We start from the raw sequence: 115,343 nt of genomic DNA on the forward strand, positions 1-115,343 counted from the left end.
AGCTTAAAAGTAAAAAGGGGAGTTTGACTTTGCTTCCTTCTCCGTAAGGAGAGAAAACGAATGCTAATGTGGTCAGTGGACCGCTTGTGCGTTGGTGCTACCCCTACTGCCAGTTCCTATATCTAAAGTGTAGTCTTTGTACTCTAAACATAGCTGCTACATGTACGAATAGAGAGAAACAGTATGTAGAACCCACGTGGGCTTGCCCCGTGGAGAAGTCAGACATTTGATGTGAGTAAAGTCTATCAAGGTACTGCTTCTAAACAAATAATTGTTGCAAGTGACATCTTTATATGGATGGATCACGAAGAAAAGGATAAAGAATATCTATTGTTCTTAACAAAAGACAAAGATGAAGTGTTCGTACCTGTTCATTTCTCTTGGGGAAAAGTTCCTATAAAGGATGGGAAAGTAGAACATTTTTACCCAGACGATGATCGAGCGTACTATGAAAGTTACATGGAAGAACAATCGACCACATCTGATTATAGAGTATATTATAGTAACAGGGACTTAATAATATATTTGGTTATTTGTTTGCTAGTTATCATTAGTTACTATGTTGTTTTTAATTTTAGTGACTTATTGAATAGGTTTGGCGCAGTTTGTCAAAAAGTAATAAATAGTGGGAAAAGCGCTATGAACAAGCTTATTAAACCATGGATTCAATTAAGCTTGCCAAACAAATTGATCATAACGATCGTTACCATACTAATTCTGTCCATATCCATTTTCATTTCAGTCTTGCCTGAACCTAAAAAATATGGGGATTGTGATCAGTATTTTTGGAGTAAAGGTAAAATAGAATCATGTAGGAGTCAGTTTATGGGAGGTAATCATCAAATGTTTGATTATGAAAATACGTATCAAATGAAGCTGGATGGTGGGCGGTTTGAGGCGCCTAATATGCGTGAGTGAGGTGTGAAATTTATGAAGCAAGCAATAAAAATGCTCAGGATTTTTCTGAGCATTTTTAAATACTAATTTATCATTTGGTTGTGAAATATATATGTATCGTAATCCAAAAAGCAAACTACACGAGTGATACAAATTAGCCTTTCTTAATTCTCTTGTCTGCAAGTTCCTGTACAAAAGCTTGTGTTTCCGCAACACTTAATTGCCCTTTTTGTTTAAGCATATCATAGAGTGATTTCAGTTCATCATATTTCTCAATATCATAGTCCTCTGGATCCATGATGGACCGATTTACAACTTGAAGCATGGTTGCCATTTCATTAATTATTACCTCTAAATTTTCTTGTGTTGGCTCGTTCAAACTCATTATAAACACTCCTCATTTTACTATAATTCATTGAATCCTTCTAAGTCCTTATCCTTTATGATAAAATAAATAAGTTGAATTGCAAATTTTTTTTATAATTTATTATGTTTTGTATGTAAAAAGAGTAGGAAAATGTGAGCAATGAATGGTGATAGACTACTCAACTTTTTAAAATATATATGTATGATAATAGGAGAATGCTTATGTTCCTAAAACAATTAGACACAGTTGGATTTAAATCGTTTGCTGAACGAGTAACTGTCGATTTTGTACCTGGTGTAACAGCTGTTGTTGGACCAAATGGTAGTGGTAAAAGTAATATTACAGATGCTATTCGTTGGGTTCTAGGAGAACAATCTGCCAAATCTTTAAGAGGTTCCAAAATGGAAGATATAATTTTTCAAGGAAGTGATTCTAGAAAACCTTTAAACGTAGCAGAAGTAACCCTTACTTTAGATAATACGGATCAAATGCTACCAGTTGATTATGAAGAAGTTAGTGTAACTAGAAGGGTGTACCGTTCAGGTGATAGTGAATTCTTATTAAATAAACAACCTTGTCGTTTAAAAGACATTATTGACTTGTTTTTAGATTCGGGTTTAGGAAGAGAAGCTTTCTCGATAATTAGTCAAGGGAAAGTGGAGGAGATTTTAAGTTCAAAAGCGGAAGAACGAAGAACGATCTTTGAAGAAGCAGCTGGTGTTTTGAAGTATAAAAACCGTAAGAAAAAGGCTGAGTACAAGCTTGCGGAAACGCAAGAGAATCTCAATAGAGTCGAAGATATTATTCACGAAATAGAGAACCAGTTAGATCCACTAAAGCAACAGGCAGCAACAGCGAAAGACTATTTAGCCAAAAAAGATGAATTGAAAGAAAAAGAAATTTCTTTGTTGATCACGGAAATAGAGCATCTACATAAAGATTGGACAACACTATTAGAGGAGCTTGAAGGTGAAAAACGCGAGGAAATACAATTAAAAACGAGGATACAACAGCAAGAAGCAAATGTAGAGCATGATAAGAGTAAAATGAAGGAATTAGATGATTCCATAGAGTTATTACAACAGGATTTGTTAGTTTTAACACAGGAATTAGAAAAACTAGAAGGTACAAAAAAATTGATTAGTGAGCGTTCTATGCATTTTGAATCCAACAAAGCAAAATTGGAGATGGATAGAACGGCATACCGAAGTAGAATTACGAAGTTTGAACATGACCATGTTCAAGAGCTTGAGAAGCTTAATAAGGCAAAAGAAAAGCGAGATTATACGAAAAGAAGCATTTTAAATTTGAAAGAAGAATTATCGACTACGGAAGAAGATATAGAGGAACAAATTGAAGAGTTAAAAAGTGAATATATTGAGCGCTTAAATCAGCAAGCAGCACATCGGAACGAACGACAATCTATTGAAAAACAGTTAGCACAAATAGGTACAAAAAAAGATAGTCAAGATACAAAATTTCAAGATATGGCAAACGCAAGAGAGAAAGTGGAATCAGAATTACAAGCTTTACAGTTGTTGCTTAAAGAAAAGCAAGAAACAAGTCAACAATTACAAGACAACTTGCATCAATTAAAGCAAGAAATTGATAAAGGAAAAGATAAATATCAGGAATTACAAACAAAGCTTTATCAAGGGTACCAATACATTGAAAAAATGAAATCGAAAAAGGAAATGCTTGAAGATATGAAGGAAGACTTCCAAGGTTTCTTTCAAGGTGTTAAAGAAGTATTAAAAGCTAGAGAAGAAAATGTACTTCAAGATATTCATGGAGCGGTCATTGAGTTGCTGGATGTTCCAACAAGTTATATTACCGCTATTGAAACCGCGCTTGGAGGACAAGCGCAGCATGTTGTCGTAAAAGATGAAGCTGTTGCTAGACATACGATTCTTTGGTTGAAGAAGACGAACAAAGGCCGAGCTACGTTTCTTCCTATGACAGCAATGAAAGGGAAGTTTATTTCAAAAGATCAGTTGCAGAACGTTACCAACCACACTGGGTACATTGGAGTAGCGTCAGATCTGATCACGTTTAACTCGAAATATGACAATGTAATGAAGTACCTTCTTGGAAATGTTGTCATTGCGGAAACTCTTAAAGATGCGAATGAAATTGCTATTAAGTTAAGTAGACGATTTCGTGTGGTTACCTTAGAAGGAGATGTAGTAAACCCAGGTGGTTCTATGTCAGGTGGGGCACAGAAGAAAACGAATCAATCGCTATTTACTAGAGAGAAAGACCTCCAGGAAATGGTGCAAAAGATAGAAGAGTATGAGACGAAAGCAATTGAATTTGAGTCAAAAGTAAAATCGCATAAACAGTTGATTGATGAGAAAGAGCGTAACTTAGAGAAGATGCGAATCGATATGCAACATGCTCAACAGGAAGAACAAGACGTTAAGTCTAAGATGACGGAAAAAGAATTAAATATTTCGCACTTGAACGATAACTTGCGCGCATACGATCAAGATAAGCTTCAGTATGAATCAGATTATTTAGGGTTAAAAGAAAGAGCTAATCAATTAGAAGAATCATTAACCGAAATGAAGAAGGAACTTGAAGAAATCCAAATTACGATTGATCAGCTAACACGAAAGCATGCTGAACATAAGCAAAATAAAGATCAGATACAAGAAACTATCCATCAATTAGAAATCACCTTGGCTGAACAAGAAGCCCAAGTGAAAAATTATAATGAAAAAGTCGAAAGTTTAAAGTCTGTATTGGATGAAACTCGTCAATCATTACAAGAGAAGGAAGAACAATTAAATCAGTTGCTTGAAATTCATCATAATGGAGATACAGAAGAAGAGATTGACGAAAAACTTCAAGAGAAACAGCAGGAAAAAGATCGGACGACCCAATTAATTCAAACACGCCGACAAGAAAGAATGAAACAGACGCAGCGGATTACGGATGTTGAGCGAGAACTGAAAGAGCAAAATAGAATACATCAATCAATGATTTATGCTTTACAAGATAAAGAGGTGAAAGCAAATCGATTAGATGTAGAGTTGGAAAATAGGCTGCAACATTTACAAAGCGAATATCTGATCACTTTTGAAAAAGCACAAAAAGATTATGAAAAAGTCACAGATATGGAGTCAGCCAAACGAGAAGTGAAGTTGTTAAAGCTGTCGATGGATGAATTAGGTACGGTTAACCTTGGTGCGATTGAAGAATACGAACGGATTGCAGAACGTTATGAATTCCTAACCGAGCAGCAAACAGATTTGGTGCAAGCCAAAGAAACACTATATGGAGTTATATCTGAAATGGATGAAGAGATGAAGCGTAAGTTTGAAAGTACCTTCTACCAAATAAAAGAAGAATTTACAGTTGTGTTCCAACAACTTTTTGGTGGGGGAAGAGCTGAACTTAAGTTAACAGACCCTGAGAACTTATTAGATACTGGAGTTGAAATAATTGCACAACCTCCAGGGAAGAAGTCACAACATCTGGGCCTATTATCAGGTGGAGAGCGGGCACTAACAGCGATTGCGTTGTTGTTCGCAATCTTGCGAGTAAGACCAGTACCATTTTGTGTGCTTGATGAAGTAGAAGCAGCTCTAGATGATGCCAATGTAAATCGATTTGCGCGTTATTTAAAGCATTATAGTGAAAAAACGCAATTTATCGTTATCACACATAGAAAAGGTACAATGGAAGAAGCCGATGTGCTTTACGGGGTAACGATGCAAGAGTCCGGTGTTTCTAGGTTAGTATCTGTAAAACTAGAAGATACACCAGAATTAGTTAAGGCCTAATTTACTTACCAAACTAATACGATAATTATTGGTGATAGAGAAAGGGAGATACGATGAGTTTTTTTAAGAAATTAAAAGATAAATTTACTGGTAGTGATAACGAAAGTCCAGAGGTTTCTGATAAATACAAAGAAGGTTTATCGAAAACTAGGAATTCATTTTCAAGTAAAATTAATGATTTGGTTGCAAGATACAGAAAAGTAGATGAAGATTTCTTTGAGGACCTTGAAGAAATCTTAATCTCAGCCGATGTTGGTGTTGCTACAGTTATGGATCTGATCGATGAACTTAAAATGGAAGTGAAACGCCAAAATATTAAAGATACAAAAGAAGTAAAAGAAGTAATCTCTGAAAAACTGGTAGAAATATATTATGGAGAAGATGATGAGTCTGTTGAAGAATTAAATATGAAAGATGGTGAGCTTTCAGTTGTATTATTTGTAGGTGTAAATGGTGTTGGGAAAACAACAACGATAGGAAAGTTGGCTCATAAATTAAAAGAAGAAGGTAAAAAGGTTGTATTAGCTGCTGGAGATACATTCCGAGCAGGTGCGATTGAACAATTAGAAGTATGGGGCGAGCGCGTTGGTGTTGAAGTAATAAAGCATAACGCTGGTAGTGATCCTGCAGCAGTTATTTACGATGGAGTACAAGCTGCTAAATCACGTAATGCTGATGTATTATTATGTGATACGGCAGGTAGGTTACAAAATAAAGTGAATCTAATGAATGAACTTTCTAAGGTGAAGCGTGTTATTGAAAGAGAAATTCCAGGTGCTCCGCACGAAGTTTTATTAGTATTAGACGCTACAACAGGTCAAAATGCAATGAGCCAAGCAAAAACCTTTTCAGCATCTACGGATGTTACAGGAATTGTCTTAACCAAGCTAGATGGAACGGCTAAAGGTGGGATTGTATTAGCCATTCGAAATGAATTGCAGATCCCTGTTAAGTTTGTCGGCTTAGGTGAAAAAGTGAATGATTTACAATCCTTTGATGCGCAAGCATTTGTTTATGGGCTTTTTGCGGACATGCTTGAGGAGGAACAAGAATAATTCCTTGACAGACTGATGGTTATTCAGATAGTATTTTTATTGTAAAGGCATTTCACTTAACAAGGGGTGCTCGCTTTGTTAGAAAAAACTACCCGAATTAATTTTTTATTAGATTTCTATCAGGAATTGTTAACACCGAAGCAACGAAATTATATGGAATTGTACTACTTGGAGGACTATTCGTTAGGAGAAATCTCTGAAACGTTTAACGTTTCTAGACAAGCCGTCTATGATAATATTCGGCGTACCGAATCTATGTTAGAGGCTTACGAAAAGAAATTAAGGTTATACGATAAATTTCAACAGCGTCAAGATCTCATCCGACAAATGGAAGGAAAATTAGTACAGCAGGACACGACCAACTTCAGTTCCTTTATACAAGCATTAAAAGAATTAGATTAGGAGGCGAGTTTTATGGCATTTGAAGGTTTAGCCGACCGCCTACAAAACACAATTAAAAAAATTACGGGCAAAGGTAAAGTATCAGAGCAAGATGTTAAAGAAATGACACGTGAAGTTCGTCTTGCTTTATTAGAAGCAGATGTTAACTTCAAAGTAGTAAAAGATTTTATAAAACGTGTAAAAGAACGTGCCATTGGGCAAGAAGTGATGGAAAGCTTAACACCAGGCCAACAGGTTATTAAAGTGGTTAAAGAAGAACTCACAAACTTAATGGGTGGCGAACAAAGTAAAATTGCAGTAGCGGATCGGCCTCCGACAGTCATTATGATGGTCGGCTTGCAAGGTGCTGGTAAAACAACAACTACAGGTAAACTTGCTAATTTGCTACGAAAGAAATACAATCGAAATCCTTTACTTGTAGCTGCAGACGTGTATCGTCCTGCGGCAATCAATCAATTGCAGACCCTTGGAAAACAACTCAGTATGCCAGTGTTTTCATTAGGCACAGATGCAAATCCTGTTGATATCGCAAATCAGGCAATTGAACAAGCGAAAGCAGACCATAATGACTATGTCATTATTGATACAGCTGGTCGATTGCATGTGGACGAGGCATTAATGGGTGAATTAAAGCAAATAAAGGCTGATGTGAAGCCGAATGAAGTATTTTTAGTTGTAGATGCCATGACAGGTCAAGACGCTGTTAACGTGGCTGAAAGCTTTAATGAGCAGTTAGATATAACTGGAGTAGTCTTAACGAAACTAGATGGTGACACTCGTGGTGGTGCTGCTTTATCTATTAAAGCTGTAACAGATAAACCAATAAAATTCGCTGGTATGGGTGAAAAGTTAGATGAATTAGAAGCATTCCACCCTGAAAGAATGGCATCTAGAATTCTGGGTATGGGTGATGTTCTTTCCCTTATCGAAAAAGCACAAGAGAATGTCGATGAGAAGAGAGCAAAAGAGCTAGAAGAAAAAATGCGTACCGCTTCTTTTACATTTGACGATTTCCTGGAGCAAATGGGACAGGTCCGTAATATGGGTCCAATTGAGGATCTTATCGGTATGTTACCAGGAGCAAACAAAATGAAAGGGTTGAAAAATGTTCAACTTGATGAGAAGCAAATCTCACATGTGGAAGCAATTATTCAATCGATGACCAAAAAAGAACGCCAAGATCCTAGCCTAATGAATGCTAGTCGTAAAAAACGTATAGCAAAAGGATCTGGTAGGTCTGTGACAGAAGTCAACAGACTCTTAAAGCAATTTGATGAAATGAAGAAAATGATGAAACAAATGAGCAATATGCAAGGTGGAAAGAAGGGTAAAAAGGGTAAAGGATTTAATTTTCCATTCATGTAATGGAAAAACACTTTACAGACATTTAAACTTCTGATACAATCTAAACTTGTGTAAAACATTTATTTGGAGGTGCGAACTCATGGCAGTAAAAATTCGCCTAAAGCGTATGGGATCTAAAAGAAATCCTTTTTATCGTGTAGTAGTAGCTGATTCACGTTCTCCTCGTGACGGACGTATTATCGAGCAAATTGGCACATACAATCCGGTAGCAAACCCGGTTGAAGTGAAATTAGATGAAGAAAAGGCACTTGATTGGATGACAAAAGGTGCAAAACCAAGCGACACGGTAAGAAACTTGTTTTCAACTGAAGGCATCATGAAGAAATTCCACGACTCAAAAAATCAAAAGTAAAGTAGTGTGATATCATGAAAGCCTTGATCGAAACAATAGTAACACCATTGGTTGATTATCCTGATGATATTGTTGTAACAGAAAATGAAGAAGAACATAAAATTGTTTATCATTTAACTGTTAATCCAGATGATGTAGGGAAAGTAATTGGCAAAAATGGTAGAATTGCCAAAGCAATTCGAACTGTTGTTTATGCGGCAGGATCAGATACGAAAAAACGTATCTATCTTGATATTATGTAAGATGGTAAAACAGAACGGCAGGCTTATTACACTCATATGTGTAAAAAAGCCTGTGTGCCTTGCATCGTTTCGTCATTAGACAAATCGGTGCATCTGTACATAAGGTAAAAGGGGAGAGGGAAACCTTTTCCCTTTTTACTATCTATAAAAAGTTAGTGTAGTTTCTTGTTGTTTATTAAAGAAGGCAACATACTAATGTCACGATTAATATGGTCTTCTATAGTAGAGAGTGTGGTTTCATGAAAATTATAAAGAAGATACCAGTAAAGCAAGTACTCACAGAAAAAAGTAAAGAAAGATTAAAACGTAATTTTCAAAATAATAAAAAGCAACTTGAACAAGAGTGTCAACAACTTCTGTTTGAGCAAAAGAAACTTCAAAATAAACAAGGTGTATCAAAAGACGAAGTATATAAACGTTTTCAGTCTGAGATTCAAAAAAGAAAAGATAAAATGAAAAGCATTGACTTTCATTTGGAACAGTTGAACATACTACCACTAGGTAGTGAAATTACAGAGGATGAAGTTGAAGCTCTTGTTGAAGTTGCAGAAGGAACCAACTGGGACGAAATCAAAAGAGATAAGGAAATCATTGTACAAGATGGTATTGTGATTCAAATTAAATAGCAGGTGAATAATATGGATGATAAATTATACAACGTTGGAAAAATAGTAAATACACATGGAATTAAAGGTGAAGTAAAAGTAATTCGTATTACTGACTTTGAAGAACGCTTTCAAAAAGGACAACAACTTTTTTTTGTAGGAAAAGGGTCTAATGAGGTTATAGCCTTAACAGTTGCTGCTCATAGAAAACATAAGAATTTTGATTTGCTTCAATTTGAATCTTACAATTCAATAAATGAAGTAGAGCCATTTAAAGAAGGTATGTTAAAAGTCCATCACGATCAAATGGAGCCCTTAGATGAAGGTAATTACTACTATCATGAAATTATTGGGTGTAAGGTTGTAACGCAGGATGGAGACGAACTAGGTGTAATTAAAGAGATCTTAGCTCCTGGAGCAAATGATGTATGGGTAGTAAAACGTGATAATCAAAAAGATTTGCTCGTTCCTTATATTGAGGATATTGTCAAATCTGTTAATGTTAAAGAAAAGATGATTGTCATTGAGCCAATGGAAGGATTGTTAGAGTAATGCGTGTGGACATACTGACTTTATTTCCTGAAATGTTTGAAGGTGTTTTTCAGTCTTCTATATTGAATAAAGCCCATCAGTCTGGAGCTTTTGATTATAATTATGTGAATTTTAGAAATTACACGGAAAACAAGCATAATAAAGTCGATGATTATCCTTATGGTGGTGGTGCAGGTATGGTATTAACACCACAACCTATTTTTGATGCAGTGGAAGATCTCACCACAAAAATGGAGAAAGAGCCTCGTATCGTACTTATGTGTCCTCAAGGAGAACCGTACACACAGAAAAAGGCATTAGAATTAGCAAAAGAAGAACACTTAGTCTTTATTTGTGGACATTATGAAGGATATGACGAACGGATCAGGCAACATCTAGTCACTGATGAAATATCTATAGGAGATTATGTTTTAACTGGTGGCGAGTTAGGTGCTATGGTTGTTATTGATAGTGTAGTAAGGTTACTACCTGGTGTCTTAGGCAATGAATCTTCCGCTCCCGAAGATTCCTTTTCACAAGGTTTACTAGAGCATCCGCATTATACAAGACCTGCGGACTTCCGAGGTATGAAAGTACCCGAGGTATTGATGTCTGGAAACCATGCGAAAATAGAAGAATGGAGACAGCGGGAGTCACTAAAGAGAACCTTTGATCGACGGAAGGATCTATTAAAAGATTATCCTTTTTCTGATAAACAATTAGAATGGTTAAAAAGTTTTACAGAAAGTTAATTTTTGGTTGAATAAGTAAGCTATTTATGGTATATTAATTTTTGTGCTTAAGATAAGCTTAAGCCGTATAAACGATGTTCCGCTTTCTTACTTAATTATTGATATGAGCATTGGTTTGGAAGGAGTGTGACAGGATGCAAAAACTAATCGAAGAAGTAACAAAAGAACAACTTCGTACTGATCATCCTGATTTCCGTCCTGGTGATACTGTAAAGGTACACGTGAAGGTTGTCGAAGGTAACCGCGAGCGTATCCAGGTATTCGAAGGCGTAGTAATCAAGCGTCAAAACGGCGGAATCAGTGAAACTTTCACTGTACGTAAGATTTCTTACGGTGTTGGTGTTGAACGTACTTTCCCAGTACATTCACCGCGCCTAGATAAGATTGAAGTAAGCCGTCGTGGTAAAGTACGTCGTGCTAAACTTTACTACTTACGTGAACTACGTGGTAAAGCTGCGCGTATTAAAGAAGTTCGATAATGAATGTGAAAGGAGCTTGCATTGTCAAGCTCCTTTTTTCTACTTTTATTTTTAACGTACATATCATACATTTGTTTTAAATATCGGTGAAATGAACAATAATAGATATGAGACTGTGATAGACTCGGAGGGGAAGCGGATGACCCAAAAGAAAAACGAATGGTTTGATTGGATCAAAGCACTAGTAGTTGCTGGTCTTCTTGCTTTTGTAATACGTATGTTTGTCTTTGCACCTATTATCGTTGAAGGACCGTCAATGCTGCCAACTCTAGAAGATGAAGATCATATGATTGTGAATAAATTTAGTTATCTACTTGGCGATCCAGACAGGTTTGATATTGTTGTTTTTCATGCTACATCAGAAAAGGATTATATTAAACGTGTCATTGGTTTACCTGGAGAAACGGTGGAGGTCAAGGACGATACACTGTTCATAAATGGCGAAAAGGTAGAAGAAAAATTTCTAGAAGAAAAGAAAAAAGAATTAGCGAATAACCAAGTATATACGTTTGATTTTACGTTAGAAGATATACCTGGTGCGTCTCTAACTATTCCTGATGATCACATCTTGGTATTAGGTGATAATAGAACAAATTCTACAGATAGTAGGTTGTTGGGTCTTATCTCTTACGATCAACTAGTTGGTAAAACTAGTTTCATTTATTGGCCGCTTGATCGTATAGGAATCATAAAAGAATAGGATGATAATATGACGATTCAATGGTTTCCTGGACATATGGCTAAAGCCAAAAGACAAGTACAAGAAAAGTTGAAACTTGTTGACTTTGTTATTGAGCTTGTAGATGCCAGAGCTCCAGAGTCTTCACAAAATCCAATGCTCCATCAAGTTTTACAAGAAAAACCAAAGATGATAGTGTTAATGAAAAAGGACTTAGCTGATCCAATCCAAACAGAAGCTTGGATACAGACATATAAAACTAAAGATATACCAGCAATAGCAGTTGATGTCCAACAAAAGCAAGACATCCAACAAGTGATTTCTTTGGCAAAAGAAATGGGTAAAGCGAAACTTGAAAAGATGATCAAGAAAGGAATACGTCCACGTCCGGCAAGAGCTATGATCATTGGTATTCCAAACGTAGGTAAATCTACATTGATCAATCGGCTAGCGAATAAAAAGATAGCGAAGACAGGTGATCGACCGGGAGTTACAACGAGTCAACAATGGATTAAAGTGAAAAAGGATTTTGAGTTATTAGATACACCAGGTATTTTGTGGCCAAAGTTTGAAGATCAGCAAGTTGGCTATCGGTTGGCTGCCATTGGTACGATCAAAGACCAAATTCTATCCTTACAGGATATTGCAGCTTTTGCCATTACCTATTTACAACAACATTATCCAGCGATATTAGAATCTCGTTTTCAAATTTCACATAATCAAGAGGATATGGCTGAAATATTTGAAGAAATAGGCAGACTCAGAGGGTGTCTAGAAAGTGGCGGAAAAATCAACTATGAAAAGACAGCGGATATCATTATAAGGGATTTACGATCTGGTAGAATAGGACGCGTTACACTTGAAAAACCAGCATAAAAAGAAGGCATTCCTTGCGAGTGCCTTTATTTTTTTGTGGGAAGGAATGGTATGTTAAAGCAAATAAGCTTAATTTGGCTAGGCCATTTCCGATATAATAATATAGAGGGAGTTGTTACAGGTGGGGAAACAATTAACGATTTCAGAAATTAATAGTTACTTAAATAGTCAACAAGAGATATCAGAAAATGAATTAGAGCAATTAAAGTTAGATAAACGAACAGGTGTGCAAAAACTATTAGAACGTTATGAGCGGAATAAAGAAAAACAACAAAAAATGCGCCAGAAGTTTAATGCGATGTTAACGTATGAGCAAACCCAATATGATCTAGGTAATACGATGATTGCCGGTATTGATGAAGCAGGTCGCGGGCCATTAGCTGGTCCCGTAGTAGCGGCATCTGTCATTTTACATAAAGATTTTTACTTACCTGGACTAAATGATTCCAAACAGCTTAGTAAGAAGGCTAGAGAGGCATACTACGACATTATAACTAACGAATCAATTGCATACGGTGTTGGACTTATTCATAGTTCAGAAATTGATCAAATCAATATATTTAACGCCACAAAAAAGGCAATGAAAACATCCATTCACCAACTTGGAATTTTGCCAGATCATGTATTAATCGACGCAGTCCAACTAGATTCGTTACCATGTACATCTGAGTCTATTATCAAAGGTGACCAGAAGAGTATTTCAATTGCTGCAGCAAGCATTCTTGCGAAAGTGACACGGGATAGATTTATGATGGAATTACATAATAAATATCCACAATACAATTTTGCATCCAATATGGGCTACGGTACGAAAGAACATATGCAAGCGTTGAACGAACATGGTGTTACCGAATACCATAGAAAATCATTTTCACCAGTTGGAGAGTTGGCTAAAGCATAAGTAGGTGAGGAGTTAGCCTTTAGAGGATAGGAGGAACTTGTATGTTAGGGCAAAATATATTTTCATCCGGATTGAATCAAGCTTTATCTAATCAACCTATTGCTAATTCGTTTGGACAACTTAGGCCAGGTCAGATTTTATCAGGCAAGGTCCTCGAACTATATCCTAATCAGCGGGCGACAATATTATTAGGGGGCAAGCCTTTTGTTGCACAATTAGAAGCATCTATAAGCGTACTAAATAGCTATTGGTTCCAGGTACAGTCTACCGGCCAAGTAATACGACTCAAAGTAATGGCCGATAAGCCGTTATCAGATAAAAACAAGGCAGAAACATTATTAAGAGAAATGGGAATTGCACTTACAAAAGAAAACCAATCGTTCATAAATCAGCTATTGCAGCGTAACATTTCTTTTACAAAAGATCATCTGAAACCTGTGTTTGATTTGTTAGTAAAACAAGAAGAAAAAGAATTAGCCAAGCAAGTTTTATTAGAGATGATTAAACGTGACTTACCGATTACAAAAAATGTATTTGACAGTCTAATGAACAACCAGACTAATAGTTTTTCAGCACAAATTAAAGATCTTTCTGCACAATTGACTAAATTAGAAAGTAGGTCCCTACTTGAAAATTCACTCCTAAATAGACTAAATAAGTTTACCTCTTCAGCCAAAAATGAATCTGTCCAGAGCAGCTTCCTTCCTTTTTTAACTAGTGGGAATGATGTAAGTCAACTTGTTTATACAATTGTAAATAAGGCTGGACTTTTTCAAGGTACTATTGATGAGTGGAGCGAAGCGTGGGATATGTGGAAACTTCGACATGAAACTACTGCTACCCAGATGGAACCAACTACACATGGAAGACAAAACCTTCCAATAACAACTGACAAGGACCAATTCGATCAAGCTTTGTTGAAATTATATAACAGTCAAATTCCTATAGACGCTAAAATGAAGGGTCTGTTTATCCAGTTATTGAGTCAACTAAATTCAAACGTAGAAAACTCACAATATATGAAACAACTACAAGGTATGTTTCAACAAAAAAATGTAATGAAGAAGGTTCAATATGTGTTAAGTGATAAGGAAGCTCAATTGCTACAAAAGTGGACGAAAGACCCTACCCTAGATCGTTCTCATGTAGTACTCCCTATATTAGACAAACTTGCATCCAAACAGTTAACAGTGGAGCAAGAGAAGACTCTTTTAGAATTGGTGAACGTAGGAACGAAACAACCAAATACGATGCAGGAAACAAGAGGGCAATTTCTGTATCTATTAAAACAAACTCTCTACTTTACCGGATACGATCATGAGCATGTAAGCTTACAAGACAAAACAAATACTGGGAATCAACACACAATGAAGAGCTTGCTTTTGCAAATGTTTCAACAAGGGGACCGTCCTTTTATGGATCGTCTCGAACAATTTCTCCACTCTATAAACGGGGCGCACATACAATCGGTGCAAGAGCATGGGTCCATGCTTCACACGGCTATTCAAATTCCTGGAGAAAAGTTAGGGTTATATCGGGATATTAAGATAGAGGCTGAAAGTAGGAAAGATGAATCAAGCAAGATTAACCCTGATTATTGTAGAGTTCATTTTTACTTAGAATTGAACAACATAGGAGAAACAGTAATTGATATGTTGGTACAAAAAAGGGTTGTGAGGCTAACGGTTTATAATAACACAGAACAGTTGACTTCCATTCTTTCAACATTTAAGCCACTACTACAATCAGGATTAGAGAAAGTAGATTATCATTTGTCATCTGTCCAATGGAAACGTTTCGAAGCTACCAATCAATTAACTGACTCTAAACCAAAAGAATCGAATCATTTTGGACAAGGAGTGGATTTTCGAATATGAATGAACCGAAAAGAAATAGAAAGGCAGTAGCGTTAAAATACGATCAAGAGCATGATGTAGCGCCTAAAATAACAGCAAGTGGGAAAGGCTATGTTGCGGAGACAATTATTCAGAAAGCGGAGGAGAATAATGTTGCTATCCAGGAGGACCCAACACTAGTTCACTTACTCTCTCAATTAAATGTAAATGAAAAGATACCAGAAGAGTTATATCTAGCTGTTGCGGAAGTATTTGCTTTTATCTATCACGTAGATCAAGAAGCAGATAAAACAAAACATAAACGATGAGAAATGTTTGATGAAGTGTGACGCAATGCAAAGATAATGAGTGAATACAACGTAAGCGGTCATCAGATCCCTTATTTTGCTGTTTTTGGCCATTTTTGAATCTGAGCGGTCGTACAGTACGCTATTTTAACAAAATGCCATCGAAATCAGTGCGATTATGGCAAATAACGGATCTGGTGACCACAAAATTTTGATAATCTTGTATTTTAGACAAATAAGGGATCTCATGACCGCCAAGAAGCTCCTTCGCTTTTTAGCGGTCATCAGATCTCTTATTTACATAATAATCCCAGATTAGCCTCAAAAAGTAGAAAGAATCAAACATACCTTGTAACTTTATTTAGTGAGACTATGCAAAAACTATTCATAAAGACCGAAATAAAAGTCATTGATTGATTAAAACAAGCGAAATTTTCAAATCATTTCGAAATATTAAATGTAATTTGTGGACAATTTGCGACTATTTTTTATACAATGAATTTGCAGTGATTAATTGATGGGAGGATGGAACATGAACATTCACGAGTATCAAGGCAAAGAAATTTTGCGAAAATACGGTGTTGCAGTACCAAATGGCCGTGTTGCATATACAGTTGAAGAAGCTGTAGAAGCTGCAAAAGACCTAGGAACTGCTGTATCTGTAGTTAAGGCTCAAATCCACGCTGGCGGAAGGGGAAAAGCTGGTGGTGTTAAAGTAGCTAAAAACTTAGATGAAGTTCGTACATATGCTGACGAGATTCTTGGTAAGACATTGGTTACACATCAAACGGGTCCACAAGGTAAAGAAGTAAAGCGTTTACTAATTGAAGAAGGTTGCGATATCAAACAAGAATACTATGTTGGTTTAGTGTTGGATAGAGCTACTTCAAGAGTGACCATGATGGCATCGGAAGAAGGCGGTACAGAAATTGAAGAAGTTGCCGAAAAGACGCCTGAGAAAATCTTTAAAGAGGTTATAGATCCAGTAACCGGATTATTACCTTACCAAGCAAGAAGATTGGCTTTTAATATTAATATTCCGAAAGAATATCTTTCCAAAGCAGTGAAGTTTATGCTTGGATTATATCAAGTCTTTGTTGAAAAAGATTGTTCTATCGCAGAAATCAATCCTTTGGTTACTACTGGGGATGGGAATGTCTTAGCACTTGATGCAAAGTTTAACTTTGATGATAATGCTTTGTTCCGTCAAAAAGATATTCAAGAATTTCGTGATCTAGATGAAGAAGATGAAAAAGAAATTGAAGCATCAAAATATGACCTAAGCTATGTAGCTCTAGATGGGAATATTGGGTGTATGGTAAATGGTGCAGGTCTTGCAATGGCTACTATGGATATTATTAAGCACTATGGCGGAGAACCCGCTAACTTCCTTGACGTTGGGGGCGGTGCAACAACAGAAAAAGTTACAGAAGCCTTTAAAATTATTTTGTCAGATTCAAATGTTAAAGGTATTTTAGTTAATATCTTTGGTGGAATTATGAAATGTGACGTCATTGCAGAAGGTGTAGTACAAGCTACGAAACAAGTAGGTCTAGAAATACCTTTAGTTGTGCGTCTAGAAGGAACGAATGTGGACTTAGGTAAGAAGATCCTTGCTGAATCTGGGTTAAACATAACAGCTGCAGAATCAATGGCAGATGGTGCAGAAAAAATCGTTTCCTTAGTTAAATAAGAATAAGTCACCTGATAGGATTCACGAGAAATCCTAACAACTTCATAGTCGATAAAAAGGGAGGACGGACATTCATGAGTGTTTTTATAAATAAAGATACGAAAGTCATTGTTCAAGGTATTACTGGTTCAACTGCTCTTTTTCATACAAAACAAATGCTAGAATACGGTACGAAAATTGTTGGAGGCGTAACACCTAAAAAGGGCGGAACGGAAGTGGAAGGCGTTCCTGTATTTGATACTGTGAAAGATGCAGTTGATCAAACTGGTGCAAATGCCTCTGTAATCTATGTTCCGGCCCCATTTGCTGCAGATGCAATTATGGAAGCGGTTGATGCAGAAATGGATTTAGTAATCTGTATTACAGAGCATATCCCTGTCATGGATATGTTAAAAGTAAAACGATATATGGAAGGTAAGAAAACAAGGTTAGTAGGTCCGAATTGTCCGGGTGTTATTACGCCTGAGGAATGTAAGATAGGTATCATGCCAGGATACATTCACAAAAAGGGGCATATTGGTGTAGTATCACGTTCTGGTACATTAACTTATGAAGCGGTTCACCAGTTATCTGAAGCAGGATTTGGTCAGTCTACCGCTGTTGGTATTGGTGGAGACCCGGTAAATGGTACAGACTTCATTGATGTATTAAAAGCATTTAATGAAGATCCTGAAACAGAAGCGGTTATGATGATCGGAGAAATCGGTGGTACTGCTGAGGAAGAAGCTGCTGAATGGGTAAAAGCTAATATGACAAAGCCTGTTGTAGGCTTTATTGGTGGAGCAACTGCACCTCCAGGTAAACGTATGGGACACGCTGGTGCTATCATATCTGGTGGTAAGGGTACAGCTGCTGATAAGATTAAAGTAATGAATGCATGCGGTATTGAAGTAGCTGATACCCCATCTGTTATGGGTGAAACTTTGATAGGAGTACTTAAAGAAAAAGGACTTCATGATAAGTGTAAAACACATTAATTCAAAAGCGCTATACATTTAGCATAAGAATGGTGGGCTGACTGACAGTAAGCGTCAGCCCACCATTCTATCATAAGGAGTGATATTATTTGAAAAGTACTAGAATGAGGTTGATCCATTTACATCGATCAAACGCTATAACTCGACCATTAATGAGGAAAATACTAGAGAGAGACCCCAAATTGGAAAGCTTATATGATCGATCTGCAAATGACTTATCCCACCTTTATCAAATCCCTTTTAGTCGTGCACTTCAACTATTTCATGATTTACATAATACCCGAATCATCCAATCGATTATCCAAGATGAACACCGGTACCACATTAGTACGGTTTTGGACCCATCTTATCCTCCTTTGCTTCGAAGCATACCAGATCCTCCTTATGTGCTCTATATGCTTGGTAATCCATCATTGCTTTATCAATTGCCAACTTTAAGCGTCGTTGGTACTAGAAACCCTAGTTGTGAAGCGAGACAGAAAATGAATCATATTCTCCTTCCGCTTATTAAAGAAGGGTGGATTATTGTAAGTGGAATGGCTTTAGGTATAGATGGGATAGCTCATCAATTAGCAGAAGAAAATAACGGTAAGACAATTGCGGTCATTGGTAGTGGTTTTAACCATATATATCCAAGTCAACACCAACTTTTGTTTAAAGCATTAATAAAAAATCAATTAGTTATTTCAGAATATCCTCCACAAACTCCTCCGAAGAGATATCACTTTCCAGAAAGAAATAGAATAATAAGTGGATTAGGAATCGGTACGATAGTTATAGAAGCAAAAGAGAAAAGCGGCTCACTCATAACCGTTGATCAAGCGTTGGAACAAGGTCGAGATGTATTTGCTGTTCCAGGATCTATACTTTTTGAGCAAACGAGTGGATGTCACAAAATGATTCAAGATGGTGCTAAATTAGTACAAAGTACCTATGATATTTTAGAGGAATGGCATGAAAATGAAGTGAAATGGTGTCGTTTTTTGTCAGATAATAAGGAAAACTATCTTGCAAATCATATGAATAATTAGTTGCAGGTTTGACAAAACAATAGGATGTATTTAATAATAGGGAAGATTTATCAACTATATTAAGTTAATACATGTAGAAACTGGAATTGTTTCATTCTTTTTTATAAATGGAAAGAATATTTGATTAACCTCTTGGGAGGAAAACATATGGCAGATTATCTTGTAATTGTGGAATCTCCAGCAAAAGCAAAGACCATAGAAAGATATTTAGGGAAAAAATATAAAGTAAAAGCATCTATGGGGCATATTAGAGATTTACCAAAGAGTCAAATGGGCGTTAATGTTGAAGAGGAATATGAGCCTAAGTACATTACGATACGTGGAAAAGGCCCTGTATTAAAAGAATTAAAAACGGCAGCAAAAAAAGTTAAAAAAGTCTATCTCGCGGCCGACCCCGATAGAGAAGGGGAAGCTATTGCTTGGCATTTAGCGCATAGCTTGAATATTGATGACACATCAGAATGTCGTGTCGTATTTAATGAAATAACAAAGGACGCAATAAAAGAGTCATTTAAGCATCCAAGAAAGATTGACATGAATTTAGTCGACGCGCAACAAGCTAGAAGGATTCTCGATCGATTGGTAGGGTATAATATTAGTCCTTTATTATGGAAAAAAGTAAAAAAGGGACTAAGTGCTGGCCGAGTTCAATCCGTTGCTGTGAAAATGATTATCGATAGAGAAAGAGAAATAGAGAACTTTAAACCGGAAGAGTACTGGTCAATAGATGGTACATTTTTGAAAGATAAAGAAGAATTTAAAGGATCTTTTCACAATATTGATGGAAAGAAAAAAAGTCTTGGGAATAAAGATGATGTTGATCAAATACTTAATACGATGAAAGGTTCTCAATTTAAAGTAGAGAAAGTAAATAAACGAGAAAGAAAAAGAAATCCTTCTGCTCCATTTATTACGTCTTCTCTTCAACAAGAGGCAGCTAGAAAGCTAAATTTCCGTGCTAGAAAAACAATGATGGTAGCACAGCAATTATATGAAGGTATCGATTTAGGTAAAAAAGAAGGCGGCATTACGGGTTTAATAACGTATATGCGTACAGATTCCACAAGAATCTCTGATACAGCGAAAAAAGAAGCGAGTGAATATATTACTGAGCATTATGGAAAAGAATACTTAGGCACATCAAAACCGAGTAAAAAAGCAGAAGGTGCACAAGATGCACACGAAGCAATCCGACCAACATCCGTACATCGTGATCCAAAATCACTTAAGAGCATCCTATCTCGAGATCAATATCGATTATATAAATTGATTTGGGATCGTTTTGCGGCAAGTCAGATGGCACCAGCAATTATGGATACTGTAACTGCACATTTGATGAATGAGGGTGTTGAGTTTAGAGCTTCAGGCTCCGTTTTGAAATTTAAAGGTTTTATGAAAGTATATATTGAAGGAACGGATGATACTACAAAAGAAGAAGACAAGATGCTTCCAGAACTAGAGGAAGGTATGTTCGTGGAAGCGAAACAAATCGATCCAAATCAACATTTCACACAACCTCCGCCGAGATACACAGAGGCTAGATTGGTAAAGACACTAGAAGAACAGGGGATTGGGCGTCCTTCTACTTATGCACCAACATTAGATACCATACAGAGACGTGGGTATGTAACACTAGATAACAAACGTTTTGTCCCTACCGAGTTAGGAGAAATTGTTTTAGACCTAATTAGAGAGTTCTTCCCAGAAATTATTGATGTTGATTTCACCGTAAAAATGGAAGGTGATCTAGACGCAGTAGAGGAAGGTAAAACAGAATGGGTTAAAATCATAGATGGATTCTACCAAGGCTTTGATAAACGCTTAGAAAAAGCAGAGAAAGAAATGGAAAAAGTTGAGATTAGAGATGAGCCTGCTGGAATTGACTGTGAAAATTGTGGACATGAAATGGTTTATAAGATGGGGAGATATGGGAAGTTTCTGGCGTGTTCAAACTTTCCAGAATGCAGAAACACAAAGCCAATCTTAAAAGAAATTGGTGTGAAGTGTCCGAGCTGTAAAGAAGGAAATGTTGTAGAAAGAAAAACGAAAAAGCGTCGTACTTTTTACGGATGTGATAACTATCCGGAATGTGAATTTCTTTCTTGGGATAAACCAATCTCTAGGCCTTGTCCAAAATGTAGCAGTTTATTGGTTGAGAAAAAGTCTAAAAAAGGTACGCAGATTCAATGTACGGCATGTGACTATAAAGAAGAACAACAAAGTTAGTTTTAAAAAACATCTACTTTTATTTTTAGAGGTAGATGTTTTTTTATTTATTCAAAAATTTTGAAAAATGAGTAATAAATAGGAAAATATATGTAAATACTAATAAAATCAAATCAGCGATGCAGGAGGTTGCCTTGCTTAAGTCAAAGTAAAAATTCGAAAAATAATTTCTATTGACAATTTTTTATCTTAAAGCTATAATTTCCCTTCAGTAAGTATTTTTACTTGACAGTGATGTTTCAGACCATAAGATTTAAAAGAAGTAGTAACGATTCAGAATTTTGTTACAATTTTGTTAATTCATTGCATGTAACGATTAATGTATGTTAAGATTTATACGCCTTTAGATGAGGGGTGGAATGTTGCAACAATTCAATGAATATCGGCAACAGTTTATGGAATACTTGCAAATTGAACGAAATGCCTCCATGCATACTTTAAAGAATTATTTAAGGGATTTACATTCTTTTTATACATTCATTTGTAATGAAGGAGTTAATGAGTTTGGTCAAATAAATGAACAGCTTATTCGAATCTATCTAACTAATTTACATCGGGACAATTATTCTAGAAGGACTATTTCAAGGAAGCTTGCATCTCTTCGGAGTTTTTACAAGTTTATGATAAGAGAAGAATTTGTAAAATACAATCCTTTTTTGCATGTTCATACACCTAAACCTGTTCATGAGATACCCTCATTCTTCTACGCAGAGGAGATGGAAAAACTTTTTACAATTAGTGACCTAAACTCACCATTAGGTCAACGAAACCAAGCAATATTAGAACTATTATATGCAACAGGTATAAGAGTAAGTGAGTGTGTCGGAATCTACCTTGAAGATATTGACTTTGACTTAGGAATTGTTTTAGTTACAGGAAAGGGTAGGAAAGATCGATATTTGCCATTTGGAAGTTACGCAGAAAACGCTCTGACTAAATACATAGAAAACGGTCGTTCCTATTTACTTGGAAAGGCTAAGGTTAATAATAACGCTTTATTTTTAAATGCAAAAGGAAATCCCTTATCTGAAAGGGGTGTACGATTGATCTTAAATAAACTCGTTGAGAAATCCGCCTTAACTGTAGACATTCATCCACATAAGTTAAGGCATACATTTGCTACCCATATGCTTAATGAGGGTGCAGACCTTAGAGTGGTCCAAGAGTTACTAGGCCATGAACATTTATCCTCTACACAAATTTACACGCATGTGACAAAGGATCACTTACGTAATATATATAGAAATAGCCATCCCCGTGCTACAAACGGGAATAATTGAAATGGGGTGGGAAAGTGAACCAAGAATTTCATGCAACAACAATATTTGCGATTAGGCACAATGGTCAATGTGCAATGAGTGGTGATGGGCAAGTTACGCTAGGTAACGCTGTAGTAATGAAGCATAAAGCGAAAAAGGTTAGAAGGTTATTCAAAGGGCAAGTGTTGGCTGGTTTTGCAGGTTCCGTGGCAGATGCATTCACTTTGTTTGAAAAATTTGAAGGAAAATTAGAAGCCTATAATGGGAATCTATCAAGAGCAGCCGTAGAATTAGCGAAAGAGTGGAGAAGTGACAAAGTGCTTCGTAAATTAGAAGCGATGCTAATCGTGATGAATAAGGATGAGATGTTATTAGTATCCGGAACTGGAGAAGTAATTGAACCAGATGACGGAATATTAGCTATTGGATCAGGAGGTAATTACGCATTAAGTGCAGGCAGAGCTCTAAAAAACTATGCAAAGCACTTGTCAGCTAAGGAGATTGCGCAAGCATCTTTAGATATTGCTGGAGAAATTTGTGTGTTTACAAATGACCAAATCACCTTAGAAGTCATTGAATAAATGGAGGAGGATTAGTTATGTCCATTAATATGACACCAAAGCAAATTGTTGCACAATTAGATAAATATATTATAGGTCAAGTTAATGCAAAAAAGTCTGTTGCGATAGCGCTTAGAAATAGATATCGTCGGTTGAAGCTAGAAGAAAATATGCGTGAAGAGATCGTGCCTAAAAATATATTAATGATTGGTCCTACTGGTGTTGGGAAGACAGAAGTGGCTAGACGACTTGCGAAGCTTGTTGGCGCTCCCTTTGTAAAAGTTGAGGCTACTAAGTTTACGGAGGTTGGATATGTAGGCCGTGATGTAGAGTCAATGATTCGTGACTTAGTAGAAATGGCAATGCGTTTGGTAAAGGAAGAAAAGATGAGTGGGGTTATGGAGCGTGCTAGTGATTTAGCAAATAAACGTTTAGTTGAGATTATTGTTCCAAAAGAGAAAAAACAAAATTCTTTTAAAAATCCCTTAGAAATGTTTTTTTCACCACAACAAGATGAGGATGATCAAACGCAAGAACAAGATCCCGATAAACAGGAAATAGAAACAAAACGTAAACGTGTTGGACATCAATTAGCGTTAGGTGAATTAGAAGATAAGATTGTTACTATTGAAGTAGATGAACAATCATCCTCCATGTTTGATATGTTACAGGGTTCGGGTATGGAACAAATGGGAATGAATATGCAAGATGCATTTGGTCAACTCATGCCAAAGAAGAAAAAGAAACGGAAGCTACCTGTATCTGAAGCAAGAAAGATTTTGACGCAACAAGAAGCACAAAAGTTAATTGACATGGATGAGGTTACCCAAGAAGCAGTAGAAAAGGTAGAACAATCTGGTATAGTGTTTATTGATGAAATAGATAAAGTTGCAGGTAAAAGTGAACAGTCAGCGAACGTATCTAGAGAAGGTGTTCAACGTGATATTTTGCCAATCGTAGAGGGTTCCACCGTTGTTACCAAGCATGGTCCAGTAAAGACAGATCATATACTTTTTATTGCTGCAGGAGCTTTTCATATGGCAAAACCTTCGGATTTAATACCAGAATTACAAGGTAGATTTCCAATTAGAGTTGAGTTTGAGAAATTATCCATTGATGATTTCAAGAAGATATTAGTGGAGCCATCAAACGCATTACTTAAACAATATACAGCCTTGTTGGAAACAGAAGGAGTAAAGGTTACCTTTACAGAAGACGCTGTCACCAAACTTGCAGAAGTAGCTTATCAGGTAAATCAAGAAACAGATAACATTGGTGCCAGAAGATTACACACGATATTAGAGAAACTACTAGAAGATTTATCGTTCGAAGCATCGGATATAGCGATGGGATCTATTGAAATAACAGAAAATTATGTAGATGAAAAGCTAAGCTCTATTGCTAAAAACAAAGACTTAAGCCAATACATTTTATAATGATATTCGAATTGGAGGAGCAACATGGAATTATTAGATCGCGCAAGAAAAATTAACTCAATGTTACAAAAGGCAACAGGAAAGTCAGTGAATTTCAATGAAATGGCAGCAACACTGAGCGACACAATTACAGGTAACGTGTTTGTAGTAAGTAGAAGAGGGAAGTTATTAGGTTTTGCAATTAATCAGCAAATTGAAAATGAACGTATGAAGTCTATGCTGGAGGAAAGACAATTTCCTGAAGAATACACAAATAGTTTATTTTCGATCCAGGAAACAACTGCTAATCTTGATATTGAAAGTAAATTTACTGCTTTCCCAGTAGAGAATAAAGAACTGTTTACAAACGGATTAACTACCATTGTTCCGATTATCGGTGGTGGAGAACGATTAGGCACACTAGTTTTAAGTCGCTTAACGGAAAGTTTCAATAATGATGATCTACTTTTAGCCGAATATGGTGCAACTGTGGTTGGGATGGAAATACTACATGAAAAGACGGAAGAAATTGAAATGGAAGCAAGAAGTAAAGCGGTTGTTCAGATGGCAATCAGTTCATTATCTTACAGTGAATTAGAAGCGATTGAGCATATCTTTGAAGAACTTGATGGCAATGAGGGGTTATTGGTAGCGAGCAAAATTGCCGATAGAGTGGGAATTACTCGTTCCGTAATCGTTAATGCATTAAGAAAGCTTGAAAGTGCGGGTGTTATCGAATCAAGATCTCTTGGTATGAAAGGTACGTATATCAAAGTACTTAATAACAAGTTTTTGGTTGAATTACAAAAATTAAAAACAAAATAAAACGATTCAAAGGTACTTCCAGTTTATGGAGTACCTTTTTAATTTCCAAAAATTTTAATCACTCTTTTTTCATTGTAGCATTTAAAATAATTTCTAGTTGTGCGATAATAAACCATACCCTCGCGACTAATTTCGACAAAATTAGTCTTAAACATAGTCCTTTTTGCTTATTCCTTGACTAAAAGGTGAAATAAATAGCAACTAAAGTTAGATTCTGTCTAAATTTCATAGACACGTTATCGTATTTAATTTACAATATTCGATAAAGATAGGCGTTTTTTGTCCGTTTTGAGAGGATAGGAGGTATTTTTGTGTCTTTATTTGGAGGTACTATTAGTAAATTAGAAAATTCGATTGATTATGCTACATTAAAGAATCAAACCATTGCAAATAATATAGCAAATGTAGATACAGCAAACTATAAAGCGAAGAAAGTATCGTTTAAAAATGTTTTAAACCAACAAGTAGATCATACATTTCAAGCGAAAAGAACCCACCCTAAACACGTATCATTTGATTCTACTAGTCTTTCAAAAAGTCCATTTAGAGTGGTGACTGACCAAAGCACTTCCTTTAATCATAATGGAAATAACGTAGACATTGATAAGCAGATGACAGAACTTGCAGAAAATCAAATTTATTATCAGGCTTTAATTGATCGTATAAATGGCAAGTTTAATAGCCTTAATACTGTTATAAAGGGAGGTAGATAAGTATGAGTATTTTTCAATCACTTAACACCAGTGCTAGTGCACTAACTGCGCAAAGGTTACGTATGGATGTTATTTCATCTAATATTGCAAACGCAGAAGCTACAAGAGCAACCGTGAACGAAAATGGTGAATATGAACCATATCGCCGTAAAATGGTTGTACTTGAAACAAAGGGTCAGCCTTTTTCTACCTTCTTAAACAGAGCTTCAAACCTACATAATAATCATGCAGGTAACGGAGTTCGTGTGAGTGAAATTTCAGAAGACGAGGAACCATTTCAATTAGTTTATAACCCAAACCATCCTGACGCAGGTCCAGATGGCTATGTTGAATTACCTAATGTTGACCCGCTAAAAGAAATGGTTGATTTAATGAGTTCGACTAGATCATACGAAGCGAATGTTACTGCAATGAACGCAACGAAAAGCATGTTACTAAAAGCCCTTGAGATTGGAAAATAAGAGGTGAAATTAAATGGAGATAAATAGATTAACTACCCTTCAACAACCTTCCTTATCCATGTTAGGAACGCAAACACGAAAAACTTCTGTAGCTGAAGCACAACAGAATTTTTCCCAAAGTTTGAAAGGCGCCATAGAAAAATTGAATGAAGTTCAAATGCATTCAGATAAGCAAACCGAAGCTTTAGCAAAGGGCGAAATAACTGATTTGCATGATGTTATGATTGCATCGCAAAAATCAAGCGTTGCCCTTCAGACAGCTGTTGAAATTCAACGCAAAGCAATCGACGCTTACAATGAAATAATGAGAATGCAAGTGTAGGGAGATAAAAACATAGCTTCCTAGAAAATCGTATGCTTGTGTTGGAGGCAAAAGATGAAACAAAGATTTGATTTATACAGAGAAAAAATAAAAAATTACTGGACTACAAGATCAAAAGCACAAAAAGGATTGTTCATCGGTCTTATATTTTTGTTTCTTTTGTTAATCGTTGGAGGTAGTTTTCTTACTAATCATGCAAAAATGGTACCTCTTTATAGTAATTTGTCTCTCCAAGAAGTAGGACAAATTAAAGCTGAACTAGACGCTAGAGGTGTCAAGTATGAATTATCTAATGCTGGTACGACTTTAAGTGTACCAAGTGAACAAGTAGATACACTCCTCGTTGACTTAGCTGCCCAAGGTCTCCCGGATAGTGGGAATGTAGATTATTCTTTCTTTAGCCAGAATGCATCTTGGGGGATGACAGATAACGAGTTTGAAGTGATGAAACTTGACGCTATGCAAACAGAATTAGCCAACTTAATTAAAAGTATTAACGGTATTCAAGATGCGAGTGTCATGCTAAATAAACCTCAGACCCCAGTGTTTTTAAGCGACCGGGAAGAAGAAGCTTCAGCCTCTATCGTGATTGAAACGCAGCCAGGGTATCAGATTAATGAAAGTCAAATAAAGGCACTATACCATTTAGTTTCAAAAACCGTTCCAAACCTTCCTACTGATAATATCGTCATCATGAACCAAAATTTTGAGTATTTTGACTTAAATAATTCAAATTCTTTTGCAAGTGGTGACGCATATGCGTCACAACAAGCGATAAAACGTGATGTGGAGAGGGATTTACAAAGAAGAATTCAACAGATGATTGGCACAATGATTGGGAATGATAAGGTCATAGCATCCGTTACAGCAGATATTGATTTTACACAGGAAAATAGAATTGAAGAGATAGTAGAACCAGTTGATGAAGAAAATATGCAAGGGTTACCAGTTAGTGTGGAAAGAGTCACAGAAGCATACACCGGAACTGGTGCAGAAGCTGCAGAGGGTGGAGTTGGAGATGGAGATGTCCCAAATTATCCGGCAGCAGACGAAAATGGTACTGGCGATTACGAAATGGTAAAGGAATCAATTAATAATGAGTTTAATCGTATTCAGAGAGAAATTGTAGAAAGTAAATATAAAATACGAGATCTAGGAATTCAGGTTGCTGTTGATAATACAAAAGAACCGGTTGAAGAAGCTAATGAAGTGCAATATTTAACGCAACAGGAGCAAATGCAAGTGGAAGAAGGAATAGCTTCTATTTTAGATTCAATTGTTACAACTTCGATCGATAAATCGTATGGGGATGTTGTGCCAGACGAAAAGGTTTCTATCGTGTTTCAAGAGTTTAATGGAAGACAAAGTGCAGCTGCACCGACAGTACCTATTATCCCGTTTTGGACTTATGTTATTGGTGGTTTGTTGATTTTAGCAATTATTGGTTTAATCATAGCGCTAAGAAAACGTAAAAAATCAGAAACGATCGAAGAAGAATTTGCGTTAGAAGAAACACCGAATGTTGTTATGAATGATGTTCCTGATATAGATAACAAGCAAGAAACGGAAACAGGTATTAAAAAGAAGCAACTAGAAAGAATGGCTCAGCAAAAGCCAGAAGATTTTGCTAAATTAATACGAAGTTGGATTGCAGATGACTAGGGGGAAACCTTTATGGTAAGGCACAAAGATGTATTAACAGGGAAACAAAAAGCGGCTATTCTTATGATTTCATTAGGTCCTGATGCATCAGCAAATATTTATAAACACCTTAGTGAAGAAGAAATCGAAAAATTAACGTTAGAAATCTCTTCTGTTAAAAAAGTCGATCCTGACCAAAAAGAGGATATATTAGATCAATTTCATCAACTAGCATTAGCACAAGATTACATTTCTCAAGGTGGAATTAATTATGCAAAGTCCATCCTTGAGAAGGCATTAGGATCTGAGCAGGCTACAGAAATCATTACTCGACTAACATCATCTTTACAAGTGAAGCCTTTTGACTTTGCTAGAAAAGCGGAACCTACGCAAATATTAAACTTTATACAAAACGAGCATCCACAAACAATTGCACTTGTGCTATCTTATCTGGATGCAGATCAAGCAGGTCAGATATTATCTGAATTACCACAAGAGTTACAAGCAGATATCGCAAAGCGAATTGCTGTGATGGATTCTACATCACCTGAAATTATACATGAAGTTGAACAAGTACTTGAAAGAAAGCTATCTACTACTGTTACACAAGATTATACACAAACGGGTGGTATTCAAGCAGTAGTAGAAGTGCTAAACGGTGTGGATAGAAGTACAGAAAGAACGATATTGGATGCATTAGAAATACAGGACCCAGAGCTAGCAGAAGAAATTAAGAAGCGAATGTTTGTATTTGAAGATATAGTCACATTGGATAATCGTGCAATTCAACGCGTGATTAGAGAAGTTGAAAATGATGATCTCCGCCTTTCATTGAAAGTTGCTAGTGAAGAGGTAAGAGATGTAGTATTTAAAAATATGTCTACGAGAATGGCAGAAACCTTTAAAGAAGAAATGGAATTCATGGGTCCAGTACGCTTGCGAGATGTAGAAGAATCTCAAACAAGAATTGTATCGGTAATCCGTCGACTAGAAGAGGTTGGGGAAATTGTAATTGCTCGTGGCGGGGGTGACGATATCATTGTCTAGTGTTTATAGATATGATGATCCGTTGTCTCAAAGGAAAATAATTAGTATCAAGCCTGTTATTTCTAAAAACACTCCCATAGGTCAAGAAGATCCTGTTGATGAGTTATCGCAACTGAAAGCTAAATTAGAGCAAGCAAAACAACAATTAGCACAAGTTAGAGAAGAAGCAGATCACATACTAGAACAAGCAAGACAACAAGTTGCAATCGAACGAGAACAATGGGAAAAAGAAAAAAATCACCTGATGGAAAATGCCAAACAAACAGGCTATCAAGAAGGATTTGAACTTGGAAGAAATGAGAGTATAGAAAAGCACAAGGAGCTAATTGAACAAGCTAGATCGACGATAAATCTAGCAAAGAAAGACTATCACTTAAAACTTGAGCAAAGTGAAGAAGAAGTTTTGCAACTGGCTCTAAAAGCGGCATCAAAAATTATGCACCATAGTATTGAAGAATCAGAACACTTTCTACACATTGTAAAAGATGTCTTGAAGGAAGTAAAAGAACAACATTCCGTGCAGATTACTGCTCACCCTGAAGACTATCAAGTTATGTTTCAACACAAGGATGAACTAGAGAATATAGTAAGCTCTAAAACAGAATTCTCCATCTATCCAGACCATGAACTTCAAAGAGGTAGTTGTATTATAGAGACACCTTTTGGGAAGATTGATGCTAGCTTGGATAGTCAACTTCAAGAATTGCGAAATAAACTTTTCCATCTCTCTAGGGAGGTAGGACATGAACATAGTTAATTACTTGAAAGAAATTGATCGGATCGATACGTATAAGCGCTACGGTAAAATACAAAGGGTTATTGGTCTCATGATTGAATCACAAGGACCAGAAGCAAGTATAGGTGATGTTTGCTTTATTCATACAAAGAGCAAGTCGAAAATCCTAGCAGAAGTGGTGGGATTTAATGAACAAAAAGTTTTACTTATGCCCTACACAGTAATTAAAGAAATTGGACCGGGATGTTTAGTGGAAGCAACGGACCAACCTTTAACAGTAAAAGTGGGGAGAGGGTTAATTGGGAAAGTAATTGATTCAGTTGGCAATTCCCTTGATGGCATGACATTACCAAAAGGGCTTACAAGCTATCCAACGGAACAATCTCCACCAAACCCTCTCGCAAGGCCAAGAATCTTAGAACCAATTCAAATAGGGGTACGGTCAATTGATACACTATTAACAATTGGAAAAGGTCAACGTGTTGGTATTTTTGCTGGAAGTGGAGTAGGTAAAAGTACATTGCTAGGTATGATTGCTCGAAATAGTGATGCAGATATTAATGTTATTGCATTAATCGGAGAACGTGGTCGTGAAGTACGTGAATTTATTGAAAAAGATCTTGGAGAAGAAGGATTGAAAAGATCAATCATTGTCGTTGCTACATCTGATCAGCCTGCACTAATGCGTATAAAAGGAGCTTATACCGCAACCGCTATTAGTGAATATTTTAGAGATCAAGGCTATAATGTCAATCTTATGATGGATTCTGTGACACGTGTAGCGATGGCGCAACGAGAAATTGGCTTAGCAACTGGAGAGCCACCAACTACAAAAGGCTACCCACCATCTGTCTTTGCGATTCTTCCTAAACTTTTGGAGCGAACAGGTACGAGTGACAAAGGCACAATTACAGCTTTCTATACTGTTCTCGTTGATGGGGATGATTTGAATGAACCCATAGCAGATACTGTACGTGGAATTCTAGACGGACATATTGTGTTAGATAGAAAACTAGCAGAACAAGGGCAATTCCCTGCTATTAATGTACTGAAATCTGTAAGTAGAGTAATGCCCCAAATAACGGTACCAAGAGATCAACAGTTGGCACAGGTAGCAAGGTCTGTCTTGTCAACGTATGAGGAAAGTTATGAATTGATTCAAATAGGTGCTTATAAAAGAGGGGCAAGTAAAGAAATAGATCAGTCAATCTTATTACACCCGAAAATGATTAACTTTCTAAAGCAAGATGTAGATGAGCAAGTTTCAAGGGAGCAAGCACTGCAACAATTAGAAAATGTAATTGGTGGGAGTGTTGGGTAATGGCGAGCGCGGAAACCTTCCAAAAGATATTAGGGTTACGAGAACGAGAAAAAAATGATGCGCAAATGGCTTATAAAGACTCTGTAGATAGTTTTGAAGAGTTTGCAACTCAGTTATACCACTTGTTAAGAAAGAAAGAAAAGGTGGAAAGAGAGTACAGTCTTTCACTGGGAAGTACTAGTTCGGTTTCAACTTTAACAACACATTATACGTATATCGAAAAGATTAAAGAAAACATAAGGCAGTTAGAAATGTCAGTAAAGAAGGCCCGAAATAACATGGAAATGAAACAGAAACAATTGACTGCTACCCATATTGAAGTGAAGAAGTATGAAAAACTAATTGAACGAAAAGAAAAAAAACGAATTGAACTTCAAAAGGCAGAAGAAACAAAACTAATGGATGAGACGTCCATAATGCAGTTTTTAAATAACAGGGACAGGTGAGTTTATGGCACAACATACAATGGAGCACGAGCCAAAGAAAGCCGGACCATTTCAATGGATCGTAGTGATCATTATTCCTTTAATATTTGCACTTACGCTAGCCATTATTATTTTATCTTTTATGGGTGTAAATGTTATCGGTAAAACAAAGGAATTCGCAAACCATATACCATTTTTATCCAATGTTGTGACGACAGAAGAAGAGAAAGTGGAAGAGAATAAGATAGAATTACTTGAAAATGATATTCGTACAAAAGATGCGGAAATTGATCAACTAACAGCAGAAGTTGTAACAAAAGATGCAGAAATCGACGAATTGAATCAAGAAGTAACGAAGATAACGAATCAATTGAAGGAACTGGAAACAGGAAAGCAGGAAAAGGCTGATGCATTATCCGAAGTAACAACTGCTTTTAAAGGAATGGAACCAGAAGCAGCAGCTCCAATTATTTCGAATTTAGATACGGAGATGGCGGCATCCATCGTCAAAAGTTTACCAACAAAAGAAAAAGCAGCTTTGCTAGGGGCTTTGGATCCAGAATTAGCTGCATCGATTACTAATTTATTATTAGAATAATTCTTTGTATCTTGAAAGGAGGTGATAAAGCGTGGAAATAAGTATAGTTGCACCACCTGCTTTTGCAAGTCAAAAGGTAAACAAATCAAACCAAGTACAAGGTTCACATTTCTTCGATGAAGTACTTAAAGTGAATAAGAACATGATGACTAAAACTGGGCTGCCCATGAATCAACAACATACACAATTAGGTTCTAACGAATCAAAAATTCACTTATCATTAGGGACAATTATTAGTAAGTTAAATCCTGAACTGTCTTTGAACGAAATGGAAACCATGGAAGCTCTTCATTTAGAAAATGTAAAACAGGCGGTACTTTCACAAAGTGGACAAGAACTAGCAAAGGCAGAGCGGGTCGTGGATATTAATTTCGTTAACGAAATGGAGAATGCAAACCAGATTAGTGAAAGTAATGATAATTCACTTAAAATGAATCAAGTTGACATCAATAAACTTTGGTCAGAAGTGGAAGGGGTACTAGCTAACATAAGTAGCCAGTCTATTACGGTAGAAGAAGTACAGAAAATCGTAGAGCTACTGGAACAGTGGACAGAGGCATTTGGTTCAGATGGTGAGAGTACTGTACTGAGAGAACTAGAAAATAAGCAAGCAATAAAGCATGAAGAAGTTTTGAGTGATTTTAAAGGGTTATGGGCGAAGGTAAGAGAACTTTTTGCCGATCCAAATCAACCCTTATCCAAAGAAGATAAAAGAAAAGTGCTCAAACTATTGGAACAGTGGACAAATCTATCTGAAAAGTCTAAGTTAAATCCTTTTCTTGACTCAACACTAGATGAGTTACTGCCTAGAGAACAATCCATTTGGATGAAGTTACTGGATAATTATCAAAAGCGGATAGACTTTCAATCCAAACAAACTTATGCATCTAATGCGACAGTTACAATTGCTGATGTTTCAAAATGGGTCAATCGTATAACGGAGGCTTATCCAACATCCTCAGACCAAACTACTAAAATAGCAGGAAATGAGTTGCGTTTTGGTGGTAATCAAGACGAAATAGAGAGGATGGACTTCCAACCCAATACGACAGTTAAGATTGCTGATCTTCTAAAAGGCCTAAATCGTATAACGGAGGCTTATCCAACATTCACTGGCCAAACTACTAAACTAACAGAGATTGAGTTAAGTTTAGATGGTAATCAAGAGGAAGTGGAACATAAATTTGCTACGAAAATTGCAAAAATCATACAGGATCTATTTGTTGATGATGAGAAAGTAAACGACCTTGTACTTGTAAAAGTGAATCCTGAAGAATACGGACAACTACTAATCTCTAAAAAAATGCAGAATAATCAAATCTTTTTTGAAATCAAATCTGATTTAGAAAAGCCATTAAAGTTAGTAGAAGAAAACATACTACATGTAAAACAGTTGATTCCAACTACTAAGTTGGCAATAACAATGAACCAGGTAGAAGAGTCGAAGTTTGATCAACTGATAGAACAAGCAAGACAATTAAGACAAGTTCCATCTGTGGAAAATACAATGGGATTACGGAACGAGTTAAATTCATCAAAGGATTCATCAAGAGAACAACTGATTTGGAGTAAGTTGATCAACTTATACCAAGACAGAAGTAAAGGACAAGATATAACAAACAAGCAATCTAATTCTATTACACAACATGATGCTTCTAAATGGATTAAACAAGCATTATCCCATTATGAGACAGAATCAATGCAAGTGAAACAAAGAGGAGCAACTTCCACTGACATGCAAACACCATTAACTTCTGTGTCGAAAGTGGAGCAATATATCATTCACTTAAATCAGTCGAGTAATTCTGGTGAAGCACCAGAGAAGCAATTGATGGAAGAATTCCAAAGAGCAATAAGAACGAGTAATTTTAATAAGAATAATAATGGTGCACAGCAGTTACTCCTGCGAATACGCCCAGCACAATTAGGTGATGTGATGGTTCAATTAACGCAGGTGAACGGAGAAATGCTCGTCAAAATTACTGCTACGACCCAAGCTGCGAAAGAAATGCTTGAGGGTAATTTACATCAGTTGAGGCACATGTTTACGCCGCATCAAGTAACCATTGAGAAACAAGAATTACCTATGCTACAGCAAGAGCAACAAACAAACCAGCAGGGAAAACAATCTAGTTCCGATCAACCTGGTTCGAAGCACGGACACGAGAGTTCAGAGCATCAACCCGAAAATGATGATTTGGAACAAGAGATGAGTTTTCATCAAATACTTATGAATGAGAAAGTTTAGGTGAAATCATGACAAAAATAGATCCTTCTCTGTATTTAAACAACCAACCAAGAGAGGCACCAAGTTCTAGTTTGGGGAAAGAAGAGTTTTTAAAAATACTGATGGCTCAATTGAAAAACCAGGATCCTATGAATCCGATGGAAGACAAAGAATTTATTTCGCAAATGGCTACTTTTTCTTCCTTAGAACAAATGATGAACATGTCATCATCGATTAGCCAACTGGTACAAAACCAAACTGTTTCACCTGTAATTCAAAACAGCCATTTAATAGATAAGGAAGTTACTCATTATAAGATCAATGAAGAAACTGGTGAATATATCAGTCCTAAAGTGGAAGTGAATAGCACAGTTGTGGCAGTAAGTCAAAAACAAGGTGAGGCTATATTAGAATTAGCGAGCGGCAATAAAATATATACAAGCGAAGTGTTAAAGATTAATAATCCTTCTACTTCATAAAGGAAGGTGGATACATGGATCATCGAATCCAACAAGTACACAGGCACGCACTTTTACCAAATAAGACAAATACAGTTACCAAACAACATCCAACTAAGGCATTTAAGGATGTACTATCAGATGTACAGGAGCTTAAAATAAGTAAACACGCGAAAGAACGATTGGCACAAAGAAATATAACGATTGAGGATACCCAGTGGGAAAAGATCTCAGAAAAAGTGGCTGAAGCAAAACAAAAAGGAATTTCAGACTCTTTAGTCGTTCTTAGTAACGCAGCTTTGCTTGTTAGTGCGAAGAATAATACAGTCGTTACTGCAATGGATCGATCAGAAGCAACGAGCAGAATTTTCACAAATATCAACGGAACAATTTTATTAGATTAGGCTGGACCCTGAAAGGGAGGCCGCAAAGCTACTGACTGAATGAAGTAGCTACTACAACTTAAAAATGGAAGGAATGTTGCCTCATGTTACGTTCAATGTATGCAGGTATTTCAGGAATGAGAAATTTTCAAACAAAGTTAGATGTAGTTGGTAATAATATCGCCAATGTAAACACAGCTGGTTTCAAAAAAGGTCGTATTACGTTTCAAGATATGATGAGTCAAACGAGTGCAGGAGCTCAGGGACCTACTGACGTCCGTGGTGGTATTAACCCGAAGCAAGTTGGTACTGGCTCTCAAATGGGGACAATTGATACAATTCACACTCAAGGGAACAGACAGACAACAAATCGTACGCTTGATTTGTCTTTAGAGGGTGATGGCATGTTTGTTTTAGGAAGAGACTTACAATATGATCAAATAAATAATGTTGATGCAATCGATGTTGCCAATAGCCCGTTAAGTTACACCAGATCGGGGAATTTTTATTTGGATAGTGATGGGTTCATTGTTGATGCAAATGGTTCTTTCCTTCTTGGTAATGCAGATGTAGAAGATCAAAATGGAGATTATGCTGGAACACTTGATAGTGTACTAGGAAGAATAAAGATCCCAGAAAACGCACAAAGTTTCAGTATCCAAGGAAATGGATTAGTAACATACGTGGATGCAGCTGGACAAGTAAGACAAGCGGGCCAAATACTGTTAGCTAAATTTTCTAACCCTGGTGGGTTAGAAAAAACAGGCTCCAATACGTATCAAGAAACAGATAACTCTGGTTTGATGACAAATAACATAGATGCCCAAGGACAAGTTCCGGGTGGTGCTAATCCGAATGCAAACTCCGCACGTGATACTATGTATGACTTTATCGTCCCTGAATCCGAGGGAACTGCAACGATCGTTTCAGGTGCGCTAGAAATGTCCAACGTTGACCTATCTGAAGAGTTCACAGAAATGATTACAGCACAACGTGGATTCCAAGCAAATACTAGAATCATTACTACTTCGGATGAAATTTTACAAGAGTTAGTAAATCTTAAACGATAATTAAAGGAGGTAGGGAGTAAAGCAAACCATAGCTTTGCTCCCACCATTCATGATTGATTTAACAAGGCTAAATGGAGATCCGTTTATTCTGAATGCGTTATATATAGAACAAGTTCAATCACTTCCTGATACAACAATTACACTCACGAATAGTAAAAAGTTAGTTGTGAGAGAAGCAGCATCAGAGGTAGTGGAACAAATAAACCATTTTTATCAACAAATTGGTTTACAAGGATGTCAAAAAGAAATAGGTGAAAAGAATGAATCCTAAACTTTTAAAAGCTATGGTTATTGTACTAATTATTATTACAATCTTGGGTATTGTCGCGCTAGTATATGTACTAAATATGCCAAAAGATGGTGAAGCAAAAGAACCTAAAGATCTTAGTATTGATGAAATGATAGAGTATTCGGTTACAACCGCAGAAATGCAAACAGACTTAGCCGACGGTAGTTTTGTGCAAATTCAATTCCAGATTGTTGCTGATAGTAAAAAAGGGAAAGAAGAGATAACCAAGCGAGAGTTTCAGGTGAAAAACCTGTTCATTAAAGAATCCGTAGAATTAACGGAAAAAGATTTCAAGACAGGTATCTCTGAATTAGAAAATAAAATGAAGACCGGAATAAATGGGTTAATGGAGGAAGGAAATATTACGGATGTCTATATCATCAGTAAAATCATCCAGTAATGAATGCTCCTAATTGGAGGTGAGACATATGGCAGAAGAAGTATTATCCCAAAATGAAATTGATGCTCTATTGTCCGCTCTTTCATCAGGGGAAATGGATGCGAATCAATTAAAAAGAGAAGAGAATGACAAAAAAGTAAGAGTGTATGATTTCAAGCGAGCACTCCGTTTTTCTAAAGATCAAATTAGGAGTATTTCTAGAATTCATGAAAACTTTGCAAGATTATTAACAACTTATTTTTCTGCACAATTACGGACATATACGCACATATCGGTAGCATCTGTCGATCAAATTCCTTATGAAGAGTTTATTCGATCCATTCCAACGATGACAATATTAAATATATATAGTGTATCTCCGCTAGATGGACGTATTATTTTCGAATTCAATCCTAATATCGCTTACGCAATGTTAGATCGAATGTTGGGTGGAAAAGGAAGTAGTGTCAATAAAATTGAGAATCTAACAGAAATTGAAACAACCTTGATGTCACAGTTGTTTGAAAAAGCGCTAGATAATTTACAAGAAGCTTGGGAGTCTGTTGTAGAGATTGATCCGATATTAGAGGAATTTGAGGTAAACCCTCAATTTCTTCAATTAGTCTCGCCAAATGAAACAGTAGTTGTCGTATCGCTTAATACAACGATAGGTGAGAGTAGTGGAATGATCAATATCTGTATTCCGCATGTTGTATTGGAACCAATTATTCCTAGGCTATCTGTTCATTATTGGATGCAGACAGAAAAGCCAAAGAACAGGAAGCCAGAAGAATATGAAAATATTACAAAGGGCTTAGAAAGTGCCATACTGGATATGAAAGTGGTTTTAGGAAAGTCAACCATTAATCTTAGTGAATTACTTCATCTTAATGAAAATGATATCATTCCACTTGATCAGGCGATTGATCAACCGATACAGCTCTATGTAGATGATGAACCGATGTTTTCAGTTCAACCTGGTAAGAAGAAACAAAAACTTGCTGTACAAATAATAGAAGAATTAAAAGGGGGGAACGAAGATGATGAATGATGGTATGTTATCCCAAGATGAAATCGATGCTTTACTTAATAATGTTGATAATGACGAAGAAGAGCATGTGAGCGAGCCTCCCTCTATTGAAGATTACTTATCTTCATTGGAACAAGATGCACTAGGAGAAATCGGAAACATATCTTTTGGTAGTTCTGCCACAACGTTATCAACTTTGTTGAACCAGAAAGTTGATATTACGACACCAACCATTTCGGTTATTGATAAAGAAGCTTTAGAAAATGAATTTCCACACCCACATGTAGGGGTGGAAGTTAAATATACAGAGGGATTTAGTGGTGTGAATCTATTTGTTTTAAAACAAAACGATGCTTCCATCATTGCGGATTTAATGTTAGGTGGAGAAGGTCAGGCGAGCGAAAATGAACTTACCGAAATTCACTTAAGTGCTGTGCAAGAAGCGATGAACCAAATGATGGGGACTGCGGCAACAAGTATGTCGACTGTCTTTAGTAAAAGAGTTGATATATCACCACCAGCAATCACCTTACTTGATGTAAAGAAGGACGAAGGTAATAAATATATACCGGACGATAACATTCTCATAAAAGTATCGTTTCAGTTGAAGATTGGTAACTTAATTGACTCTAATATTATGCAACTTTTGCCAGTATCATTTGCAAAGAGTCTTGTAGATGAATTGTTGAACCCTAGTGACCAAGGTGGTTCTAGTACTACCGAAGAAGATCATGAAGATATGACAATGAAACAAGAGACACCTCAAGCTTCAAGCCAATCAAGTATGGGACAACAACAATCTGCTTATTCAAGTGACCCTACTCCGAAACAAGTAGGAGGGCAACCACAACAGCCGAATGCACATGTCCAAACTGCTGAGTTTTCAAGCTTTGAAGAACTAAATTTACCTGCAACAGAGAAACGTAATTTAGATATGCTACTTGATATTCCTTTGAAGGTTACGGTTGAATTAGGTCGTACCCAACGGACAGTTAAAGATATATTGGAACTATCATCTGGTTCTATCGTTGAATTAGATAAGCTTGCAGGAGAGCCTGTCGATATTCACGTCAACAATAAATTAATTGCAAAAGGTGAAGTTGTTGTAATTGATGAAAACTTTGGGGTTCGCGTTACAGATATTGTTAGTCAATCAGATCGTCTAAAAAAACTGAGGTAAGAAGAAAGGGAGATTACAATGTCAAAAAGAATTTTAATAGTTGATGATGCTGCATTTATGCGAATGATGATAAAGGATATTCTCGGGAAAAATGGTTTTGAAGTAGTTGGGGAAGCGCAAGATGGTGCGCAAGCAGTTGATAAATATAAAGAATTAACGCCAGATCTTGTGACAATGGATATTACAATGCCGGAAATGGATGGTATATCAGCACTTAAAGAAATAAAAAAAATTAATGGGGACGCAAAAGTAATTATGTGTTCTGCAATGGGTCAGCAAGCAATGGTTATTGATGCGATTCAAGCAGGAGCGAAAGACTTTATTGTTAAACCATTCCAAGCTGATAGAGTTATAGAAGCCATTCAAAAAGCCTTAGATTAATAGGGTGTAAACATGATTAAAAAAATAGTTTGTCTTTTCTTTCTAAGCCTGTTCTTGATAATTATTAACCTTACTCCGGATATTAGTCATGCTTCAGCAATGGTCGATGAGATGTTCAAGATTCCAGAGGTAGAAAAAGAACCCACAAGTGATCCTTCAAGTGATATAACGGATGAACCAAGTGGTGATGAGAACCAACAAGAGAATCCAAGCCTTGGTGGCGAGTCGGTATCAATGCCTACCTTAATTTTTCAATTAGTTATTTCTTTAGGATTTGTAATTGGCCTTATCTATCTAGTGCTTAAATTTATTAATAGTAAAAATAAATTGTTTCAAAAAGTAAGTGCGTTGAGAAATCTTGGCGGCATACCTCTAGGAGCAAATAAATCTGTTCAAGTAGTTAAAATCGGTGAACGGATTTATGTGCTAGGTGTAGGCGAAAATGTGGAGTTATTATCGGAAATTACCGATAGCCAAACGAGAGATGAGCTATTGACACAAGATCAAGGAACCGAAATTAAACCTCAGAATGTGATAGCTTCATTCATAAACAAGGATAATAAAAAGCAAGAGGAAAAGGGTATCCAATCAACAAATAAATTTCAAAATTTGTTTCAACAAGAATTAAATACATTGGTTCAAGGAAGAAAGAAGTTAACGGACCGATTCAAACGAGAGGATAACAACCATGAATGAGTTTATCGATGTTTTCTCTGGATCAGACCCTGCTAATATATCTACATCTGTAAGGTTACTATTATTACTAACTATTTTTTCCTTGGCACCAAGTATCGTCATATTAATGACATGCTTTACAAGAATTTTGATTGTACTTTCCTTTGTCCGAACGTCTCTTGCAACACAGCAAATGCCACCGAACCAAGTTTTAATTGGTATTGCTTTGTTTTTAACGTTTTTTATTATGGCACCTACATTTCATGAAATTAACGAAGAAGCACTCACCCCTTTATTTAATGAAGAAATTACATTAGATGAAGCTTATGATCGTGCTAGTTTACCAATTAAAGAATTTATGGCAAAGCACACAAGACAAAAAGACTTGGCCTTATTTATGAATTACGCTGAAATGGATCGGCCAGAATCTATTGCAGATATTCCATTGACGACCATTGTCCCTGCTTTTGCCATTAGTGAGTTGAAAACGGCCTTTCAAATGGGTTTTATGATTTTTATTCCTTTTTTAGTTATTGATATGGCAGTTGCAAGCGTATTGATGTCCATGGGTATGATGATGCTACCTCCCGTAATGATTTCATTACCATTTAAGATTCTATTATTTATTTTAGTGGATGGATGGTATTTGATTTCACATTCACTATTAGAAGGGTTTTAGCTAGATGAATAGGAGAGGGGAGTATTGGTCATGAGTGGTGAATTTGTTATCTCTTTAGCAGAGCAAGGGATCTTTACTGTATTACTAGTTACGGGACCTTTATTAATTTTAGCACTAGTCGTAGGTTTACTCGTCAGTATTTTCCAAGCAACTACTCAAATACAAGAGCAAACACTAGCTTTTATACCGAAAATAGTTGCTGTTTTATTAGGACTTATCTTTTTTGGGCCTTGGATGCTAGCGAGAATGGTAGAGTTTGCCGCAAATATATTTCAAAATCTCAATCAATATATAGGTTAACCGTATGTTAGAAATGATTAATTTAAACACGGTTCCTGCATTTTTACTGATTCTTGTACGTGTTACTGCCTTTTTTGTAACGATGCCGATTTTCTCGTATCGAACTGTTCCGACGCAATTTAAAATTGGATTTGGTTTTTTCTTAGCGTGGATTATGTTTTATACGATGCAAATTCCTGAAATTGCATTTGATGGTACGTATATTTTGTTACTTCTAAAAGAAACGCTTGTAGGATTGTTACTGGGATTAATTGCTTATATCATTTTATCTGCAATTCAAATAGCTGGGGGATTTATTGATTTCCAAATGGGATTTGCGATTGCTAACGTAGTAGATCCTCAGACTGGAGCGCAAAGTCCATTAGTCGGTCAGTATTTTTATACGATTGCATTATTATTTTTACTAACTGTGAATGGCCACCACTTATTGATTAATGGCATCTTTTATAGCTATGAAACGATTCCATTGGATCGTTTGATTGATTTTAGTAATGAAAATATAGCGTATCTTGTGATAGAAACATTTAATGAAATGTTCATTATCGCATTTCAAATGTCCATACCAATTGTCGGTTGTTTATTCTTAGTTGATGTTGCATTAGGGATTATCGCTAGAACCGTTCCACAGCTTAATGTTTTTGTAGTTGGTTTACCATTGAAAATTTTGGTTGCACTCTTTGTATTAGTTATATTTTCAGCAATTTATATCATGTTAGTGAAAAATTTATTCGAACTCGTTCTTCAAGTTATGCAAGGGTTAATGCAGCTATTCGGAGGTGCTTAAATGTATATAAAATTAGACTTGCAGTTCTTTGCAGGTGAAAAAACAGAAAAAGCAACTCCGAAAAAAAGGCAGGACTCTCGTAAAAAAGGACAAGTAGCAAAAAGCCAAGATGTAAATACTGCTATTCTTTTATTTTTTGTTTTTATTATTTTTATCGTAACAGGTAATCAAATGAAAGAAACGATGATGGTTATGTACGATAAAACTTTTACGGAATACATCAATTGGGATGTAACAGAAAATAGTGTACAACAAATTCTCATAGAAACGACAATGGAAATCGGCTTAGCTATAGCTCCGATTATGGGAATTGCGATTGTTGCAGGCCTAGCTGCAAACTTTTTGCAAATAGGTTTTTTATTCACAACAAAACCATTAGAGATGAAATTAAATAAGTTAAATCCGATCGAAGGAGCAAAGCGTATATTTTCTGCAAGGGCATTAGTAGAGCTAGTGAAGTCCTTGTTAAAAATATCTATTGTAGGTGCTGTTACTTTTATCATTCTTTGGATGAATAAAGATGAAATGATGATGCTTGCAGGAAAAGGTATTCATAATTCGCTTGCTTTTTTTGGGAATATAACAATTATGATGGGGATTGCGTCAGCCATAGCGTTATTAATTATATCTGTCCTTGATTATTCCTATCAAAAATATGATTACGAAAAAAACATCAGGATGTCCAAAAACGATATCAAAGATGAGTACAAAAATATAGAAGGTAACCCATTAATTAAATCTAAAATAAAAGAGAAACAACGTCAAATGGCAATGAGGAGAATGATGAGTGAGGTGCCTCAAGCTGATGTTGTCATTACGAATCCAACCCATTATGCAATTGCTATTAAATATGACGAAGAAAAAGCAGATGCTCCATATGTTGTTGCAAAAGGTGTCGATTTCGTTGCATTTAAAATTAGAGAAATTGCAAATGCACATGAAATACCATTAGTAGAAAATCGACCTTTAGCAAGAGCATTATATGACCAGATGGAAATAGGAGATATAATTGGCGAGGATTTTTTCCAAGCCGTTGCAGAAGTGCTTGCTTATGTATATCAATTAAAGAAAAAAGCTTAAACGTGTAAGTAAGGAGAGGGAACAATGAAAGCTAGAGATTTGTCCGTTTTGCTAGGGGTAATTCTAATTATAATCATGTTAGTCATTCCTTTGCCGGGGTGGTTATTAAGCTTGCTTATTTTAACAAATATCTCCCTAGCTCTTATTGTTATCCTTGTATCCATGAATACAACAGAAGCTTTACAATTTTCTATATTCCCCTCTTTATTACTCTTATTAACGTTATTCCGACTTGGGCTAAACGTCTCGACTACACGTTCGATTTTATCTGAAGCAGACGCCGGTGGGGTAGTAGAAACCTTTGGTACCTTTGTTATTGGAGATAATCCTTTAGTAGGGTTTGTTGTATTTACAATCCTTGTTATTATTCAATTCTTAGTTATTACAAAGGGTAGTGAGCGTGTATCCGAAGTTGCTGCTAGATTTACTTTAGATGCAATGCCAGGTAAACAGATGAGTATTGATGCAGATTTAAATGCAGGATTAATCAATGAGCATCAAGCAAAAGATCGTAGGGAGAAAATTGAACATGAAGCAGACTTCTATGGAGCGATGGATGGTGCAAGTAAATTCGTTAAAGGGGATGCAATTGCTGGAATTATCATCGTATTAATTAATATTATGTTTGGTTTGATTATTGGGATGATGCAAATGGGGATGAGCTTTGGGGAAGCGATTACTACTTATATGCAACTCACTGTTGGTGACGGATTGGTAAGTCAGATCCCAGCCTTACTTATTTCGACAGCAACAGGTATCGTAGTAACACGTGTAGCTTCCAAGGGGAACCTTGGTAGCGATGTAACAGAACAATTGTTTCGTTACCCGACATTGCTATATATAGCATCAGGAACAATTTTTCTTTTAGGACTAACACCGATTAATTTTTGGTTAACTACTTCTATTGCCGCAGTCTTAGCTTTTGGTGCATATTGGTTATCTAGGCCTGTGCAAGAACCGGAAATTAATAAAGATGCCGAAGAAGTGCAAACTGAAACTAATCAGATGAAATCACCTGAAAATGTAGTTGGATTATTAAGTATGGATCCCATCGAATTTGAATTTGGATATGGGCTCATTCCACTTGCAGATACGAATCAAGGTGGAGATCTGTTAGACAGAATTGTTATGATAAGAAGACAATTGGCGATCGAACTAGGATTAGTTATTCCTGTTGTTAGAATTAGAGATAATATTCAGCTTAATCCAAATGAATATTCCTTGAAAATAAAAGGGAATGAAGTAGCTAAAGGTGAATTGTTGTTAGATCATTACCTAGCGATGAGTCCGGGTATGGAAGACGATGATATAGATGGTGTAGATACAATGGAACCTGCATTCGGACTACCCGCTAAATGGATAAGTGAAGAAGTTAAAGACGAAGCAGAGTTATCAGGCTATACTGTTGTCGACCCTCCTTCAGTCGTTTCTACACATATCACTGAAGTAATAAAAAAACATGCTCACTTACTATTAGGCAGACAAGAAACAAAACAACTTATTGACCATTTAAAAGAAACGTATCCGATTTTAGTGGAAGAGGTAACACCAGAGCCTCTAGCTATTGGTGATATTCAGAAAGTATTAGCAAAATTACTCAGAGAAGGAGTTTCGATTAGAAACTTACCAATTATTTTTGAGACTTTAGCTGATTTCGGAAAGATGACGAATGACACGGACTTACTAACGGAGTATGCAAGACAATCACTTGCTTCTCAAATCACCAAACAGTTTGCACAACAAGATAATACACTTAAAGTAATAACCGTAGGAAATGAAGTAGAACAAATCATAGCGGAGCATATTCAACAAACAGAACATGGTAGTTACTTGTCGCTAGATCCAGAATCACAACAACAAATTATTCGTTCTGTTTCTGAAAAAGTCGAGCAGCTATCGTTGCAGGAGGAGACACCGATCATTTTATGTTCTCCTACGACAAGAATGTATATCAAACAGTTGCTTGAACGTTTCTTTCCGCAAGTGATTGTATTATCCTATAACGAATTAGAGCCAAATGTTGAAGTACAGAGTGTTGGGGTGGTGAATGTCGCGTGAAGGTAAAAAAAATAATTGCTCCTACAATGCCTGAGGCAATGATAAAGGTAAGAAAAGAGTTAGGTGCAGATGCGGTTATCTTAAATTCTAAGGTAACCCACAAAGGTGGTTTTTTAGGCTTTTTTAAGAAAAAGAACATTGAGGTTATTGCAGCGTTAGACGCAGATCCTAGGATATCTAACCAGAAAGAATTAGCAGAAAAGAAAGAAATAGAAACTAACAATCCTTTTTTGAAGGAAAATGATACGAAAAATGAAATGGTTATTAAGGAAGTAAAAGAATTAAGAAAGTGGATCGAAAAGAATGCATCTGTGAAAGAAATGAGTTTCCCACCAAATTATCAAGCAGTTTATGACTTGCTAGTCGACCAGGAAGTGAACGATCAATTGGCAAAAGATTTAGTTAAATCTGTGATGGAACCGAATGATGCTGTTGACCTTACTTACAATCAAATAAAAAAACAACTATTTAATAAGTTAGAAGAGAAACTAAAGTTCCTACCCTTTAGTGGAATACAATATGAAAAAAGGTTTGTTCATCTTGTAGGACCTACTGGTGTTGGTAAAACAACAACAATAGCTAAGATAGCTGCTAATAGCATGTTAAAGGATGGCAAGAAAGTCGCTTTAATTACTACGGATACTTACCGAATTGCGGCAATTGAGCAACTAAAAACGTACTCGAAAATTTTAGATATTCCTTTGGAAATAGCATATACAATTGAAGACTATAAAAGAGCACGTGAAAAGTTTCAAGCTTATGATTTAGTACTTGTAGATACAGCTGGTAGAAACTTTAGGGACCCAAAATATGTGAAAGAATTAGGAAAAGTAGTAGATTTAAATCATGATTTGGATACCTATTTAGTCCTATCACTAACAACAAAGTCAGTTGATTTAGAAGAGATCCACAAGCAGTTCGAACAAATACCAATAAAACAACTTATTTTTACAAAAAAAGATGAGACAACCACCTTTGGTTCTATGCTTAATCTTTCATTATTACGTAGTGAAGGTATTGCTTATATTACAGATGGTCAAGATGTACCGGATGACATCAAAGATATTTCTGCTACAACTATATGTGAGATGCTAGTTGGTGACATTTCAAATGAGTGACCAAGCAGCGAAATTACGTCGGAAACTAGAACTTTTACGTAACAAAAGACATGCTAAAACAATAGCCGTCATTAGTGGAAAAGGTGGGGTTGGAAAATCCAACTTTGCGTTAAACTTCTCCCTGGGTTTATTAAAAAAAGGGAAAAAAGTCCTGATTTTTGATTTGGATATAGGAATGGGTAATATTGATATTTTATTAGGTTTAAGTGCTAAACAATCAATTGCAAATATGTTTACTCATAATTTGTCGATTCATGATATTATAGAAGTAGGACCAAATTCCTTATCTTACATTGCAGCGGGAAGTGGACTATCCGACATATTCACTATGGATCAACAAAAATTCACCTACTTTTTGGATCAATTAGAAGACTTAATGACTAGTTACGATTATATTATATTCGATATGGGTGCTGGTATTACGCATGGAAGTCTATATTATATGTTAGCTGCAGACGAGTGTATTGTGATAACCACTCCGGAGCCAACTTCCATGACAGATGCATATGCAATTATTAAACATATTACAAACCATAATTTTAATTTGCCATTATTAGTACTTGTGAACCGAATTCCTAATTTTAAAACTGGCCAAGAAGCCCTAGAAAGACTTCAAAAGGTTGTACAACGTTTTTTGCATAGAGATATTATTCCTTTAGGCTTACTTCCAGAAGATAAAACTGTAGTAAAAGCAGTAACTAGTCAAACTCCATTCATGATTTATAATCCAGCTGCAGATGTAAGTTTAGCGTTAAGTCAAATTGTGGATCAATATGTAAGTGATTCAATAAACATTAGTGAAACGGTCCCATTTTCTTTTGTCAAAAGACTAAAGCAGTTAATTACAGAAAGGTAGACAAGACATGAGACTTATAAACGTTTTAGTTGTTGATGATTCTGCATTTATGCGAAAAATGATCTCAGATATCTTACACTCTGAACCAAGTATTCGTGTAATTGGAACAGCGAGAAATGGAAGCGATGCATTAGAAAAGATTAAAGAGTTAAAGCCTGATGTCATTACCTTAGATGTGGAGATGCCTGTAATGGATGGTATTTCCACATTAAAACAAATAATGAAACACCATCCACTTCCAGTTATTATGTTATCTAGTTTGACGAAAGCTGGTGCAGACAAAACGATGGAATCGATTGCACTTGGTGCAGTAGATTTTATTGCGAAGCCTTCTGGATCCATTTCGTTGGATATAAAAAAAGTCCAGAAAGAAATAGTTCAAAAAGTACTAGAAGCTGCTAACTCTAAGGTTCAACCCAGTAGCTTAATAAAGAAAAATCATAAACCAATTAGATCGATGCGTCAACAACCAGGTCGTATATCTGAGCAAATTTTAGTGGGAATTGGTACCTCTACAGGAGGACCTAGAGCACTACAACAAGTAATTACTAGATTGCCAGAGGATTTTCCTGCGCCTATATTAGTTGTGCAGCACATGCCTCAAGGATTTACGAAATCATTAGCACAACGATTACATTCTCTTTCTCAAATAACTGTTAAAGAGGCTGAACATAATGAAGCCTTACATAAAGGTACTGCTTATATTGCGCCAGGTGGGTATCAACTAAGAGCAGTAAAAAGGGGAACTTCTTTGTTTGCGCAAGTAACGAAAGAAGAGCCTAGAAATGGTCACCAACCATCTGTAGATGTTCTTTTTGAATCATTGGCTCACTTAAACACGTATCAAATTCACACTATTATTATGACAGGAATGGGAGCAGATGGCTCTAAAGGAATTCAATATTTAAAAGATAGAAAAAGTGATACATTTATTATCTCAGAATCTAAAAATACAGCCGTTGTGTATGGTATGCCTCAGGCAGCTGCGAAAACAAGGTTAGTAGATGAGGTAGTAGATTTACATGAAATAAGCGATGTACTCATTAACCAAATAAAATCCAGGGGTGATAAAATATGGAAATGAACGAGTATTTAGAGGTATTTATCGAGGAAAGCAAAGAGCATATCCAACGTTTAAATGACCACCTCCTTATTCTAGAAAAAGATCCAACAAACATGGATACAGTTAGTGAAATATTCCGATCAGCCCATACCTTAAAAGGAATGTCTGCGACAATGGGGTATCAAGACTTAGCAAACCTAACACATAAAATGGAAAATGTGCTAGATGCAGTAAGAAATCAAAAGCTTGTGATCGATTCAAATATTTTAGATGTTGTGTTAGATGCAGTAGATCAGTTAGAAGCAATGGTTGTAGATATTGCTAGTGGTGGTGATGGTAGTCGTGATGTTGAATCACTAGTTAGTCAGTTACAAGCAATTGAGAATGGAGAAGATACACCAGTTGTAGAAACTAAAAAAACAGGTGAACATCTTTCTCAGACAAGCAGTTCAAGTGAAAGCGCATTTGATAAACTAGACGAATTTGAGATGACCGTACTACAAGAATCAGAGGAAAAAGGATTCTCTAATCTAGAAGTTCATGTAAAGCTCCAAGAGGGTTGTCTATTAAAGGCTGCACGCGTGTATATGGTATTTGAAGTATTAGAACAGGTTGGGGAAGTTATTAAGTCTTCACCTAGTGTTCCAGATTTAGAAGAAGAAAAGTTTGATTTTGATTTTACTGTTTTATTAGTGACGAAAGAAACAGAAGATCACATCAATAAAAGGATTATGAAAGTTTCAGAAGTAGAAAGTGTGGAGATCAAAGCTTTCTCAGTCACCGATTCCAGTTCAAGAACTACCGACACTCCTAAAGAAGGCAGTGATAAGCAAACTGGCACCGAAGTAGCAGCTACGAAAGAAAAAACGAATGATAAAATCCAGAACAACAGTAAAGCAGTAGTAAGTAATAAAACTATTCGTGTCAATATCGATCGTTTAGATGGACTCATGAATTTATTTGAAGAACTAGTAATTGATCGTGGTCGCTTGGAACAAATAGCTGCCAATTTAAAACATGGAGAGCTACAAGAAACAGTAGAACGCATGACCCGAATTTCAGGAGATTTGCAAACGATTATTTTAAATATGCGAATGGTTCCAATTGAATCGGTATTTAATCGTTTCCCAAGAATGATTAGACAACTAGCAAAAGATTTAGGAAAACAAATTAACTTAGACATTGTAGGTGCGGACACGGAATTAGATAGAACTGTTATTGATGAAATCGGAGACCCACTTGTTCATTTGATTCGTAACGCGTTAGATCATGGAGTTGAATCTCCAGAGGATCGTATAGCAAAAGGTAAGCCTGCCGAGGGCAATTTAGAATTAAAAGCCTATCATAGTGGTAACCATGTCTTTATTGAGATATCTGATGATGGTGGCGGGATTAATAGAGAAAAAGTTCTTAATAAAGCGGTATCAAGTGGCGTTATTTCTAGCGATCAAGCTGATATGCTAACTGACAATCAAGTATATCAATTAATTATGGAAAGTGGATTTTCAACAGCAGACAAAATTTCCGACGTTTCCGGACGCGGTGTCGGTCTAGATGTAGTAAAAAATACGATAGAGTCGCTTGGCGGTAGTATTTCCATTGATTCACAGTTTGGAAAAGGTACAGTTTTTTCTATACAGTTACCATTAACGTTGTCAATCATTTCTGTTTTATTGGTCGAAGTTCAAAAAGAGAAATACGCGATTCCATTGTCTTCTATCATTGAAACTGCAATCGTTAGCAAATCTGAAATATTGAATGCACATAACAAGAAGGTAATTGATTTTAGAGGCAAAGTAGTGCCACTTGTTTCGTTGAAAAATGTATTTGATGTACCTGAAACGATGGAGGATGACGAACTATCTTCTGTTGTAATTATTAGAAAAGGAGACAAAATGGCTGGTTTAATTGTTGATACCTTTATTGGACAACAAGAAGTAGTTTTAAAATCTCTAGGAGATTACTTAACAGGTGTGTTCGCCATCTCAGGTGCTACAATTTTAGGTGATGGACAAGTAGCCTTAATAATTGACCCGAATGCTTTAATTAAATAGAGGAGGTAGGAACATGTTAGAAGTTAGTGAACAAAACGTAAAAGCCATTGTTTTTGAACTGCAAGACGAGGAATATGCAATATCCGTGAAAGAAGTTAGTTCGATTGAACGCGTGCAACATATTACAAGAGTTCCTAGAGCAGCTTCATTTGTTAAGGGTGTTATCAATTTACGTGGTGTTGTAACACCAATCATTGATCTAAGAAAAAGATTTGGAATGGAAACGATCGATTTCACGGATAGTACGCGAATCATTATCGTCAATATAAATGGAATGGAAGTTGGTTTAATAGTAGATGCTGCCTATGATGTAATTGACATCTCACATGACGCAATTGAGCCTCCGCCAGAGGTAATTGGTACAGTAAATGTAGATTATATTGAAGGCGTTGCTAAACTAGATTCGCGATTACTAATGTTGTTAAAAATCGAAAAAGTATTATCTGAAAAAGAAAAGAAAGAGTTACAAAGTGTGGAAGGATAACTAAACATGTCATTTTTTGAAAGTCTATCGAACTATCAATTAGATATATTAAAAGAAATTGGTAATATCGGTTCAGGAAATGCTGCCACTGCATTGTCCAAACTATTGAATCGAAAAGTAGATATGAAAGTACCCGCTGTCCGCGTCGTTGATTTTGATGAGATGATGAATATGGTAGGTGGACCAGAAGTAACTATTGTATCTGTTTTCTTAAGAATCCAAGGAGAGGCTCCAGGGAGTATGTTTTTTGTACTAACGCCCGAGGAAGCTGAGACTTTTGTACATCAAGTAACGGGAAGTGAGCAATTTTCCTTGCAAACCCCTCCGTTTGAAGAGATCGGATTGTCAGCATTGCATGAAGTCGGCAATATTTTAGCTGGGTCTTACTTATCTGCACTATCTGACTTTACTTCGATTAACATGCAACCTTCTGTTCCATCTCTTCACATGGATATGGCTGGTGCAATTCTCATGCAAGGTCTTGTAGAGATCTCGCAAGAAAGTGATTACGCAATTATAATTGATACAACCATTAATGAACAGGATAACAAGAACGAAACGATACAAGGTCACTTTTTGTTACTTCCAGACCCTGATTCCTTTAAGCGGATATTTGCAGCCTTAGGAGTCAAAGATTTATGATTACTACAGAAACTGTTGTAAAGGTAGGAATTGCAGATTTAAAGTTCGCAAAATCACCTGGGATTTTGCGAACGTCTGGATTAGGATCTTGTGTAGGCGTTGTCGTGTACGACTTGTCTTCAAAAATTGCCGGTATGGCGCATGTGATGTTACCTGACTCTACACAATCTAGGCGTGATGATTTTAATGAGCTAAAGTATGCTGACACTTCCATTGACCGGTTAGTTTCGGAAGTTATGGAACAAGGTGGAAGAAAATTTGCGCTTAAAGCAAAAATTGCTGGTGGGGCACAGATGTTTTCATTTTCTTCCACGAATGACATGCTTAGGGTCGGTGCGAGAAATGTTGAAGCAGTATTAAACGCTTTAGCTAACTATAGAATTCCCATCTTAGCACAAGATGTTGGAGGAAATAGTGGAAGAACGATTGAATTTTATCCTGAGACAGGAAAGTTAAAAATAAGAACAGTTAATCAAGGTGAGACGGAACTCTAACTAACAAGAATGGGCTAGCAACCAGAAAAAACACGAGGTGATTTTTATGTCTAATATCTCCTTTACCCAAGATAATCTATGGGGTGAATGGATGAAAGAAAAAAATAATGATACAGCTAATCAAATAATTGAAAAACATTTTTATTTGGTTAATTACCACGTACAGAGAATTGCTGCTCATTTACCTAGTAGTGTTAGTAAAGAGGACTTAAGAAGCTTGGGCTTGTATGGTTTGTACGATGCACTTGTGAAATTTGATCCTAATCGTGATCTTAAATTCGATACGTATGCCTCTTTCAGAATACGAGGTGCCATCATTGATGGGCTTAGAAAAGAAGATTGGTTACCAAGGTCTGCTAGAGATAAAGCAAAGAATTTGGAAAGAGTTTCGCAAGTCCTTGAACAAAAATTGCATCGACAACCTACAACTAATGAATTAGCAAGTGAACTAAACTTATCCACATCTGAAGTGGAGGAAGTAATAAAAGACAACCTGTTTGCTAACTTACTATCCATCGAAGAAAAAACGAATGACTCAAAAGATGAATGGAAAGAAGGCATAGGCTATACGTTGCCCGATAACAAAAACCCTCTTCCAGAAACTCATATTATTATGAATGAGAACTATCAAGACCTTGAAATAGAAATAAAGCAACTGAACAATAACGAACAAATGGTTATTAGTTTATTCTATAAAGAAGAGTTAACTTTTACTGAGATAGGGCACGTCTTAGAACTTACAACATCAAGAATCTCACAAATTCACAAGCAAGCAATTATCAAACTAAGAAAAAGCTTGTCTCGGTTACACGAACGATAGAATTAATGGGAAAAAATTAAGTTCAAGCCATTTTGATAGTAAAGGGGGATATGGCTATGGGTAATATACATGACATATTTAATTTAACTATTTCAAAAGATTCAATGACAGTTTCAATGGATAAAAAGGGAGAATTTGAGCTTCAGATTTTTGATGAAGACACGGTTCAAAACTTTTTAGACGATCACAAAATTGTCTATGGTATAGACGAGACGGTAGTCAAACAATTGACAGAAGCTAGTTACGATATGAATGTTTTCCCTGTTGTCATAGCAAAAGGATTGCCACCGACCCACGGAAAAAATGGAGAAATTCATTTTATAGATGGGCATAATAACGTCATTAGCCATGAAGAAAAGCAAAACTTTCGGGATGTATATAAAATACCTTCTAAGAAAAACGGGGAAAAAATAGCGTACATTACGAAACCTACACTTGGAGAAGTTGGATTTAATGTTTATGGTAAAGAAGTACGTCAAATAAAAGGAAAACATGTAAAAGTTAAAGCAGGCAAGCATGTTGAATTTGTTGAATCGGATGCTACGTACTATGCACGTGCGGATGGCCAATTGAGTGTTAACGATAAGTTCATACATGTTTATCCTACTTATGAAGTTGCAGGGGATCTATCATTAAAAACTGGGAATATAGATTTTGTTGGTTCTATTACAATACGTGGTAGTGTTCCTGCTGGATACACAGTAAAAGCTGCCGGAGATATTCATATTCATGGATTAGTTGAAGCTGCCTATATTGAAGCAGGTGGTAGTATTTATATCTCTGAAGGAATTGCTGGTTTAAAGAAAGGCAAAGTAATTGCTGGACAAGATGTGAAAGTTGGCTATATTAATCAGGCAACGGTTGAAGCCGGACAGGACTTAATTGTTCAAAATTCAATTATTCATAGCCATTGTGTCGCACAACAAAATATTACTTGCCAAAATGGTAATATTATAGGTGGTATATATTCAGCAGGGAAACTGATTACGGCTAAAGATATCGGAAATAAGATGTACACGAAAACAGAGCTATCTTTAGGGGTAAATAGTAAGTTGAGGGAAAAGGAAAAAGCCTTACATAAACAAAAAAAAGACCTTTTGTCTAACAAGAATAAATTGCAGCAACTTGGTGATAGCTTAAAGTTAAAAGAAAAAACTTCTTCCGGAATTTCTTCTAAAGAAAGAATTATTTTATTAAAACAGAGACGTGCGATGGAACAAACAGAAGCACAATTAGAAGAGATTGAAAATGAACTTAGTGAATTACAAGTTTCAATTGGAAACTTAGAAGAAATGAAGTTACTCGTAAAGGGGATAATGTACCCTAATGTAGACGTATCGTTTGGTAAATATAAAAAGTCTATTACAAAAGAATATAAATTCACGCAAGTATATATGGACGACCATGAGATTACGATTCAATCACTTTAAGACGATAAGGAAGTGATCCTATGAGTTGGAAATCGGTAGAAATGCAAGTCGCACTCCCTCGTACACAAGATGTTGGAAAAGTACAAGAACAATTACACCAAAGAGGCAAAGTTATGCAAGAATCACTTGCAAGTAATCAGCTTGTAACAGAAGACTTAAAAAGAAAAAAAGTAAACGATTCTGAACAAAAAGACCAAGTTAAAAATAAAAAACAAGAATCAAATTCGCAATATTCTACTAATAATATTAAATCCAACCATACAGAAGAATCAGACCTACGATCCAAACACCCGTATTTAGGTAAACAAATTGACTATAATGGTTAAGAGGGATTACATGATCTATTTTTTACTATTTATGAGTTTCTTACTTCACATTGTATCTTTTATTCTCATAAAGACATTTAGGGATAAGCTTAAAGAAGTCGACCAATTAGAAACGACACAAAAACAAAATGTCAAGGAAATGGAAGATTTGCTAGCTGTTTATTTATTAGAAATTAAAGATGAAAATGAGAAGTTAGTAAAAGTTCTACAAGAAAATGAGCATGTGCAGCGTAAGGAAAAGAAAAGGCAACCAATTTCCTCACATGTTAAAGAGGATATGTATACTGTGGAAGACAGGGAACAAAAGGAAGCAGACAATACGCTACAAAATGTTGAACGGAAAACGACAAAACGCAAAGAAGAATACAACGATTACAACCCTCCGATTGATAGGATGGAACAACAAGATGTGTTGGAGCAATCAACATCTGCAAAGGTGATGTCCTTATATGAACAGGGTAACTCTGTGGAAGCAATTGCCAAAAAGCTTGATTGTGGCAAGACGGAAGTAGAACTATTGTTAAAATTTCATCGAAAAAACTCATAAAATTGCTTGATTGCACGAATTGCATATGGTATATTAGTTTTTGGTGTTAATCACACACGTTTGTGGATTATGTGAGAGGTGCTAGCCCGTTGGTTAGTTCTTACGTAAAGATGAAGCAGGCGGAGGGTCAAAAACCAATTTATTAGGAGGAAACAAACAAATGGCAGTTATTTCAATGAAACAACTACTAGAAGCTGGTGTACATTTTGGACACCAAACTCGCCGTTGGAACCCGAAAATGAAAAAATACATTTTCACAGAGCGTAACGGCATCTACATCATCGATCTTCAAAAAACAGTTAAAAAGGTTGATGAAGCATACAATTACGTGAAGGAAGTTGCTGCAAACGGTGGTACTATTCTTTTCGTTGGTACAAAAAAACAAGCACAAGAGTCTGTTAAAGAAGAAGCGATCCGTTCTGGTATGTACTTCGTTAACCAACGTTGGTTAGGTGGAACATTAACTAACTTTGACACGATTCGTAAACGTATTAATCGTTTAAAAGATATCGAGCGTATGGAAGAAGACGGAACTTTTGAAGTACTTCCTAAGAAAGAAGTTGTAGGACTTCTTAAAGAAAAAGAACGTCTTGTTAAATTCCTTGGTGGAATCAAAGACATGAAGAAAATCCCTGATGCGTTATTTATTATCGACCCACGTAAAGAGCGTATTGCGGTAGCAGAAGCACACAAGTTACACATTCCTATCGTTGGAATTGTTGATACAAACTGTGATCCTGATGAGATTGATTATGTAATTCCAGCTAACGATGACGCAATTCGTGCTGTGAAACTTCTTACTGGTAAAATGGCAGATGCTATTTTAGAAGCAAAACAAGGTGAAGAAGTTACAGAAGAAGCTCCTCAAGAAGCTGAAGCAGTACAAGAGTAAGAAAAAGGTTAAAGGTGATAAGAGGGGAACCTTTTATCACCTTTTTTTAAGAAGCTATTGATTGGAAGATTTATAGATGGGTGCATGGGGTACCATATGTAAGAGAGAGAATCTATTAGCACTTGAAAAAGTGTATGTATTTTCATAAATCTTCCACAATAAGTAAGAGAATAATACATATTCAATAAGGAGGAAATTAAAATGGCAGTAACAGCACAAATGGTTAAAGAACTACGCGAAAAAACTGGTGCAGGTATGATGGACTGTAAAAAAGCATTACAAGAAACGGATGGTAATATTGATCAAGCAATTGATTACCTTCGTGAAAAAGGTATTTCTAAAGCTGCTAAAAAAGCAGATCGTATAGCTGCAGAAGGTTCTACGCACATTGAAGTAGACGGAAATACAGCAGTATTATTTGAAATGAACTGTGAAACTGACTTCGTAACTAAAAATGATCAATTCAAGAATCTACTAGGAGAGCTTGGAAAACACTTAGTTTCTCAAAAGCCAGCGTCTGTTGAAGATGCATTACAACAAAAACTTCATGGTAACGGTGAAACACTTGAAGAATTCATTAACTCAAATATCGCTAAAATTGGTGAAAAGCTTTCCCTACGTCGTTTTGTAATTGCTGAGAAAACAGATAATGATGCATTTGGTGGTTACATCCATATGGGTGGTAACATCGGCGTATTAACTACTTTAGAAGGTTCAACTGATGAAGCAACTGCGAAGGATATTGCGATGCACATTGCTGCTGTTAACCCTCGTTTCGTGTCACGTGATGCTGTTTCTGAAGAAGAAGTAGAAAAAGAACGTGAAGTATTAAAAACACAAGCATTAAATGAAGGTAAGCCTGAAAAAATCGTTGAGAAAATGGTTGAGGGTCGCTTAGGCAAGTTCTTTGAAGAAATCTGCCTATTAGAGCAAGGGTTCGTTAAAGATCCAGATCAAAAAGTGAAAAAAGTAGTGGCGGACAAAGGTGCAACGATCAAAGGATTTGTTCGTTATCAAGTCGGTGAAGGTATCGAAAAACGCGTGGATAACTTTGCTGAAGAAGTAATGAGCCAGGTGAAAAAATAATAAACAAGTACGCACTTCTAGTTACCTTTAATGATTTAAATTGGAAGGTGCTATAGAGAGATTAGATTTATACAAGTAGGGGACACTGAGTGTTCCCTTTTGTATAACCTGGTAGAAAAATGTAAAATAGAAATGGTTATAAAATTAATTAGCACCAAGTGATAAGTTGAAAGGCTTATTGTATAATAAATTACATAAGTGGAGGTAATTATGACAACTACTAGCTACCGTAGAATCGTGTTGAAATTAAGTGGAGAGGCTTTGAGTGGGGAACAAGGTTTCGGTATTGAACCTAAAGTTATTCAGTCAATTGCTTTACAAGTAAAAGAAGTAGCAGAGCTTGGAATAGAAGTGGCTATTGTTGTTGGTGGCGGTAACATCTGGCGTGGTAAAGTCGGTAGTGAGATGGGTATGGACCGTGCAAACGCTGATTACATGGGGATGTTGGCGACGATTATGAACTCTTTAGCTCTACAAGACAGCTTAGAAAACTTGGGTATTCCGACAAGAGTTCAGACTTCCATTGAAATGAGACAGGTTGCAGAGCCATATATTCGACGTAAAGCAATCCGACACTTAGAAAAAAAACGTGTAGTGATCTTCGCTGCGGGAACAGGTAACCCTTACTTTTCTACAGATACAACTGCTGCATTACGTGCTGCTGAAATTGAAGCTGACGTTATCTTAATGGCTAAGAATAATGTAGATGGCGTTTACACTGATGACCCTAAGATAAATAAAGACGCGACAAAATATAACGAGTTGTCCTATTTAGAGGTATTAAATGAAGGTTTAGGCGTAATGGATTCTACGGCTTCTTCGCTATGTATGGACAATGATATACCTTTACTTGTATTTAATGTTACGGAAGAAGGGAATATCAAACGAGCTGTAATTGGTGAAAAAATCGGAACAATTATAAGGGGGAAATAACATGTCAGAGCAAATAATAAATGATGCAAAAGCAAAAATGAAACAAGCTATTCAATCGTTCTCTAAGCAATTGGCTACGGTGAGAGCTGGTAGAGCTAATCCTGCCATATTAGACAGTGTTTATGTTGACTATTATGGAGCTGCTACGCCTTTGAATCAATTGGCTACGATCTCTGTACCTGAAGCTAGATTATTGGTGATTACACCATTTGATAAGTCCTCAATATCAGATATAGAAAAAGCGATCCAAAAAGCTGATTTAGGATTATCGCCGTCCAGTGATGGTAATGTTATCCGTATTAATATCCCAGCTCTTACAGAAGAAAGACGTAAAGAATTAGTAAAAGTAGTAGGGAAATATGCAGAAGAGTCAAAAGTTCAAGTTCGAAACGTACGTAGAGATGCCAACGATTCACTTAAAAAGTCAGAGAAAAATGGCGATCTTACAGAAGATGACTTACGTGCCTATCAAGATGATGTACAACAGGAAACGGATAAACACATCACGGATATCGATAACCTTTCTAAACAAAAAGAAAAAGAAATTATGGAAGTTTAACTCTAGAACATGTAAAATAATGATTAGAAAACTCGGCATTCGCATCATCTATTAGCGAATGCCTTCGTTTTGTAATTGCTATTTAGAAGCGAATGAATAGTTAAATGTGGTAGTATAAAGGAAGACCCTCTTCAACAAGGGGGTTTTTACACATCATTATGATGAAATTAATGTTGAACTACGATGTGAAACTTACTATTTAGGTTTTGCCCTTTTGGAGGAAATGTTATGCGAAGGATTAAACTTCCTTTTTTAAAACGAAAGTCAAGAAATACAGATCAAATAAATAATATCGTTAAATCTGATAATTTACCTAAACATGTGGCTATAATAATGGATGGTAATGGAAGATGGGCGAATCAAAGAGGATTGCCAAGATTTGCTGGCCATAAAGAAGGTATGGACAACGTTAAAAAAATTGTGAAGGTTGCAAATAAACATCATGTTAAAGTGTTAACATTATATGCTTTTTCTACTGAAAACTGGAAGCGTCCCAAACCTGAGATCGATTATTTAATGAAATTGCCAATTGAATTTTTAAATACATATTTACCCGAGTTAATTGAAGAAAACGTTCGTGTACAAACCATTGGTGAATTTGATGTACTGCCAGCACACACAAAAAAAGCTGTTCAATCTGCAAAAGATCGAACAAAAGATAATAATGGACTTATTTTAAATATAGCTCTGAACTATGGAAGTAGATTTGAGATCGTCCAAGGAATTAAGGAAATGGTACATGACTTTGATCAAAAAGGCGAGAGCATAGATAACCTTACCGAAGAAATGTTCTCCGAGTATTTATATACTAAAAAATTAGGCGATCCTGACCTTTTGATAAGAACTAGTGGTGAAATTAGGTTAAGCAACTTCTTATTATGGCAATCAGCCTATACGGAATTCTGGTTCACTGATTCTTTTTGGCCGGATTTTAATGAATATTTATTTGAGAAAGCTTTAATCGATTATCAAAACAGAAAACGCCGATATGGAGGCATCTAGGGTGTTAAATTTATGAAACAAAGAATAATTACAGCAGTTATAGCCATACTTTTATTTTTTCCTTTCGTTTTTTATGGAGGTTGGCCGTTTGAGGTAATCATGTATATTATTGCTACGATTGGAGTTATAGAATTGTTCCGAATTCGACAAACAACAAGCTATCCAATCCCGGCTTTTATTACATTGTTGTTATTGTGGTCACTTTTATATAAAGATGAATACGTATTTTTTATTACAAAGACTGAAATGACGCTAATGGTCGTTTTGTTATTACTTTCTTATACCGTATTAGTTAAAAATAAATTCACATTTAATGATGCTGGTTTTTTAGTGTTGTCTGCCGTATATGTTGGCCTTGGCTTTCATTACTTCATGGTAACTAGGGAAGCCAATGATGGGTTAACTTATATTTTTTATGCCATTGTCGTGATCCTCGCAACGGATACAGGTGCATACTTCTTTGGACGAGCGTTTGGAAAGCGAAAGCTCTGGCCTGAGATTAGTCCAAATAAAACAATAGAAGGAGCACTTGGTGGTGTGCTACTTGCTTGTGTAGCAGCTTTTTTCTTCCACATGTTTTTCCCATTAGATAAACCTACGATCATAGTCATCCTAGTTACAATAGTAGCTTCAGCATTCGCGCAAATAGGTGACTTAGTGGAATCCGCCATAAAACGTCATTATGACGTGAAAGACTCTGGAAAGATCTTACCAGGTCATGGAGGAATTTTGGACAGGTTCGATAGTTGGCTATTTGTTTTCCCATTATTGCATTTTATTCATTTTATATCATAGGATGAATTAAATATAGGAGTGTGACATATGAAGAATATTACTCTCTTAGGGGCAACAGGTTCTATTGGAATACAAACATTAGATGTAATAAGACAGCATAAAGACTTATTTAATCTCTATGCTTTATCGTTTGGTAGAAATGTTGATAAGGCTGTCCCTATTATCAACGAATTCAATCCTAAAAAGATTGTTGTTCAGGACCAAGAAACAAAGAAAAAGTTAGAATTATATGTACGTAATCAGGATATACTGGTTGGCAGTGAGGGCATGATAGAGATCAGTATAGATACCTATACCGATGTTCTGGTAAATGCGGTTATGGGTAGTGTTGGTCTGCAAGCGACCTTACAAGCAATTCAAAATAAGAAACAAATTGCGATTGCGAACAAAGAAACGTTAGTAACAGCAGGTCATCTTGTCATGGAAGCTGCGCGTATTCATAATGTCACATTACTTCCTGTCGACAGTGAACATTCTGCTATTTTTCAATGCTTAAACGGAGAAAATCAAAAAGAAGTTAATAAGATTATTATTACTGCTTCTGGTGGAAGTTTCCGAGACAAATCTAGAGAAGAATTACAAGATGTTACAGTTGAAGATGCGCTGAATCATCCCAATTGGAGCATGGGTTCTAAAATTACAATTGACTCAGCAACGATGATGAACAAAGGTTTAGAAGTTATCGAAGCGCATTGGTTATTTGATGTTCCTTATGATCAAATTGATGTGGTGCTACATAAAGAAAGTGTTATACATTCCATGGTTGAGTTTAACGACAATAGTGTTATTGCTCAGTTAGGTACTCCGGATATGCGCGTACCAATTCAATATGCTTTAACTTATCCTGCTAGACTACCTTTATCTAATTCAAAGAAATTAGATTTAGTTGAAATCGGAAAACTTCATTTTAGTCAAATGGATTATGTTCGTTTTCCTTGCTTGAAAATGGCCTATGACGCTGGTAGGGAAGGTGGAACTTTGCCTACCGTCTTAAATGCAGCGAATGAGGTTGCGGTTGATCTGTTCTTGCAAGGGAAGATGTCCTTTGTATCTATTGAAAAGCTTATAGGGCAAGCTTTAGAGCAACATGTGACGATACCTAATCCAGATTTAGAAACTATTTTAGGTGTAGATCGCCAAACGCGATTAGAAGTTGAGTCCTACTTTAATAAAGACTTGGTTAATAAAATATAATAACTCATTAGATAAGACAAGACATTCATATATGTTATTAAGTTGAGTTACTAATAGTTGATATTGAGTTAGGATACAGAGTGGAAATTAGAAGGAGAGTGCTATCTTGAACACCATAATTGCATTCATATTCATGTTTGGTTTACTCGTGTTTGTGCATGAGTTTGGTCATTTTATTTTTGCGAAAAAAGCAGGCATGTTAGTCCGTGAATTTGCTATTGGATTTGGTCCAAAAGTTTTTTCATTTAAAAACAATGAAACCCTATATACGATTAGACTACTTCCACTAGGGGGATATGTAAGAGTAGCTGGCGAAGACCCAGAAATAATTGATTTAAAGGCTGGTCAACATATTGGTCTTGAATTTAATAATGACGGAAAAGTAAATAAAATTATTGTAAACAACAAATCCAAACACCCCAATGCCAGAGTGATAGAGGTAGAGAAAGCTGATTTAGATCACCAATTAATCATTGAGGGCTATGAAGTTGATGAAGAAGAAAGAGTCTCTTTTAGAGTTGATCCAAAGGCAAACTTTGTCATGAATGAGACAGAGACTCAAATTGCTCCATATGACCGTCAGTTTGCATCTAAAACTGTCCCACAACGTGCGATGCAACTCTTTGCTGGACCAATGATGAACTTTATATTAACTATTGTAATTTTCGCTATACTTGGATTTATTCAAGGGGTTCCTGCAGATAATGCCTTAATTGGTGGGGTTCAAGAAAATAGTCCGGCTTCTGAAGCAGGTTTATTAGCAGGCGATGAAATCGTCAAAATTGATGAGACATCGATTACGAAATGGGAAGAATTTCAACAAGTTGTTCAAAATAGTCCGGAGCAAGAGCTTTCTATGGTCGTAAATAGAGGTGGAGAGCAAGTAGAATTAAGTGTCGTTCCGAGGAGTCTGGAAACGCAAGATATGGTGATTGGACAAATTGGTGTTCAAATTGATTTAGAAAAATCTTTCATAAAAGCCATTCCCTATAGCTTTGAACAAACCTATGAGTGGTCTAAGTTAATTATCGTTAACTTATCAAAATTGGTTACGGGACAATTTTCAATAGACATGCTTTCAGGGCCTGTTGGAATCTATGATGCAACAGATCAAGTTGTTCAAACTGGCTTCTTAAACTTCTTATCCTGGACTGCAATGCTAAGCGTAAACTTAGGCATAATTAACTTGTTACCATTACCAGCTTTAGATGGTGGTAGATTGTTATTTGTAGGGCTTGAGGCAATAAGAAGAAAACCAATCGATCCGCAAAAAGAAGGCATCGTTCATTTTATTGGTTTTGCCTTGTTAATGCTATTAATGATAGTAGTAACATGGAACGATATCCAAAGATTACTTTTCTAAGGTAAATTATCAGGAATTTTTAAGAGGTGAAAGAGGATGAAACAAAGTCAAACATTATTACCTACACTAAAAGAAGTGCCTGCGGATGCAGATATTAAAAGTCATCAATTATTACTGAGAGCAGGTTTCATCCGTCAAACCGCTTCTGGTGTGTATAGTTTTTTACCATTAGGTAAAAAAGTACTGCGTAAAGTAGAGGAAATTGTTAGAGAAGAAATGGATCAGGCTGGAGCGAATGAAATGTTCATGCCAGCTTTGCAACCAGTAGAGTTATGGAAAGAGACTGGTAGATGGGATAATTTTGGTCCGGAACTCATGCGATTACATGATCGTCATAATAGAGAGTTTGCACTCGGTGCAACGCACGAGGAAGTAATTACAAGTATAGTAAGAGATGAGATAAATTCTTATAAAAAACTACCTTTAATGCTCTATCAAATTCAAACGAAATTTAGAGATGAAAAAAGACCGAGATTTGGATTATTGCGTGGAAGAGAATTTATCATGAAGGATGCATATTCTTTCCATGATTCATTTGAAAGTTTAGATGAATCATACGCAAAGATGTATCAAGCGTATGGAAATGTCTTTAGAAGATGTGGTCTTAATTTTAGGGCCGTAATAGCTGATTCTGGTGCTATGGGTGGTAAAGATACCCATGAATTTATGGTGCTTTCTGAAGTTGGTGAAGATACGATTGCTTATTCTGATACATCAGATTATGCAGCGAACATAGAAATGGCACCTGTTATTTCTGAATATGTTAAAAAAGATGATTCGTCAAAAGCACTTGAAAAAGTGGAGACGCCAAATCAAAAAACGATGCAAGAAGTAGCAGACTATCTTGGACATGAGTTAGCAGAAGGACTAAAATCACTGATGTTTAAGATCGATGAAAAGTTTGTTCTGGTTATTACTCGCGGTGACCATGAGGTAAATGATATAAAACTAAAGAATTACTATAATGCGGATCATGTAGAATTGGCGACCGAAGAAGAGACCAAGTCTTTAATCGGTGCTGGATTTGGATCACTTGGTCCTATAGGTGTTAGTGATCAAGTAGAAGTTATTGCAGACCATGCTGTTAAATTTGCCGTTAATGTATCTTGTGGTGCAAATGAAGATGGTTACCATTATGTTAATGCTAATCCTGATCGTGATTTCACTATTGATACTTATGCAGATCTTCGGTTCATTAAAGAGGGGGATCCTTCTCCTGATGGGAATGGAACAATTAAATTTGCTAAAGGTATTGAAGTAGGGCATGTATTTAAATTAGGGCAGTTTTACGCTAAAAAAATGGGTGCCTCCTATCTAGATGATCAAGGAAAATCAAATACGATGGTTATGGGATGCTATGGTATTGGTGTATCAAGAACATTAGCTGCTATAGTAGAACAATTCCATGATGAGAAAGGTATTACATGGCCACAAGCTGTTGCACCATTTCATGTCCACTTATTAACGATTAATGCCAAGAAAGACGACCAAAGAGAATTAGGAGATCAGTTGTATGAAATCCTAAAGAATGCAGGAATTGAAGTCTTATACGACGATCGAAAAGAACGTGCTGGTGTTAAGTTTGCTGATAGTGACTTAATCGGAATTCCTTACCGAATAACGGTAGGGAAAAGAGCTGAAGAAGGATATGTAGAGTTTAAACATCGTTCAACAGGAGAGCAAATAGAACTTCATCAGTCTGAACTTATTAAAAAACTAAATCAGTTTATGGAAAATAATGCATAAGTAATTTTGTGTAGGATGAAGTAGAAATATGTACATTTTTCCTTAACAGTAATTAAAACCCTTGTCGAATTCATTAATGACAAGGGTTTTAATTAATAGTAGAATAGTAAAATGAGCAACGATATTGAATAAAGAGACACGGTTCTGGGTACGGGGAGGAACTTATATGGACATATCCAGCAACGAGAAATTAAGTTTACTACTTAATCAAATCGGCATAGAAGATAATTATAAAGACACTCATTTTAAAAATGGGTCTCTACAAAAACTAGAAGTATTTAAAAAAAGCAAACAATGGCATTTTCATATAAAATTAGAGAATGTTCTGCCAGCGATTGTATATCGCGAATTCACTATGAAATTAACAGAGGCCTTCTCTCAAATTGCAACAGTTAATTGGACGATTTACACAAATGATAAGCAGTTAAAAGAAGATGATGTTTGTGATTATTGGCATCATTTCATTTTTTCTTTAAACGATTTATCGCCAGCATATCGGGATTTAGTTCGTGAGCAAAAGCCTCGAGTTGACGGTAATAAGATTATGTTAACTGCTAGAAATGATGCGGAAGCTAATGCACTTAAAAAAAGATTAGAACTTGCATTCAAAGACTATTGTTCCCAAGTTGGAGCTATGACGTACACTTTGTCTATTGATGTAAAAACAGAAGTGAATGATTTGGAAAGGTTTAGAGAGCAAAAAGCTATGGAAGACCAACAACTGGTTCAGAAAGCTGTTAAAGATAAAGAAGAAAGGTCGAAGCAGAAAACGGATGATGTTCCAGAAGGACCAGTTTCAATTGGCTATAATATCAATGATGAACCTGTACCGATGAAACAAATTGAAGAAGAAGAAAGAAAAATGGTTGTACAAGGTTATGTATTTAACGCAGAAGTTCGTGAATTAAGATCCGGAAGATACTTACTGATGTTGAAGGTTACGGATTATACGGATTCTTTCTCCATTAAGATGTTTTCTAAGGGAGACCAGGATGCGGATAAATTCAAACAACTGAAAAAAGGTATGTGGATCAAGGCGCGAGGTAGTGTTCAAACGGATACTTTTACAAATGAATTAACCATCATGGCAAACGATATAAATGAAATAACACCTGAAGTAAAACAAGATAAAGCTCCTGAAGGGGAAAAGCGAGTAGAACTACATGCACATACGACAATGAGTCAAATGGATGCGGTTGTATCAGCATCCAGACTAGTAGAACAAGCAGCAAAATGGGGCCATCCAGCCGTAGCGATTACAGACCATGCCGTTGCACAGTCCTATCCAGAAGCATATGCATCAAGTAAAAAGCATGGGATTAAAATACTGTATGGTGTAGAAGTCAATGTTGTTGATGATGGCGTACCTATCGCATATAACGCTTCTGATGTACAACTAGAAGATGCCACCTATGTTGTATTTGATGTGGAAACTACAGGGCTATCAGCGGTATATGATACAATTATTGAGCTAGCAGCTGTAAAAATTAAGGGTGGCGACATCATTGATCGATTTGAATCTTTTGCAAACCCACATCATCCTTTATCACAAACTACCATAGACTTAACGGGTATTACAGATGATATGGTGAAAGACGCACCGGAAGTGGCCGAAGTGTTAAAAGATTTCCACACGTGGATGGGTTCTGATATCTTAGTTGCACACAATGCGAGTTTTGATATGGGTTTTCTAAATGAAGGGTTTAAAAAGATTAACTATGAAATAGCAGAGAATCCTGTTATCGACACGTTAGAATTAGCAAGATTTTTATTTCCAGATTTAAAAAATCATAGACTTAATACCTTGTGTAAAAAGTTAGATATCGAATTAACTCAGCACCACCGAGCTATTTATGATGCAGAAGCGACAGGCTATTTAATGTGGAAGTTAGTTAAATTAGCTTTTGAAAAAGAGATATTTAATCATAATCAATTCAACAAGCACATGGGAGAAGGGAATGCATATCAACGTGCAAGGCCTTTTCACGCAACCTTATTAGCCCAAAATGAAATAGGCTTAAAAAACATCTATAAATTAGTATCCATTTCGCATATTGACTATTTTTATCGTGTCCCAAGGATCCCGAGATCAGTTTTACAGGAATATCGCGAGGGGATTTTAATTGGTTCGGGCTGTGATAAAGGTGAAGTATTTGAAACGATGATGCAAAAATCACAAGATGAAGCAGAAAAGGTAGCTGCTTTTTACGATTATATTGAAATACAACCACCATCTAATTATTATCATTTAATGGATAGAGAGTTAGTCCAAAATGAAGCGCAGATATACGATATTTTGAAGAAAATTGTAGAAATGGCAGAACGAATTGGTAAGAAATGTGTCGCAACAGGAAATACACATTACCTCGATGAAAACGATAAAATTTATCGTCAAATTTTAATTTCTTCACAAAGTGGTAATCCATTAAGTCGACAAACTTTACCGGATGTTCATTTTAGAACTACAGATGAAATGATAGCTTGTTTTCATTTTTTAAGTAATGAAAAGGCAAAAGAAGTAGTTGTAACAAATACACAATATATAGCAGATCAAATAGAATCGGTGAAACCAGTTAAGGATGATTTATATACGCCTAACATAGATGGTGCGGAAGATGATATTAGGGAATTAAGCTATAGTTTCGCTCGTAATGTTTATGGCGATGATTTACCTGAAATTGTGGAAAAAAGAATTGAAAAAGAATTAAAAAGTATCATTGGTCATGGATTCGCCGTAATCTATTTAATTTCTCATAAATTAGTGAAAAAATCACTAGACGATGGATATTTAGTTGGTTCTCGTGGATCTGTAGGATCTTCCCTAATCGCTACACTGACAGAGATCACGGAAGTAAATCCATTACCACCACATTATGTTTGTCCGAGTTGTAAAATAAGTGAGTTCTTTAATGATGGGTCAGTCGGAAGTGGATTTGATTTGCCTGATAAAAGCTGTCCTAATTGTGGTTCTAATCTTAAAAAGGACGGACAAGATATCCCGTTTGAAACTTTCCTTGGATTTAAGGGGGACAAGGTACCTGATATCGATTTAAACTTCTCTGGTGAATATCAGCCGATCGCCCACAATTATACAAAAGTACTATTTGGAGAAGACAATGTGTATCGTGCAGGTACAATAGGTACAGTCGCAGAAAAAACTGCATATGGATATGTAAAAGGTTATGCAAGCGACCATCAAATGCAGATTAAAAATGCGGAAGTAGATAGACTTGTACAAGGTTGTACTGGTGTGAAAAGAACTTCAGGACAGCATCCAGGTGGGATTATCGTAGTTCCGGATGATAGAGAAATTTATGATTTTTCACCGATACAGTTTCCTGCGGATGATCGAAACTCTGAATGGAAAACAACTCACTTTGATTTCCATTCGATCCATGATAACTTGTTAAAACTTGATATACTTGGACACGATGATCCAACTGTGATTCGTATGTTACAAGATTTAAGCGGGATTGATCCGAAGACAATTCCAACTGATGATGAAGAAACAATGAAAATCTTCGCAAGTCCAGAAGTGTTAGGAGTCACAGCCGATCAAATTATGTGTAAAACAGGTACATTAGGTGTACCAGAATTTGGAACAAGATTTGTTCGTCAAATGTTAGAAGATACGAAACCCAAAACGTTTGCTGAACTTGTCATCATCTCAGGGCTTTCTCATGGTACAGATGTTTGGTTAGGTAACGCACAAGATTTAATTAATAACGGTATTTGCGGTTTACCAGATGTAATCGGGTGTCGTGATGATATCATGGTTTATCTAATGCACAAGGGGTTAGATGCATCACTGGCCTTTAAAATTATGGAATTTGTAAGAAAAGGCAAAGGATTACAAGACGAGTGGATCGATGAAATGAAAAAAAATAATGTGCCAGATTGGTATATTGATTCTTGTAAGAAAATTAAATATATGTTCCCAAAAGCACACGCTGCTGCGTATGTTCTAATGGCAGTTCGGATTGCCTATTTTAAAGTCCACCATCCAATCTTTTTCTATGCTGCCTATTTCACCGTTCGTGCAGGCGACTTTGATTTAGACACAATGGTAAAAGGATCAGTTGCTATTCGAAAGAGAGTTGAAGAAATCTTACTAAAAGGTAACGATGCTTCACCAAAAGAGAAAAACTTATCTACTGTACTTGAGCTTGCTTTGGAGATGAATGAAAGAGGATATAAATTCCAAAAAGTAGACTTGTACAGATCAAGTGCCACTGACTTTATTGTCGATGGTGATACATTGATACCACCATTTAACGCAGTAGATGGTTTGGGAACAAACGCCGCATTAAATATTGTCAAAGCAAGAGAAGAAGGAGAGTTTTTGTCGAAAGAAGACCTACGTGAACGTAGTCGTATTTCTAAAACTGTCTTAGAATACTTGGATAACCATGGTTGTTTAGAAGGCATGGAAGACAAAAACCAATTATCCTTATTCTAAAGAAGATTGCAGGTTAAACCGTCTATAACGGTTAGCCTGTTTTTCTTTAACCAAAAGACTAATATTACGCAATATCCATAGACTACGACATAATGCAAAGATGATGAGGGAATACAACGCAAGCGGTCATGGGGTACCTTATTTTCTTGTATTTGACCAATTTTGAATCTGAACGGCCATACAGTACGCTTTTTAATAATATGCCATCAAAATCGATGAAATTAGGGCAAATAACGGATCTTGTGACCTCGAAAATTTAGTAATTTTGAATAATAGCCAAATAACGGATCTCATGACCGCCAAGATTACTTAGAATTCTGAGCGGCTATGAGAGACCTTATTTTCCTATTTTAGGCCAATTTAAAATCTAAGCGGCTATACAGTGCGCTATTTTAGTAAGATGCCCACGTAATCAATGAAATCAGCGCAAATAACGGATCTGGTAGCCGCTAAAATAATATAAACTAAGATTTCAGACTAATAACGGATCTCATAGCCGCGAAAATCGACCATAGATTAGCGGCTGCTATAGTTACTGCGCATTTTACATCAACTGCGAATGAAAATAATATTAACGTACTATTTATTTTGTGTGATACAAAAGGTATGTAAATAGTGATATTGTTGCATAATATTTAATCCTGTGGTATATTTTGTATTGGTAAGCAAAGATACGGTGTAAAGAAAGAGTGGGGAAACCCACTCTTTCTTGTTACCTATGTTCTTTTTGGCCTGTACCTGTCGCAGCCAAAAGAAAGATCCCTGAATTAGGATGGAAGCTAATGAGTTCCCTTGCCGAAGTCAACATGGCAAGGGTTTTATAATTATCTAATTTACATATGGATGAAATGAAAGATGTTTAATTGAACATACTATGGACAAAAACAACTCACCATTAGGTTCATCATTCTTATGATCTTTGATAAAGGAGGGAATAAAATTGAGTAATAATGTAACTGAAAAGACAGAGGAATTAGTTCTTCCAATTTTAGAACGATTGGATTTAGAGTTAGTAGACATTGAATTTGAAAAAGAAGGTAAAAATTGGTTTTTACGAGTATTTGTTGATAAAACAGGTGGCGTAGATATTGAGGAGTGCGGGCAAGTATCGGAACAGTTAAGTGAAAAATTAGATGCTGAAGATCCAGTTACGTTCCCTTATTTCTTAGAAGTTTCATCTCCTGGTGTAGAACGTCCACTAAAAAAGAAGAAGGATTTTGAAAATAATATTGGTAATAACGTTTACGTGAAATTATATGAACCACTACATGATTCTAAAGAATTTGAAGGTGTTTTGAAATCTTATGAAGATGAAGTTGCAGTCTTAGAAATTAAAATAAAAACGCGTAAAAAAGAAATTGAAATTCCTTTTGACAAAATTGCAAAAGCTCGATTAGCAGTTACTTTTAACTAAAGGGGGAAAAATTGTGAGCAGTGAGCTGTTTGAAGCCATTCAGTACTTAGAAAAAGAGAAAGGCATAAATAAGGAAGTTTTGTTGGAAGCGTTGGAAGCAGCACTTATTTCTGCCTACAAGAAGAACTTTAAATCAGCAACGAATGTAAGAGTTGATTTAAATGAAACAACAGGTAGTATGCATGTGTTTGCTAGAAAAGATATAGTTGAAGAAGTGGAAGATAAGCAACAACAAGTTTCACTTGAAGAAGCAAAACAAATCAATCCTACTTATGATTTAGGAGATGTTATTGAAGTAGAAGTAACGCCAAAGGACTTTGGACGAATAGCTGCTCAAGCAGCAAAACAAGTAGTTACACAAAGAGTCAGAGAAGCTGAACGTGGTGTAATCTTTAGCGAATATATTGATCGAGAAGAAGACGTTATGACAGGCATCATCCAAAGAAAAGATCCACGATTTATCTATGTACACTTAGGTAAAATCGAAGCAAAACTGCCTGAGACTGAGCAGATGTCTGTAGAACAATATAATGTTCACGATCGTATAAAAGTATTCGTTACAAAAGTTGAAAATACAAATAAAGGTCCTCAGGTCTATGTTTCAAGAACACACCCTGGACTATTAAAAAGATTATTTGAGATGGAAGTTCCCGAAATATATGATGGTACAGTTGAAATCAAGTCTGTTGCTAGAGAAGCTGGAGACCGTTCTAAGATTTCGGTATATGCGGACAATCCAGAGATTGATCCTGTAGGATCATGTGTTGGACAACGTGGCCAACGAGTTCAAACTATTGTTAATGAACTAAAAGGGGAAAAGATAGATATTGTAGAATGGTCGGAGGACCCAGTTGTCTACGTATCTAACGCTTTAAGTCCATCTAAAGTAGTGAAGGTCTTAGTGAATGAAGAAGAGAAAGCAACAACCGTCATTGTACCGGACTATCAACTTTCATTAGCGATCGGCAAAAGGGGACAGAATGCTCGTTTAGCTGCAAAGCTTACCGGGTGGAAAATAGATATTAAGAGTGAGTCAGAAGCTAGAAATGATGGCTTATTGACAAATGAAGATACCTTAGAGAATGATACTTATTCTGACATTGATGAAGACCTGTTTGAATAAGGAGGTAATCAAATGCCAAATAAAAATAAAAAGGTGCCGCTTAGAAAATGCGTGATTACGCAGGAAATGAAGCCCAAAAAAGAACTCATACGAATTGTTCGTAATAAAGATGGCGAAGTTTTTGTGGATCAAACTGGTAAGAAGAATGGAAGAGGTGCTTACGTATCAAGAGATACTGCTGTTGTTGAGAAAGCACAGAAAAGTAAAGCATTAGACCGGCATTTAAATGCGAATATTCAAGAGTCGATCTATGAAGAATTAAAGTTAGTGATAGAGGGTAAGAACATTGAATAATGGAAAACAATATTTAAATATTTTAGGTCTAGCTATGCGTGCAAGAAAGTGTACATTAGGTGAAGAGTCTATTATCCGAGATATCCAAAAACGAAAAGCGAAATTAATTTTGTTAGCAAACGACACAGGGCAACAGACAAGGAAAAAAATTACGGATAAGTGTCAGTCTTACAATATTCCTTTACGAGTGGTGGATGATCGAGATACACTTTCACAAGCTATAGGTAAATCTGGTAGAGTAGCAATTGCAATTTTGGATGGAGGTTTCGCCCAAAAAATAATATCGTTACTCGATTAAATCTATTCGGGGGTGAACGTATGAGTAAAACACGTGTTTACGAATATGCAAAAGAACATAACATATCTAGTAAAGCAGTTATTGATAAATTAAAAGAATTAAACATTGAAGTATCTAATCATATGTCAACTATTTCAGATGAAACGACAAAGAAATTAAACGAAGTATTTGATAAGAAACAAGATAAAGGTGCTCAGGTTAAACAAGTAAATCAGAATACGAAACCAAAATCCGATAAAAAAGAAGGTAAATATAAAACGAATACAAATACTGCAAAACCTAATACAAACAACATAAATCATGCTAAGGGTAAAAAGAATAAGAAACATAACAATAATAATAACAATAGCCAAAATCAAAACAATCAACAGTCTAATCCGAAAAAAGAAAGTGCTCCTAAAAAAGAAGAATCGCCATCTAAAATTACCTACACTGGTTCACTTACAGTTGGGGAATTAGCGGAAAAATTAGGCAAAGATGCAAGTGAAATAATTAAAAAGTTAATGTTCTTAGGTGTAATGGCAACGAAAAACCAAGATCTAAATGAAGAGTCAATCGAACTAATTTGTGCAGAATATGACGTTGAAGTAGAGCAAGAGATTGAAGTTGATGAAAATGATTTAGATCAATATATTGCTGAAGACAAAGAAGAAGATTTAATTGAACGACCTGCAGTTGTTACGATTATGGGACACGTTGACCATGGTAAAACAACGCTTCTTGATTCCATTCGTGACACAAAGGTAACGGAAGGTGAGGCTGGCGGGATTACGCAACATATCGGTGCTTACCAAATCACGAATAAAGGTAAAAAGATTACATTCCTTGATACACCTGGTCACGCCGCATTTACAAGCATGCGTTCTCGTGGTGCGCAAGTAACAGATATCGCTATTCTCGTTGTTGCAGCAGATGATGGTGTAATGCCACAAACAGTCGAAGCAATTAACCATGCAAAAGCTGCAGAAGTACCAATTATTATTGCTGTGAACAAAATGGATAAAGAAGGTGCAAATCCTGACCGTGTTATGCAGGAGTTAACAGAGCACCAACTTGTTCCAGAAGATTGGGGCGGAGATACCATCTTCGTTCAACTATCTGCTATTAAACGTGAAGGTATTGATGACCTAATCGAAATGATCCAATTAGTAGCTGAAGTAGAAGAACTAAAAGCAAATCCAAACCGTAATGCGAGTGGAACTGTTATTGAAGCCCAACTCGATAAAGGCAGAGGATCTGTAGCTACTTTATTAGTACAAAACGGTACACTTAAAGTCGGGGATCCAATCGTTGTTGGTAACACGTTCGGTCGAGTTCGTGCAATGGTTAATGACTTAGGTAGACGAGTGAAAGAGGCTGGTCCATCGACACCTGTTGAAATTACGGGTTTAAATGAGGTTCCGCAAGCTGGAGATCAATTTACTGTTTTTGATGATGAGAAGAAAGCACGCCAAGTTGGTGAAGCACGTCAACAAAAAGAAATTGAAGTAAAGCGTGGAGATAAAGCTCGTGTTAGCTTAGATGATTTATTTGAACAGATAAAGCAAGGTGAAGTAAAAGATATTAACTTAATATTAAAAGCAGATGTTCAAGGTTCTGCGGAAGCATTAGCATCATCTTTAGAAAAAATTGATGTTGAAGGTGTTAAGGTACGAATTATCCACACTGGTGTAGGTGCAATAACAGAATCTGATATCATTTTAGCTTCAGCATCAAATGGAATCGTAATAGGGTTTAATGTAAGGCCAGATGTAAATGCTAAGAAAGCTGCGGAAGCAGAAAATGTAGATGTCCGTCTACACCGTATTATTTATAAAGTAATTGAAGAAATTGAATCTGCGATGAAGGGAATGCTAGATCCTGAATTCGAAGAAAAAGTAATTGGTCAAGCAGAAGTGCGCGAAATCTTTAAAGTTTCTAAAATCGGTACCATTGCTGGAAGTTATGTTACAGATGGTAAACTTACGCGTGATGCTGGTGTTAGAGTGATTAGAGACGGCATTGTCATCTACGAGGGTGAGATTGATACACTTAAACGTTTCAAAGATGATGTAAAAGAAGTAGCGCAAAATTATGAGTGTGGAATCACAGTTCAAAACTTTAATGATATTAAAGAAGGCGACGTATTCGAAGCGTATGTCATGGAAGAGATTAAACGCACATGATTTTGTTGGCCGAAGTAGAGTGTTTGATTTATGACGCGCAATCCTTGAAGCAAAAAAGATCTGTTGTAAAAAGTATAATAACGAGAATACAAAATGATTATAATATTGCTATAAGTGAAATTAACTATCAAGATTTGTGGCAACGAACACAGTTCGGTCTAGTAACGATTTCAAGTGATAAGGTTCAATCGGAAAGGGTGATTCATCAAGCACTTCGCTTGATTGACTCTTTTCCTGAAATTGAACGAACTACAACAAATCTCGAATGGGTATAATAATAATCCGTTCCAAGTATTGAATGTGATAACATTCCCTCAATTTTTGAAGAGGTGGTCGTTCATGAGTGATTTACGTGCAAACCGTGTAGGCGAACAAATGAAGAAAGAATTAGGAGATATTATCAGTAGAAAAATCAAAGATCCACGTGTTGGATTCGTCACAGTTACTGATGTTGAGGTGACTGGCGACCTTCAACAGGCAAAGGTATATATTTCAGTTCTAGGTGAAGAAAAGCAAAAACAAGATACTTTAATAGGTCTTGCTAAAGCAAAAGGATTTATGCGATCAGAGATAGGTAAAAGGATCCGCTTAAGAAAAACACCAGAATTATTGTTTGAATTTGATGAAGCGATTGAAAAAGGAAATAGAATAGAACATATTTTACGCGAGCTAAACAGCTCTCAAGATGAAGTATGATTCTATTCTCATGGATGAAACCCTTGTATTAAAATTAAACAAGGGTTTTATCTGTGTACAAAACTAATTTTAACTGTGAATTTGGAGGTTAAAGCCATGGATGGAATTCTCCCGTTATGGAAGCCAAAAGGATTTACATCTCATGATTGTGTGATGAAAGTTCGACGATTATATAAAACAAAGAAGGTAGGTCATACTGGAACCCTTGATCCAGAAGTAGAAGGTGTGTTACCAATTTGTATAGGACAAGCTACAAAAATTGTTCCCTTTTTAACGGATACAAATAAAACGTATATAGCGGAAGCGACCATTGGTTTCTCTACTGAAACAGAGGATAGCCATGGATCCGTTATTGATAAAGTTGCATTAACAACTCCAATCACAAGTTCCATGATTGAATCTGTACTAAAAGAATACCAGGGAACAATAACTCAAGTTCCTCCCATGTATTCTGCTGTCAAAGTGAATGGTAAAAAACTGTATGAATATGCACGTGAAGGAAAAGAAGTGGAGAGGCCAAACCGGAAAGTGTTTATAAAAGAACTAGAGCTTCTTACTACAAGTGAGCCTACGATTCATCAAACACAGCCTTTTACTTTTCGGGTTGTTTGTTCGAAGGGGACATATATCCGAACGTTATGTGTTGATATCGGTAAAGCCTTAGGGTATCCTGCACATATGTCAGAATTAGAGCGTACGCAGACAGGTAGTTTTGATAAATCTAACACGGTTACATTTGGTCAAATAGAAGAGGCGGTCGAAAATGGCAAAGAGGAAGAGCTTTTATCACCAATGAAAAAAGGGGTAGACCATCTTGATGTTCTTCACATAGATGATCCCTTACTTTTTAAAGTGAAAAATGGTCAAAAATTGCCTTTACCTTCACCTTTACCTAAAACGAATCCATTTCAGGTACAACATCGTAATGAACTAGTAGCGATTTATCAGATCCACCCAACTAATGAGGCTGAAATTAAGCCGTTAAGGATATTCCATACCAGTGTTGAAAGTAGGTGAAATGTATGGAAGTAATGACTCTGACGTATCCTCTTGAAATAAATACTGTTAAGTTACCAGAAGCGGTGGCTGCCATCGGTTTTTTTGATGGAATTCATAAAGGGCATCAAAAGGTCATTCAGGCTGCAAAACACCTTGCACAAAAGCAAAATAGACAAAGTGTTGTTATTACCTTTTTTCCTCACCCTTCTGTTGTTTTAAAAAGAGAAGAACAACGAATGGACTACTTAACTCCATTACGAGAAAAAGAAGAAATTTTAAGAGAGATGGGTATAGATAAATTATATATAATTACATTTAATGAACAACTTTCCAAATTAGACCCACAAGAATTTATTAACCATTTTATCGTTGGGCTTCACATTAAGCATCTCGTAACGGGGTTTGATTTCAGTTATGGATATAAAGGTAAGGGAACTACAGAAACAATTGTGAATCATGCAAACGGGAATTTTGATTATACCATCATTCCTAAAGAAGAGAAAAATAACGAAAAAATAAGTTCAACTCTCATTAGGCAACACCTAAGGCAAGGCCAGATTAAAGAGATGAATGAACTGTTAGGAAGATGTTTCGCTATCCGAGGTAAAGTAATAAAAGGAGATCAACGAGGGAGAACAATTGGATACCCAACCGCAAATCTTGACATAGAAGATAATTACTTTTTACCTAAAGTCGGAGTGTATGCTGTTACGGTAATTGTTGATGATGTTCGTTATCAAGGGATGGCAAACTTAGGGTATAAGCCTACCTTTAAAGATAATATGGAAAAGCCGTCGATTGAAGTGCATCTATTTGATTATAAAAATGATCTTTATGGTAAAGAATTAAAAATAGAGTGGCGAAACTACATACGTGACGAAATGAAGTTTGATCATATTGATCAGTTATTGAATCAAATCAAGCAAGATGAGATAGAAATCCGTAACTTTTTTGATGCAAAATAATTCGGTGATTTTTGATTAAGACTTGCTTTTTTAAGTGAAAAGGTGTAATCTTTAATATGGAACCGTCCACTTGGCTATGCGAGACTCCGACGCTTGCTAGGGGAGCGGGGATTAACATTTTTAGGAGGTGAACAGGATGGCACTTACACAAGAGCGTAAAAATGCGATCATCAATGAGTACAAAGTACACGATACAGATACTGGTTCTCCAGAAGTACAAATCGCTGTCCTTACTGAGGAAATTACAACGCTAAACGAACACTTACGTGTTCACAAAAAAGATCACCACTCACGTCGTGGTCTATTGAAAATGGTAGGTAAACGTCGTAACTTATTAAACTACCTACGTAATAAAGACGTAACACGTTACCGTGATTTGATTCAAAAGCTAGGTTTACGTCGTTAATGTACTTAAAAGCGGGAGTATTCCCGCTTTTTCTGTACGTAAAAAAATGATTACATAGAGCATTTTATAGAGGAAATACTATGGAAATGAGAAAGATATAAGCTTACAACATTAATTCATAATTCTCATTTTATTGAACAACCTCTAATACAAGAGCACTATTTTATTCTTAAATTGAGAGGAGTACTACAATTATATGGCAGATGATAAAAAAGTATTCTCCACCGAGATTTCGGGACAACCCTTTACGGTTGAAATTGGTGAATTAGCAAAACAAGCAAATGGTGCTTGCATGGTGCAATATGGAGACACATCTGTACTTGCAACTGCAACTGGTTCAAAAGAACCTAAGGACTTACCATTTTTTCCTTTAACGGTAAATTATGAAGAAAGATTGTATGCGGTTGGTAAAATACCAGGTGGATTCATTAAAAGGGAAGGACGTCCGAGTGAAAAAGCGGTTTTAACATCTCGTTTAATTGACCGCCCTATTCGTCCATTATTCCCAGATGGCTATCGTAATGACGTGCAAGTAATAAGTATTGTTATGAGTGTTGATCAGAATTGTCCATCTGAAATTGCTGCAATGATTGGATCTTCTATTTCGTTGTGTGTATCAGATATCCCATTTGATGGACCTATTGCTGGAGCGATCGTAGGCCGAGTGGATGGAGAGTTTATCATTAACCCTTCAACAGAGCAACGAGAGAAAAGTGATTTAGATTTAATTGTGGCAGGAACTAAGGACGCCATTAATATGGTAGAAGCAGGCGCTGAAGAAGTACCTGAAGAAATTATGTTAGAGGCAATTATGTTTGGTCATGATGAGATCAAGCGACTTTGTGCGTTTCAAGAAGAGATCATTGCCGAAGTTGCAAAAGAAAATATGGAAGTTACTTTATTTGAACTAGATAAAGAAATTACTGCAGCTGTGGAAGAAAAAGCACTAACTTCTTTAAAAGAAGCAATTCAGGTCCAAGAAAAGCATGCACGTGAAGATGCAATTCAAAAAGTAAAACATGAAGTTATTGCATCGTATGAAGAGCAAGAGGCAGATGACACGACATTAAAACATGTACGTGGTGTGCTTGATAAGATCGTTAAAGAAGAGGTTCGTCGCTTAATCACAAAGGAAAAAATTAGACCAGATGGAAGAAAGATTGACGAAATTCGTCCATTATCTTCACGTATTGGTGTTTTACCAAGAACACACGGTTCAGGATTGTTTACTCGTGGACAAACACAAGCATTAAGCGTTTGTACTTTAGGTGCTTTAGGAGATGTGCAGATTCTTGACGGATTAGACCTAGAAGAATCAAAACGATTCATGCATCATTATAATTTTCCACAGTTTAGTGTTGGTGAAACAGGTCCAATAAGAGGTCCTGGACGTCGAGAAATTGGACATGGTGCCTTAGGAGAACGTGCCCTAGAAGTTGTTATACCATCAGAAAAAGAATTTCCATATACCATTCGTCTAGTATCTGAAGTTCTTGAATCAAACGGTTCAACATCACAGGCGAGTATTTGTGCAAGTACATTAGCGATGATGGATGCAGGTGTACCGATTAAGGCTCCGGTTGCCGGAATAGCAATGGGACTAGTGAAATCTGGAGAAGACTATACAATTCTAAGTGATATTCAAGGGATGGAAGATCATCTAGGTGATATGGACTTTAAAGTAGCTGGAACCGCAAACGGTGTAACAGCCTTGCAAATGGATATCAAAATTGATGGGTTATCAAGAGAAATTCTCGAAGAAGCACTACAACAAGCGAAAAAGGGTCGTATGCACATTCTTAATTCTATGCTTGAAACGATTAACGTGCCAAAACAAGAGTTGTCACAGTATGCGCCTAAGATCATTCAACTACAAATTAACCCTGATAAAATCCGTGATGTTATTGGACCTAGCGGTAAACAAATTAATAAGATCATTGATGAAACAGGTGTTAAAATCGATATTGAACAAGACGGACTTGTGTTTATTTCCTCTTCAGATATGGAAATGAATCAAAAAGCGAAGAAAATCATAGAAGATTTAGTTCGTGAAGTTCAAGTAGGAGAAATGTATTTAGGAACCGTAAAACGAATTGAAAAATTTGGTGCCTTTGTTGAGATATATAAAGGTAAAGAAGGCCTTGTTCACATTTCTGAAATGGCAGAAGAAAGAATTCGTAAGGTAGAAGACGTCGCCGATATCGGTGATAAAATAATGGTTAAAGTTAAAGAAATTGATAATCAAGGTCGCGTTAACTTATCTAGAAAAGCTGTTATATTGGAAGAAAAAGAGAAAGAAAAATCAAACACAAAATAAATACTGTTTTGTGAATCGAGTAAGAAGCTGGCGTGCCAGTTTCTTTTTTTATACGCTATAATTTTACTGAAATCATAAGATTTTTAATATTCTATAGAATAAGGTTCAAGATTATCCTTAAGGGAAGAATATAACAACTGCTTCGCAAACACACTTTTTTATCACTAGTGCTTCATTCGTTCTAACTTGTCCTTCATTATCATAAATTTTTAATGAGGGAGGGGTTTAATTGAATAAAACAATTATGCAACTTTTAATGTTTTTGCTTATACTACTATTGGTATTTCCATATCAATCTCCGAACTTTTATTCATTCCAAGACTACACTAATGATTCTAATGTCGTCTCACAACTCGTAGTTAAGAATAAAGATAATTTAATGGAGCAAATTAAACAAAAAAGTGATGCATACGAAGTGCCACCAGTAAATGCAAAGATTGATAAAGTGTGGAAAAAAATGCCTGGGAGAAATGGACTAAAGGTAAATATAGAAAAGTCTTATGAACGGATGAAAGAAAAAGGTGTGTTTGACGAGACTCTGCTTGTTTATGACCAAGTTGAGCCAGAAACCTCTTTAGATGATTTACCACCATCCCCAATATATAAGGGACATCCGGATAAAAATATGGTTTCATTCTTAATTAATGTTGCATGGGGAACAGAAAATATTCCAAGTATGCTTAATACTTTAAAAAAGCACCAAGTAAAGGCGACTTTTTTTATAGAAGGCAAATGGGCTAGTAATAACACGAAACTAGTTAAAATGATTAAAGAAGAAGGTCATGTTATTGGAAATCATGCTTATGACCATCCAGATATGAACAGCCTTACCGAAGAGAAGAATAGGGAACAAATACAGAAAACGAATGAAATTCTTGAAGCCATCACAGGGGAAACACCGAAATGGTTTGCACCACCTAGTGGGAGCTTTAATAATCAGGTGGTTGAAATTGCTTCCAAATTAGATATGTACACGGTGTTGTGGTCAGTGGACACTATAGATTGGAAAAAGCCAACTACATCGGTAATGATTAATCGTGTAATGTCTAACATACATCCAGGTGCTACTATACTAATGCACCCAACTAACTCCGTAGAGCAAGGTTTAGATGAGTTAGTTTTGAATATTCAACAAAAAGGGTATAAAATTGGTACAGTAGAAAGATTATTAAGTGAAAAAAGATAATGTAAACTTTCATGACTGTTAATAGGAGGACTCAATTTGTTACAAAAACATGTTTGCCAAAATGGTCTTCGTATCGTCCTAGAAGAGATACCAGCAGTAAGGTCTGTAACGATTGGTATTTGGATTAAAACTGGATCGAGAAACGAAGGTAAAGAAAATAATGGTATGTCACACTTTTTAGAGCACATGTTCTTTAAAGGAACATCTACTCGTTCTGCGAAAGATATAGCTGAAGCGTTTGATGCTATAGGTGGACAAGTAAATGCTTTTACATCGAAAGAGTACACTTGCTACTATGCTAAAGTTTTAGATACACATAAAAATTATGCATTAGAAGTATTAGCGGATATGTTCTTTAACTCGAAATTTGATAAAGATGAAATGGAAAGAGAGAAAAAAGTTGTATTAGAAGAGATAAAAATGTCGGAGGATACACCAGATGATATTGTCCATGACTTGCTTTCAAAAGCTTCTTTTGGTAGTCATCCTTTAGGTTATCCAATATTAGGTACTGAGGCAACATTAGCTTCTTTTGAACCCGAGGATCTTCGAGCTTATATGGAAAAAAACTATGGTCCTGATAATATTGTTATCTCGGTTGCTGGGAATGTTAATGAATCCTTTTTTAATGATATTGATCGTTTATTTGGTAGCTATACGACATCACAGTCTTTAGACCCTTATAACGCACCGGCATTTATAGCGGAACATGTATCAAGAAAAAAAGAAACGGAACAAGCGCATTTATGTCTTGGTTACAATGGCTTTTCCATTGAGGATACAAGTATTTATAGCTTAATTGTAATGAATAATGTATTGGGGGGAAGTATGAGTTCAAGGTTATTCCAAGAAATCCGTGAACAAAGAGGGTTGGCTTATTCTGTTTTCTCCTATCATAGTTCATATTTAGATAATGGTTTACTTACTATATATACTGGAACGAGTAAAGAACACCTACCGCTTCTAAGAGAAACAATCGATCATACAATCAAAGACTTGATTGACAATGGCCTAACTGACAAGGAATTGCGTAATAGTAAAGAACAACTGAAAGGGAGTTTAATGTTAAGCCTGGAAAGTACAAACAGTAGAATGAGCCGTAATGGTAAAAACGAACTCCTGCTTAGAAGACATAAAACGTTGGACCAGATGATTGCTGATATTGATGCTGTAACGCATACATCTACAAGTGAAGTAATTCAAAAAATATTCGGAAATAGCCATTCAAGTGCGCTAATATCATCCGATGAATTATAAATTATAAGTATATAAAATAAAACCTATGATATTACTCATAGGTTTTATTTTTTTCGCATATTTTAGCATATAAGGAAATATACAGGATAACACCCCTAAGTAGGAGGCGATAAATTGAGGTACAAAGAACTGAGTGGGAAAGAAATTGTAAATATTAAAGAGGGCTCTCGATTAGGGATATTAGGACAAACAGATTTGGAGCTCAATATAGAGACAGGCCAGATTGAATCATTCATCATCCCAAACTATAGTTGGTTTGGACTAAAGAAAGAAGGAACGAGTATAAGGATACATTGGAAAGATGTAAAGAAGATCGGAGAAGATATGATTATCATAGAATCTTGAAAATACGCTGCCTTCTTATGGCAGCGTATTTTTTTTGCTCTTTTGGCACACATTGTTTCTTTCTAATGTGGGGTCCGACTGAGAATAAACTTTCAAGTTTTCAACAATTTAGAGCATAGCTTTTGTTATAGTGGATGAGACAAATAGGCGAGCTAACTAAAATAACCATAATGGAAAACTGATTTTCATATTTTTTTCACTAACTGATGAAACCATCATAATATAACAAAGAATAGTGATTAAGCCAGGTGAGGTGAAATAATGAATTCAACTAAAAACATTGCCGTATTGGGCGGTGACGCAAGATATTTAGAAATGGTAAAAAATATGTCAAAGTCTGATCACATTCATATTGAATTAGTAGGTTTTGATCAATTAAAACAAGGTTTTTCAGGAGCAAGGCAAATTGATATCGAGGACCTAGATCTTAGCAAATTAGATGCAATTATCCTGCCAATTCCAGGAACCAATGAGGAAGGTTATATAGAAACAGTATTCTCAGATAAAAAGATACAAATAACTGCAGAGTGGTTAAAGAAACTACCTAAGCATTGCCTAGTATTCAGTGGGATTGCTACTAATCATTTACAAGATATTGTAAAAGAAGCCAACCTTTCTCTCTTTCCACTAATGAATCGTAATGATGTCGCGATTTACAATTCAATACCTACTGTAGAGGGAACCATTATGATTGCCATTCAAAATACCGACTTTACCATTCATTCTTCCAAAGTGATTGTATTAGGGTTAGGAAGAGTAGGTATGAGTGTGGCTAGTAAGTTTGCGGCACTGGGAGCAGATGTGTATGTTGGATCCAGAAGTAAAGAGGATATAGCTCGTGCAACGGAAATGGGATTAACCGGTTTTCACATGGGCGAACTTTCTGCATATACTGCAAAATGTAATATTCTTATTAATACTGTTCCGGCGATGGTTGTTACAGATAAAGTTATTCAACCAATGCCATCCAATGCCCTAATTATTGATTTAGCATCAAAACCTGGCGGAACAGATTTTGATTATGCAGAGAAAAGAGGCATTAAAGCCCTGCATTCATTAGGTTTGCCGGGAATGGTTGCTCCAAAAACAGCTGGAGAAATTCTTGGTCATGTTATTGAGCAGATCATATATGAAGAACATCTTGGGGAGGAATAAGTATCATGTCCTTAAAAGGGAAGAAAATAGGGTTCGGTATTACAGGGTCACATTGTACGTATGAAGCGGTTTTTCCTGAAATTGAAAAGCTAATTGAAGCGGGTGCGGAAGTAGTTCCAGTAGCTTCCTACACTTTTCAAAACACTGACTCAAAGTTTGGTAAAGCACAAGACCACATGGAACGATTTAAAAAGATAACGGGTAGAGACGTTATTACCACAATACCAGATGCAGAACCTTTAGGACCAATAGAGCCATTAGACTGTATGGTCCTTGCACCATTGACGGGAAATTCCATGAGCAGATTAGCAAATGCAATCACCGATACTCCCGTACTAATGGCAGCTAAAGCAACGATCAGAAATGGTAACCCAGTAGTGCTAGGAATTGCTACAAATGATGCACTAGGTCTAAACGGCACAAATTTAATGCGGTTAATGTCAACAAAACTAATGTATTTTGTGCCTTATGGTCAAGATGATCCAATAAAAAAACCAAATTCTTTGGTGTCAGATATGACTTTAATTCAAGATACAATTGAACATGCACTTGAGTTTAAACAAATTCAACCTGTCATTATCGAAAGAAAATAGTTCAATAAACTCCTTTCTTACCTTACTAGTGAAGTTATGTTAAAATAAATACTATTGATAATATATCTTTTATAGTAAGTGATCATGAGAGAGGAGCAAATTTATATGTCAAACAAACAATACAACGTAGCTTTAGTTGGTGCAACAGGTGCAGTAGGTCAAAAAATGTTAGAAACGTTAGAGAAGAAAAACTTTCCTATTAAAGAGTTGAAATTGCTATCATCTAGTCGTTCGGCTGGGAAAAAAATAAATTTCAAAGGTGAAGAGTACACGGTTCAAGAAACAACGCCTGAAAGTTTTGAAGGCGTACAAATAGCGCTTTTTTCTGCGGGAGGATCTATTTCTAAAAAGTTTGCGCATGAAGCAGTGAAAAGAGGAGCAGTTGTCATTGACAATACGAGTGCATTTCGTATGGATGAAGATGTTCCATTAGTAGTTCCAGAAGTAAACGAAGAGGATATTGCAAATCATAATGGTATAATCGCTAATCCAAACTGCTCTACCATTCAAATGGTAGCTGCCTTAAAACCACTTCAAGAAAAATACGGAATCACTAGAGTTATTGTGTCAACGTATCAAGCGGTTTCTGGTGCAGGTAATTTAGCCATCGATGAATTAAAAGATCAATCACAAGCATTTTTAAACGGTGAAGATATGAAAGCGGAGCTTCTGCCTGTTAGCGGAGACAAAAAACATTATCCAATTGCATTTAATGCATTACCACAAATCGATGTATTCCAAGATAATGGATATACGTACGAAGAAATGAAGATGATAAACGAGACGAAAAAAATCATGCATGCTCCTGAGCTACATGTAGCAGCTACATGTGTTCGATTACCATTTTTCACATCTCATGCGGAAAGTGTATATGTAGAGGTTGGAGATGAGAATATCGAAGTTGCTGATATTCAAGCTGCATTAGCCAACGCTGATGGCGTTATTTTAGAAGATGATCCATCAAATCAAGTGTATCCAACACCATTAAGTGCTGCAGGAAAAAGTGAAGTATTTGTTGGAAGAGTAAGAAAAGATCTCGACAACAAAAACGGATTCCATTTCTGGGTTGTTTCAGACAACTTACTTAAAGGAGCGGCATGGAATTCTGTACAAATCGCAGAATCAGTGATCAAAAATAATTGGCTGTAATCTAGAGGTGTCAAAATGAAGATATTAGTTCAAAAGTTTGGGGGTACCTCTGTCAGGGATCAAGAAACAAGGCAGAGTGCGATTGAGCATATAAATGATGCAATTAGAGAAGGGTATAAAGTGGTAGTAGTCGTGTCTGCGATGGGACGACACCCTGACCCATATGCAACGGACTCTCTCTTGGAGCTCGTTGGGTTCCCTCATAGTAATATTAGTAAAAGAGAACAAGACTTACTTCTCTCATGTGGGGAGACAATCTCTTCTGTTGTATTTTCAAATGAATTAAAAGCAAACCAAATTTCTTCCGTTGCACTTACGGGTGCACAAGCTGGATTCTTAACAAGTGATGATTTCACAGAGGCTAAGATTAAAGCGATGCATGTGGAAAGAGTGATAGAGGAATTACAACAATCTGATGTGGTTGTGGTAGCTGGATTTCAAGGAAGAACGGAAAATGGTGATATCACAACAATTGGGAGAGGTGGAAGTGACACTTCTGCTGCTGCATTAGGGGCTGCTTTAGATGCAGATTATATTGATATATTTACAGATGTAGAAGGCATCATGACAGCTGATCCACGCGTAGTAAAATCGGCTAGAACATTAAATGTAGTAACATACACTGAGATTTGTAACTTGGCCTATCAAGGTGCAAAAGTAATCCATCCAAGAGCCGTTGAGATTGCTATGCAAGCGAAGGTTCCAATTAGAGTCAGGTCTACAAAATCAAAAGATACAGGCACGTTAGTTACTACCTCAAGGGATACGATTAAAGGGAAAGACATTCCTGATCGTCTCGTGACAGGTATTGCACATATGTCAGGAATAACACAGATCAAGGTACATGCTGATCATGAACCATATCAATTACATTCTAAAGTGTTTAAAGCAATGGCAGAAGCAGGTATTTCAGTTGATTTCATCAATATCTCACCAAGTGGGGTTATTTATACAATTCCCAAAAACTTCACAGATGAAGCACTGAAGTTATTAGAAGCATTGTCTTATCAGCCTGAAATTATTGAGGATTGTGCAAAAGTATCTTTGGTAGGGGCTGGTATGACTGGGGTACCAGGTGTAACTGCAAAAATTGTTCAAACACTAACCGATGCAGGGGTTCAAATCCTTCAATCTGCCGACAGTCATACAACTATTTGGGTGCTCATTCGTCATAGAGACCTCATTGCAGCAGTAAATGCACTCCATGAAACATTTGAGTTATATAACCAATCTAGCTAAATGATTTCTGTGGTATAGGAATCGGTCTGAATGATACTCTTCATCTTTAAAAGTTAGTATGTAGTCGAGGATGAAAGGAGAATAGAGTAATGGATTTTGGGAAATTACTCACAGCAATGGTTACCCCGTTTGATGAAAATAACCAAGTTAATTTCAGTAAAACAACGGTTTTAATAAACCATTTAATTGAGAATGGTACCGAAGGGCTTGTGGTTGCTGGAACAACTGGTGAATCTCCGACACTTAGTTCTGAGGAAAAAGTACAACTGTTTGAACATGTAGTGAAAGTAGTTGACAAACGTGTTCCTGTCATTGCAGGCACTGGATCAAACAATACAAATGCATCAGTGGAATTAACAAAAAAAGCAGAAGAAGCTGGTGTAGATGGTGTGTTACTTGTTACGCCATATTATAATAAACCGAACCAACAAGGAATTATAGAACATTTTACAAAAATAGCAAACAACACTAATCTGCCTGTAATGCTTTATAATATCCCAGGAAGAACGGTCGTTAATATGACAGTCGATACAGTTGTAACGTTATCAAAAGTAACGAACATTGTTTCAATAAAAGAATCTAGCGGTGACTTAGATGTTGTTGCACAAATGATTGAAAAAACAAGTGATGATTTTAGTGTATATAGCGGTGACGATAGCTTAACCTTACCAATGTTATCTATTGGTGGGAATGGTGTTGTTTCTGTTTCTTCCCACATTATTGGTATTGAAATGAAAGAAATGATAGATGCCTATGAAACTGGGGATGTAAGAAAAGCAGCGCGAATTCATCGACAGTTATTACCAGTAATGAAAGGTTTGTTTATTGCACCATCACCTAGTCCAGTTAAAACAGCCTTAAGGCTAAAGGGACTAGATGTAGGTAATGTGCGATTGCCTTTGGTTCCACTCTCTGAGATTGAAATAGAATATTTAGCAGGGTTATTAATCAAATAATAAATTGCTGCTCATAAGTATCCTACAGATAGACATCTAAGATGTCTTCTGTAGGATACTTTTTTATCTATTTGGAAGGATAACGTGTAAATCAGTCAGTTTGAATTAGGACTTCATGGGGCTGTAACACATTTAATAAACTTTACTTACCATACTTTCTCAAAGTATCTCCTACTATTCAAAAACTAGAGGGTATCAACTTATTTCAAATGTTCATACTATACGTAGAGTTAAATGAAAGGAGCGTTTTATAATGACAGAAAAAGATAATACACCCAAAAAAGAGCAAGGTGATGATCAATCTACCCAATCATCTTTAGTGCAAAAGATTCAACAACTAGGGCAATCTTCTGTTGCAGCGGCCCCTGATTCTAATATTCATGTACTACCTATTATTGGGCAGATAGAAGGGCATATACAATTACCACCTCAAAATAAAACAACAAAATATGAACATTTAATTCCACAAATTATTGCGGTCGAGCAAAACCCTAAAATCGAGGGCCTGATTGTTGTCTTGAATACTGTAGGTGGTGATGTGGAAGCTGGTTTAGCATTATCAGAAATGTTAGCATCAATTTCTAAGCCGACCGTTTCTATCGTACTTGGTGGTGGACATTCCATTGGGGTTCCTATAGCGGTATCAGCAGATTATTCTTTTATAGCTCCAACGGCTACGATGACGATTCACCCTATTCGTCTTACAGGTTTAGTAATCGGTGTCCCACAGACATTTGAATATCTAGACAAGATGCAAGAACGGGTCATCCAATTTGTGATTAATCACTCTAATATTAAAGAAGAAAAATTTAAAGAACTTATGTTTGAAAAAGGAAACTTAACAAGAGATATTGGTACAAATGTTGTCGGAACAGATGCCGTAGATTATGGACTTATCGATGGTATAGGTGGAGTGAAAGAAGCTATGGCAAAACTTAATGAATTAATTGAGCATAATAAATCAGATGGGACGATGATTCAATGATTCTATATACGCCATTGAGTGAATCAGATATTTTTCCAACAGAAAGTCAGGATTTTCAGAAATATGAGATGGTTAACTTACAAGGAAAGATGGTACAAGTAGAGCGATTAGAAAATGGGACTTGTCGAATTGTCCAATTACTTTCTACAGATCCTCAAGACTTTCTAAATGAACAATTCATGCCAGGCTCGATGGTTTCCTCTCATGAAATTATTGGTTAATGGCGCACCGTAAGGCAACTCTGTGATATAATTAAATTACGCTAGTGGTTATTCTTACCACTTAAATGAAAAAACCCTTGTCAACATATGACAAGGGTTTATCTTCATTCGATATGAATTTAAAAACGGAGCCATTGAAAGTATGTAAGTACATAAAATACTTCGTAGTACTATCACAGAGGTGATCATATGCCAAAAAGGCGAAAAGCTAAAACAAGTAAAAAGAGTAAACAGTCATTTAAAGACCAACTTAAATATGAACTAATCGGGATCCTCTTAATCTTTCTTGCGGTTTTTGGAAGTGGTGCAAGCTCTATTAGCGAGGGTGCTATTCCTGCGATACTAGAGAATTTGTTTCGATTTATTTTTGGGGTCTGGTATTTTGTCGTGTCCTTGTTTTTGCTAGGTTTGGGAATTTACTTAATGATTAAAAGAAGAATTCCTTTTCTATTTAACAGACGATTATCAGGATTTTATATCATTTTTCTTGGAATAATTCTCTTAACACATATTCAATCATTTAATGAAATTTTAACAGATTCTGTTAAGCCGTCTATTATAAAGACAACTTGGGGCCATATCTGGGCCTATCTCGATGGACAAGTCCCTGCCGCTAACTTAGGAGGAGGGATGGTCGGGGCAATTTTGTTTGCATTTAGCCACTTTTTATTCTCAGCACCTGGTGCACGATTCTTATCACTATTTGCTATTCTTATAGGTATTCTTTTCCTTACAGAATTTTCAATAGGAGCTTTTATTGAAAAATCATGGGACAGATGGAAAGCATTTGTGAAAACACAGATGAATCACTGGAATGCATTAAGAGAAAAGAAAAGTAAAGAAAAGGAAGAAAAGCGTGAGACCAAAGAAATGGAAAATGACAATGAAATTTATACTCAAGAATTAGAAATTGAGCCTTTGTTAAATGCTGGACAGAAGGAAGAAGAACCAATAATTCAAGAATTCACAGATATAGCCTATTCGAATGAAAATAATAATCAATCTAAAAAGGTGAACAAAAAATCAGAAAAAACGAAGAAAGAAGATCCAGAGGATGAAAAACTTTTAGAATCTCTACCCATGACTGAACTAGAGAATTTTGATTATGAACTGCCTTCCCTTGAGTTATTAGCCGAACCTGTAAACAATACCCAACAACAAGAACGTGGACAGATTCAAGCGGTTGTTAGAAAGCTAGAAAGAACTTTTCATAGTTTTGGTGTTAAAGCAAAAGTTACTAAAGTGCATGTAGGTCCTGCGGTAACCAAGTATGAGATCTATCCAGATGTGGGGGTTAAGGTAAGTAAGATTGTTAACTTACATGATGATCTTGCGCTAGCGTTAGCAGCAAAAGATATAAGAATAGAGGCACCAATACCTGGTAAATCGGCGATTGGAATTGAAGTACCAAACCATGAGATCGCGACAGTATCCCTTAGAGAAGTTTTGGATACGAAACAAGCGATGCAAGGGTCAAAACTTGCTTTTGTATTGGGCAGAGATATATCAGGTGATGCAGTAATCGCTGAACTTAATCGCATGCCACACTTGCTTGTTGCTGGTGCAACAGGTAGTGGTAAAAGTGTATGTATAAATGGGATTATAACTAGCATTTTGATGCGGGCAAAACCACATGAAGTTAAAATGATGATGATTGACCCCAAAAAAGTAGAGTTAAATGTATATAATGGAATTCCGCACTTGTTAGCACCAGTTGTGACGGATCCAAAAAAAGCGTCAAGAGCATTAAAAAAGGTTGTATCAGAAATGGAAAGGCGTTACGAGTTATTTTCTGATACAGGAACAAGAAACATAGAAGGATATAATGAATATATTAAACGTTACAATGCAGCAGAGGGCGACAATCAACCACAACTTCCTTATATTGTAGTGCTTGTCGATGAGTTAGCTGACTTAATGATGGTTGCTTCAGGCGATGTGGAGGATGCTATTACTAGACTTGCACAAATGGCTCGAGCTGCAGGTATTCACTTAATTATAGCTACACAACGACCATCTGTTGATGTCATTACGGGAGTCATTAAGGCAAATATACCATCGAGAATAGCCTTTAGTGTATCGTCTGCGACAGATTCACGTACGATCTTGGACTCGGGTGGTGCAGAAAAATTATTAGGCCGAGGGGACATGTTGTTTATTCCTGTCGGTTCATCTAAGCCTACTCGTATTCAGGGGGCATTTCTTTCAGATGAAGAAGTAGAACGAATTGTCGATCATTGTATTGAACAACAAAAAGCACAATATCAAGACGATATGATTCCGGAAGAAGAGACGGAAGTGGCAAATAAAGTTGATGATGATTTATTTGATGACGCTGTTCAGCTAGTAATAGAGATGCAAAGTGCCAGTGTATCTATGCTGCAACGAAGATTTCGTGTCGGGTACACAAGAGCAGCGCGTCTAATTGATGCGATGGAAGATCGAGGTATTGTCGGTCCGTATGAAGGATCAAAACCAAGAACAGTCCTAGTCTCCGATTATACGGAAGAAAAATCATCATAAAATAAGCTTATATGGTAAATACTTATAGTAGACCCTTACATATGGATAAATTGTATGTAAGGGCCAAAAATATGGAAAATATTGTTGTGAAAAACGACAAAATTCGTCAACTTATTTCAAATTCCACATAAAATTGTTTATATTTCTATTTATTTCTAGATATAAAAGTGTTATATTTAGTTTTGGAAAATGATTCGACCACACTAACACTTTAGCACTGTGAGGCTCGTTATCTGGAGGTAAATAATGTCATTAAAATCAGATAATAGTTACATATACATTCAAATTGCAGAACAATTAAAGCAGCAAGTAGAACAAGGTATTTATAAAGAAAAGGAAAAGTTACCGTCGGAATTTGAACTTTGTAAGCAATTGAGTGTAAAACGCGAGGAATTAAGAGAAGCTTTGGATATTTTAGAGGAAGACAATATTGTTACTAGAAGACCTGGTGTAGGAATCTTTGTTAATCCTAAGCCAATGTTCTCGTCTGGGATTGAACAGCTTGGTAGTGTAACGGATATGATTACTAAATCGGGGAAAACTCCTGGTTCACAGTATATTTCAACAGAATTAATAGAACCTACTGATAATGATAAACAAAGGTTTGCACCGAAACGAGTTAAACAGATTGCTCAAATTGAAAGAATTAGAAGTGCAGACGGAGAACCAGTTGTCTATTGTATAGATAAAGTGGACAAGGATTTAATACCATTAGATCAAGTTCACACACAAGATTCTTTGTTTAAGTTATTAGAAGTTTCTGGTGGTAAAAAAATAGCTTATGCAATTACGTATATTGAGCCTATTGGTTATCACGAAAAGATCTCTCCGGCTTTAAATTGTCAACCAGACCAAGCATTATTGTTATTAAAACAAGTGCATTATACTGCGTTAGATGAGCCAGTTCTTTACTCTGCAAATTACTTTAGATCTGATGTCTTTAGTTTCTTTGTTGTAAGGAAAAGGTAACGTTTGGGAGGTGATGGCAGGAAGAATTCAGTCTATCTTACGTGTGTTAAAAAATTTAAATAAAAACAAAAATTTTGGGGGTATTATTTTGAAGAAGAAACACTTATTAATTTTATTTGCATTGTTACTATCATTTGTGCTTGTACTTAGTGCATGTGGTACTGCAGACGAAGATGATTCTGCAAATCCAGCAGATGATAACACAGAAACAGAAGGTACGGATGAAACTACAAATGAAGGCACAGAAGAACAAGCCGAAGACACTAATTTCAAAGTTGGTATGGTAACAGATACTGGTGGTGTTGATGATAAATCATTTAACCAGTCTGCGTGGGAAGGTCTTAATGCATTTGGCGAAGCAAACGGACTAGTTGAAAAAGAAAACTTTGACTATGTTCAGTCTTCTAGTGATGCGGACTATTCTCCAAACCTTAATCGTTTAGTTCAACAAGATTACAATCTTATTTACGGTATTGGATTCTTATTAATGGAGTCAGTTACCAAGGTAGCGGAACAAAATCCTGACACGAATTTTGCAATAGTCGATGAGACAATTGAGGGCGATAATGTTGTAAGTATTCGTTTCAAGGAACATCAAGGTTCATTCCTTGTTGGTGTTGCTGCTGCAATGAAAACAAAATCTAAAAAAGTAGGTTTTGTCGGTGGAGTTGAAAGTGAACTGATTAAAAAATTCGAAACTGGTTTTGAAGCGGGTGTTAAATCAGTAGATCCTTCTATTGAAGTTGTTGCACAATATGCAGAATCATTTGGTGATGCAACAAAAGGTAAAGCGATTGCTGCAGGCATGTACAATAGTGGAGCTGATGTAATTTATCATGCTTCAGGTGGTACTGGTAATGGTGTGTTTAATGAGGCTAAAGACATTAAAAATGCAGATGAAGATGCTTATGTTTGGGTTATTGGGGTAGACCGTGACCAACATGAAGAAGGTGCGATTGGAGATACGAACGTAACGCTTACTTCTATGCTTAAGCGTGTAGATGTTGCAGTACAAAATGTAACACAACAAGCATATGAAGGAGAATTCCCAGGTGGTGAAACGTTAGAATTTGGACTTGAAGATGATGCTATTGGTATTGCTGAGACGAATGAAGAAGCATACACTGCTGAGATAGATGAAAAAGTGCAAGAATTTAAACAAAGCATTCTCGATGGAGAAATAGATGTTCCATCTACAGATGAAGAATTAGAAGCTTATTTAGCGGATCTGTAAAAATGTTTCCAAAAAGGGCTAGAGATTTATAATTTCTAGCCTTTTTTGAATGAAAATGAATGTAATGATGGAAGATATAACGGGAAAAATGTTAGGAGAATCTTCAAATGAAGAGAGAATTCCGGATTTTCATTTGGCGATTTTCTTCGTCCGTTCATTTAAAATGTCCAAAAAAGGAGTGGGATTTTTGGAGAATTATGTAGTTGAAATGCTAAATATTCGAAAGGAATTTCCAGGTATTGTTGCAAATAACAACATTAACTTACAAGTGAAACAAGGTGAGATACATGCACTGCTTGGGGAGAATGGTGCTGGAAAATCAACGCTAATGAATGTGCTATTTGGACTTTATCAACCGGAAAAAGGTGAAATTAAAGTAAAGGGCAAAAAAGTACATATAACAGACCCGAATGTAGCAAATGAATTAGGAATAGGAATGGTTCACCAGCATTTTATGTTAGTGGATACTTTTTCGGTTACGCAAAATATCATCTTAGGTAGTGAACCTAGAAAGTATGGGATGATTGATATTAAGCGGGCTGAAAAAGAAGTAATGGAATTATCTGAACGTTATGGATTGAAAGTCGATCCGAAAGCGAAAATACGAGATATTTCTGTAGGTATGCAACAAAGAGTTGAGATTTTGAAGACATTATATCGAGGGGCTGATGTTTTAATATTAGATGAGCCAACGGCTGTTTTAACCCCTCAAGAAATTAAAGAGTTAATTGCAATCATGAAATCACTTATTAAAGAAGGAATCTCCATTATTTTAATCACACACAAGTTAAAAGAGATTATGGAGGTATGTGACCGTTGTACCGTTATTCGAAAAGGTGAAGGAATAGGTACAGTCAATGTAGCAGAGTCAAGCCCAAATGAGCTAGCATCACTAATGGTTGGGAGAGAAATTAGTTTTACAACTGAAAAAACCCCTGCCACACCGAAAGACAACATTCTTACTATTGAAAACCTCCGTGTGAAAGATTCAAGGGGAGTAGAGATGGTAAAAGGATTAGGGCTAGAAGTTAAAGCGGGAGAAATTGTTGGTATTGCTGGTGTAGATGGAAATGGACAGTCAGAATTAATTGAAGCTATTACAGGTTTAAGTAAGGTTGAGTCCGGAAAGATTCTGTTAAACGACAAGGATATTACAAATATGTCCCCTAGAAAAATAACAGAATCAGGACTATCACATATACCTCAGGATCGTCACAAATTTGGATTGGTATTAGACTTTCCTATTGGTGAAAACATGGTGTTACAAACATATTACCAAAAAACTTTTTCAAAAAATGGTGTGCTATCATTTAACCGTATTTATGATCATGCTAAGAAGTTAATTAAGGAATATGACGTTCGTACACCAAGTGAGTACACCAAAGCAAGAGCATTATCTGGTGGTAATCAACAAAAGGCAATTATTGCACGTGAAGTAGATCGTTCTCCTGATTTAATTATTGCAGCGCAACCAACACGTGGATTAGACGTCGGTGCCATCGAGTTTATTCACCAAAAGTTGATTGAAGAACGTGATAAAGGAAGAGCAGTATTACTAATTTCATTTGAACTAGATGAAATAATGAATGTTAGCGATCGAATAGCTGTTATGTTTGATGGTAATATTGTTGCTAATGTGAAGCCGGAGGAAATAAATGAACAAGAGTTAGGTCTACTTATGGCTGGTAGTAAGAAAGTAGGTGGTGCGTGATGTTTTCAAATCGCATGTTTAATATCTTAGTCCCAATCATATCGGTCTTTTTAGGCCTAGTAGCGGGTGCTATAATCATGCTTGGTTTTGGTTACAATCCTATTAGAGGTTATATAGCACTAATTGATGGTGCTTTCGGAAATGCTTATTTTACAGGTGAAACGATAAGACGAGTAACACCATATATTCTGACGGGTTTAGCTGTTGCATTTGCTTTCCGAGCAGGATTATTTAACATAGGTGCTGAAGGACAGGTTATTGTTGGTTGGTTAGCTGCTGTATGGGTAGGCTCTTCTATGGAAGCGCCTATGATTATTCACTTACCTTTAGCAATCCTTGCTGCTGCTGTGGCAGGGGGGTTATGGGGATTCGTCCCGGGTATCCTAAAAGCCAAACTAGGTGTACACGAAGTAATCATCACCATTATGATGAATTATATCGCTTTATTCTTAACGAACCATCTAATAAGAAACGTTTTAACAGAAACAAAAGATACAACGGACCGCGTGTTAGAGAGTGCATCCCTAGCCTCCAACTGGATAATGGAAATAACGAGTTTCTCTAGACTACATTGGGGGCTCTTGATTGCGTTAGCAGCTGCAGTGATCATGTGGTTCTTATTAGAAAAGACAACAACTGGATATGAATTGAGGTCAGTTGGTTATAACCGGCATGCATCTGAATATGCAGGGATGAAGGTAGGAAAGAATATTGTCTTAGCAATGGTCATCTCTGGTGGATTTGCAGGTTTGGCTGGAGCAATGGAAGGTCTTGGAACATTTGGCTATATGCCTACACATTCCTCATTTACTAATATAGGTTTTGATGGAATTGCCGTCGCTTTACTTGGTGGTAACGCTGCATTTGGAACGGTTATTGCTGCATTTTTGTTTGGTGTTTTAAAAGAAGGCTCTTTAAATATGCCAACAGAAGCAGGAGTACCTTCAGAACTAGTGGAGATTGTAATTGCATTAATCATTTTCTTTGTAGCTTCAAGCTACATCATACGATGGGCGTTATTAAGTTTGAAAAAGGAGGGGAAATAGTATGTTAGATATTTTACAAACAATCATTCCAATTGCGTTGTTTTATTCGGCCCCTCTGATCTTAACTGCCTTAGGTGGTGTATTTAGTGAACGATCTGGTGTAGTAAACATTGGACTAGAGGGCTTAATGGTAATGGGTGCATTTGTAGGTATCGTGTTTAACCTAACGTTCGCTGATGTGTTCGGTGATGCTACTCCTTGGATCTCTATTTTAGTGGCAATGGTCATTGGAGCTATTTTTTCCATTATTCACGCTGTTGCATCTGTTACGTTTAGAGCTGATCAAGTAGTTAGCGGAGTAGCTATTAACTTCTTAGCACTTGGTTTAGGTGTCTTTTTAACAAAACAATGGTATGGAAAAGGACAAACAGATATGGTATCTGAGCCATTCTATTCTACTAACATCCCGTTTTTATCTGACATCCCGATCATAGGGCCAATCTTCTTTCAAAAAGTATATTTAACCTCGTATTTAGCGATTATTGTTGCGGTAATAGCTTGGTACGTATTATATAAAACACCTTTTGGATTACGTTTAAGGTCCGTTGGTGAACATCCGATGGCAGCTGATACGAATGGGATAAATGTGTATTCGATGCGTTACATTGCTGTTATTATATCTGGTGCCTTAGGTGGACTAGGTGGTTCTGTATTTGCATTGACGATTGCATCTAATTTCTCACAGTCTACAATTGTTGGGCAAGGATTTATGTCACTTGCAGCTGTTATCTTTGGTAAGTGGCATCCATTAGGTGCAATGGGGGCAGCACTTTTCTTTGGATTAGCACAAAGTTTAAGTGTAATCAGTACTAGTATTCCAGTATTGCAGGAAGTACCATCAATTTATTTAACGATTGCTCCATACGTATTAACAATCCTTGCTTTAGCAGGATTTATTGGACGAGCAGAAGCGCCAAAAGCGAATGGTCAACCTTATATTAAAGGTAGCAGATAATAGTGAACGTAGAAGGAACCTGTAATTGGGTGAATTTGCATCCTTATTGTTTTTAAAATAAGGGGCATTCATTTGTTACCTGGTTCCTTTTTGCGTTAATATAGAAGAAAGGTAAATATTTACTTCGTTTTTTAAAATAATCTTTCATAGGATAGATAGACGTGTAAAATGCAATGCTATATACATACAATTTTTTTAGGGAGGCACGACGTATGCAGTTAGTGAATGAAGAGAAAGTTTCTACAAATGGGTTTAACCTTCATGTGATTCAAACTAAAAAATATAAAACAATAAACGTGGTGGTAAAATTTAAAGCGCCACTTAATCGCGATACGATCACGCAAAGAGCTTTAATTCCATATGTTCTACAACAAGGGACGAAGAATAACCCATCTGCACGTTCATTAAGGCAAAAGTTAGATGAATTGTACGGTGCAGTTCTTTCGATTGATAGTGCAAAAAAGGGAGAAGATCATATTATTACCGTTCGTATGGAGGTAGCGAATGAAGTGTACCTTTCATCTAATGAACAAATTTTAGAAAATGCCGTAAATGTGTTAAATGAAATCATATTCCATCCAAAGTCAGATGGAAAGGCATTTGACCAAAAAATTATCAATCGTGAAAAGCAAACGTTATTACAAAAAATCGATTCTATTGTTGATGATAAAATGAGTTATGCTAATATGCGTCTCATTGATGAAATGTGCAAAGATGAGGCTTATAATCTCCATGTACATGGCTATAAGGAAGACTTAGCAAATGTAAATGAAGAAAACTTATATGAATACTATCAAAGTATGTTGGTAGAAGATGAGTTAGATATTTATATTTTAGGTGATCTGGAAGGCAAAGATGTACCTCAACTGATAACCAAAAACTTCTCAAGAGAAGTTCGCACAAGCAAGCAGCAAAAGTCTAAAGGGAATGTGGAAGTAGAAAAGGTTAATGAGATTACAGAACAACAAGATGTACAACAAGGAAAGCTTCACTTAGGTTTCCGAACAAATATTCGTTTTGGTGATCCGGAATATAATGCCCTGCAAGTTTTTAATGGAATATTCGGTGGGTTTCCTAGCTCGAAGCTGTTTATGAATGTTCGTGAAAAACACAGCCTTGCTTACTATGCGGCTTCTAGATTTGAAAGCCATAAAGGTTTGTTGTTTGTTTTTAGTGGTATTGCGCCAACCGATTATCAAAAAGCAAAAGAAATTATAATCGAGCAAATGGATGCCATGCGTAATGGTGCGTTCTCAGATGAACAAGTGGATGAAACAAAGAATATGGTGATCAACCAATTAAAAGAAACAATGGATCATCCTCAAGGTTTAGTTGAAGTTTTATATCATCAAGTTCTTGCGAATCAAAGTTTTTCTCCGGATAAAATGATCGAGGAAATTAGTCATGTATCGAGAGATGATCTTCTTAAAGTTGGAGAAAAAATACAACTAGATACCGTTTATTTCTTAACAAGTAAAGGGGGAGATGCAGATGAATAAGAAAACGTATGAACAACTAAAAGAAAACTTGTATTCGGAACAATTAGACAATGGTTTAAGTGTTTTCCTTCTGCCTAAACCGGAAATGTCAAAAACGTATGGTATTTTCTCAACTGACTATGGTTCCATTGATAATACATTTGTTCCAATTGGCCAAACAGAACCGATAACGGTTCCTGATGGTATCGCACATTTTCTTGAGCACAAACTTTTTGAAAAAGAGGATAGAGACGTATTTCAGGATTTTACCAAGCGGGGTGCATCAGCTAATGCATTCACTTCATTTACGAAAACAGCATATTTATTTTCTTCCACTAGTAACATAGAAGAGAATGTGCAGACGCTTTTAGATTTTGTTCAAGACCCATATTTTTCAGAACAATCGGTGGAAAAGGAGAAAGGCATTATCGGGCAAGAAATAACGATGTATGATGACCAACCTGATTGGAGATCCTTTTTTGGAACAATCCAAAGTATGTATCAACATCATCCAGTTCAAATTGATATTGCTGGAACGATAAAATCGATTGATAAAATAACCAAGGATGATCTCTACACTTGCTACAATACATTTTATCATCCTTCTAATATGACTTTTTTTGTTGCTGGAAATTTCGATCCCGAAAAAATGATGCAATTGATTAAAGCAAATCAACAAGCAAAGTCATTTGCTCCAAAAGAAGAAATAAAGCGTACCTTTCCAGAAGAACCAGACCAAGTAGCGAAAAAGAAACATGTGATCAACATGCCTGTTTCCGTTTCCAAGTGTTTGATCGGTATAAAAGAGAAAATGGATCATAGTGATCATCAGTCATTTATTAAAAAGGAACTGTTAATTGATATGCTATTAGATCACTTTTTCTCTCGAAGTGGGGAGTACTATCAAGAGCTATATGAAAATGACTTAATTGATAATAGCTTTAGTTTTGAAACAAATATGGAAAAGAATTTCGGATTTTCGATTATCGGTGGTAATACACAAAAGCCAGATGAATTAGCTGATAAACTTACATCCATATTAATTAATTTAAAAGAAGCAACGATTGACATTGAAGATTTTAAGCGCATTAAGCGGAAGAAAATTGGGCAACTTCTTCGCTCATTAAATTCATTAGAGTTTATATCAAGTCAATTTATCCATTACCATTTACTGGGGATAGATTTATTTGAGATTTTACCAGTGATTGAATCACTAACAGTAGAAGATGCAAATGAATTTATAAAACATTGGATTGACGAAGAGCGCATCGCAGTTTGTCAAATTGTGCCTTCATAAGGAGTAATAATGAATAAGAACTGTTTAATTGTGGGTGCAAGCGGGGAAATTGGAATGGAGATAGCCAGGCGTGTTGCTTCTGAAGGATATCGTTTGCTCTTGCACTATAATCAAAATAAGGACTCGTTAGAAGGACTATATCAAGAATTGGAACCAGAATCTGTTTTAGACGTTATACATGGAGACCTTAGTAACAGTACAGGTATTCACTCGTTTCTTGAAAAGATTCATTTCCCTGTCCAATCCATTATCTTTGCCAGTGGTAAAAGTCATCACGGCTTATTTCAAGATACATCGGAGGAAAAGATGGATGAAATGATCCATATACATGTAAAAGCCCCGTGGATGATTACAAAAGCACTTATTCCCGATATGGTAAGAAATCATACGGGACATATAATTTTAATATCCTCGATATGGGGTGACGTTGGAGCGAGTTGCGAAGTTATTTATTCTTCCGTAAAAGGGGCACAGAATAGCTTTGTAAAGGCTTTAGCTAGAGAGCTTGGTCAGAGTAGCATCTCTGTTAATGGAGTTAGTCCTGGCTTTATCGATACAAAAATGAATTTTTCTTTTTCAGAAATGGAAAAACAAGAAATAATCGAACAGATTCCTTTAAATCGGGCAGGAAAGCCAAGTGACGTTGCACAGGCTGTATCGTTCTTGTTGGATGAACGATCAAGTTATATTCAAGGTGAAATTATAAATGTGACAGGTGCATGGTAAAAATTTTATAACAGAAAGCCTCCTTCATGTATGCATAAAGTTTTTCAAAAATCAAATGATAACAGTGTAAGCTATATGAAGGAGGAATTTAAAAATGTCTGTTCTTGATAACTTTGAATCATGGAAAGACTTTCTTGGCGACCGTTTGCACCAAGCACAAGGTCAAGGAATGAGCCAACAAGCTATTTCTGAATTAGCTTATGATATTGGTGGATACCTATCTAATCAGGTTGACGCTAAAAATGAACAAGAGGCTGTATTACGTGATCTTTGGAATGCAGCAGATCAACAGGAACAACATGCAATTGCCAATATTATGGTTAAGCTTGTACAAAATGAAGGAACAGGTAGATAAGCATCTCCTATTTCTCAACATCGAATCAAAGCCCTTGCTTCCAACGATAGCAAGGGCTTTGTATTGTATTCATTAAAAAATTAAACATTTGTTGAATTTTAACAAATGTTGTCCTTTTATAATGTGTAAAAATCATATATGATAATAGTATGTCCTTAGAGGTGCAAATTTTTGATACCTAACTAAAGGAGAATGATAATGGAAAAAACAGAATGGTACCTTGAATATGACATTCAACATAATCGACCAGGATTATTAGGAGATATCTCTTCTTTACTTGGTATGCTTTCCATTAACATCATAACAATCAATGGCGTTGAGAATGCGAGAAGAGGTCTCTTATTATTAGCTAGTAAAGATGAACAAATTATGCGATTAAGATCGATCTTGGATACAATGGATACCATCAATGTCACGAAACTAAGAAAACCCAAATTGCGTGATCGTTTAGCAGTTAGACACGGTCGATATATACATAGTGATGTGGATGATAAGAAAACGTTTCGATTTGTTAGAAGTGAACTGGGTTTACTTGTTGACTTTATGGCTGAATTATATAAAAAGGATGGGCATAAACTAATTGGTATCAGAGGGATGCCTCGTGTAGGTAAAACAGAGTCTATTGTTGCTGCAAGTGTTTGTGCAAATAAAAGGTGGTTGTTTGTTTCAAGTACGTTGCTAAAACAAACGATACGTAATCAATTAATTGAAGACGAGTATAACGACGATAATCTATATATTATCGATGGGGTTGTTTCAACTAGGAGAGCTAGTGAAAAACATTGGGAGTTGGTAAGAGAAATCATGCGTTTACCAGCAACAAAGGTAGTCGAACACCCAGATATTTTCGTTCAACAAACAGAATATAAGCTAGATGATTTTGATTATATTATTGAACTTAGAACAGAAGAATCCGAAGAAATAAGGTATGATCCACTTGAAAAACCCGCTTTTGGAAATGGTGACGGGTTTTCAATGTTTGATTTTTAATAATGGATGGTGTTAATAATGAATTTAGGTGAAAGGCTTAAAGAAGCGCGTGAAGCGAAGAGTTTGACCTTAGACGATTTGCAAAAAATCACAAAAATCCAAACAAGATATTTACAGGCAATTGAACGTGGTAATTATGAAGTGATGCCTGGAAACTTTTATATTCGTGCTTTTATAAAGGAGTATGCAACTGCAGTTGACTTAGATCCTGAACAATTGATGGAAGAGTATCAAAATGATTTACCAACATCAAGTGATGAGCGGTCAATTCAGTATTCTCGTGTTCAACGGAGTAAGAAGGATACAACATCCTCGACAAAGAGCCCTGCTATTTTCTCTTTTTTACCTACTATACTGTTTGTAATACTTATTTTAGGTATTCTTGTTGTAGTGTGGTATTTTAGTCAAGGTGTATTTACAAATGATGATAATGAAGAACCTGGTGTGGTAGATCAAGATAATGATGGCGGCGATAAAGTTACACTGCCACCTAATCAAACAGAAACAGATGAAAATGATGATTCAAATGGAGCAAATGAAGGGGAAGACTCTGAATCAGAAGAACAACAACCTGAGAACTCGGAAGAAGAAACAGTAGAGCCGTCATTCACTATTGTAGAGCAAGGTACGAATGAAACTACCTACGACTTTATCAACCCTGATGATAAGGTAGAGGTAGAGCTTAGCACAGATAAAGAGCATTGGGTTGAGTTAGAAAACGGTAAGGGTAAATCTTTTTATAGTGCTATGTTCTTTGCTGATGATTCTCCACTACAACAGGATATGACTGGAGAAGAGCAAATTTATTTACGATTTGGAGAATCAGAAGATTTGACGATAACCATTAATGGGGTAAAATTAGAATTGCCAGAAGATATTGATCCTGCTCAAGTACAAAGAGTTTGGATTAATATTAAAAATGAGGAAGCAGAATAAGTTTAGTGGGAGTGTAGAGCCCTTTTCATCACGATGTGATGGGAAGGGTTTCGCTCACTTACATAGGCATATTTATTTTGGATGGAGGCACAGATATGAACATACCAAATCGAATTACATTATCAAGAATTTTCCTAATCCCAATCTTTATTGTTTTATTAGCCGTCCCATTTGAATGGGGAAGTTGGTCGATTGGAGAAAATACGTTACCAGTTAGCCATTTCATTGCAGCTCTTATCTTTATTATCGCATCCACTACAGATTGGGTTGATGGCTATTACGCGAGAAAGCATAACTTAGTTACAAATTTAGGGAAGTTTCTAGATCCAATGGCTGATAAGCTTTTAGTATCGGCGGCACTAATTTTATTAGTTGAGATTGGTACCGCTCCAGCATGGATTGTGATTATTATTATTAGTAGAGAATTTGCTGTCACTGGTTTACGATTAGTTGCCGCGGGAGAGGGTGTCGTTCTAGCAGCAGGGCAAATGGGTAAATTGAAGACGGTTCTTCAAATAGTAGCCATTTCTGCACTATTACTTCATGATTATCCATTCTCGTATCTAGGTCTTCCCTTTGGTTTAATTACGTTATACCTTGCTCTAGCTGTAACGGTAGTTTCTGGTGTTGATTACTTTATTAAAAATTGGCATGTAATGAGGGATTCTAAATAATGCGAGCGTACAAGGCGGAGATTATAGCTGTTGGGACAGAGTTATTATTAGGACAAATTGCAAATACAAATGCACAATGGTTGTCGAAGAAGTTGGCAGACTATGGCATAGGCGTATATTTTCATGGTGTTGTTGGTGATAACCTTGACCGTGCAAAGTCGTTATTTACACATGCTGGTGAGCGGTCTGACATTATATTTGTTACAGGTGGACTAGGACCAACAGATGACGATCTGACACGTGAAGCATTTCAATCTATTTCGAATAAAAAAATGGTGGAAGATAACGAAACGATAAAAAAGATAGAACGATACTTTCATAAATCGAATCGTCAAATGACACCCAATAATCGAAAGCAGTCATTGGTCTTTGAAGATGCACAGGTTTTGGCGAATAGTGCTGGGATGGCTCCTGGAATGATTGTGGAACATAATCAAAAGATATGGATTTTTATGCCAGGTGTACCAAGAGAAATGAAAGCAATTATGACGGAGCATGTCTTACCGTATTTACAAAAAGAATTACAATTAAATGAAGTAATAGAATCGAGAATGCTCCGATTTATTGGTGTTGGTGAATCACAATTGGAACATGAATTAAAAGACCTTATAGAGAAGCAACAGAACCCTACTATTGCACCATTGGCCTCAGAAGGGGAAGTTGGACTAAGACTTACTGCAAAGGCCTCATCGAAAAAAGAAGCAAATGATTTAATTAATCATATTGAAAAGCAAGTTCTTGATAAGGTAGGAGCATTTTTTTATGGATATGATGAAACATCTATATCAAAGCAAGTGTTAAATTTATTAAAGAATAATAATATGACAATAGCTGCTGCCGAAAGTTTAACAGGTGGAAAATTCTCTTCTGATTTTGTGACCAATAATGGTGCATCGGAAGTTTTTATGGGCGGTGTGGTCTGTTATTCTATTAAAGCAAAACAAGACGTATTAGATGTTTCATCAAATGTGATAGAGAAATTTGGTACAATTAGTCGAGAATGTGCAGAAGAAATGGCAGTAAAAGTTTCTGGAAAACATGCTTCTACCTTTGGAATAAGTTTTACAGGTGTTGCAGGTCCTGATCCGTCTGAAGGGAAAGAAGTAGGTTCTGTTTTTATTAGTGTCTATAACCGCCTAACAGGTGAAAGTATTACGAAGGCATATCATTTTCATGGAGATCGTAATGCTATTAGGAATAGAACAGTTAAAAAAGGATTTGAACTTCTTCATAATATTTTGAACCAGTAAAATAGAATTTTGATGTTGATATATACCGAGAAAAATGGAAAATCGTCTAATAGTAATAGAATTATCTATTACTTAACCCTTTTGAAAATAAGGGAACATTTATTCGGTTTTTCACTTGTTAAATCTCAAAAAACAAGTTATGATAGTATTAGTTTAATAGAAGGAGGATCTACAATTGAGTGATCGTAAACAAGCCCTAGATATGGCTTTAAAACAAATAGAAAAGCAATTCGGTAAAGGATCTATTATGAAGATGGGGGAACACCCGGAACAAAAGGTATCTACTGTTTCTTCTGGTTCTCTAGCTTTAGATGTAGCATTAGGTGTTGGTGGATACCCAAGAGGACGTGTAGTTGAAATATATGGTCCGGAATCATCTGGTAAAACAACGGTTTCATTACATGCGATCGCTGAAGCACAAAAGCAAGGCGGACAAGCTGCATTTATTGATGCAGAGCATGCTTTAGATCCAGTTTATGCAAGAAAATTAGGTGTAAATGTGGATGAGTTATTGTTATCACAGCCTGATACAGGAGAACAAGCTCTTGAAATCGCTGAAGCTCTTGTTCGTAGTGGAGCTGTAGACATTGTTGTTATTGACTCGGTTGCAGCTTTAGTTCCAAAAGCAGAAATAGAGGGCGAGATGGGTGATGCACACGTTGGTTTGCAAGCCCGCTTAATGTCTCAAGCATTAAGGAAACTATCAGGTGCTATTAATAAGTCAAAAACGACAGCTATTTTCATTAACCAGATTCGTGAAAAAGTTGGCGTTATGTTCGGTAATCCAGAGACAACACCAGGTGGAAGAGCGCTTAAATTCTATTCCTCAGTAAGACTTGAAGTACGTAGAGCAGAAACACTAAAGCAAGGTAACGATATGGTTGGGAACAGAACGAGAATAAAGGTTGTAAAAAATAAAGTTGCACCACCGTTTAAGCAAGCTGAAGTGGATATTATGTATGGGGAAGGGATATCCAGAGAAGGTGAAATATTAGATATTGGTTCTGATTTAGATATCGTGTTAAAAAGCGGTGCATGGTATTCTTATAATGAAGAACGACTCGGTCAAGGACGTGAAAATTCTAAACAGTTTTTAAAGGAAAATAAAGATGTATCTGAGGAAATCTATTTAGCAATTCGAAATCACTATGGTATGGACTTAGTTGAGGGATCGGAAAAGGATTCGGAAGATAATCAAGAAGTATTAGACATTAAGTAATGAAACACTATAAAAATCCTAGTCTATCCGATTAGGATTTTTTCTGCTATTTCAGGTTAAAATTAGACAAAAAACACTTAAAAGCAGAAAGTTGGTTAAAATTGCTAACGGATATAGACGTTTCCTTGACATTATATAACCTCAGGATTAAAATTAATTATGTATAATTCTTATATTTATTATACATTCTTTTTTAGAAAGGCTCGACATTCGTCATTTTTCTTATGTTTGTCGATGTTTCACTTGCGCTATCCGACAAAATAATCGAGGTAGTGTAAACAATATTGAAATGTAAGACTGTACATGCCGACTAAAAATTGTTTGTACAAAATTTATAGCAAGAGGAGGTGAAACCATGGGACCTTTAGAAATAACTGCCATAGTCATCTCCAGTTTGCTTTTTCTTATCGTCGGTGCTGTTGTTGGTTATCTGATTCGTAAGTCTATTGCAGAAAAGAAAATTTCTAGTGCGGAAGAGTTGGCAAAACAGATTGTAGAAGAAGGGCATAGAAATGCCGAAGTTGCCAAAAAAGAGGCGCTTCTTGAAGCGAAAGATGAAAACCATAAACTTCGTCAACAAGCAGAACAAGAACTTCGTGAGAGAAGGATGGAAATACAAAAGCAAGAAAGCCGTCTAATGCAAAAGGAAGAGAATCTAGACCGTAAAGATGAAACGCTGGATAAGCGTGAGCTCATGTTAGAGAAGAAAGAAAGTTCGCTAGCAGAAAAACAACAACAAATTGAAGAAATGGAAAGCAAAGTGGAAGCTATGTTAAGCGAGCAGCAATCTGAGCTAGAACGCATTTCCGGTTATACTACCGATCAAGCTAAACAAGTGATTCTAGAGCGTGTTGAAACAGAAGTCAGTCATGAATCAGCTATCATGATAAAAGAAGCAGAGAATCGTGCCAAAGAAGAAGCGGATAAGAAAGCGAAGAACATACTATCTTTAGCTTTACAACGCTGTGCTGCAGATCATGTTGCTGAAACAACTGTATCTGTTGTAAATCTTCCTAATGATGAAATGAAAGGACGTATCATCGGTCGTGAGGGTCGAAACATTCGTACCCTTGAGACGCTTACAGGTATTGACTTGATCATTGATGATACACCTGAAGCTGTTATTTTATCTGGTTTTGATCCAATTAGAAGAGAGATTGCACGGATTGCCTTAGAAAAACTTGTCCAAGATGGAAGAATTCATCCAGCGCGTATTGAAGAAATGGTTGAGAAATCAAGGCGTGAAGTGGATGAGTATATTCGTGAGATTGGGGAACAGACTACATTTGAGGTAGGAGTGCACGGATTACATCCAGACCTAGTTAAGATTCTAGGACGATTAAAATATCGTACAAGCTATGGTCAAAATGTATTAAAACACTCAATGGAAGTTGCGTATCTTTCCGGATTGCTTGCGGCCGAATTAGGTGAAGATCAAACATTAGCTAAGAGAGCTGGTTTACTTCACGATATCGGAAAGGCTATTGATCATGAAGTAGAAGGTAGTCACGTGGAAATTGGTAAAGAGTTAGCGACCAAGTATAAAGAGAATGCAGTTGTTATTAATGCAGTTGCTTCCCACCATGGTGATGAAGAACCTACTTCAGTCATTGCTGTATTAGTCGCTGCAGCTGATGCATTATCTGCTGCAAGACCAGGAGCAAGAAGTGAAACGTTAGAAAATTATATTAAACGTTTAGAAAAACTAGAAGAGATCTCTGAATCCTATGATGGGGTTGAGAAATCATTTGCTATTCAAGCTGGTCGAGAAGTTCGAATCATGGTAAAACCGGATGAGATTGATGATCTAGAGTCTTCAAGAATTGCTAGAGAAATCAGAAAGCGTATTGAAAACGAATTAGATTATCCAGGACATATTAAGGTTACTGTAATTCGAGAAACAAGATCAGTTGAATATGCGAAATAAAGCGGCCAAATGGTCGCTTTATTTTTTTGAATGAAAAAGGAATAGATAGGAAGACTTGTTGAATTTTGACTTTTATAAACATATGTGTGAAACTGTACGTAATTCAAAGGATAGGAAGGTAACAAAAAGATATGAGAATTTTATTTATAGGAGATATCGTAGGGTCACCAGGAAGAGATATGTTGCAACAATACTTAGCTAAACTAAAGCAAAAGTATCAAGCGCATATTACAATTGTAAATGGTGAAAATGCCGCTTCAGGTAAAGGAATAACCGAAAAAATATATAAACAATTTTTAGAACTAGGTGCGCAAGCGATTACGATGGGTAATCATACATGGGACAAAAAAGAAATATTCGAATTTATCGATGATGCTAAAAATATGGTCCGACCGGCAAATTTTCCAGAAGATACGCCAGGGAAGGGGTTAATGTTTGTAAAATCGAACAAACATGAAGTTGCGATCATTAATTTACAAGGCCGGACGTTCATGCCCCCTAATGATGATCCGTTTAGAAAAGCAGATCAGTTAATTCAAGAAGCAAAAAAGAGGACCAATATTATTTTTGTAGATTTCCATGCTGAAGCAACGAGTGAAAAACAAGCGTTAGGATGGTATCTTGACGGTCGTGTCAGTGCTGTTGTTGGGACGCACACACATACGCAAACTGCCGATGAGCGAATATTACCAAAAGGAACAGCATATATCACAGAAGTAGGGATGACTGGTCCTTATGATGGAATCCTAGGAACTGACAGAGATGCTGTAATTAAAAAGTTTCTTACTAATCTACCTGTTCGATTTGAAGTAGATAAAACGGGTAGGACGCAGTTAAATGGCTTAATCGTGGATATTGATAATGAGACAGGCGCTGCTAAAAATATTGAAAGAATATTAATTAACGATGATCACCCGTTTTTCGGGTGATTATTTGAATTTTTAGATAAATTACTTCATAATAAAAGGGAATAACTATCATCTCCAAGAATATAGTAAAAGTGGAACAACTTTAGTAAACTAAGGAGGTACTAGGAATGGACATATTAAAAGTTTCAGCCAAATCAAATCCTAATTCAGTAGCAGGAGCACTTGCGAATGTGCTAAGAGAACGTGGCTCAGCGGAAATTCAGGCGATCGGTGCTGGTGCATTAAACCAGTCCGTAAAAGCAGTAGCAATCGCACGAGGATTTGTTGCCCCGAGCGGAGTTGACCTAATTTGTATCCCAGCTTTTACTGATATTATGATTGATAATGAAGAGCGGACAGCTATTAAACTAATAGTTGAACCAAGGTAATAGAAGTTATCTCCTGTTTGCATGTGCAAGCAGGTTTTTTTTGATACTAGATTTATATATTGATATGGTAACACAAGAATTAATTTTGATTTCATTTAGTATATGAGGGGGAGCGTGTGATGAACATAATTGATGCGCACTGTGATGTATTATTTCAACTATGGGAAAAGGACCTCTCTTTTTTCTCAAGTAATGAACTCCAAGTTAACTATAAAAAATGGATGAAGAGTTCGGTAAAAGTACAGTGTTTTGCTATATTTGTTCCTGATTATGTTTCCGAAGAATCACAATTTAATATTGCTTTGGAAATGGTGGATCTATTTTATACACATATTATTGAACCTTATGACGATATAAAATTTATTAGTTCGAAGGAAGATTTGTTGGAGTTAAAAGAAAACGAACGAGGTGCGGTTTTAACCCTAGAAGGCTGTCACGTCATTGGTAGAGATATCGCGAAATTAAAAACATTAATACGTCTAGGAGTAAGAGCAGTAGGATTGACTTGGAATCAAGCAAATGCAGTGTGTGATGGCATTGGAGAATCTAGAGGAGCTGGCTTAAGTATTTTTGGGAAAGAAGTTGTAGAAACATTAAATAAAGAAAGGATATGGACAGATGTTTCTCATCTTTCCTATCAAGGCTTCTTTGATGTCATGGAAATTGCCTCATACCCGATGGCTTCTCATTCAAATGTGAAACAACTTTGTTCTCATCGGAGGAATCTTGATGAGAAACAAATTAGTAGTTTAATTGAGCGTAAGGGTTGGATGGGTATTACTTTTGTTTCTAGCTTTTTGGCAGATAAAGAACCAACCACTTATCAAGATGTTATCCGTCATATCCTCTATGTAATCCAAATGGGTGGATCCTCTTCTATCGGTTTTGGCTCTGATTTTGATGGGGCAACTTCTTATCCAATAGATTTAAAGGATTGTCTTCACTATAATCGTTTTGTTAAGGAACTAGCACATTATATTGACCAAGCAGACTTACAACGTATCTGTTATCAAAATTTTATCGATAAATTTCCTCGACTGAGATAAACAAGGTGGACATTGTGTTTGTAGGCAATCTACCATATAATGATGTAGGAAGTTCTTTATTTTTATGTAGAATTATTGGTATAATATTAAAATTGGAGCAAATCTCAATTTCCCATATGGATGAATGATGTACAAGAAAGAAAGGAGATTTACTATGAATGAGCAACAAAGAAAACAAGCAAATCAAATAAAGCAGGTTGATCCATCGGACATAAAATCCGCACCGGAAGAAAACCTAGAACGTTTAAAAAATATGGACTCTGACGAAATGATTGATAAGTATTTTCAAACTACGTACGAGCCACCAAACTTAAAAAAAGCCAAGAAAAGACTTAAAAAAGACGTAGACATTCATTACGATTTCTCTATCTCAAAAGAGTTACAACAAATTGGGAAAGGGAAAAAATTCTTAATCCGCACATATGGTTGCCAAATGAATGAACATGATACAGAAATCATGGCTGGAATTTTATCGGATATGGGTTATGAAACTACCGATGATACAAATGAAGCTGATGTGATCTTGTTAAACACATGTGCTATTCGTGAAAATGCAGAAAATAAAGTATTTGGTGAAATTGGGCACTTAAAACCGTTAAAATTAGAAAAACCTGACTTAATCATTGGTGTATGTGGTTGTATGTCGCAGGAAGAATCTGTGGTAAATCGAATTCTAAAGAAACATCCGTTCATTGATTTGATTTTTGGTACACACAACATCCACCGACTGCCAGCACTAATTGAAGAGGCTATGTTCGGTAAAGAAATGGTAGTAGAAGTGTGGTCAAAAGAAGGTGACATTATTGAAAACCTTCCAAAAGTCCGTAAAGGTAAAATTAAGGGTTGGGTAAACATTATGTATGGTTGTGACAAATTCTGTACGTACTGTATTGTTCCTTACACTCGTGGTAAAGAGCGAAGTCGTTTACCGGAAGATATTATCCAAGAAGTACGTCAATTAGCGGCTGCTGGATATAAAGAAATAACTTTATTAGGTCAAAATGTAAATGCCTATGGGAAAGATTTGGAATTTCAATATGGTTTAGGAGATCTAATGGATGAAATTAGTAAAATAGATATCCCGAGAATTAGATTTACTACTTCACATCCTAGAGACTTCGATGATCGTTTAATTGAAGTGTTAGCAAAAGGTGGCAACTTGCTTGATCATATTCACCTTCCAGTCCAATCAGGAAGCTCTGAAGTGCTAAGAGTTATGGCGCGTAGATATACGCGTGAAAGTTATTTAGAACTAGTGAAGAAAATACGAACTGCTATGCCGAACGCGACGTTAACAACAGATATTATCGTTGGCTTCCCAAATGAAACGGATGAGCAGTTTGAAGAGACAATGACGTTAATGGAAGAAGTTGGCTTTGAAAGTGCCTACACGTTTATCTATTCCCCTAGAGAAGGCACACCAGCTGCTAGATGGGAAGATAATATCCCAATGGAAGTAAAGAAAGAAAGATTGCAACGGCTAAATGCACTTGTAAACAAACAGTCTGCTGAAGCGATGAAGAAATATCAGGGCCAGACAGTGAAGGTATTGGTAGAAGGAGAAAGTAAAAAAGATCCTGAGGTTTTATCAGGTTATACAGAAAGAAACAAGCTTGTTAATTTTAGAGGACCAAAATCTATCATTGGGGAAATTGTAGAAGTGAAAATTACAAATACAAAAACATGGACACTTGATGGAGAATTGGTTCATGAAGCTGCAGAGGTGAAATAAATGACACATACACGTAAAGAAGTTGTTGAAGAGGCACATAAGCTTGCAAAGATGATGGCAAATATTGAAGAGATTGATCGTTTTAAACAATTAGAAGCAAAGCTAAATGAAAACCAAAAAATCCAAATCATGATTAAAAAAATCAAGGCATTACAAAAACAAGCGGTGAATTTTCAAGCTTACGGTAAACAAGAAGCGTTAAAGAAAGTAGAAGCTGAGATTGATCGTTTACAAAATGAAATTGATGAAATTCCAATCGTTCAAGAATTCAAAGATTCTCAAGTAGTGATCAATGACATTTTACAACTTGTATCGAATACAATTGCAAGAGAAGTTACAAATGAAGTTATTCGTTCAACAAATGGTGACTTGTTAGCTGGTGAAACTGGCTCAAAAGCAGGAACCAGCTCTTGTGGACATTAATTTAGATGAAAAACTGACTCAATATTTTGGGTCAGTTTTTTATTTTTTACATGAAATGGGAAGGAGTAGATATAAAATAAAAAGTAACTATTAGCAGCCGCTAATCTATGGTCGATTTTGGCGGTTATGAGATCCGTTATTTGTCCGAAATCTTCGTTTATATTATTTTAACGGCTACCAGATCCCTTATTTGCCCTGATTTCATTGATTACGTAGCAATTTTCTAAAATAGGGTACTGTATAGCCGCTTAGATTTTAAATTGGGGTAAATTAGGAAAATAAGGGCTCTCATAGCCGATCAGAAATCTAAGGAAATCTTGGCGGCCATGAGATCCGTTATTTGGCTATTATTCAAGATTACTAAATTTTCGAGGTCAACAGATCCGTTATTTGGCCTAATTTCATTGATTTTGATGGCATTTTGTTAAAATAACGTACTGTATGACCGCTTAGACTCAAAATTGGACTAAAACAGAGAAATAAGTGATCTCATGACCGCTTGCGTTGTATGCACTCATTATCTTTCTGTTACGCCGCATTCTATAGATAATCTGCTACAAATGTAGAGTTCACTAACTTTAATTTTTTTATAAGAAATGAAATTTTTTGGGTGAATATCGTACACATTGTTAGGCCTTTGCATAGGATGAACTAGAAACCTTTACTGGTCTAATTTCACATTTAACAGAAAAAGGGTTATGCACTATAGTTGTACTCACTGCATAAAATGACTATGAAAAATAAGAGGAGGTTTTAGTTCTATGTCTTTTCTTGATCAAGAATATCGAGAAATAATTACAAAAGCAGTTATTGGTAAAGGACGTAAGTTCACGCAGGACACAAATACCATCACGCCATCACATAGACCATCTAGCATCCTGGGTTGCTGGGTAATTAACCACTTATACAATGCAAAAAAAGTAGGGAATGACATTGTAGAAGTAAATGGTAGCTATGACGTGAATGTTTGGTATTCTTACAATGATAATACAAAGACAGAAGTTGTAACCGAGCGTGTAAACTACTACGACAAAATTAAGTTATCTGTCAAAGATGAGCATACACTAGGGGATGAGGTAGAGGTTTTCGCAAAAGTAATTCAACAACCAAATTGCCTAGAGTGCAAAATTGCTAGTCATGATCACAAAATTAAAGTCGAAGTAGAGCGTGAATTTTTAGTAGAAGTAATCGGAGAAACAAAAGTAACAGTTAAAGTAGATCCTAAGGGTACAGTAGCAGACGATGACGACTGGGATTTCGAATTATCCGATGAGGAATTCGAAAACGTAGATCCAGATTTTTTAGCTAACATCGAAGAAGAATAAAACAAATCTTTTTGTAGAGTGTAAATTAATATTTACACTCTATTTTTCTATTTTATTTTTATCTGGATATACCGTTTTCATGATTATTAATAGCTTACCATAATCAGGTTGATAAAAAAGTTCGAGTGTATATGCTATAATAAGACAATAATCTAGTACGTGTTGGAGGAAAAATGATGGCGGGATATACACCGATGATACAACAATATTTAAAAATAAAAGCAAACTATAAGGATTGCTTTTTATTTTTTCGGTTAGGCGATTTTTATGAAATGTTTTTTAATGATGCTGTAGCGGCTTCTAGGGAATTAGAAATAACCCTTACTAGCAGAGATGGTGGTGGGGAAGAAAGAATTCCGATGTGTGGGATTCCATATCACTCTGCAGCAAACTATATAAAAAATTTAGTGGAAAAGGGTTATAAAGTTGCAATTTGTGAGCAAGTAGAGGATCCGAAAGTGGCTAAAGGTGTAGTGAAACGAGAGGTTGTACAGTTAATTACACCAGGTACGGTAATGGAAGGTACGATGCTTGAAGAAAAAGAAAACAATTACCTAGCAAGCATTAGTCAAATCACTACACATACTTTTGTTATAACATACAGTGATTTATCAACTGGTGAAAATAATATTGCAGTCATTGAAGCTGGTTGGGAAGCTGTACTAAATGAATTATTTAATCGTCCCATTAAAGAAATGGTTATTTCAAACGAATTAGATGAAACCTATCAATCTGACTTAAAGCAACGTTTGCAAGTGACGTTGTCTTATATGGATGAAACAGTAATTCAAGATGATTTTATTTATCTAGTCGAAAACCTGGCAGATGAAAACGTCGTACAAGCATTTGGTAGAATGCTAAATTATTTGCAAACCACACAAAAACGTGCGTTAGACCACTTAAAGCCAGTGCAAATGATTGAACTTAAACAATATATGTCATTAGAT

At 36.2% G+C, this 115,343-nt stretch carries 114 protein-coding genes (1 of these 114 running past the window's edge); 113 read left to right on the forward strand and 1 reads right to left on the reverse strand.

Annotated features, from left to right (window positions below):
* Positions 1-231: 231 nt before the first annotated feature.
* Complete coding sequence (locus tag NYQ66_RS01700) at positions 232-918, forward strand: hypothetical protein (protein WP_259866182.1); 687 nt, start codon at positions 232-234, stop codon at positions 916-918.
* A gap of 133 nt (positions 919-1,051) precedes the next feature.
* On the opposite strand, the gene NYQ66_RS01705 is transcribed toward NYQ66_RS01700, so the two are convergent.
* The gene (locus NYQ66_RS01705) at positions 1,052-1,282 is read right to left on the reverse strand and encodes a DUF1128 domain-containing protein (protein WP_259866184.1); all 231 of its coding nucleotides are present in this window, start codon (positions 1,280-1,282) and stop codon (positions 1,052-1,054) included.
* Between the two features lie 203 nt (positions 1,283-1,485).
* On the opposite strand from NYQ66_RS01705, the gene smc reads away from it, so the two are divergent.
* The 112 genes from smc to mutS all read left to right on the forward strand — a co-directional run.
* Complete coding sequence (gene smc / locus NYQ66_RS01710) at positions 1,486-5,052, forward strand: chromosome segregation protein SMC (RefSeq protein ID WP_259866186.1); 3,567 nt, start codon at positions 1,486-1,488, stop codon at positions 5,050-5,052.
* A gap of 53 nt (positions 5,053-5,105) precedes the next feature.
* A complete protein-coding gene (gene ftsY / locus NYQ66_RS01715; protein WP_259866188.1) occupies positions 5,106-6,107 on the forward strand; it encodes a signal recognition particle-docking protein FtsY in 1,002 nt (333 codons plus the stop codon).
* A gap of 75 nt (positions 6,108-6,182) precedes the next feature.
* On the forward strand, positions 6,183-6,509 hold the full coding sequence (locus NYQ66_RS01720) for a putative DNA-binding protein (protein WP_259866191.1): 327 nt from the start codon (positions 6,183-6,185) through the stop codon (positions 6,507-6,509).
* Between the two features lie 12 nt (positions 6,510-6,521).
* The gene (ffh, locus tag NYQ66_RS01725; RefSeq protein WP_259866193.1) at positions 6,522-7,874 is read left to right on the forward strand and encodes a signal recognition particle protein; all 1,353 of its coding nucleotides are present in this window, start codon (positions 6,522-6,524) and stop codon (positions 7,872-7,874) included.
* A gap of 79 nt (positions 7,875-7,953) precedes the next feature.
* Positions 7,954-8,226, forward strand: coding sequence for a 30S ribosomal protein S16 (gene rpsP, locus NYQ66_RS01730; RefSeq protein WP_259866195.1), 273 nt, complete (start codon positions 7,954-7,956; stop codon positions 8,224-8,226).
* Between the two features lie 14 nt (positions 8,227-8,240).
* Entirely contained in the window at positions 8,241-8,468 is a 228-nt protein-coding gene (locus NYQ66_RS01735; RefSeq protein ID WP_259866197.1) for a KH domain-containing protein, read from the forward strand.
* A gap of 239 nt (positions 8,469-8,707) precedes the next feature.
* Positions 8,708-9,094, forward strand: coding sequence for a YlqD family protein (locus NYQ66_RS01740; RefSeq protein WP_259866199.1), 387 nt, complete (start codon positions 8,708-8,710; stop codon positions 9,092-9,094).
* Between the two features lie 12 nt (positions 9,095-9,106).
* Positions 9,107-9,625, forward strand: coding sequence for a ribosome maturation factor RimM (rimM, locus tag NYQ66_RS01745; protein WP_259866201.1), 519 nt, complete (start codon positions 9,107-9,109; stop codon positions 9,623-9,625).
* Positions 9,625-10,356, forward strand: coding sequence for a tRNA (guanosine(37)-N1)-methyltransferase TrmD (gene trmD / locus NYQ66_RS01750; RefSeq protein WP_259866203.1), 732 nt, complete (start codon positions 9,625-9,627; stop codon positions 10,354-10,356). The genes rimM and trmD overlap by 1 nt, the downstream gene beginning before the upstream one ends.
* 134 nt (positions 10,357-10,490) lie before the next feature.
* Positions 10,491-10,835 (forward strand): 50S ribosomal protein L19, encoded by a 345-nt coding sequence (rplS, locus tag NYQ66_RS01755; RefSeq protein WP_259866205.1) that lies wholly within the window; start codon positions 10,491-10,493, stop codon positions 10,833-10,835.
* Between the two features lie 139 nt (positions 10,836-10,974).
* On the forward strand, positions 10,975-11,535 hold the full coding sequence (gene lepB, locus NYQ66_RS01760; protein WP_259866206.1) for a signal peptidase I: 561 nt from the start codon (positions 10,975-10,977) through the stop codon (positions 11,533-11,535).
* Between the two features lie 9 nt (positions 11,536-11,544).
* Positions 11,545-12,390, forward strand: a complete 846-nt coding sequence (gene ylqF / locus NYQ66_RS01765) for a ribosome biogenesis GTPase YlqF (protein WP_259866208.1) — start codon at positions 11,545-11,547, stop codon at positions 12,388-12,390.
* Positions 12,391-12,511: 121 nt separating this feature from the next.
* Positions 12,512-13,291 carry a ribonuclease HII gene (locus NYQ66_RS01770; RefSeq protein WP_259866210.1) on the forward strand — a complete coding sequence of 260 codons (780 nt, stop codon included), beginning with the start codon at positions 12,512-12,514 and terminating at the stop codon, positions 13,289-13,291.
* A 41-nt stretch (positions 13,292-13,332) separates the two neighbouring features.
* Positions 13,333-15,168 (forward strand): hypothetical protein, encoded by a 1,836-nt coding sequence (locus tag NYQ66_RS01775; protein ID WP_259866212.1) that lies wholly within the window; start codon positions 13,333-13,335, stop codon positions 15,166-15,168.
* On the forward strand, positions 15,165-15,455 hold the full coding sequence (locus tag NYQ66_RS01780; RefSeq protein WP_259866214.1) for an EscU/YscU/HrcU family type III secretion system export apparatus switch protein: 291 nt from the start codon (positions 15,165-15,167) through the stop codon (positions 15,453-15,455). Before NYQ66_RS01775 ends, NYQ66_RS01780 begins: the two co-directional genes overlap by 4 nt.
* 511 nt (positions 15,456-15,966) lie before the next feature.
* Complete coding sequence (gene sucC, locus NYQ66_RS01785) at positions 15,967-17,127, forward strand: ADP-forming succinate--CoA ligase subunit beta (protein WP_259866216.1); 1,161 nt, start codon at positions 15,967-15,969, stop codon at positions 17,125-17,127.
* Positions 17,128-17,201: 74 nt separating this feature from the next.
* Complete coding sequence (gene sucD, locus NYQ66_RS01790) at positions 17,202-18,104, forward strand: succinate--CoA ligase subunit alpha (protein ID WP_259866218.1); 903 nt, start codon at positions 17,202-17,204, stop codon at positions 18,102-18,104.
* An 89-nt stretch (positions 18,105-18,193) separates the two neighbouring features.
* Positions 18,194-19,135: a DNA-processing protein DprA gene (dprA, locus tag NYQ66_RS01795; RefSeq protein ID WP_259866220.1), complete on the forward strand. Its 942-nt coding sequence runs from the start codon at positions 18,194-18,196 to the stop codon at positions 19,133-19,135.
* Between the two features lie 147 nt (positions 19,136-19,282).
* Positions 19,283-21,361, forward strand: a complete 2,079-nt coding sequence (gene topA, locus NYQ66_RS01800; RefSeq protein WP_259866222.1) for a type I DNA topoisomerase — start codon at positions 19,283-19,285, stop codon at positions 21,359-21,361.
* Between the two features lie 359 nt (positions 21,362-21,720).
* A complete protein-coding gene (gene xerC / locus NYQ66_RS01805) occupies positions 21,721-22,641 on the forward strand; it encodes a tyrosine recombinase XerC (protein ID WP_259866224.1) in 921 nt (306 codons plus the stop codon).
* Positions 22,642-22,655: 14 nt separating this feature from the next.
* Entirely contained in the window at positions 22,656-23,201 is a 546-nt protein-coding gene (gene hslV / locus NYQ66_RS01810) for an ATP-dependent protease subunit HslV (RefSeq protein WP_259866227.1), read from the forward strand.
* A 17-nt stretch (positions 23,202-23,218) separates the two neighbouring features.
* A complete protein-coding gene (gene hslU / locus NYQ66_RS01815; protein WP_259866229.1) occupies positions 23,219-24,616 on the forward strand; it encodes an HslU--HslV peptidase ATPase subunit in 1,398 nt (465 codons plus the stop codon).
* 24 nt (positions 24,617-24,640) lie between these two features.
* On the forward strand, positions 24,641-25,420 hold the full coding sequence (gene codY, locus NYQ66_RS01820; RefSeq protein WP_259866231.1) for a GTP-sensing pleiotropic transcriptional regulator CodY: 780 nt from the start codon (positions 24,641-24,643) through the stop codon (positions 25,418-25,420).
* Between the two features lie 311 nt (positions 25,421-25,731).
* Positions 25,732-26,133, forward strand: coding sequence for a flagellar basal body rod protein FlgB (gene flgB / locus NYQ66_RS01825; protein WP_259866233.1), 402 nt, complete (start codon positions 25,732-25,734; stop codon positions 26,131-26,133).
* Between the two features lie 2 nt (positions 26,134-26,135).
* Complete coding sequence (gene flgC / locus NYQ66_RS01830; RefSeq protein WP_259866235.1) at positions 26,136-26,594, forward strand: flagellar basal body rod protein FlgC; 459 nt, start codon at positions 26,136-26,138, stop codon at positions 26,592-26,594.
* A gap of 13 nt (positions 26,595-26,607) precedes the next feature.
* Positions 26,608-26,916: a flagellar hook-basal body complex protein FliE gene (gene fliE / locus NYQ66_RS01835; RefSeq protein WP_407652036.1), complete on the forward strand. Its 309-nt coding sequence runs from the start codon at positions 26,608-26,610 to the stop codon at positions 26,914-26,916.
* 54 nt (positions 26,917-26,970) lie between these two features.
* Complete coding sequence (fliF, locus tag NYQ66_RS01840; RefSeq protein ID WP_259866237.1) at positions 26,971-28,578, forward strand: flagellar basal-body MS-ring/collar protein FliF; 1,608 nt, start codon at positions 26,971-26,973, stop codon at positions 28,576-28,578.
* Between the two features lie 12 nt (positions 28,579-28,590).
* Positions 28,591-29,604 (forward strand): flagellar motor switch protein FliG, encoded by a 1,014-nt coding sequence (fliG, locus tag NYQ66_RS01845; RefSeq protein WP_259866238.1) that lies wholly within the window; start codon positions 28,591-28,593, stop codon positions 29,602-29,604.
* On the forward strand, positions 29,597-30,361 hold the full coding sequence (gene fliH, locus NYQ66_RS01850) for a flagellar assembly protein FliH (protein ID WP_259866240.1): 765 nt from the start codon (positions 29,597-29,599) through the stop codon (positions 30,359-30,361). The genes fliG and fliH overlap by 8 nt, the downstream gene beginning before the upstream one ends.
* Positions 30,348-31,661 (forward strand): flagellar protein export ATPase FliI, encoded by a 1,314-nt coding sequence (gene fliI, locus NYQ66_RS01855; protein ID WP_259866242.1) that lies wholly within the window; start codon positions 30,348-30,350, stop codon positions 31,659-31,661. Before fliH ends, fliI begins: the two co-directional genes overlap by 14 nt.
* Positions 31,661-32,107, forward strand: coding sequence for a flagellar export protein FliJ (fliJ, locus tag NYQ66_RS01860; RefSeq protein WP_259866244.1), 447 nt, complete (start codon positions 31,661-31,663; stop codon positions 32,105-32,107). The genes fliI and fliJ overlap by 1 nt, the downstream gene beginning before the upstream one ends.
* A 4-nt stretch (positions 32,108-32,111) precedes the next feature.
* A complete protein-coding gene (locus NYQ66_RS01865; protein WP_259866246.1) occupies positions 32,112-32,684 on the forward strand; it encodes a MotE family protein in 573 nt (190 codons plus the stop codon).
* 31 nt (positions 32,685-32,715) lie between these two features.
* Positions 32,716-34,932 (forward strand): flagellar hook-length control protein FliK, encoded by a 2,217-nt coding sequence (locus NYQ66_RS01870; protein WP_259866248.1) that lies wholly within the window; start codon positions 32,716-32,718, stop codon positions 34,930-34,932.
* Between the two features lie 8 nt (positions 34,933-34,940).
* Entirely contained in the window at positions 34,941-35,390 is a 450-nt protein-coding gene (gene flgD, locus NYQ66_RS01875) for a flagellar hook assembly protein FlgD (protein WP_259866250.1), read from the forward strand.
* Positions 35,391-35,404: 14 nt separating this feature from the next.
* Complete coding sequence (locus NYQ66_RS01880) at positions 35,405-35,773, forward strand: TIGR02530 family flagellar biosynthesis protein (protein ID WP_259866253.1); 369 nt, start codon at positions 35,405-35,407, stop codon at positions 35,771-35,773.
* Positions 35,774-35,856: 83 nt separating this feature from the next.
* Positions 35,857-36,822, forward strand: a complete 966-nt coding sequence (locus NYQ66_RS01885; protein ID WP_259866255.1) for a flagellar hook-basal body complex protein — start codon at positions 35,857-35,859, stop codon at positions 36,820-36,822.
* A 49-nt stretch (positions 36,823-36,871) separates the two neighbouring features.
* Positions 36,872-37,093, forward strand: coding sequence for a flagellar FlbD family protein (locus tag NYQ66_RS01890; RefSeq protein ID WP_259866422.1), 222 nt, complete (start codon positions 36,872-36,874; stop codon positions 37,091-37,093).
* On the forward strand, positions 37,083-37,511 hold the full coding sequence (locus NYQ66_RS01895) for a flagellar basal body-associated FliL family protein (RefSeq protein WP_259866257.1): 429 nt from the start codon (positions 37,083-37,085) through the stop codon (positions 37,509-37,511). Before NYQ66_RS01890 ends, NYQ66_RS01895 begins: the two co-directional genes overlap by 11 nt.
* Before the next feature lie 28 nt (positions 37,512-37,539).
* Positions 37,540-38,541, forward strand: a complete 1,002-nt coding sequence (gene fliM / locus NYQ66_RS01900; protein WP_259866260.1) for a flagellar motor switch protein FliM — start codon at positions 37,540-37,542, stop codon at positions 38,539-38,541.
* Positions 38,531-39,700: a flagellar motor switch phosphatase FliY gene (gene fliY / locus NYQ66_RS01905; protein ID WP_259866262.1), complete on the forward strand. Its 1,170-nt coding sequence runs from the start codon at positions 38,531-38,533 to the stop codon at positions 39,698-39,700. Before fliM ends, fliY begins: the two co-directional genes overlap by 11 nt.
* 18 nt (positions 39,701-39,718) lie before the next feature.
* Positions 39,719-40,081 carry a response regulator gene (locus tag NYQ66_RS01910; RefSeq protein ID WP_259866264.1) on the forward strand — a complete coding sequence of 121 codons (363 nt, stop codon included), beginning with the start codon at positions 39,719-39,721 and terminating at the stop codon, positions 40,079-40,081.
* 12 nt (positions 40,082-40,093) lie between these two features.
* Positions 40,094-40,777 carry a flagellar biosynthetic protein FliO gene (fliO, locus tag NYQ66_RS01915; protein WP_259866266.1) on the forward strand — a complete coding sequence of 228 codons (684 nt, stop codon included), beginning with the start codon at positions 40,094-40,096 and terminating at the stop codon, positions 40,775-40,777.
* On the forward strand, positions 40,770-41,435 hold the full coding sequence (gene fliP / locus NYQ66_RS01920; protein WP_259866268.1) for a flagellar type III secretion system pore protein FliP: 666 nt from the start codon (positions 40,770-40,772) through the stop codon (positions 41,433-41,435). Before fliO ends, fliP begins: the two co-directional genes overlap by 8 nt.
* A gap of 30 nt (positions 41,436-41,465) precedes the next feature.
* Entirely contained in the window at positions 41,466-41,735 is a 270-nt protein-coding gene (gene fliQ / locus NYQ66_RS01925) for a flagellar biosynthesis protein FliQ (RefSeq protein WP_259866270.1), read from the forward strand.
* Between the two features lie 4 nt (positions 41,736-41,739).
* Entirely contained in the window at positions 41,740-42,519 is a 780-nt protein-coding gene (gene fliR / locus NYQ66_RS01930) for a flagellar biosynthetic protein FliR (protein ID WP_259866272.1), read from the forward strand.
* A complete protein-coding gene (flhB, locus tag NYQ66_RS01935) occupies positions 42,520-43,599 on the forward strand; it encodes a flagellar biosynthesis protein FlhB (RefSeq protein ID WP_259866274.1) in 1,080 nt (359 codons plus the stop codon).
* Positions 43,600-43,623: 24 nt separating this feature from the next.
* A complete protein-coding gene (gene flhA / locus NYQ66_RS01940; RefSeq protein ID WP_259866276.1) occupies positions 43,624-45,657 on the forward strand; it encodes a flagellar biosynthesis protein FlhA in 2,034 nt (677 codons plus the stop codon).
* A complete protein-coding gene (gene flhF / locus NYQ66_RS01945; RefSeq protein ID WP_259866278.1) occupies positions 45,654-46,775 on the forward strand; it encodes a flagellar biosynthesis protein FlhF in 1,122 nt (373 codons plus the stop codon). The genes flhA and flhF overlap by 4 nt, the downstream gene beginning before the upstream one ends.
* On the forward strand, positions 46,768-47,631 hold the full coding sequence (locus NYQ66_RS01950) for a MinD/ParA family protein (RefSeq protein WP_259866281.1): 864 nt from the start codon (positions 46,768-46,770) through the stop codon (positions 47,629-47,631). The genes flhF and NYQ66_RS01950 overlap by 8 nt, the downstream gene beginning before the upstream one ends.
* Positions 47,632-47,638: 7 nt before the next feature.
* The gene (locus NYQ66_RS01955) at positions 47,639-48,715 is read left to right on the forward strand and encodes a protein-glutamate methylesterase/protein-glutamine glutaminase (protein WP_259866283.1); all 1,077 of its coding nucleotides are present in this window, start codon (positions 47,639-47,641) and stop codon (positions 48,713-48,715) included.
* Entirely contained in the window at positions 48,706-50,748 is a 2,043-nt protein-coding gene (locus NYQ66_RS01960) for a chemotaxis protein CheA (RefSeq protein ID WP_259866285.1), read from the forward strand. The genes NYQ66_RS01955 and NYQ66_RS01960 overlap by 10 nt, the downstream gene beginning before the upstream one ends.
* A gap of 13 nt (positions 50,749-50,761) precedes the next feature.
* Positions 50,762-51,232, forward strand: a complete 471-nt coding sequence (locus NYQ66_RS01965) for a chemotaxis protein CheW (protein WP_259866287.1) — start codon at positions 50,762-50,764, stop codon at positions 51,230-51,232.
* Between the two features lie 6 nt (positions 51,233-51,238).
* Positions 51,239-51,874, forward strand: coding sequence for a chemotaxis protein CheC (locus NYQ66_RS01970; RefSeq protein WP_259866290.1), 636 nt, complete (start codon positions 51,239-51,241; stop codon positions 51,872-51,874).
* Positions 51,871-52,368, forward strand: a complete 498-nt coding sequence (locus NYQ66_RS01975) for a chemotaxis protein CheD (protein ID WP_259866292.1) — start codon at positions 51,871-51,873, stop codon at positions 52,366-52,368. Before NYQ66_RS01970 ends, NYQ66_RS01975 begins: the two co-directional genes overlap by 4 nt.
* A 46-nt stretch (positions 52,369-52,414) precedes the next feature.
* Entirely contained in the window at positions 52,415-53,188 is a 774-nt protein-coding gene (locus NYQ66_RS01980) for a FliA/WhiG family RNA polymerase sigma factor (protein WP_259866294.1), read from the forward strand.
* Positions 53,189-53,244: 56 nt separating this feature from the next.
* Entirely contained in the window at positions 53,245-54,618 is a 1,374-nt protein-coding gene (locus tag NYQ66_RS01985; RefSeq protein WP_259866295.1) for a DUF342 domain-containing protein, read from the forward strand.
* Positions 54,619-54,638: 20 nt separating this feature from the next.
* Positions 54,639-54,944 (forward strand): hypothetical protein, encoded by a 306-nt coding sequence (locus NYQ66_RS01990; protein WP_259866298.1) that lies wholly within the window; start codon positions 54,639-54,641, stop codon positions 54,942-54,944.
* A gap of 10 nt (positions 54,945-54,954) precedes the next feature.
* A complete protein-coding gene (locus NYQ66_RS01995) occupies positions 54,955-55,491 on the forward strand; it encodes a hypothetical protein (protein WP_259866300.1) in 537 nt (178 codons plus the stop codon).
* Positions 55,492-55,651: 160 nt separating this feature from the next.
* A complete protein-coding gene (gene rpsB, locus NYQ66_RS02000; protein WP_259866302.1) occupies positions 55,652-56,383 on the forward strand; it encodes a 30S ribosomal protein S2 in 732 nt (243 codons plus the stop codon).
* Positions 56,384-56,584: 201 nt separating this feature from the next.
* Complete coding sequence (tsf, locus tag NYQ66_RS02005) at positions 56,585-57,469, forward strand: translation elongation factor Ts (RefSeq protein WP_259866306.1); 885 nt, start codon at positions 56,585-56,587, stop codon at positions 57,467-57,469.
* Positions 57,470-57,679: 210 nt separating this feature from the next.
* Positions 57,680-58,402, forward strand: a complete 723-nt coding sequence (gene pyrH, locus NYQ66_RS02010) for a UMP kinase (RefSeq protein ID WP_259866308.1) — start codon at positions 57,680-57,682, stop codon at positions 58,400-58,402.
* A gap of 1 nt (position 58,403) precedes the next feature.
* On the forward strand, positions 58,404-58,961 hold the full coding sequence (gene frr / locus NYQ66_RS02015; protein WP_259866310.1) for a ribosome recycling factor: 558 nt from the start codon (positions 58,404-58,406) through the stop codon (positions 58,959-58,961).
* A 228-nt stretch (positions 58,962-59,189) separates the two neighbouring features.
* Entirely contained in the window at positions 59,190-59,963 is a 774-nt protein-coding gene (locus tag NYQ66_RS02020) for an isoprenyl transferase (protein ID WP_259866312.1), read from the forward strand.
* Between the two features lie 12 nt (positions 59,964-59,975).
* A complete protein-coding gene (locus NYQ66_RS02025) occupies positions 59,976-60,758 on the forward strand; it encodes a phosphatidate cytidylyltransferase (protein ID WP_259866314.1) in 783 nt (260 codons plus the stop codon).
* 27 nt (positions 60,759-60,785) lie between these two features.
* Positions 60,786-61,952 carry a 1-deoxy-D-xylulose-5-phosphate reductoisomerase gene (gene dxr, locus NYQ66_RS02030; RefSeq protein ID WP_259866315.1) on the forward strand — a complete coding sequence of 389 codons (1,167 nt, stop codon included), beginning with the start codon at positions 60,786-60,788 and terminating at the stop codon, positions 61,950-61,952.
* Between the two features lie 106 nt (positions 61,953-62,058).
* Positions 62,059-63,315, forward strand: coding sequence for an RIP metalloprotease RseP (rseP, locus tag NYQ66_RS02035; protein WP_259866318.1), 1,257 nt, complete (start codon positions 62,059-62,061; stop codon positions 63,313-63,315).
* A gap of 36 nt (positions 63,316-63,351) precedes the next feature.
* Positions 63,352-65,061 (forward strand): proline--tRNA ligase, encoded by a 1,710-nt coding sequence (locus tag NYQ66_RS02040; RefSeq protein WP_259866320.1) that lies wholly within the window; start codon positions 63,352-63,354, stop codon positions 65,059-65,061.
* A gap of 166 nt (positions 65,062-65,227) precedes the next feature.
* Complete coding sequence (locus NYQ66_RS02045) at positions 65,228-69,520, forward strand: PolC-type DNA polymerase III (RefSeq protein WP_259866321.1); 4,293 nt, start codon at positions 65,228-65,230, stop codon at positions 69,518-69,520.
* A gap of 940 nt (positions 69,521-70,460) precedes the next feature.
* Positions 70,461-70,934 carry a ribosome maturation factor RimP gene (gene rimP, locus NYQ66_RS02050; protein ID WP_259866323.1) on the forward strand — a complete coding sequence of 158 codons (474 nt, stop codon included), beginning with the start codon at positions 70,461-70,463 and terminating at the stop codon, positions 70,932-70,934.
* A gap of 13 nt (positions 70,935-70,947) precedes the next feature.
* Positions 70,948-72,057, forward strand: coding sequence for a transcription termination factor NusA (gene nusA / locus NYQ66_RS02055; RefSeq protein WP_259866325.1), 1,110 nt, complete (start codon positions 70,948-70,950; stop codon positions 72,055-72,057).
* Positions 72,058-72,069: 12 nt separating this feature from the next.
* Positions 72,070-72,351, forward strand: coding sequence for an RNase P modulator RnpM (gene rnpM / locus NYQ66_RS02060; RefSeq protein ID WP_259866327.1), 282 nt, complete (start codon positions 72,070-72,072; stop codon positions 72,349-72,351).
* 34 nt (positions 72,352-72,385) lie between these two features.
* Entirely contained in the window at positions 72,386-72,649 is a 264-nt protein-coding gene (locus NYQ66_RS02065; RefSeq protein ID WP_407652037.1) for a L7Ae/L30e/S12e/Gadd45 family ribosomal protein, read from the forward strand.
* Between the two features lie 20 nt (positions 72,650-72,669).
* Positions 72,670-74,814: a translation initiation factor IF-2 gene (infB, locus tag NYQ66_RS02070; protein ID WP_259866331.1), complete on the forward strand. Its 2,145-nt coding sequence runs from the start codon at positions 72,670-72,672 to the stop codon at positions 74,812-74,814.
* Positions 74,811-75,089, forward strand: a complete 279-nt coding sequence (locus tag NYQ66_RS02075) for a DUF503 domain-containing protein (RefSeq protein ID WP_259866333.1) — start codon at positions 74,811-74,813, stop codon at positions 75,087-75,089. The genes infB and NYQ66_RS02075 overlap by 4 nt, the downstream gene beginning before the upstream one ends.
* A 64-nt stretch (positions 75,090-75,153) precedes the next feature.
* Positions 75,154-75,510 carry a 30S ribosome-binding factor RbfA gene (gene rbfA, locus NYQ66_RS02080; RefSeq protein ID WP_259866335.1) on the forward strand — a complete coding sequence of 119 codons (357 nt, stop codon included), beginning with the start codon at positions 75,154-75,156 and terminating at the stop codon, positions 75,508-75,510.
* Positions 75,511-75,606: 96 nt separating this feature from the next.
* The gene (gene truB, locus NYQ66_RS02085; RefSeq protein ID WP_259866337.1) at positions 75,607-76,527 is read left to right on the forward strand and encodes a tRNA pseudouridine(55) synthase TruB; all 921 of its coding nucleotides are present in this window, start codon (positions 75,607-75,609) and stop codon (positions 76,525-76,527) included.
* A 5-nt stretch (positions 76,528-76,532) separates the two neighbouring features.
* Positions 76,533-77,474: a bifunctional riboflavin kinase/FAD synthetase gene (locus tag NYQ66_RS02090; protein WP_259866339.1), complete on the forward strand. Its 942-nt coding sequence runs from the start codon at positions 76,533-76,535 to the stop codon at positions 77,472-77,474.
* 136 nt (positions 77,475-77,610) lie between these two features.
* Positions 77,611-77,880: a 30S ribosomal protein S15 gene (gene rpsO / locus NYQ66_RS02095; RefSeq protein ID WP_259866341.1), complete on the forward strand. Its 270-nt coding sequence runs from the start codon at positions 77,611-77,613 to the stop codon at positions 77,878-77,880.
* A 196-nt stretch (positions 77,881-78,076) separates the two neighbouring features.
* Positions 78,077-80,197: a polyribonucleotide nucleotidyltransferase gene (gene pnp, locus NYQ66_RS02100; protein WP_259866343.1), complete on the forward strand. Its 2,121-nt coding sequence runs from the start codon at positions 78,077-78,079 to the stop codon at positions 80,195-80,197.
* A 229-nt stretch (positions 80,198-80,426) separates the two neighbouring features.
* A complete protein-coding gene (locus tag NYQ66_RS02105; protein ID WP_259866345.1) occupies positions 80,427-81,383 on the forward strand; it encodes a polysaccharide deacetylase family protein in 957 nt (318 codons plus the stop codon).
* 36 nt (positions 81,384-81,419) lie between these two features.
* On the forward strand, positions 81,420-82,640 hold the full coding sequence (locus NYQ66_RS02110; RefSeq protein WP_259866348.1) for a M16 family metallopeptidase: 1,221 nt from the start codon (positions 81,420-81,422) through the stop codon (positions 82,638-82,640).
* A 114-nt stretch (positions 82,641-82,754) separates the two neighbouring features.
* Positions 82,755-82,985 (forward strand): YlmC/YmxH family sporulation protein, encoded by a 231-nt coding sequence (locus NYQ66_RS02115; RefSeq protein WP_259866350.1) that lies wholly within the window; start codon positions 82,755-82,757, stop codon positions 82,983-82,985.
* A gap of 261 nt (positions 82,986-83,246) precedes the next feature.
* The gene (dpaA, locus tag NYQ66_RS02120; RefSeq protein ID WP_259866352.1) at positions 83,247-84,140 is read left to right on the forward strand and encodes a dipicolinic acid synthetase subunit A; all 894 of its coding nucleotides are present in this window, start codon (positions 83,247-83,249) and stop codon (positions 84,138-84,140) included.
* A gap of 5 nt (positions 84,141-84,145) precedes the next feature.
* Positions 84,146-84,733: a dipicolinate synthase subunit B gene (locus tag NYQ66_RS02125; RefSeq protein WP_259866354.1), complete on the forward strand. Its 588-nt coding sequence runs from the start codon at positions 84,146-84,148 to the stop codon at positions 84,731-84,733.
* Between the two features lie 105 nt (positions 84,734-84,838).
* On the forward strand, positions 84,839-85,882 hold the full coding sequence (asd, locus tag NYQ66_RS02130; protein ID WP_259866356.1) for an aspartate-semialdehyde dehydrogenase: 1,044 nt from the start codon (positions 84,839-84,841) through the stop codon (positions 85,880-85,882).
* 15 nt (positions 85,883-85,897) lie between these two features.
* Positions 85,898-87,121: an aspartate kinase gene (gene dapG, locus NYQ66_RS02135; protein WP_259866358.1), complete on the forward strand. Its 1,224-nt coding sequence runs from the start codon at positions 85,898-85,900 to the stop codon at positions 87,119-87,121.
* A gap of 89 nt (positions 87,122-87,210) precedes the next feature.
* Entirely contained in the window at positions 87,211-88,077 is an 867-nt protein-coding gene (dapA, locus tag NYQ66_RS02140) for a 4-hydroxy-tetrahydrodipicolinate synthase (RefSeq protein ID WP_259866361.1), read from the forward strand.
* Positions 88,078-88,330: 253 nt separating this feature from the next.
* The gene (locus NYQ66_RS02145) at positions 88,331-89,062 is read left to right on the forward strand and encodes a ClpP family protease (RefSeq protein WP_259866363.1); all 732 of its coding nucleotides are present in this window, start codon (positions 88,331-88,333) and stop codon (positions 89,060-89,062) included.
* Positions 89,059-89,283, forward strand: a complete 225-nt coding sequence (locus NYQ66_RS02150; RefSeq protein WP_259866364.1) for a YlzJ-like family protein — start codon at positions 89,059-89,061, stop codon at positions 89,281-89,283. The genes NYQ66_RS02145 and NYQ66_RS02150 overlap by 4 nt, the downstream gene beginning before the upstream one ends.
* A gap of 189 nt (positions 89,284-89,472) precedes the next feature.
* Entirely contained in the window at positions 89,473-91,806 is a 2,334-nt protein-coding gene (locus NYQ66_RS02155) for an FtsK/SpoIIIE family DNA translocase (protein WP_259866366.1), read from the forward strand.
* Between the two features lie 246 nt (positions 91,807-92,052).
* Complete coding sequence (locus NYQ66_RS02160) at positions 92,053-92,775, forward strand: GntR family transcriptional regulator (RefSeq protein ID WP_259866368.1); 723 nt, start codon at positions 92,053-92,055, stop codon at positions 92,773-92,775.
* Positions 92,776-92,863: 88 nt separating this feature from the next.
* Positions 92,864-94,009 carry a BMP family lipoprotein gene (locus tag NYQ66_RS02165; RefSeq protein ID WP_259866369.1) on the forward strand — a complete coding sequence of 382 codons (1,146 nt, stop codon included), beginning with the start codon at positions 92,864-92,866 and terminating at the stop codon, positions 94,007-94,009.
* 208 nt (positions 94,010-94,217) lie between these two features.
* A complete protein-coding gene (locus NYQ66_RS02170; RefSeq protein WP_311201999.1) occupies positions 94,218-95,720 on the forward strand; it encodes an ABC transporter ATP-binding protein in 1,503 nt (500 codons plus the stop codon).
* Positions 95,720-96,766, forward strand: coding sequence for an ABC transporter permease (locus tag NYQ66_RS02175; protein WP_259866371.1), 1,047 nt, complete (start codon positions 95,720-95,722; stop codon positions 96,764-96,766). The genes NYQ66_RS02170 and NYQ66_RS02175 overlap by 1 nt, the downstream gene beginning before the upstream one ends.
* Position 96,767: 1 nt before the next feature.
* The gene (locus NYQ66_RS02180; RefSeq protein ID WP_259866373.1) at positions 96,768-97,721 is read left to right on the forward strand and encodes an ABC transporter permease; all 954 of its coding nucleotides are present in this window, start codon (positions 96,768-96,770) and stop codon (positions 97,719-97,721) included.
* 212 nt (positions 97,722-97,933) lie between these two features.
* Positions 97,934-99,220 carry an EF-P 5-aminopentanol modification-associated protein YfmF gene (yfmF, locus tag NYQ66_RS02185; RefSeq protein ID WP_259866374.1) on the forward strand — a complete coding sequence of 429 codons (1,287 nt, stop codon included), beginning with the start codon at positions 97,934-97,936 and terminating at the stop codon, positions 99,218-99,220.
* A complete protein-coding gene (gene yfmH / locus NYQ66_RS02190) occupies positions 99,213-100,496 on the forward strand; it encodes an EF-P 5-aminopentanol modification-associated protein YfmH (protein WP_259866376.1) in 1,284 nt (427 codons plus the stop codon). The genes yfmF and yfmH overlap by 8 nt, the downstream gene beginning before the upstream one ends.
* Before the next feature lie 9 nt (positions 100,497-100,505).
* Positions 100,506-101,222: an elongation factor P 5-aminopentanone reductase gene (gene ymfI / locus NYQ66_RS02195; RefSeq protein WP_259866378.1), complete on the forward strand. Its 717-nt coding sequence runs from the start codon at positions 100,506-100,508 to the stop codon at positions 101,220-101,222.
* Between the two features lie 94 nt (positions 101,223-101,316).
* Positions 101,317-101,577 (forward strand): DUF3243 domain-containing protein, encoded by a 261-nt coding sequence (locus NYQ66_RS02200; RefSeq protein WP_259866380.1) that lies wholly within the window; start codon positions 101,317-101,319, stop codon positions 101,575-101,577.
* 198 nt (positions 101,578-101,775) lie between these two features.
* Positions 101,776-102,567, forward strand: coding sequence for a DUF3388 domain-containing protein (locus NYQ66_RS02205; protein ID WP_259866382.1), 792 nt, complete (start codon positions 101,776-101,778; stop codon positions 102,565-102,567).
* Positions 102,568-102,585: 18 nt separating this feature from the next.
* Positions 102,586-103,503, forward strand: a complete 918-nt coding sequence (locus NYQ66_RS02210) for a helix-turn-helix domain-containing protein (RefSeq protein WP_259866384.1) — start codon at positions 102,586-102,588, stop codon at positions 103,501-103,503.
* A gap of 95 nt (positions 103,504-103,598) precedes the next feature.
* The gene (gene pgsA, locus NYQ66_RS02215) at positions 103,599-104,177 is read left to right on the forward strand and encodes a CDP-diacylglycerol--glycerol-3-phosphate 3-phosphatidyltransferase (RefSeq protein ID WP_259866386.1); all 579 of its coding nucleotides are present in this window, start codon (positions 103,599-103,601) and stop codon (positions 104,175-104,177) included.
* Complete coding sequence (locus NYQ66_RS02220) at positions 104,177-105,427, forward strand: competence/damage-inducible protein A (protein ID WP_259866388.1); 1,251 nt, start codon at positions 104,177-104,179, stop codon at positions 105,425-105,427. Before pgsA ends, NYQ66_RS02220 begins: the two co-directional genes overlap by 1 nt.
* A gap of 175 nt (positions 105,428-105,602) precedes the next feature.
* Positions 105,603-106,646: a recombinase RecA gene (gene recA / locus NYQ66_RS02225; protein WP_259866390.1), complete on the forward strand. Its 1,044-nt coding sequence runs from the start codon at positions 105,603-105,605 to the stop codon at positions 106,644-106,646.
* Positions 106,647-107,001: 355 nt separating this feature from the next.
* Complete coding sequence (gene rny / locus NYQ66_RS02230) at positions 107,002-108,573, forward strand: ribonuclease Y (RefSeq protein ID WP_259866392.1); 1,572 nt, start codon at positions 107,002-107,004, stop codon at positions 108,571-108,573.
* Between the two features lie 131 nt (positions 108,574-108,704).
* Positions 108,705-109,502: a TIGR00282 family metallophosphoesterase gene (locus NYQ66_RS02235; RefSeq protein ID WP_259866394.1), complete on the forward strand. Its 798-nt coding sequence runs from the start codon at positions 108,705-108,707 to the stop codon at positions 109,500-109,502.
* 107 nt (positions 109,503-109,609) lie between these two features.
* Positions 109,610-109,870, forward strand: coding sequence for a stage V sporulation protein S (locus tag NYQ66_RS02240; protein ID WP_058307744.1), 261 nt, complete (start codon positions 109,610-109,612; stop codon positions 109,868-109,870).
* A 119-nt stretch (positions 109,871-109,989) separates the two neighbouring features.
* Positions 109,990-110,916, forward strand: a complete 927-nt coding sequence (locus NYQ66_RS02245; RefSeq protein ID WP_259866401.1) for a dipeptidase — start codon at positions 109,990-109,992, stop codon at positions 110,914-110,916.
* 154 nt (positions 110,917-111,070) lie between these two features.
* Complete coding sequence (gene miaB, locus NYQ66_RS02250; RefSeq protein ID WP_259866403.1) at positions 111,071-112,648, forward strand: tRNA (N6-isopentenyl adenosine(37)-C2)-methylthiotransferase MiaB; 1,578 nt, start codon at positions 111,071-111,073, stop codon at positions 112,646-112,648.
* Positions 112,649-113,071 (forward strand): RicAFT regulatory complex protein RicA family protein, encoded by a 423-nt coding sequence (locus tag NYQ66_RS02255; protein ID WP_259866406.1) that lies wholly within the window; start codon positions 112,649-112,651, stop codon positions 113,069-113,071.
* A gap of 761 nt (positions 113,072-113,832) precedes the next feature.
* Entirely contained in the window at positions 113,833-114,396 is a 564-nt protein-coding gene (gene cotE, locus NYQ66_RS02260) for an outer spore coat protein CotE (protein ID WP_259866408.1), read from the forward strand.
* Positions 114,397-114,572: 176 nt separating this feature from the next.
* On the forward strand, positions 114,573-115,343 hold the 5' portion of the coding sequence (mutS, locus tag NYQ66_RS02265) for a DNA mismatch repair protein MutS (RefSeq protein ID WP_259866410.1). Its footprint extends 1,818 nt past the window's final position; only the first 771 of its 2,589 coding nucleotides appear in the window; its start codon is at positions 114,573-114,575; the stop codon falls past the right edge of the window.

Origin of the sequence: Aquibacillus koreensis (genome assembly GCF_025154055.1) — a bacterium.
Taxonomy (GTDB): domain Bacteria; phylum Bacillota; class Bacilli; order Bacillales; family Amphibacillaceae; genus Aquibacillus_C; species Aquibacillus_C koreensis.

Bases quoted from the DNA above. Each gene is read 5' to 3' on its own strand.
- NYQ66_RS01705 (WP_259866184.1), bottom strand. From the start codon at position 1,282: ATGAGTTTGAACGAGCCAACACAAGAAAATTTAGAGGTAATAATTAAT.
- smc (WP_259866186.1), top strand. From the start codon at position 1,486: ATGTTCCTAAAACAATTAGACACAGTTGGATTTAAATCGTTTGCTGAA.
- ftsY (WP_259866188.1), top strand. From the start codon at position 5,106: ATGAGTTTTTTTAAGAAATTAAAAGATAAATTTACTGGTAGTGATAAC.
- ffh (WP_259866193.1), top strand. From the start codon at position 6,522: ATGGCATTTGAAGGTTTAGCCGACCGCCTACAAAACACAATTAAAAAA.
- rpsP (WP_259866195.1), top strand. From the start codon at position 7,954: ATGGCAGTAAAAATTCGCCTAAAGCGTATGGGATCTAAAAGAAATCCT.
- NYQ66_RS01735 (WP_259866197.1), top strand. From the start codon at position 8,241: ATGAAAGCCTTGATCGAAACAATAGTAACACCATTGGTTGATTATCCT.
- NYQ66_RS01740 (WP_259866199.1), top strand. From the start codon at position 8,708: ATGAAAATTATAAAGAAGATACCAGTAAAGCAAGTACTCACAGAAAAA.
- rimM (WP_259866201.1), top strand. From the start codon at position 9,107: ATGGATGATAAATTATACAACGTTGGAAAAATAGTAAATACACATGGA.
- trmD (WP_259866203.1), top strand. From the start codon at position 9,625: ATGCGTGTGGACATACTGACTTTATTTCCTGAAATGTTTGAAGGTGTT.
- rplS (WP_259866205.1), top strand. From the start codon at position 10,491: ATGCAAAAACTAATCGAAGAAGTAACAAAAGAACAACTTCGTACTGAT.
- lepB (WP_259866206.1), top strand. From the start codon at position 10,975: ATGACCCAAAAGAAAAACGAATGGTTTGATTGGATCAAAGCACTAGTA.
- ylqF (WP_259866208.1), top strand. From the start codon at position 11,545: ATGACGATTCAATGGTTTCCTGGACATATGGCTAAAGCCAAAAGACAA.
- NYQ66_RS01775 (WP_259866212.1), top strand. From the start codon at position 13,333: ATGTTAGGGCAAAATATATTTTCATCCGGATTGAATCAAGCTTTATCT.
- NYQ66_RS01780 (WP_259866214.1), top strand. From the start codon at position 15,165: ATGAATGAACCGAAAAGAAATAGAAAGGCAGTAGCGTTAAAATACGAT.
- sucC (WP_259866216.1), top strand. From the start codon at position 15,967: ATGAACATTCACGAGTATCAAGGCAAAGAAATTTTGCGAAAATACGGT.
- sucD (WP_259866218.1), top strand. From the start codon at position 17,202: ATGAGTGTTTTTATAAATAAAGATACGAAAGTCATTGTTCAAGGTATT.
- topA (WP_259866222.1), top strand. From the start codon at position 19,283: ATGGCAGATTATCTTGTAATTGTGGAATCTCCAGCAAAAGCAAAGACC.
- xerC (WP_259866224.1), top strand. From the start codon at position 21,721: ATGTTGCAACAATTCAATGAATATCGGCAACAGTTTATGGAATACTTG.
- hslU (WP_259866229.1), top strand. From the start codon at position 23,219: ATGTCCATTAATATGACACCAAAGCAAATTGTTGCACAATTAGATAAA.
- codY (WP_259866231.1), top strand. From the start codon at position 24,641: ATGGAATTATTAGATCGCGCAAGAAAAATTAACTCAATGTTACAAAAG.
- flgC (WP_259866235.1), top strand. From the start codon at position 26,136: ATGAGTATTTTTCAATCACTTAACACCAGTGCTAGTGCACTAACTGCG.
- fliE (WP_407652036.1), top strand. From the start codon at position 26,608: ATGGAGATAAATAGATTAACTACCCTTCAACAACCTTCCTTATCCATG.
- fliF (WP_259866237.1), top strand. From the start codon at position 26,971: ATGAAACAAAGATTTGATTTATACAGAGAAAAAATAAAAAATTACTGG.
- fliG (WP_259866238.1), top strand. From the start codon at position 28,591: ATGGTAAGGCACAAAGATGTATTAACAGGGAAACAAAAAGCGGCTATT.
- fliI (WP_259866242.1), top strand. From the start codon at position 30,348: ATGAACATAGTTAATTACTTGAAAGAAATTGATCGGATCGATACGTAT.
- fliJ (WP_259866244.1), top strand. From the start codon at position 31,661: ATGGCGAGCGCGGAAACCTTCCAAAAGATATTAGGGTTACGAGAACGA.
- NYQ66_RS01865 (WP_259866246.1), top strand. From the start codon at position 32,112: ATGGCACAACATACAATGGAGCACGAGCCAAAGAAAGCCGGACCATTT.
- flgD (WP_259866250.1), top strand. From the start codon at position 34,941: ATGACAAAAATAGATCCTTCTCTGTATTTAAACAACCAACCAAGAGAG.
- NYQ66_RS01880 (WP_259866253.1), top strand. From the start codon at position 35,405: ATGGATCATCGAATCCAACAAGTACACAGGCACGCACTTTTACCAAAT.
- NYQ66_RS01885 (WP_259866255.1), top strand. From the start codon at position 35,857: ATGTTACGTTCAATGTATGCAGGTATTTCAGGAATGAGAAATTTTCAA.
- NYQ66_RS01890 (WP_259866422.1), top strand. From the start codon at position 36,872: ATGATTGATTTAACAAGGCTAAATGGAGATCCGTTTATTCTGAATGCG.
- NYQ66_RS01895 (WP_259866257.1), top strand. From the start codon at position 37,083: ATGAATCCTAAACTTTTAAAAGCTATGGTTATTGTACTAATTATTATT.
- fliM (WP_259866260.1), top strand. From the start codon at position 37,540: ATGGCAGAAGAAGTATTATCCCAAAATGAAATTGATGCTCTATTGTCC.
- fliY (WP_259866262.1), top strand. From the start codon at position 38,531: ATGATGAATGATGGTATGTTATCCCAAGATGAAATCGATGCTTTACTT.
- NYQ66_RS01910 (WP_259866264.1), top strand. From the start codon at position 39,719: ATGTCAAAAAGAATTTTAATAGTTGATGATGCTGCATTTATGCGAATG.
- fliO (WP_259866266.1), top strand. From the start codon at position 40,094: ATGATTAAAAAAATAGTTTGTCTTTTCTTTCTAAGCCTGTTCTTGATA.
- fliP (WP_259866268.1), top strand. From the start codon at position 40,770: ATGAATGAGTTTATCGATGTTTTCTCTGGATCAGACCCTGCTAATATA.
- fliQ (WP_259866270.1), top strand. From the start codon at position 41,466: ATGAGTGGTGAATTTGTTATCTCTTTAGCAGAGCAAGGGATCTTTACT.
- fliR (WP_259866272.1), top strand. From the start codon at position 41,740: ATGTTAGAAATGATTAATTTAAACACGGTTCCTGCATTTTTACTGATT.
- flhB (WP_259866274.1), top strand. From the start codon at position 42,520: ATGTATATAAAATTAGACTTGCAGTTCTTTGCAGGTGAAAAAACAGAA.
- flhA (WP_259866276.1), top strand. From the start codon at position 43,624: ATGAAAGCTAGAGATTTGTCCGTTTTGCTAGGGGTAATTCTAATTATA.
- NYQ66_RS01950 (WP_259866281.1), top strand. From the start codon at position 46,768: ATGAGTGACCAAGCAGCGAAATTACGTCGGAAACTAGAACTTTTACGT.
- NYQ66_RS01955 (WP_259866283.1), top strand. From the start codon at position 47,639: ATGAGACTTATAAACGTTTTAGTTGTTGATGATTCTGCATTTATGCGA.
- NYQ66_RS01960 (WP_259866285.1), top strand. From the start codon at position 48,706: ATGGAAATGAACGAGTATTTAGAGGTATTTATCGAGGAAAGCAAAGAG.
- NYQ66_RS01965 (WP_259866287.1), top strand. From the start codon at position 50,762: ATGTTAGAAGTTAGTGAACAAAACGTAAAAGCCATTGTTTTTGAACTG.
- NYQ66_RS01970 (WP_259866290.1), top strand. From the start codon at position 51,239: ATGTCATTTTTTGAAAGTCTATCGAACTATCAATTAGATATATTAAAA.
- NYQ66_RS01975 (WP_259866292.1), top strand. From the start codon at position 51,871: ATGATTACTACAGAAACTGTTGTAAAGGTAGGAATTGCAGATTTAAAG.
- NYQ66_RS01980 (WP_259866294.1), top strand. From the start codon at position 52,415: ATGTCTAATATCTCCTTTACCCAAGATAATCTATGGGGTGAATGGATG.
- NYQ66_RS01985 (WP_259866295.1), top strand. From the start codon at position 53,245: ATGGGTAATATACATGACATATTTAATTTAACTATTTCAAAAGATTCA.
- NYQ66_RS01990 (WP_259866298.1), top strand. From the start codon at position 54,639: ATGAGTTGGAAATCGGTAGAAATGCAAGTCGCACTCCCTCGTACACAA.
- NYQ66_RS01995 (WP_259866300.1), top strand. From the start codon at position 54,955: ATGATCTATTTTTTACTATTTATGAGTTTCTTACTTCACATTGTATCT.
- rpsB (WP_259866302.1), top strand. From the start codon at position 55,652: ATGGCAGTTATTTCAATGAAACAACTACTAGAAGCTGGTGTACATTTT.
- tsf (WP_259866306.1), top strand. From the start codon at position 56,585: ATGGCAGTAACAGCACAAATGGTTAAAGAACTACGCGAAAAAACTGGT.
- pyrH (WP_259866308.1), top strand. From the start codon at position 57,680: ATGACAACTACTAGCTACCGTAGAATCGTGTTGAAATTAAGTGGAGAG.
- frr (WP_259866310.1), top strand. From the start codon at position 58,404: ATGTCAGAGCAAATAATAAATGATGCAAAAGCAAAAATGAAACAAGCT.
- NYQ66_RS02020 (WP_259866312.1), top strand. From the start codon at position 59,190: ATGCGAAGGATTAAACTTCCTTTTTTAAAACGAAAGTCAAGAAATACA.
- NYQ66_RS02025 (WP_259866314.1), top strand. From the start codon at position 59,976: ATGAAACAAAGAATAATTACAGCAGTTATAGCCATACTTTTATTTTTT.
- dxr (WP_259866315.1), top strand. From the start codon at position 60,786: ATGAAGAATATTACTCTCTTAGGGGCAACAGGTTCTATTGGAATACAA.
- NYQ66_RS02040 (WP_259866320.1), top strand. From the start codon at position 63,352: ATGAAACAAAGTCAAACATTATTACCTACACTAAAAGAAGTGCCTGCG.
- NYQ66_RS02045 (WP_259866321.1), top strand. From the start codon at position 65,228: ATGGACATATCCAGCAACGAGAAATTAAGTTTACTACTTAATCAAATC.
- rnpM (WP_259866327.1), top strand. From the start codon at position 72,070: ATGCCAAATAAAAATAAAAAGGTGCCGCTTAGAAAATGCGTGATTACG.
- NYQ66_RS02065 (WP_407652037.1), top strand. From the start codon at position 72,386: ATGCGTGCAAGAAAGTGTACATTAGGTGAAGAGTCTATTATCCGAGAT.
- infB (WP_259866331.1), top strand. From the start codon at position 72,670: ATGAGTAAAACACGTGTTTACGAATATGCAAAAGAACATAACATATCT.
- NYQ66_RS02075 (WP_259866333.1), top strand. From the start codon at position 74,811: ATGATTTTGTTGGCCGAAGTAGAGTGTTTGATTTATGACGCGCAATCC.
- rbfA (WP_259866335.1), top strand. From the start codon at position 75,154: ATGAGTGATTTACGTGCAAACCGTGTAGGCGAACAAATGAAGAAAGAA.
- truB (WP_259866337.1), top strand. From the start codon at position 75,607: ATGGATGGAATTCTCCCGTTATGGAAGCCAAAAGGATTTACATCTCAT.
- NYQ66_RS02090 (WP_259866339.1), top strand. From the start codon at position 76,533: ATGGAAGTAATGACTCTGACGTATCCTCTTGAAATAAATACTGTTAAG.
- rpsO (WP_259866341.1), top strand. From the start codon at position 77,611: ATGGCACTTACACAAGAGCGTAAAAATGCGATCATCAATGAGTACAAA.
- pnp (WP_259866343.1), top strand. From the start codon at position 78,077: ATGGCAGATGATAAAAAAGTATTCTCCACCGAGATTTCGGGACAACCC.
- dpaA (WP_259866352.1), top strand. From the start codon at position 83,247: ATGAATTCAACTAAAAACATTGCCGTATTGGGCGGTGACGCAAGATAT.
- NYQ66_RS02125 (WP_259866354.1), top strand. From the start codon at position 84,146: ATGTCCTTAAAAGGGAAGAAAATAGGGTTCGGTATTACAGGGTCACAT.
- asd (WP_259866356.1), top strand. From the start codon at position 84,839: ATGTCAAACAAACAATACAACGTAGCTTTAGTTGGTGCAACAGGTGCA.
- dapG (WP_259866358.1), top strand. From the start codon at position 85,898: ATGAAGATATTAGTTCAAAAGTTTGGGGGTACCTCTGTCAGGGATCAA.
- dapA (WP_259866361.1), top strand. From the start codon at position 87,211: ATGGATTTTGGGAAATTACTCACAGCAATGGTTACCCCGTTTGATGAA.
- NYQ66_RS02145 (WP_259866363.1), top strand. From the start codon at position 88,331: ATGACAGAAAAAGATAATACACCCAAAAAAGAGCAAGGTGATGATCAA.
- NYQ66_RS02150 (WP_259866364.1), top strand. From the start codon at position 89,059: ATGATTCTATATACGCCATTGAGTGAATCAGATATTTTTCCAACAGAA.
- NYQ66_RS02155 (WP_259866366.1), top strand. From the start codon at position 89,473: ATGCCAAAAAGGCGAAAAGCTAAAACAAGTAAAAAGAGTAAACAGTCA.
- NYQ66_RS02160 (WP_259866368.1), top strand. From the start codon at position 92,053: ATGTCATTAAAATCAGATAATAGTTACATATACATTCAAATTGCAGAA.
- NYQ66_RS02170 (WP_311201999.1), top strand. From the start codon at position 94,218: ATGCTAAATATTCGAAAGGAATTTCCAGGTATTGTTGCAAATAACAAC.
- NYQ66_RS02175 (WP_259866371.1), top strand. From the start codon at position 95,720: ATGTTTTCAAATCGCATGTTTAATATCTTAGTCCCAATCATATCGGTC.
- NYQ66_RS02180 (WP_259866373.1), top strand. From the start codon at position 96,768: ATGTTAGATATTTTACAAACAATCATTCCAATTGCGTTGTTTTATTCG.
- yfmF (WP_259866374.1), top strand. From the start codon at position 97,934: ATGCAGTTAGTGAATGAAGAGAAAGTTTCTACAAATGGGTTTAACCTT.
- yfmH (WP_259866376.1), top strand. From the start codon at position 99,213: ATGAATAAGAAAACGTATGAACAACTAAAAGAAAACTTGTATTCGGAA.
- ymfI (WP_259866378.1), top strand. From the start codon at position 100,506: ATGAATAAGAACTGTTTAATTGTGGGTGCAAGCGGGGAAATTGGAATG.
- NYQ66_RS02200 (WP_259866380.1), top strand. From the start codon at position 101,317: ATGTCTGTTCTTGATAACTTTGAATCATGGAAAGACTTTCTTGGCGAC.
- NYQ66_RS02205 (WP_259866382.1), top strand. From the start codon at position 101,776: ATGGAAAAAACAGAATGGTACCTTGAATATGACATTCAACATAATCGA.
- NYQ66_RS02210 (WP_259866384.1), top strand. From the start codon at position 102,586: ATGAATTTAGGTGAAAGGCTTAAAGAAGCGCGTGAAGCGAAGAGTTTG.
- pgsA (WP_259866386.1), top strand. From the start codon at position 103,599: ATGAACATACCAAATCGAATTACATTATCAAGAATTTTCCTAATCCCA.
- NYQ66_RS02220 (WP_259866388.1), top strand. From the start codon at position 104,177: ATGCGAGCGTACAAGGCGGAGATTATAGCTGTTGGGACAGAGTTATTA.
- rny (WP_259866392.1), top strand. From the start codon at position 107,002: ATGGGACCTTTAGAAATAACTGCCATAGTCATCTCCAGTTTGCTTTTT.
- NYQ66_RS02235 (WP_259866394.1), top strand. From the start codon at position 108,705: ATGAGAATTTTATTTATAGGAGATATCGTAGGGTCACCAGGAAGAGAT.
- NYQ66_RS02240 (WP_058307744.1), top strand. From the start codon at position 109,610: ATGGACATATTAAAAGTTTCAGCCAAATCAAATCCTAATTCAGTAGCA.
- NYQ66_RS02245 (WP_259866401.1), top strand. From the start codon at position 109,990: ATGAACATAATTGATGCGCACTGTGATGTATTATTTCAACTATGGGAA.
- miaB (WP_259866403.1), top strand. From the start codon at position 111,071: ATGAATGAGCAACAAAGAAAACAAGCAAATCAAATAAAGCAGGTTGAT.
- NYQ66_RS02255 (WP_259866406.1), top strand. From the start codon at position 112,649: ATGACACATACACGTAAAGAAGTTGTTGAAGAGGCACATAAGCTTGCA.
- cotE (WP_259866408.1), top strand. From the start codon at position 113,833: ATGTCTTTTCTTGATCAAGAATATCGAGAAATAATTACAAAAGCAGTT.